Annotated in this window: 106 protein-coding genes, 3 tRNA genes and 1 pseudogene (2 of these 110 cut by a window edge); 52 read left to right on the top strand and 58 right to left on the bottom strand. The window is 64.5% G+C overall.

The window, feature by feature from the left end; all coding sequences use genetic code 11:
• The 12 genes and pseudogenes from rfbB to lpdA form a co-directional block, all read left to right on the top strand.
• A protein-coding gene (gene rfbB, locus ASILVAE211_RS15710; RefSeq protein ID WP_227322292.1) for a dTDP-glucose 4,6-dehydratase crosses the window boundary here: on the top strand, positions 1-752 show its 3' portion. The gene continues 304 nt to the left of window position 1, outside the view; the window shows 752 of its 1,056 coding nt (coding positions 305-1,056); the start codon falls outside the window, past its left edge; it ends in the stop codon at positions 750-752.
• Positions 753-812: 60 nt separating this feature from the next.
• Entirely contained in the window at positions 813-1,685 is an 873-nt protein-coding gene (rfbA, locus tag ASILVAE211_RS15715) for a glucose-1-phosphate thymidylyltransferase RfbA (RefSeq protein WP_227322293.1), read from the top strand.
• A gap of 44 nt (positions 1,686-1,729) precedes the next feature.
• On the top strand, positions 1,730-2,290 hold the full coding sequence (rfbC, locus tag ASILVAE211_RS15720) for a dTDP-4-dehydrorhamnose 3,5-epimerase (RefSeq protein ID WP_227322294.1): 561 nt from the start codon (positions 1,730-1,732) through the stop codon (positions 2,288-2,290).
• A 30-nt stretch (positions 2,291-2,320) separates the two neighbouring features.
• The gene (gene rfbD, locus ASILVAE211_RS15725; protein WP_227322295.1) at positions 2,321-3,220 is read left to right on the top strand and encodes a dTDP-4-dehydrorhamnose reductase; all 900 of its coding nucleotides are present in this window, start codon (positions 2,321-2,323) and stop codon (positions 3,218-3,220) included.
• Between the two features lie 8 nt (positions 3,221-3,228).
• Positions 3,229-4,164: a glycosyltransferase gene (locus tag ASILVAE211_RS15730; RefSeq protein ID WP_227322296.1), complete on the top strand. Its 936-nt coding sequence runs from the start codon at positions 3,229-3,231 to the stop codon at positions 4,162-4,164.
• A 187-nt stretch (positions 4,165-4,351) separates the two neighbouring features.
• Positions 4,352-4,642 (top strand): hypothetical protein, encoded by a 291-nt coding sequence (locus ASILVAE211_RS15735; RefSeq protein ID WP_227322297.1) that lies wholly within the window; start codon positions 4,352-4,354, stop codon positions 4,640-4,642.
• Between the two features lie 5 nt (positions 4,643-4,647).
• Entirely contained in the window at positions 4,648-5,844 is a 1,197-nt protein-coding gene (gene sucC / locus ASILVAE211_RS15740) for an ADP-forming succinate--CoA ligase subunit beta (RefSeq protein WP_227322298.1), read from the top strand.
• A 1-nt stretch (position 5,845) separates the two neighbouring features.
• Complete coding sequence (gene sucD, locus ASILVAE211_RS15745; protein WP_227322299.1) at positions 5,846-6,721, top strand: succinate--CoA ligase subunit alpha; 876 nt, start codon at positions 5,846-5,848, stop codon at positions 6,719-6,721.
• A 207-nt stretch (positions 6,722-6,928) separates the two neighbouring features.
• Positions 6,929-9,826 (top strand): 2-oxoglutarate dehydrogenase E1 component, encoded by a 2,898-nt coding sequence (locus ASILVAE211_RS15750; RefSeq protein ID WP_227322300.1) that lies wholly within the window; start codon positions 6,929-6,931, stop codon positions 9,824-9,826.
• A gap of 41 nt (positions 9,827-9,867) precedes the next feature.
• Positions 9,868-10,083 (top strand): annotated as a pseudogene (locus ASILVAE211_RS26350) (biotin/lipoyl-containing protein); the annotation flags it as partial.
• A 108-nt stretch (positions 10,084-10,191) separates the two neighbouring features.
• A complete protein-coding gene (gene odhB, locus ASILVAE211_RS15760; protein ID WP_227322419.1) occupies positions 10,192-11,397 on the top strand; it encodes a 2-oxoglutarate dehydrogenase complex dihydrolipoyllysine-residue succinyltransferase in 1,206 nt (401 codons plus the stop codon).
• 128 nt (positions 11,398-11,525) lie between these two features.
• The gene (gene lpdA / locus ASILVAE211_RS15765; RefSeq protein WP_227322301.1) at positions 11,526-12,917 is read left to right on the top strand and encodes a dihydrolipoyl dehydrogenase; all 1,392 of its coding nucleotides are present in this window, start codon (positions 11,526-11,528) and stop codon (positions 12,915-12,917) included.
• Between the two features lie 80 nt (positions 12,918-12,997).
• On the opposite strand, the gene ASILVAE211_RS15770 is transcribed toward lpdA, so the two are convergent.
• Positions 12,998-13,282: a hypothetical protein gene (locus tag ASILVAE211_RS15770; RefSeq protein ID WP_227322302.1), complete on the bottom strand. Its 285-nt coding sequence runs from the start codon at positions 13,280-13,282 to the stop codon at positions 12,998-13,000.
• A 173-nt stretch (positions 13,283-13,455) separates the two neighbouring features.
• Between ASILVAE211_RS15770 and ASILVAE211_RS15775 the strand changes: the two genes are divergently transcribed.
• Complete coding sequence (locus ASILVAE211_RS15775; protein WP_227322303.1) at positions 13,456-13,635, top strand: entericidin A/B family lipoprotein; 180 nt, start codon at positions 13,456-13,458, stop codon at positions 13,633-13,635.
• Positions 13,636-13,656: 21 nt separating this feature from the next.
• The gene (locus ASILVAE211_RS15780; RefSeq protein ID WP_227322304.1) at positions 13,657-14,211 is read left to right on the top strand and encodes a hypothetical protein; all 555 of its coding nucleotides are present in this window, start codon (positions 13,657-13,659) and stop codon (positions 14,209-14,211) included.
• A 110-nt stretch (positions 14,212-14,321) separates the two neighbouring features.
• On the opposite strand, the gene ygfZ is transcribed toward ASILVAE211_RS15780, so the two are convergent.
• The 4 genes from ygfZ to ASILVAE211_RS15800 are packed head-to-tail and all read right to left on the bottom strand — an operon-like array spanning position 14,322 to position 18,616.
• Positions 14,322-15,155 carry a CAF17-like 4Fe-4S cluster assembly/insertion protein YgfZ gene (gene ygfZ, locus ASILVAE211_RS15785; RefSeq protein WP_227322305.1) on the bottom strand — a complete coding sequence of 278 codons (834 nt, stop codon included), beginning with the start codon at positions 15,153-15,155 and terminating at the stop codon, positions 14,322-14,324.
• Positions 15,152-15,601: a DNA polymerase III subunit chi gene (locus tag ASILVAE211_RS15790; RefSeq protein ID WP_227322306.1), complete on the bottom strand. Its 450-nt coding sequence runs from the start codon at positions 15,599-15,601 to the stop codon at positions 15,152-15,154. The genes ygfZ and ASILVAE211_RS15790 overlap by 4 nt, the downstream gene beginning before the upstream one ends.
• Positions 15,602-15,623: 22 nt before the next feature.
• Entirely contained in the window at positions 15,624-17,090 is a 1,467-nt protein-coding gene (locus ASILVAE211_RS15795; protein WP_227322307.1) for a leucyl aminopeptidase family protein, read from the bottom strand.
• Positions 17,091-17,143: 53 nt separating this feature from the next.
• Positions 17,144-18,616: a leucyl aminopeptidase gene (locus ASILVAE211_RS15800; RefSeq protein ID WP_227322308.1), complete on the bottom strand. Its 1,473-nt coding sequence runs from the start codon at positions 18,614-18,616 to the stop codon at positions 17,144-17,146.
• Between the two features lie 128 nt (positions 18,617-18,744).
• Here ASILVAE211_RS15800 and cysQ point away from each other — a divergent pair, with 128 nt between their 5' ends.
• The 7 genes from cysQ to ASILVAE211_RS15835 all read left to right on the top strand — a co-directional run bounded on the left by cysQ (position 18,745) and on the right by ASILVAE211_RS15835 (position 29,129).
• Positions 18,745-19,524: a 3'(2'),5'-bisphosphate nucleotidase CysQ gene (cysQ, locus tag ASILVAE211_RS15805; RefSeq protein WP_227322309.1), complete on the top strand. Its 780-nt coding sequence runs from the start codon at positions 18,745-18,747 to the stop codon at positions 19,522-19,524.
• Between the two features lie 2 nt (positions 19,525-19,526).
• Positions 19,527-20,498: an L-threonylcarbamoyladenylate synthase gene (locus ASILVAE211_RS15810; RefSeq protein ID WP_227322310.1), complete on the top strand. Its 972-nt coding sequence runs from the start codon at positions 19,527-19,529 to the stop codon at positions 20,496-20,498.
• A gap of 79 nt (positions 20,499-20,577) precedes the next feature.
• Entirely contained in the window at positions 20,578-24,315 is a 3,738-nt protein-coding gene (locus tag ASILVAE211_RS15815; RefSeq protein ID WP_227322311.1) for a glycoside hydrolase family 99-like domain-containing protein, read from the top strand.
• A 217-nt stretch (positions 24,316-24,532) separates the two neighbouring features.
• Positions 24,533-25,630 (top strand): sugar ABC transporter substrate-binding protein, encoded by a 1,098-nt coding sequence (locus ASILVAE211_RS15820; RefSeq protein ID WP_227322312.1) that lies wholly within the window; start codon positions 24,533-24,535, stop codon positions 25,628-25,630.
• A 2-nt stretch (positions 25,631-25,632) separates the two neighbouring features.
• Positions 25,633-27,132: a sugar ABC transporter ATP-binding protein gene (locus ASILVAE211_RS15825; RefSeq protein WP_227322313.1), complete on the top strand. Its 1,500-nt coding sequence runs from the start codon at positions 25,633-25,635 to the stop codon at positions 27,130-27,132.
• Positions 27,133-27,150: 18 nt separating this feature from the next.
• Positions 27,151-28,155 carry an ABC transporter permease gene (locus ASILVAE211_RS15830; protein WP_227322314.1) on the top strand — a complete coding sequence of 335 codons (1,005 nt, stop codon included), beginning with the start codon at positions 27,151-27,153 and terminating at the stop codon, positions 28,153-28,155.
• Positions 28,152-29,129 carry an ABC transporter permease gene (locus tag ASILVAE211_RS15835; protein WP_227322315.1) on the top strand — a complete coding sequence of 326 codons (978 nt, stop codon included), beginning with the start codon at positions 28,152-28,154 and terminating at the stop codon, positions 29,127-29,129. The genes ASILVAE211_RS15830 and ASILVAE211_RS15835 overlap by 4 nt, the downstream gene beginning before the upstream one ends.
• A 33-nt stretch (positions 29,130-29,162) precedes the next feature.
• Here the strand turns inward: ASILVAE211_RS15835 and ASILVAE211_RS15840 are convergent, their stop codons facing one another.
• Entirely contained in the window at positions 29,163-29,360 is a 198-nt protein-coding gene (locus ASILVAE211_RS15840) for a hypothetical protein (RefSeq protein ID WP_227322316.1), read from the bottom strand.
• Between the two features lie 2 nt (positions 29,361-29,362).
• Positions 29,363-29,587 (bottom strand): hypothetical protein, encoded by a 225-nt coding sequence (locus ASILVAE211_RS15845; RefSeq protein ID WP_227322317.1) that lies wholly within the window; start codon positions 29,585-29,587, stop codon positions 29,363-29,365.
• 139 nt (positions 29,588-29,726) lie between these two features.
• Between ASILVAE211_RS15845 and ASILVAE211_RS15850 the strand changes: the two genes are divergently transcribed.
• Positions 29,727-30,452, top strand: coding sequence for a DUF3313 family protein (locus tag ASILVAE211_RS15850; protein WP_227322318.1), 726 nt, complete (start codon positions 29,727-29,729; stop codon positions 30,450-30,452).
• Positions 30,453-30,563: 111 nt separating this feature from the next.
• Positions 30,564-31,205, top strand: coding sequence for a TetR/AcrR family transcriptional regulator (locus tag ASILVAE211_RS15855; protein ID WP_227322319.1), 642 nt, complete (start codon positions 30,564-30,566; stop codon positions 31,203-31,205).
• A 46-nt stretch (positions 31,206-31,251) separates the two neighbouring features.
• Here ASILVAE211_RS15855 and ASILVAE211_RS15860 read toward each other — a convergent pair whose 3' ends face one another.
• The 3 genes from ASILVAE211_RS15860 to hemA form a co-directional block, all read right to left on the bottom strand.
• Positions 31,252-33,897: a Hint domain-containing protein gene (locus ASILVAE211_RS15860; protein ID WP_227322320.1), complete on the bottom strand. Its 2,646-nt coding sequence runs from the start codon at positions 33,895-33,897 to the stop codon at positions 31,252-31,254.
• A 247-nt stretch (positions 33,898-34,144) separates the two neighbouring features.
• Positions 34,145-34,609 carry a CHRD domain-containing protein gene (locus ASILVAE211_RS15865; RefSeq protein ID WP_227322321.1) on the bottom strand — a complete coding sequence of 155 codons (465 nt, stop codon included), beginning with the start codon at positions 34,607-34,609 and terminating at the stop codon, positions 34,145-34,147.
• A 109-nt stretch (positions 34,610-34,718) separates the two neighbouring features.
• Entirely contained in the window at positions 34,719-35,930 is a 1,212-nt protein-coding gene (hemA, locus tag ASILVAE211_RS15870) for a 5-aminolevulinate synthase (protein ID WP_227322322.1), read from the bottom strand.
• A gap of 313 nt (positions 35,931-36,243) precedes the next feature.
• Here hemA and ASILVAE211_RS15875 point away from each other — a divergent pair, with 313 nt between their 5' ends.
• Complete coding sequence (locus ASILVAE211_RS15875; protein WP_227322323.1) at positions 36,244-36,810, top strand: biotin transporter BioY; 567 nt, start codon at positions 36,244-36,246, stop codon at positions 36,808-36,810.
• Between the two features lie 136 nt (positions 36,811-36,946).
• On the opposite strand, the gene ASILVAE211_RS15880 is transcribed toward ASILVAE211_RS15875, so the two are convergent.
• Both ASILVAE211_RS15880 and ASILVAE211_RS15885 read right to left on the bottom strand, forming a co-directional pair.
• Positions 36,947-37,022: transfer RNA gene (locus ASILVAE211_RS15880), tRNA-His, on the bottom strand.
• 62 nt (positions 37,023-37,084) lie between these two features.
• Positions 37,085-38,284, bottom strand: coding sequence for an aminotransferase (locus ASILVAE211_RS15885; RefSeq protein WP_227322324.1), 1,200 nt, complete (start codon positions 38,282-38,284; stop codon positions 37,085-37,087).
• A 302-nt stretch (positions 38,285-38,586) separates the two neighbouring features.
• Between ASILVAE211_RS15885 and ASILVAE211_RS15890 the strand changes: the two genes are divergently transcribed.
• Together ASILVAE211_RS15890 and glnA are read left to right on the top strand one after the other, a co-directional pair.
• Positions 38,587-38,925 carry a P-II family nitrogen regulator gene (locus ASILVAE211_RS15890; RefSeq protein ID WP_227322325.1) on the top strand — a complete coding sequence of 113 codons (339 nt, stop codon included), beginning with the start codon at positions 38,587-38,589 and terminating at the stop codon, positions 38,923-38,925.
• Between the two features lie 106 nt (positions 38,926-39,031).
• Positions 39,032-40,456 (top strand): type I glutamate--ammonia ligase, encoded by a 1,425-nt coding sequence (gene glnA / locus ASILVAE211_RS15895; RefSeq protein ID WP_227322326.1) that lies wholly within the window; start codon positions 39,032-39,034, stop codon positions 40,454-40,456.
• Between the two features lie 82 nt (positions 40,457-40,538).
• Here glnA and ASILVAE211_RS26045 read toward each other — a convergent pair whose 3' ends face one another.
• From ASILVAE211_RS26045 to ASILVAE211_RS15905, 3 genes are all read right to left on the bottom strand, one after another.
• A complete protein-coding gene (locus ASILVAE211_RS26045) occupies positions 40,539-40,673 on the bottom strand; it encodes a hypothetical protein (RefSeq protein ID WP_264478906.1) in 135 nt (44 codons plus the stop codon).
• Positions 40,674-40,843: 170 nt separating this feature from the next.
• On the bottom strand, positions 40,844-41,815 hold the full coding sequence (locus tag ASILVAE211_RS15900) for a S1C family serine protease (RefSeq protein ID WP_227322327.1): 972 nt from the start codon (positions 41,813-41,815) through the stop codon (positions 40,844-40,846).
• Between the two features lie 134 nt (positions 41,816-41,949).
• Entirely contained in the window at positions 41,950-43,818 is a 1,869-nt protein-coding gene (locus tag ASILVAE211_RS15905) for a CHASE3 domain-containing protein (RefSeq protein ID WP_227322328.1), read from the bottom strand.
• A 187-nt stretch (positions 43,819-44,005) separates the two neighbouring features.
• Here ASILVAE211_RS15905 and ASILVAE211_RS15910 point away from each other — a divergent pair.
• Positions 44,006-44,080 (top strand) — tRNA-Thr (locus tag ASILVAE211_RS15910).
• A gap of 2 nt (positions 44,081-44,082) precedes the next feature.
• On the opposite strand, the gene ASILVAE211_RS15915 is transcribed toward ASILVAE211_RS15910, so the two are convergent.
• Together ASILVAE211_RS15915 and ASILVAE211_RS15920 are read right to left on the bottom strand one after the other, a co-directional pair.
• Complete coding sequence (locus tag ASILVAE211_RS15915; protein ID WP_227322329.1) at positions 44,083-44,982, bottom strand: hypothetical protein; 900 nt, start codon at positions 44,980-44,982, stop codon at positions 44,083-44,085.
• A 136-nt stretch (positions 44,983-45,118) separates the two neighbouring features.
• Complete coding sequence (locus ASILVAE211_RS15920; RefSeq protein ID WP_227322330.1) at positions 45,119-45,568, bottom strand: RcnB family protein; 450 nt, start codon at positions 45,566-45,568, stop codon at positions 45,119-45,121.
• A 311-nt stretch (positions 45,569-45,879) separates the two neighbouring features.
• On the opposite strand from ASILVAE211_RS15920, the gene ASILVAE211_RS15925 reads away from it, so the two are divergent.
• Positions 45,880-46,128, top strand: a complete 249-nt coding sequence (locus tag ASILVAE211_RS15925; protein ID WP_227322331.1) for a hypothetical protein — start codon at positions 45,880-45,882, stop codon at positions 46,126-46,128.
• A gap of 33 nt (positions 46,129-46,161) precedes the next feature.
• On the opposite strand, the gene greB is transcribed toward ASILVAE211_RS15925, so the two are convergent.
• Positions 46,162-46,683, bottom strand: coding sequence for a transcription elongation factor GreB (gene greB, locus ASILVAE211_RS15930; RefSeq protein ID WP_227322332.1), 522 nt, complete (start codon positions 46,681-46,683; stop codon positions 46,162-46,164).
• 239 nt (positions 46,684-46,922) lie between these two features.
• Here greB and ASILVAE211_RS15935 point away from each other — a divergent pair, with 239 nt between their 5' ends.
• Positions 46,923-47,669, top strand: coding sequence for a PAS domain-containing protein (locus ASILVAE211_RS15935; protein WP_227322333.1), 747 nt, complete (start codon positions 46,923-46,925; stop codon positions 47,667-47,669).
• 121 nt (positions 47,670-47,790) lie between these two features.
• On the top strand, positions 47,791-48,831 hold the full coding sequence (locus tag ASILVAE211_RS15940) for an extracellular solute-binding protein (protein ID WP_227322334.1): 1,041 nt from the start codon (positions 47,791-47,793) through the stop codon (positions 48,829-48,831).
• 106 nt (positions 48,832-48,937) lie between these two features.
• Here the strand turns inward: ASILVAE211_RS15940 and ASILVAE211_RS15945 are convergent.
• Positions 48,938-49,013: transfer RNA gene (locus ASILVAE211_RS15945), tRNA-Glu, on the bottom strand.
• A 314-nt stretch (positions 49,014-49,327) separates the two neighbouring features.
• On the opposite strand from ASILVAE211_RS15945, the gene ASILVAE211_RS15950 reads away from it, so the two are divergent.
• Positions 49,328-52,066: a phosphoenolpyruvate carboxylase gene (locus tag ASILVAE211_RS15950; protein WP_264478915.1), complete on the top strand. Its 2,739-nt coding sequence runs from the start codon at positions 49,328-49,330 to the stop codon at positions 52,064-52,066.
• A gap of 154 nt (positions 52,067-52,220) precedes the next feature.
• On the opposite strand, the gene ASILVAE211_RS15955 is transcribed toward ASILVAE211_RS15950, so the two are convergent.
• From ASILVAE211_RS15955 to cysE, 4 genes are read right to left on the bottom strand one after another with little or no spacing between them, the layout of a single operon-like run.
• Positions 52,221-52,550, bottom strand: coding sequence for a ferredoxin family 2Fe-2S iron-sulfur cluster binding protein (locus tag ASILVAE211_RS15955; RefSeq protein ID WP_227322336.1), 330 nt, complete (start codon positions 52,548-52,550; stop codon positions 52,221-52,223).
• Positions 52,550-53,716, bottom strand: a complete 1,167-nt coding sequence (locus ASILVAE211_RS15960; RefSeq protein ID WP_227322337.1) for a cysteine desulfurase family protein — start codon at positions 53,714-53,716, stop codon at positions 52,550-52,552. Before ASILVAE211_RS15960 ends, ASILVAE211_RS15955 begins: the two co-directional genes overlap by 1 nt.
• A complete protein-coding gene (locus tag ASILVAE211_RS15965) occupies positions 53,713-54,828 on the bottom strand; it encodes a cysteine desulfurase family protein (RefSeq protein WP_227322338.1) in 1,116 nt (371 codons plus the stop codon). Before ASILVAE211_RS15965 ends, ASILVAE211_RS15960 begins: the two co-directional genes overlap by 4 nt.
• A 1-nt stretch (position 54,829) precedes the next feature.
• Complete coding sequence (gene cysE, locus ASILVAE211_RS15970; RefSeq protein WP_227322339.1) at positions 54,830-55,510, bottom strand: serine O-acetyltransferase; 681 nt, start codon at positions 55,508-55,510, stop codon at positions 54,830-54,832.
• A 366-nt stretch (positions 55,511-55,876) separates the two neighbouring features.
• On the opposite strand from cysE, the gene ASILVAE211_RS15975 reads away from it, so the two are divergent.
• On the top strand, positions 55,877-56,542 hold the full coding sequence (locus tag ASILVAE211_RS15975; RefSeq protein WP_227322340.1) for an alpha/beta hydrolase: 666 nt from the start codon (positions 55,877-55,879) through the stop codon (positions 56,540-56,542).
• 74 nt (positions 56,543-56,616) lie between these two features.
• Here the strand turns inward: ASILVAE211_RS15975 and ASILVAE211_RS15980 are convergent, their stop codons facing one another.
• Positions 56,617-57,765, bottom strand: a complete 1,149-nt coding sequence (locus ASILVAE211_RS15980) for an alpha-hydroxy acid oxidase (RefSeq protein WP_227322341.1) — start codon at positions 57,763-57,765, stop codon at positions 56,617-56,619.
• Positions 57,762-58,688 carry a LysR substrate-binding domain-containing protein gene (locus ASILVAE211_RS15985; RefSeq protein ID WP_227322342.1) on the bottom strand — a complete coding sequence of 309 codons (927 nt, stop codon included), beginning with the start codon at positions 58,686-58,688 and terminating at the stop codon, positions 57,762-57,764. The genes ASILVAE211_RS15980 and ASILVAE211_RS15985 overlap by 4 nt, the downstream gene beginning before the upstream one ends.
• Positions 58,689-59,061: 373 nt before the next feature.
• Here ASILVAE211_RS15985 and ASILVAE211_RS15990 point away from each other — a divergent pair, with 373 nt between their 5' ends.
• From ASILVAE211_RS15990 to ASILVAE211_RS16015, 6 genes are read left to right on the top strand one after another with little or no spacing between them, the layout of a single operon-like run.
• Positions 59,062-60,726, top strand: coding sequence for an ABC transporter substrate-binding protein (locus ASILVAE211_RS15990; protein ID WP_227322343.1), 1,665 nt, complete (start codon positions 59,062-59,064; stop codon positions 60,724-60,726).
• Between the two features lie 26 nt (positions 60,727-60,752).
• A complete protein-coding gene (locus ASILVAE211_RS15995; RefSeq protein WP_227322344.1) occupies positions 60,753-61,712 on the top strand; it encodes an ABC transporter permease in 960 nt (319 codons plus the stop codon).
• Positions 61,709-62,596 (top strand): ABC transporter permease, encoded by an 888-nt coding sequence (locus tag ASILVAE211_RS16000; RefSeq protein WP_227322345.1) that lies wholly within the window; start codon positions 61,709-61,711, stop codon positions 62,594-62,596. Before ASILVAE211_RS15995 ends, ASILVAE211_RS16000 begins: the two co-directional genes overlap by 4 nt.
• Entirely contained in the window at positions 62,589-64,625 is a 2,037-nt protein-coding gene (locus ASILVAE211_RS16005) for an ABC transporter ATP-binding protein (RefSeq protein WP_227322346.1), read from the top strand. Before ASILVAE211_RS16000 ends, ASILVAE211_RS16005 begins: the two co-directional genes overlap by 8 nt.
• Before the next feature lie 47 nt (positions 64,626-64,672).
• Entirely contained in the window at positions 64,673-64,861 is a 189-nt protein-coding gene (locus ASILVAE211_RS16010) for a hypothetical protein (RefSeq protein WP_227322347.1), read from the top strand.
• On the top strand, positions 64,858-65,154 hold the full coding sequence (locus ASILVAE211_RS16015; RefSeq protein WP_227322348.1) for a type II toxin-antitoxin system RelE/ParE family toxin: 297 nt from the start codon (positions 64,858-64,860) through the stop codon (positions 65,152-65,154). The genes ASILVAE211_RS16010 and ASILVAE211_RS16015 overlap by 4 nt, the downstream gene beginning before the upstream one ends.
• 13 nt (positions 65,155-65,167) lie before the next feature.
• Here ASILVAE211_RS16015 and ASILVAE211_RS16020 read toward each other — a convergent pair whose 3' ends face one another.
• On the bottom strand, positions 65,168-65,986 hold the full coding sequence (locus ASILVAE211_RS16020) for a bestrophin-like domain (protein WP_227322349.1): 819 nt from the start codon (positions 65,984-65,986) through the stop codon (positions 65,168-65,170).
• A 118-nt stretch (positions 65,987-66,104) separates the two neighbouring features.
• Between ASILVAE211_RS16020 and ASILVAE211_RS16025 the strand changes: the two genes are divergently transcribed.
• From ASILVAE211_RS16025 to ASILVAE211_RS16035, 3 genes are all read left to right on the top strand, one after another.
• Positions 66,105-66,812, top strand: a complete 708-nt coding sequence (locus ASILVAE211_RS16025; RefSeq protein ID WP_227322350.1) for a MarC family protein — start codon at positions 66,105-66,107, stop codon at positions 66,810-66,812.
• An 8-nt stretch (positions 66,813-66,820) separates the two neighbouring features.
• On the top strand, positions 66,821-67,525 hold the full coding sequence (locus ASILVAE211_RS16030) for a MarC family protein (protein WP_227322351.1): 705 nt from the start codon (positions 66,821-66,823) through the stop codon (positions 67,523-67,525).
• A 76-nt stretch (positions 67,526-67,601) separates the two neighbouring features.
• Positions 67,602-69,431: a hypothetical protein gene (locus tag ASILVAE211_RS16035; protein ID WP_227322352.1), complete on the top strand. Its 1,830-nt coding sequence runs from the start codon at positions 67,602-67,604 to the stop codon at positions 69,429-69,431.
• Between the two features lie 142 nt (positions 69,432-69,573).
• On the opposite strand, the gene ASILVAE211_RS16040 is transcribed toward ASILVAE211_RS16035, so the two are convergent.
• The 4 genes from ASILVAE211_RS16040 to ASILVAE211_RS16055 all read right to left on the bottom strand — a co-directional run bounded on the left by ASILVAE211_RS16040 (position 69,574) and on the right by ASILVAE211_RS16055 (position 73,657).
• A complete protein-coding gene (locus tag ASILVAE211_RS16040; protein WP_227322353.1) occupies positions 69,574-70,509 on the bottom strand; it encodes a flavin reductase in 936 nt (311 codons plus the stop codon).
• Positions 70,509-72,434 (bottom strand): 1-deoxy-D-xylulose-5-phosphate synthase, encoded by a 1,926-nt coding sequence (gene dxs, locus ASILVAE211_RS16045; RefSeq protein ID WP_227322354.1) that lies wholly within the window; start codon positions 72,432-72,434, stop codon positions 70,509-70,511. Before dxs ends, ASILVAE211_RS16040 begins: the two co-directional genes overlap by 1 nt.
• Before the next feature lie 6 nt (positions 72,435-72,440).
• Positions 72,441-73,307 carry a polyprenyl synthetase family protein gene (locus ASILVAE211_RS16050; RefSeq protein ID WP_227322420.1) on the bottom strand — a complete coding sequence of 289 codons (867 nt, stop codon included), beginning with the start codon at positions 73,305-73,307 and terminating at the stop codon, positions 72,441-72,443.
• A gap of 71 nt (positions 73,308-73,378) precedes the next feature.
• Positions 73,379-73,657 (bottom strand): exodeoxyribonuclease VII small subunit, encoded by a 279-nt coding sequence (locus tag ASILVAE211_RS16055; protein ID WP_227322355.1) that lies wholly within the window; start codon positions 73,655-73,657, stop codon positions 73,379-73,381.
• A 243-nt stretch (positions 73,658-73,900) separates the two neighbouring features.
• On the opposite strand from ASILVAE211_RS16055, the gene ASILVAE211_RS16060 reads away from it, so the two are divergent.
• Positions 73,901-75,775, top strand: coding sequence for a DEAD/DEAH box helicase (locus ASILVAE211_RS16060; RefSeq protein ID WP_227322356.1), 1,875 nt, complete (start codon positions 73,901-73,903; stop codon positions 75,773-75,775).
• 237 nt (positions 75,776-76,012) lie between these two features.
• Here ASILVAE211_RS16060 and ASILVAE211_RS16065 read toward each other — a convergent pair whose 3' ends face one another.
• The 4 genes from ASILVAE211_RS16065 to ASILVAE211_RS16080 all read right to left on the bottom strand — a co-directional run bounded on the left by ASILVAE211_RS16065 (position 76,013) and on the right by ASILVAE211_RS16080 (position 80,512).
• Entirely contained in the window at positions 76,013-77,575 is a 1,563-nt protein-coding gene (locus ASILVAE211_RS16065; protein ID WP_227322357.1) for an amino acid permease, read from the bottom strand.
• A gap of 162 nt (positions 77,576-77,737) precedes the next feature.
• Positions 77,738-78,736, bottom strand: coding sequence for an ABC transporter substrate-binding protein (locus tag ASILVAE211_RS16070; protein ID WP_227322358.1), 999 nt, complete (start codon positions 78,734-78,736; stop codon positions 77,738-77,740).
• Between the two features lie 73 nt (positions 78,737-78,809).
• Positions 78,810-79,598 carry an ABC transporter ATP-binding protein gene (locus ASILVAE211_RS16075; RefSeq protein WP_227322359.1) on the bottom strand — a complete coding sequence of 263 codons (789 nt, stop codon included), beginning with the start codon at positions 79,596-79,598 and terminating at the stop codon, positions 78,810-78,812.
• Positions 79,599-79,618: 20 nt separating this feature from the next.
• Positions 79,619-80,512: an ABC transporter permease gene (locus tag ASILVAE211_RS16080; RefSeq protein ID WP_227322360.1), complete on the bottom strand. Its 894-nt coding sequence runs from the start codon at positions 80,510-80,512 to the stop codon at positions 79,619-79,621.
• A gap of 79 nt (positions 80,513-80,591) precedes the next feature.
• Between ASILVAE211_RS16080 and argE the strand changes: the two genes are divergently transcribed.
• A complete protein-coding gene (gene argE / locus ASILVAE211_RS16085) occupies positions 80,592-81,725 on the top strand; it encodes an acetylornithine deacetylase (protein ID WP_227322361.1) in 1,134 nt (377 codons plus the stop codon).
• Between the two features lie 126 nt (positions 81,726-81,851).
• Here argE and ASILVAE211_RS16090 read toward each other — a convergent pair whose 3' ends face one another.
• A complete protein-coding gene (locus tag ASILVAE211_RS16090; RefSeq protein WP_227322362.1) occupies positions 81,852-82,676 on the bottom strand; it encodes a Cof-type HAD-IIB family hydrolase in 825 nt (274 codons plus the stop codon).
• A gap of 82 nt (positions 82,677-82,758) precedes the next feature.
• Here ASILVAE211_RS16090 and ASILVAE211_RS16095 point away from each other — a divergent pair, with 82 nt between their 5' ends.
• Both ASILVAE211_RS16095 and ASILVAE211_RS16100 read left to right on the top strand, forming a co-directional pair.
• Positions 82,759-83,433 carry a DUF1028 domain-containing protein gene (locus ASILVAE211_RS16095; RefSeq protein WP_227322363.1) on the top strand — a complete coding sequence of 225 codons (675 nt, stop codon included), beginning with the start codon at positions 82,759-82,761 and terminating at the stop codon, positions 83,431-83,433.
• A gap of 111 nt (positions 83,434-83,544) precedes the next feature.
• A complete protein-coding gene (locus tag ASILVAE211_RS16100) occupies positions 83,545-85,374 on the top strand; it encodes a glycoside hydrolase family 15 protein (RefSeq protein WP_227322364.1) in 1,830 nt (609 codons plus the stop codon).
• Positions 85,375-85,381: 7 nt separating this feature from the next.
• Here the strand turns inward: ASILVAE211_RS16100 and ASILVAE211_RS16105 are convergent, their stop codons facing one another.
• Positions 85,382-86,605, bottom strand: coding sequence for an MFS transporter (locus ASILVAE211_RS16105; protein WP_227322365.1), 1,224 nt, complete (start codon positions 86,603-86,605; stop codon positions 85,382-85,384).
• A 188-nt stretch (positions 86,606-86,793) separates the two neighbouring features.
• Here ASILVAE211_RS16105 and ASILVAE211_RS16110 point away from each other — a divergent pair, with 188 nt between their 5' ends.
• Complete coding sequence (locus ASILVAE211_RS16110; protein WP_227322366.1) at positions 86,794-88,086, top strand: MFS transporter; 1,293 nt, start codon at positions 86,794-86,796, stop codon at positions 88,084-88,086.
• Positions 88,087-88,089: 3 nt separating this feature from the next.
• Here the strand turns inward: ASILVAE211_RS16110 and ASILVAE211_RS16115 are convergent, their stop codons facing one another.
• The 6 genes from ASILVAE211_RS16115 to ASILVAE211_RS16140 form a co-directional block, all read right to left on the bottom strand.
• A complete protein-coding gene (locus ASILVAE211_RS16115; RefSeq protein WP_227322367.1) occupies positions 88,090-88,365 on the bottom strand; it encodes a helix-turn-helix domain-containing transcriptional regulator in 276 nt (91 codons plus the stop codon).
• Positions 88,366-88,733: 368 nt separating this feature from the next.
• The gene (gene cyoD, locus ASILVAE211_RS16120; protein ID WP_227322368.1) at positions 88,734-89,120 is read right to left on the bottom strand and encodes a cytochrome o ubiquinol oxidase subunit IV; all 387 of its coding nucleotides are present in this window, start codon (positions 89,118-89,120) and stop codon (positions 88,734-88,736) included.
• Between the two features lies 1 nt (position 89,121).
• Positions 89,122-89,745, bottom strand: coding sequence for a cytochrome o ubiquinol oxidase subunit III (gene cyoC / locus ASILVAE211_RS16125; protein ID WP_227322369.1), 624 nt, complete (start codon positions 89,743-89,745; stop codon positions 89,122-89,124).
• Positions 89,735-91,735 (bottom strand): cytochrome o ubiquinol oxidase subunit I, encoded by a 2,001-nt coding sequence (cyoB, locus tag ASILVAE211_RS16130; RefSeq protein WP_227322370.1) that lies wholly within the window; start codon positions 91,733-91,735, stop codon positions 89,735-89,737. The genes cyoC and cyoB overlap by 11 nt, the downstream gene beginning before the upstream one ends.
• Before the next feature lie 27 nt (positions 91,736-91,762).
• A complete protein-coding gene (gene cyoA, locus ASILVAE211_RS16135) occupies positions 91,763-92,659 on the bottom strand; it encodes a ubiquinol oxidase subunit II (protein WP_227322371.1) in 897 nt (298 codons plus the stop codon).
• 448 nt (positions 92,660-93,107) lie between these two features.
• Entirely contained in the window at positions 93,108-93,668 is a 561-nt protein-coding gene (locus tag ASILVAE211_RS16140) for a cysteine hydrolase family protein (RefSeq protein ID WP_227322372.1), read from the bottom strand.
• A gap of 172 nt (positions 93,669-93,840) precedes the next feature.
• On the opposite strand from ASILVAE211_RS16140, the gene ASILVAE211_RS16145 reads away from it, so the two are divergent.
• Positions 93,841-94,950 (top strand): potassium channel family protein, encoded by a 1,110-nt coding sequence (locus ASILVAE211_RS16145; protein ID WP_227322373.1) that lies wholly within the window; start codon positions 93,841-93,843, stop codon positions 94,948-94,950.
• 5 nt (positions 94,951-94,955) lie between these two features.
• Here the strand turns inward: ASILVAE211_RS16145 and ASILVAE211_RS16150 are convergent, their stop codons facing one another.
• On the bottom strand, positions 94,956-95,732 hold the full coding sequence (locus ASILVAE211_RS16150) for a gamma-glutamyl-gamma-aminobutyrate hydrolase family protein (RefSeq protein ID WP_227322374.1): 777 nt from the start codon (positions 95,730-95,732) through the stop codon (positions 94,956-94,958).
• Positions 95,733-96,011: 279 nt separating this feature from the next.
• On the opposite strand from ASILVAE211_RS16150, the gene ASILVAE211_RS16155 reads away from it, so the two are divergent.
• A complete protein-coding gene (locus tag ASILVAE211_RS16155; protein ID WP_227322375.1) occupies positions 96,012-96,344 on the top strand; it encodes a DUF2934 domain-containing protein in 333 nt (110 codons plus the stop codon).
• Between the two features lie 208 nt (positions 96,345-96,552).
• Here ASILVAE211_RS16155 and ASILVAE211_RS16160 read toward each other — a convergent pair whose 3' ends face one another.
• The 7 genes from ASILVAE211_RS16160 to rplM form a co-directional block, all read right to left on the bottom strand.
• Positions 96,553-97,647: a hypothetical protein gene (locus ASILVAE211_RS16160; protein ID WP_227322376.1), complete on the bottom strand. Its 1,095-nt coding sequence runs from the start codon at positions 97,645-97,647 to the stop codon at positions 96,553-96,555.
• A 21-nt stretch (positions 97,648-97,668) separates the two neighbouring features.
• Positions 97,669-98,184: an adenine phosphoribosyltransferase gene (locus ASILVAE211_RS16165; RefSeq protein WP_227322377.1), complete on the bottom strand. Its 516-nt coding sequence runs from the start codon at positions 98,182-98,184 to the stop codon at positions 97,669-97,671.
• A gap of 94 nt (positions 98,185-98,278) precedes the next feature.
• On the bottom strand, positions 98,279-98,845 hold the full coding sequence (locus ASILVAE211_RS16170) for a hypothetical protein (RefSeq protein ID WP_227322378.1): 567 nt from the start codon (positions 98,843-98,845) through the stop codon (positions 98,279-98,281).
• Positions 98,846-98,905: 60 nt separating this feature from the next.
• Positions 98,906-99,427 (bottom strand): gamma carbonic anhydrase family protein, encoded by a 522-nt coding sequence (locus tag ASILVAE211_RS16175; protein ID WP_227322379.1) that lies wholly within the window; start codon positions 99,425-99,427, stop codon positions 98,906-98,908.
• A gap of 5 nt (positions 99,428-99,432) precedes the next feature.
• Positions 99,433-100,347: an N-acetyl-gamma-glutamyl-phosphate reductase gene (gene argC, locus ASILVAE211_RS16180; RefSeq protein ID WP_227322380.1), complete on the bottom strand. Its 915-nt coding sequence runs from the start codon at positions 100,345-100,347 to the stop codon at positions 99,433-99,435.
• Between the two features lie 52 nt (positions 100,348-100,399).
• Positions 100,400-100,882, bottom strand: a complete 483-nt coding sequence (rpsI, locus tag ASILVAE211_RS16185) for a 30S ribosomal protein S9 (RefSeq protein WP_227322381.1) — start codon at positions 100,880-100,882, stop codon at positions 100,400-100,402.
• A gap of 2 nt (positions 100,883-100,884) precedes the next feature.
• Positions 100,885-101,349, bottom strand: coding sequence for a 50S ribosomal protein L13 (gene rplM, locus ASILVAE211_RS16190; RefSeq protein WP_227322382.1), 465 nt, complete (start codon positions 101,347-101,349; stop codon positions 100,885-100,887).
• Positions 101,350-101,796: 447 nt separating this feature from the next.
• Here rplM and ASILVAE211_RS16195 point away from each other — a divergent pair, with 447 nt between their 5' ends.
• Together ASILVAE211_RS16195 and ASILVAE211_RS16200 are read left to right on the top strand one after the other, a co-directional pair.
• Positions 101,797-102,258: a CoA-binding protein gene (locus ASILVAE211_RS16195; RefSeq protein ID WP_227322383.1), complete on the top strand. Its 462-nt coding sequence runs from the start codon at positions 101,797-101,799 to the stop codon at positions 102,256-102,258.
• Between the two features lie 101 nt (positions 102,259-102,359).
• Positions 102,360-103,226, top strand: a complete 867-nt coding sequence (locus ASILVAE211_RS16200; RefSeq protein WP_227322384.1) for a DUF2076 domain-containing protein — start codon at positions 102,360-102,362, stop codon at positions 103,224-103,226.
• 79 nt (positions 103,227-103,305) lie between these two features.
• On the opposite strand, the gene ASILVAE211_RS16205 is transcribed toward ASILVAE211_RS16200, so the two are convergent.
• The 8 genes from ASILVAE211_RS16205 to ASILVAE211_RS16240 form a co-directional block, all read right to left on the bottom strand.
• On the bottom strand, positions 103,306-103,914 hold the full coding sequence (locus ASILVAE211_RS16205) for a hypothetical protein (protein ID WP_227322385.1): 609 nt from the start codon (positions 103,912-103,914) through the stop codon (positions 103,306-103,308).
• The gene (locus ASILVAE211_RS16210; protein WP_227322386.1) at positions 103,911-104,501 is read right to left on the bottom strand and encodes a hypothetical protein; all 591 of its coding nucleotides are present in this window, start codon (positions 104,499-104,501) and stop codon (positions 103,911-103,913) included. The genes ASILVAE211_RS16205 and ASILVAE211_RS16210 overlap by 4 nt, the downstream gene beginning before the upstream one ends.
• A gap of 11 nt (positions 104,502-104,512) precedes the next feature.
• Positions 104,513-105,658 (bottom strand): succinyl-diaminopimelate desuccinylase, encoded by a 1,146-nt coding sequence (gene dapE / locus ASILVAE211_RS16215; RefSeq protein ID WP_227322387.1) that lies wholly within the window; start codon positions 105,656-105,658, stop codon positions 104,513-104,515.
• Positions 105,655-106,509, bottom strand: coding sequence for a 2,3,4,5-tetrahydropyridine-2,6-dicarboxylate N-succinyltransferase (gene dapD, locus ASILVAE211_RS16220; protein WP_227322388.1), 855 nt, complete (start codon positions 106,507-106,509; stop codon positions 105,655-105,657). Before dapD ends, dapE begins: the two co-directional genes overlap by 4 nt.
• Positions 106,510-106,560: 51 nt before the next feature.
• Positions 106,561-107,448 carry a hopanoid biosynthesis-associated protein HpnK gene (gene hpnK, locus ASILVAE211_RS16225; RefSeq protein WP_227322389.1) on the bottom strand — a complete coding sequence of 296 codons (888 nt, stop codon included), beginning with the start codon at positions 107,446-107,448 and terminating at the stop codon, positions 106,561-106,563.
• Positions 107,449-107,547: 99 nt separating this feature from the next.
• The gene (hpnJ, locus tag ASILVAE211_RS16230) at positions 107,548-108,978 is read right to left on the bottom strand and encodes a hopanoid biosynthesis associated radical SAM protein HpnJ (protein WP_227322390.1); all 1,431 of its coding nucleotides are present in this window, start codon (positions 108,976-108,978) and stop codon (positions 107,548-107,550) included.
• A 2-nt stretch (positions 108,979-108,980) separates the two neighbouring features.
• Positions 108,981-110,177: a bacteriohopanetetrol glucosamine biosynthesis glycosyltransferase HpnI gene (gene hpnI, locus ASILVAE211_RS16235; protein WP_227322391.1), complete on the bottom strand. Its 1,197-nt coding sequence runs from the start codon at positions 110,175-110,177 to the stop codon at positions 108,981-108,983.
• A 21-nt stretch (positions 110,178-110,198) separates the two neighbouring features.
• The gene (locus tag ASILVAE211_RS16240; protein ID WP_227322392.1) at positions 110,199-110,828 is read right to left on the bottom strand and encodes an ABC transporter substrate-binding protein; all 630 of its coding nucleotides are present in this window, start codon (positions 110,826-110,828) and stop codon (positions 110,199-110,201) included.
• 388 nt (positions 110,829-111,216) lie between these two features.
• Here ASILVAE211_RS16240 and ispH point away from each other — a divergent pair, with 388 nt between their 5' ends.
• Together ispH and hpnH are read left to right on the top strand one after the other, a co-directional pair.
• Positions 111,217-112,146 carry a 4-hydroxy-3-methylbut-2-enyl diphosphate reductase gene (gene ispH, locus ASILVAE211_RS16245; RefSeq protein WP_227322393.1) on the top strand — a complete coding sequence of 310 codons (930 nt, stop codon included), beginning with the start codon at positions 111,217-111,219 and terminating at the stop codon, positions 112,144-112,146.
• 19 nt (positions 112,147-112,165) lie between these two features.
• Positions 112,166-112,545, top strand: the 5' end (the start) of a protein-coding gene (hpnH, locus tag ASILVAE211_RS16250) for an adenosyl-hopene transferase HpnH (RefSeq protein ID WP_227322394.1). Its footprint extends 793 nt past the window's final position; only the first 380 of its 1,173 coding nucleotides appear in the window; its start codon is at positions 112,166-112,168; the stop codon falls past the right edge of the window.

The following is a 112,545-nucleotide window of genomic DNA, read 5'->3' on the forward strand; positions in this document are numbered from 1 at the left end:
TGGGCACGTTTACCCTGCTGGAAGCGACCCGGGCCTATTATGCAACGCTCGCGGGCGAGAAGCGCGAGGCCTTCCGTTTCCATCACGTTTCCACCGATGAAGTTTTCGGCGCGCTGGAAGAGAACGACCCGCCGTTCAACGAGCATACGCCCTATGATCCGCGCAGCCCCTATTCCGCGTCCAAGGCCGCGTCCGACCATCTGGTGCGGTCCTGGAACCATACCTATGGCCTGCCGACTTTCGTCTCCAACACGACGAATAATTACGGCATCTGGCATTTCCCCGAGAAGCTGATCCCGCTCGTCATCCTCAATGCGCTGGAGGGCAAGCCCCTGCCCGTCTATGGCGACGGCTCGAACAAGCGCGACTGGCTGTTTGTCGAGGATCACGCCGTCGCCTTGGTGAAAGTGCTGATGCAGGGCGAGCCGGGCGAGACCTATTGCATCGGCGCCCGCCAGCCGCGCACCAATCTGGAAGTGGTTCATGCCATCTGCGCCGAGCTGGACCGCCGCCTGCCCGATCCGGAAGGCCCGCGCTCGCGCCTGATCACCTTCGTGACCGACCGCCCCGGCCATGATTTCCGCTATGAAATCGACCCTTCGACGGCCGAGGCCGCCATCGGCTGGACGGCCGCGCATAATTTCGAGCAGGGACTCGCCAAGACCGTCGACTGGTATCTGTCGCACCGGGAATGGTGGGAGAAGATTCGCGGCGGCCGCTACCAGGGCCAGCGCCTCGGCACGGCGGGCTGACTTAGCTTTCCGCATCTTTTGACGACTGACGACAACCATTACGGAAGAATGAGATAGTCCATGAAAGGCATCCTGCTCGCGGGCGGCTCCGGCACGCGGTTGCACCCCATTACGCTGGCGACGTCGAAGCAGCTGCTGCCGGTCTACGACAAGCCCATGGTCTATTATCCGCTGACCACGCTGATGCTGGCCGGCATCCGCGAGATCATGCTGATTTCGACCCCGGCGGACCTGCCGCAGTTCAAGCGCCTGCTGGGTGACGGCTCCCGCTTCGGGCTTCAGTTCACCTATGCCGAGCAGCCGAAGCCCGACGGCATCGCCCAGGCCTTCCTGATCGCGAAGGAATGGCTGGCGGGTGACGCCTGCGCCCTCGCGCTGGGCGACAATATCATTCACGGCGAGCATCTGTCGGTGCTGCTGCGCGCCGCCGCCTCCCGCCCCGAGGGTGCGACCGTCTTCGCCTATCAGGTCCGCGACCCCGAGCGCTATGGCGTGGTCAGCTTCGACGAAGCCGGCCATGCGCTGGAAATCGTGGAAAAGCCGACGACGCCGCAGTCCAACTGGGCGGTGACCGGCCTTTATTTCTACGACAACCGCGTGACCCAGTTCGCCGAGGCGATCCAGCCCTCCCCGCGCGGCGAGCTGGAAATCACCGACCTCAACAAGCTCTATCTTGAGGAAGGCACGCTGCATGTGGAGCGTCTGGGTCGTGGCGCGGCCTGGCTGGATGCCGGCACCACCGACAGCCTGATGCAGGCCGCGACCTTCGTGCAGACCATCCAGTCCCGTCAGGGCATGCTGGTGGGCAGCCCCGAGGAAGTCGCCTTCCGCAAAGGCTTCATCGATGCTGACCAGTTGCGGGCGCAGGCGAAGGTGCTGGGCAAGACCGAACTCGGCCGCTTCCTGAACGAAGTCGCCGACGGCCATTTCTGACCTGACCTGACCTGACCTGAGCTGAGCGAAGCGGAGCCTGCGCCATGAATGTCGAACGCATGGAGATCCCCGAGGTCCTGCTCATCACCCCGCCGAAATTCGGGGATGAGCGGGGTTTCTTTTCCGAGACCTTCAACGCCAAGAAGCTGCTGGCGGCGACCGGCATCGACGGGCAGTTCGTGCAGGACAATCACAGCCTGTCCGTCCAGAAGGGCGTCATCCGTGGGCTGCATTGCCAGTTGTCCCCGTTCATCCAGGGCAAGCTGGTGCGCTGCGTGCGCGGGTCGATCTGGGATGTGGCGGTCGATGCGCGCGTCGGCTCGCCCACCTTCGGCAAATGGGTGGCGGCCGAACTCTCCGCCGAGAACTGGAAGCAGCTTTGGATTCCGGGCGGTTTCGTGCACGGGTTCTGCACGCTCGAACCCAATACCGAGGTCGTCTATAAAGTGACGGGCGACTACGACAAGGCGAGCGAAGCGGGCGTTATCTGGAACGACCCGGATCTGGCTTTGCCCTGGCCGGTGAAGCCGGAAGAGGTGGTGCTGTCCGACAAGGACAAGCTGCTGCCGACACTGCGTGATGCCGGCACGCTCTTCACCTACTGACGATACCGACTGACGATTGAGGCAAGCGCCATGACCATCGGCCCCATTCTTGTTACCGGCGGCAGCGGCCAGGTGGCGCAGGCGCTACAGACTCTCGCCCCCGGGCGCGACATGAATGTGGTGGTCGTCGGCCGGCCCGATTTCGACTTCGACGACGCAGAGACGCTGCGTGCGGTCCTTGCCAGCCGCCCTTGGGCCTATGTCGTCAATGCCGCCGCCTATACGGCGGTGGACGCGGCGGAAGCGGACGAAGCCGGCGCCGAACGCGCCAATCGCGACGGGCCGGGGCTGCTGGCCGAGCTTTGCGCCCTGTCCGGCACGCCCTTCATTCATATTTCGACGGACTATGTGTTCGACGGGTCCAAGGGCGCGCCCTATCAGGAGACCGACCCCACCAACCCGACCGGTGCCTATGGCCGCACCAAGCGGGATGGCGAGGCGCGCGTGCTGGCGGCGGGCGGTAAATCCATCATCCTGCGCACCGCCTGGGTCTATGCCGATACCGGCAAGAATTTCGTGAAAACCATGCTGGCGGCCGGGGCCAAACTGCCCAAGCTGCGCGTGGTGGCCGACCAGAAGGGCAGCCCGACCGCCGCCGCCGACCTCGCCGCCGCTATCCTCGCCATCATCCAGGTGATCGAGACGCGCGGCTGGGAACTGGAATTCGGCGGCATCTATCACGCGACCGGCGCTGGCGAGACGACCTGGCACGGTCTGGCGGTCGCGACCTTCGCGGAAGCCCAGCGTCATCATGGCCCCTCGCCCGAGGTCGAGCCGATCGCGACCGCCGATTGGCCGACCCCGGCGCAGCGCCCGGCCGATTCGCGGCTCGACAACACGAAGCTGTTCCAGACCTTCGGCATCCAGCTGCCCGACTGGCGCGCGAGCCTTGCCCGCACCGTCGACAGGCTGCTCGGGCCGGCTGGCTGAACCAGCCGATGAGCATCGCCCCGGATCGCCAGACCGTCGCGATTCTGCTCTCGACCTATAACGGCGCGGCCTATCTGCCGGCGCTGCTCGACAGCTTTCTGGCCCAGACGCATCAGGACTGGATGCTGCTCTGGCGCGACGACGGGTCACGCGACGACACGGCGGCCCTGATGCGGGAATGGGGCGCCGCCTATCCGGATCGTTTCGCCGAGGTCGCGGAGCCGCAAGGCAACCAGGGCGTCACCGGTAGTTTCATGGTGCTGCTGCGCGCGGCAGAGGCGGCCGGCTTTGCCTATGCCGCCTTCGCCGATCAGGATGACGTCTGGCTGCCAGAGAAGCTGGCCTGGGGCCAAGCCATGCTGGCGACCGCGTCGGCGGCGAAGCCTGCTTTGTATTGCGCACGGCAGGTGCTGGTGGATGACAATCTTCAGCGCATCGGCCTGTCCGCCACGCTCGCCGGTCCGGCCGGCTTTCCCGCCTGCCTGGCGCGGAATATCGCGACCGGCAATACCGTCATTCTCAACCGCGCCGCCCTGGCCCTGATCGCGCCGACCACGCCGCCCCGCGAGAGCTGGCACGACTGGTGGTGCTATCTGATGGTGACGGCGGCCGGCGGCCATCTGCTACGCGACGAACGCGGCGTTATTCTGTATCGCCAGCACGCCGGCAATGTCGTCGGTGCGCCGAGCTCGGCACCGCGCCGTGCGCTCGCCGCTGTGAAACGCGGTCCGTCTGCATTTATGCAAGTATTCAGGAAAAATGTAGCGGCACTACAAACGGAAGCGCGTGTATTCGACACAGATACGCGTCAGACGCTTGAAATCATTGCTCGCAGTCTGGACGGCAGCGCCGCCGCACGGCTGCGCGCCTTGCGCATTCCCGGCCTCGTCCGCAATTCCCGCCTACAAACCGCCCTGTTTCGGCTGTGGTTTCTAACCGGCTGATGACAGTCCCGCAATCTGGGCAGTGCAGACCCATCATAAATGTTCCAACCAATGGCCGGATCGCTAGCTTGTCGCACTGCAACAACTGAGATAGCAGAAAGCCAATTAATCTTTGTGCCGGCCCTTATCCGGATGGGCCGGACCTAATGTAACCGTCCGCCTCCCGAACCTCCGTGGAAGGACTTTCATGGCCCGGAACAAGGTCGCCCCGATCAGAACCGGTAAAACCGGCAGCGGGACTTATATGGGACTTGGCCTATCAGGCCCGATTTTCTGCGACCGCAGCGCGCATCCTCGCGCCGGCCGCCTCTCCGACATTCGCATTGACGACCGCCGCAAGCCGTTTGCCCTCGTGCAGGGAAACGGATTCCGGCCTGCCGTCGACATCAAGACCAATCACGCGGATCAGGCGGGCTCCATGAGCCAGATGCGAGCCGCGCGGTCCTTGATCGCAGTATCCAAGCAACTGGTGGGCTGAACCTCATGAATATCCATGAATACCAGGCCAAAGAGCTTTTGAAGGCCGCAGGCGTGGCCGTGCTCGATGGTTACGTGGCCTGGACCCCTGATGAGGCGGTCGCGGCTGCCGAAAAGCTTCCTGGTCCGATCTATGTCGTCAAGTCACAGATCCATGCCGGCGGCCGTGGCGCCGGCCGCTTCTCCGACGATCCTGACGGCAAGGGCGGCGTGCGCCTGGCCAAGTCGATCGAGGAAACCCGGGCAGCGGCGGAAGCCATGCTGGGCCACACGCTGATCACCAAGCAGACCGGTCCCGCCGGCAAGACCGTGCATCGCATCTATGTCGAGGCCGGCTGCGATATCGCTCGCGAGCTGTATCTGTCGCTGCTGGTTGACCGCGCCACCTCGCGCATCCTCATCATGGCCTCCACCGAAGGCGGTATGGAGATCGAGGACGTCGCCGAGCACAGCCCGGAAAAGATCCTGCGCGTGGCGATCGACCCCGCGACCGGCATTTCCGCCTTCCATGCCCGTGGCCTGGCTTTCGGCCTTGGACTTTCCGGCAAGCAGGTCGGCTCGTTCACGAAATTTGTGCTGGCGATGTACAAAGCTTTCGTCGAACTCGATTGCGCGATCGTCGAAATCAATCCGCTTGTCGTCACCAAGGCCGGTGAGGTCGTGGCGCTGGATGCGAAAGTGAGCTTCGACGACAATGCGCTGTTCCGTCATCCGGAACTGGAAGAACTGCGCGACGAGGCAGAGGAAGACCCGAAGGAACTCGAGGCGAATAAATACAGCCTCTCCTATGTCGCACTCGACGGCACCATCGGCTGCATGGTGAACGGCGCGGGCCTCGCCATGGCGACCATGGACATCATCAAGCTCTATGGCGGCGAGCCGGCGAACTTCCTCGATGTCGGCGGCGGCGCCACGAAGGAACGCGTGACCGCAGCTTTCAAGATCATCCTGTCCGACCCGAATGTCGAAGGCATTCTGGTCAATATCTTCGGCGGCATCATGCGCTGCGACGTCATCGCCGAAGGCGTCATCGCCGCTGCCCGCGAAGTCTCCCTCACCGTGCCGCTGGTTGTCCGCCTGGAAGGCACGAATGTCGCCTTGGGCAAGGAAATCATGGCGAAGTCCGGCCTGCCGATCATCGCGGCCGACAATCTCGCGGATGCCGCCGAAAAGGTGGTCCGCGCCGTTAAGGAAGCCGCATAACATGGCCATCCTCGTCGATAGCAATACGCGCGTCATCACCCAGGGCTTCACCGGCGCCCAGGGCACCTTCCACTCGGAACAGGCCATCGCCTACGGCACCAAGGTCGTCGGCGGCGTGACCCCGGGCAAGGGCGGTTCCGTCCATATCGATCTGCCCGTCTTCGACACGGTCGCCGAAGCGCGCGAGAAGACCGGCGCCACGGCCAGCGCCATCTACGTGCCGCCGCCCTTCGCAGCCGATTCCATCCTGGAAGCGATCGCGGCCGAAATACCGCTCATCGTCTGCATCACCGAAGGCATTCCGGTGTTGGACATGGTGAAGGTGCGCCGCGCCCTGCTCGATTCGAAATCGATCCTGGTCGGCCCGAACTGCCCCGGCGTCATCACGCCCGACGCCTGCAAGATCGGCATCATGCCCGGCCATATCCATCGCCGCGGCAAGATCGGCATCGTCAGCCGCTCCGGCACGCTGACCTATGAGGCGGTGGCACAAACCACGGCCGCCGGTCTCGGCCAGAGCACCTGCGTCGGCATCGGCGGCGACCCGGTGAAGGGTTTGGACTTCATCGATGTGGTCGAGATGTTCTTGAACGACGATGAGACCGAAGCGCTGATCATGATCGGCGAAATCGGCGGCCAGAGCGAAATCGTCGCGGCCGAATATATCAAGGCCAGCGGCACCAAAAAGCCGGTCGTCGGCTTCATCGCCGGTGCGACCGCCCCTCCGGGCCGCCGCATGGGCCATGCCGGCGCGGTCATCAGCGGCGGCAAGGACACGGCCGCCGCCAAGACCGAAGCGATGCTGGAAGCCGGTATTCACGTCGCCGAGAGCCCGGCCTCGCTGGGCAGCACCATGATCAAGGCGCTGGGCGGCTAAGCCAAAACTGAAAGCCCTATGTCCAGTCACGCAAATTAAGGCTGGAACAGGGCATTTCCATGCGTGGGAGGCAACCCAGGCGTTTGACTTCGTTGCCTCCTTATCAAGCCGTGCACACTATTTCTGAAGGGCGCCGGGGCTTATAGACTTCGGCCATCAAGCGGCGGCCCCGCCCTGATCGGGCGGGCTGTTTTGAACGGAGCCCCCATGCCAGGCGTCGATATCCTCGCCACCGCCTTTAACGGTGCGAACGCAGCCTTTATCGCCGATCTTTATGCCCGCTGGGTGCGCGACCCGGCCTCCGTCGATCCCAGTTTCGGGACTTTGTTCGAAGCGCTGAACGACGAAGAGCGTCTGGTTCTGACCGACGCTTCCGGCGCATCCTGGGCGCCGCGCCATTGGGAGATCGAGGCTGACGGCCCGGCCTCCGCGCCCGCCGGCAAAAAAGCCGAAGCAGGTGCAAAGGCGTCTCCCGGTATTCCGGCGTCCCGCGCGGAAGCCGCCGAGCATGCTCATGACGATACCATCAATTCCATCCGCGCGCTGATGCTCATCCGCTCCTATCGCGTGCGCGGGCATCTGGCCGCCAAGCTCGATCCGCTGGGGCAGCAGGAACGCCGGAAGAACCCGGAACTTGATCCCGCAACCTATGGTTTCACGGCAGCGGATTACGACAAGCCGATTTTCATCGACAATCTTCTCGGGCGCCAGACTGCGACTCTTCAGGAAATTCTGAATATCCTGCAAGAAACGTATTGCGGTCATATCGGCATCGAATTCATGCACATGCAGGACATGGCGCAGAAGGATTGGCTGCAACGCCGCATTGAAAACAGTTCCTGGCGCGCGCAGATTTCCGCCGAAATCAAGACGCAGCTTTTGCAGGAACTGACGGAGGCGGAAGCTTTCGAGGCCTTTTGCCAGAAGCGCTTCGTCGGCACCAAGCGCTTCGGCCTGGAAGGTGGCGAATCAACCATCCCGGCGCTGCACACCATTATCCGCACGGCCGCTCGCGATGCCGTGAGCGAAATCGTGATCGGCATGGCGCATCGCGGCCGCCTGAATACATTGGTCAATGTCGTGAAGAAGCCCTTCACGGCCGTCTTCAGCGAATTCGGCGGCGCCAGCTCCAAGCCCGATGACGTGCAGGGCTCGGGCGACGTGAAATACCATCTCGGCACCTCGACCGATCTGGAGATCGAAGGCCGCAAGGTCCATCTGTCGCTACAGCCTAACCCGTCGCATCTGGAAGTGGTCGACCCCGTCGTGGTCGGCAAGGTGCGCGCGCGCCAGGACGAGGCCGGCGACACCCGCGGCCGCCGTTCGGTCATGGGCATCCTGCTGCATGGCGACGCCGCTTTTGCCGGCCAGGGTATCGTCTATGAGACGCTGGCGATGAGCCAGCTCATCGGCTACCGCACCGGCGGCACGGTGCATGTCATCACCAATAACCAGATCGGTTTCACGACCATTCCGGCCCATGCCTATTCGGGCCTCTATTGCACCGATGTCGCGAAATCCGTGCAGTCCCCCATCCTGCATGTGAATGGCGACGACCCGGAAGCCGTCTATTTCGCTGCCAAGCTGCTGACCGAATTCCGCCAGGAATTCGGCAGCGATGTGGTGCTGGATATCGTCTGCTACCGCCGCCACGGCCATAACGAAGCGGACGAGCCTGCCTTCACGCAGCCCATCATGTATCGCGCCATCGACCAGCTGCGGACGACGCGCACGCTCTATGCCGCGAAGCTGGTGGCCGAAGGCGTGCTGAGCGAAGCCGGCGCCAAGGGCATCTGGGACAAGTTCACGACTAAGCTCGAAGAAGCCTTCGAGGCCGGCAAATCCTACCGCCCGAACAAGGCGGACTGGCTGGAAGGCAAGTGGACCGGCCTCAATCGCGGCGAGGATGACGAGACGCGGTCCGAGGAAACCACGGGTGTCGCACTCGACACGCTGCGCGAGGTCGGCGCCGCCATCTCCCGCGTGCCGGCCGACTTTAACGTCAACCCGAAGATCGCCCGCCAGCTGGAGGCCAAGAAGGTCGCCAGCGAAACCGGCGAAGGGATCGACTGGGCGACCGGCGAAGCGCTGGCCTATGGCACGCTGCTGCTGGACGGCCATCGCGTGCGCCTGTCGGGCGAAGACTGCCAGCGCGGCACCTTCAGCCAGCGTCATGCCGTGCTGATCGACCAGACCAACCAGAACGAATACACGCCGCTGAACAATATCCGCGACGGCCAGACCAAGATCGAGATCTACAACTCGCTGCTGTCGGAAGTCGGCGTGCTCGGCTTCGAATACGGCTATAGCGTTGCCGATCCGAAGACCCTGGTTCTGTGGGAAGCGCAGTTCGGCGATTTCGCCAATGGCGCGCAGGCGGTGATCGACCAGTTCATCGCCAGCGGCGAGACCAAGTGGCTGCGCATGTCGGGCCTGACGCTGTTGCTGCCGCATGGCCAGGAAGGCCAGGGTCCGGAACATTCCTCCGCCCGCCTGGAACGCTATCTACAGCTGTGCGCCGAGAACAATATGCAGGTCTGCAACATCACGACGCCAGGCAATTACTTCCATGCCCTGCGCCGCCAGATGAAGCGCAACTACCGCAAGCCGCTGGTCATCATGACGCCGAAAAGCCTGCTGCGGCATAAGCTGGCGGTCTCGCCGCTCAGCGAAATGGCCGAGGGCACCAGCTTCCGCAAGGTCATCGGCGAGGTCGATACGCTGGTCGATAACGAAAAGGTTCGCCGCGTCGTCATCAGCACCGGCAAGGTCTATTACGATCTTCTCGCCGCCCGGCGCGAGCGTGCCATCGACGATGTGGCCCTGATCCGGCTGGAGCAGATCTATCCCTTCCCGGCCATGGGCCTGCGCACGCTGCTGCAAAGCTATCCGAACGCCGAGGTCGTGTGGTGCCAGGAAGAGCCCGAGAATAGTGGGGCCTGGACTTTCGTCGACCGCAGGCTGGAACGCGTGCTGGTGGCGATTGACGCGCCGAGCAAGCGGCCGCGTTATGTCGGCCGCGAAGAAGCGGCCAGCCCGGCGACGGGTTCCGCCAAAGTCCATGCGAACCAACAGGCGGCGCTGGTTGCCGCCGCTCTGCAATAACCGACGAACGCCGAGTTCAGTCAGTCCGATCAGGAGCGACGATGCCGACCGAGATCAAGGTTCCCACGCTTGGTGAAAGCGTAACCTCCGCCACCATCGCCCGGTGGCTCAAGCAGGAGGGCGACACCGTGGCTGCGGATGAAGCCTTGGTTGAGCTGGAGACCGACAAGGTGACGGTGGAAGTGCCTTCCCCGGTCGCCGGCACGCTTGGCGCGATCCTGCAGAAGGACGGCGCGGAGGTCGAAGTCGGCGCGGTGATCGGCGAGATTTCGGAAGCCGGCGGCGCCGCCAAGGCACCGGCGGCCTCCGCCCCCGAACCGGCGGCAGCCCCCGCCCCGGCCGCCGCGTCCGGCGGGTCGGTCGATATCGTGGTGCCGACGCTGGGCGAAAGCGTCACCACCGCCACCGTCTCGCGCTGGCTGAAGAAGGAGGGCGACAGCGTCGCCGCCGACGAGGCGCTGCTGGAGCTTGAGACGGATAAGGTCTCGGTCGAGGTGAATGCCCCGGCCGCCGGCACGCTCGGCAAAATCCTGGTGCAGGATGGCGGCGAAGTGGAAGTCGGCGCCGTGCTGGGTGCCATTGCCACCGGCGCCGGCGCCGCGCCAAAGCCCGCCGCCAAGCCCGATGCCGGCGTCAATCCGCCGCCGCCCGCGTCCGGCCCCGTGCCGCGCCCGGCAACCCCGGCCGCCGCCCCCTTCCCGGCCGCGCAGAAGCGCATGACGGAAACCGGCGTTTCGGCCAGCGATGTCGGCGCCGGGTCCGGCAAGGACGGCCGCATTACCAAGGGCGACGTGCTCGATTTCCTGTCCAAGCCGGTGCCCGCCAAAGCGGCTCCCGCTCCGGCCGCGAAAAGCGCCCGCCAGGACGAGCCGCGCGATGAGCGCGTGAAGATGACCCGCCTGCGCAAGACCATCGCCAACCGGCTGAAGGAAGCGCAGAACACGGCGGCCATGCTGACCACCTTCAACGAGGTGGATATGTCGGCGGCCATGGCGCTGCGCAGCCAGTATAAGGACGCTTTCGAGAAGAAGCATGGCGGCGTGCGCCTGGGCTTCATGTCCTTCTTCGTCCGCGCCTGCGTGGAAGGGCTGAAGGAATTCCCGGCGGTCAATGCCGAGATCGACGGCGACGACATCGTCTACAAGAACTACGTGCATATGGGCATCGCCGTCGGCGGCCCGAGCGGCCTTGTGGTGCCGGTGCTGCGTGACGCCGACAAGATGGGCTTCGCCCAGATCGAAGGTGCCATTTCCAGCTTCGGCAAGCGCGCGCGGGACGGCCAGCTTAAGCTCGACGAGCTGACGGGCGGCACCTTCAGCATCACCAATGGCGGCGTCTATGGGTCTTTGATGTCGACGCCGATCCTCAACCCGCCGCAGGCCGCCATCCTGGGCATGCACAAGATCCAGGAACGCCCGGTCGCCATCGGCGGCAAGGTCGAAATCCGGCCGATGATGTATGTCGCGCTGACCTATGACCACCGCATCATCGACGGCAAGGAAGCCGTGTCGTTCCTGGTGCGGGTGAAGGAAAACATCGAAGACCCGCGCCGCCTGCTGCTGGGTCTGTAAGCCATCGCCTCTGACTGAACGCTGTCACCCGCGGGCCTGTCCCGCGGGTCTACCCCTCGACCGAACCAAAACGGGTAGATGCCCGGCTCAAGGCCGGGCATGACGATCGGTGTGTGTGGAGAGAAAAAATGAGCGAAGCCTTCGACCTGATCGTCATCGGCTCCGGCCCCGGCGGCTATGTCTGCGCCATCCGCGCGGCCCAGCTCGGCCTGAAGGTCGCCTGCGTCGAAAAGCGCGAGACCCTGGGCGGCACCTGCCTCAATATCGGCTGCATCCCCTCCAAGGCGCTGCTGCAATCCTCCGAGAATTTCCATGAGGCCTCCGAGAGCTTCAAGGACCACGGCATCATCATCGACAGCGTCAAGCTGGATCTGGACCGCATGATGGCGCGCAAGCTGGAAGTCGTCAGCGCCAATACCAAGGGCGTCGAGTTCCTCTTCCGCAAAAACAAGGTCACCTGGCTGAAGGGCGAGGGCAAAATCCTGGGCGCCGGCCGCGTGGCGGTGGGCGAGACCGAATACGCGACCAAGGCCGTCGTGATTGCCACGGGCAGCGAAAGCACGCCCCTACCGGGCGTGGCCGTCGATGAGACACGCATCGTCACCTCCACCGGCGCGCTGGAACTGTCCGCCGTGCCGAAGCATCTCGTCGTCATCGGCGCGGGTGTCATCGGCCTCGAACTCGGCAGCGTCTGGCGCAGGCTGGGCGCGGAAGTGACGGTCATTGAATTTCTGGACCGGATCGTGCCGACACTGGACGCCGATGTGGCCAAGGATTTCCAGCGCATCCTGGAAAAGCAGGGTCTCAGCTTCAAGCTCGGCGCCAAGGTTACCAAGGCCGAGACGACCGATACCGGCGTGACGTTGACGGTGGAGCCCGCCAAGGGCGGCGAGGCCCAGACGGTGGAAGCCGACGTTGTGCTGCTGGCCATCGGCCGCCGCGTCTTCGTGGACGGATTGGGTCTGGCGGATGCCGGCGTCGCGCTGGATGATCGCGGACGGGTGGCGACGGACGCGCATTTCGCGACCAATGTGCCGGGCATCTATGCCATCGGCGATGTGCGCGTCGGGCCGATGCTGGCCCATAAGGCCGAGGACGAGGGTATCGCGGTTGCCGAAATCCTGGCCGGCCAGGCAGGGCATGTGAATTACGACGCCATTCCGTCCGTCATCTACACCTGGCCCGAGGTCTCCGCCGTCGGCAAGACCGAGGCCGAACTGAAGGCGGCGGGCGTTGCCTATACGATCGGCAAATTCCCTTTCTCGGCCAATGGCCGCGCGCGCGCCATCGGCACGACGGACGGCTATGTGAAGATTCTGGCGGATAAGGCGACGGATCGTCTGCTCGGCGCCCAGATCATCGGGCCCGATGCCGGCGGCCTGATCGCGGAACTGGTGACGGCCATCGAATTCGGCGCTTCGGCCGAGGACGTGGCCCGCATCTGCCACGCCCATCCGACGCTCAGCGAAGCGGTGAAGGAAGCGGCATTGGCGGTGGACGGCCGGGCTATCCATATCTGATTGTCGCGCAGCTTAAACGCAAAGGGGCGGCTGGACATATGTCCGGCCGCCCCTTTTGCATTCAGCCCATCATAGCAGCGTCAGACGATGGCGCTGCGCAGCTTCTTGCGTTTCGCCCCGGTGAACATGACCTGCCCGGAGGCAGCGACGGCCACCGCATTGGCCGGCTGCACACCCGGCACCAGCTTCATGAATTCGGCGAAGGCACGACGCCCGGCCTCCCGCGACGGGAGATCAGACCCTACCTTCAAAGCCGCCTGAATAAGCGCCGCCAGTTCGCGGCGGCGGCCGAGCATGGAAGCCTCGGCATCTTCGGGTGCCAGCGTTATGGCACTTGCTAGAATTTTCGGATTCGAAATGCGCATCGGGAACGTCTCCTCTTTCACATCCGATTTGTTTCAGCAGGATACATATGGTGACACCATCCAGCCTTTCTTAGAGACCCGCCAGCTTCTTGCAGGGCAGCTCCCTTCAATGTGAAATGCTGTTCTGCCCACCGGAGCGCCGCGCCGGATCGGGTGTCCACAAGGAGACTGCCGTGAAGACCAGGACTATGCCTGCCCCGATACCGTATCGCTTCCTGTTCCTGCTGGCTTTGGCTGCCGCCCTGGTCTTGAGCCTTGCGGGATGCAACACCATTTCCGGCGCAGGCCAGGATGTCGCCAATACCGGCCATGCCGTGAGCCACGCCGCCAATTCCGTCGAAAATCACCTGTAACCGCTCAGGCGGACAATTCCGATGCATCAGCGACTGACGACCCTCGCCGCCTGCGGCCTGCTGGCGCTTGGCGGCTGCCTGCACCGGGATCTGCCGCCCGACACGGCGGTGATGCCGCCCGGCGCGCTCGGCACCAATGGCGATATCGATACCCGCGCCCTGGATATCGCGTCCTTCGACTTCACCCGCGCCATCATCGGCAATCCGGCCAAGGCGGCGACCGCCATCGCCGCCCTGGATTATATGGGCGGCGAGTTGAACAGCAGCCCGCGCTGGATCGACGTGGATGCGCTGACGCGCCTAGAGATGCTGGACTGGCGAAAGAGGATGCGGGCGCAGGTCGGCATCAGCGAAACCGCGCCGGCACAGGCCGTGCTTGATACGATGCTGGGACTGGCCCAGGCCTATCAGGCCAATGATCAGGCCGCCGTGCAGCGCCTGCTGGCCAGCCCGATCTTCACCATCCCGCCCGATCAGGTCGCGGCCCGGCTCAACGATATTCCCTATAACGCCAACCTGAACGCGGTGACGACACAGGCCGACAGCGTTCTGGACGATATCGGGGTGGCGGATTGACGGCCATGCGTCGTGGAAACGACGTCATGCCCGCGAATGCGGGCATGACGGTTTGGGGAGACGCTTCATCTCAGGCTTAAAACGCGCGAGCGGCGCGGATTAGGCTGGCGTCAGGGTCTGGCGCCGGGTTCCGGCATCTTCAACCAGGCCGGCACGCGCGGCACCAGACGGGCGTCGCCCGCCAGAAGTGTCTCGGCGCCGTCCAGCACGTCCAGGCGCAAAACGGCGAGGCCCAGCGCCCCTGCGGAGGACCGCATGGTGCCGACATCGCGGCCCTCTGCCGTCAGGATAATGGTGCCCGGCGCAGGCGCCGCACCTTCGATCGCCACCGGCACCAGCCGGCGCTTGAGCAGGCCGCGATAGCGGGTGCGGGCCGTCAGCTCCTGCCCCATATAGCAGCCCTTGGTCCAGGAAATACCGCCAAGCTCGTCAAAGCCAGCTTCGAGAAGAACAGTTTTCTCGCGCTCCAGGTCGCGGGCGCCGTCCGGCAGGCCGAGCGCCAAGCGATGCGCGTCCCACTCCGCCAGCGTTGCGGTCACGGGCAGGCCGGCCCGGCTGAGGATACGAAACCCAGCCTCAGGCAGCCGCGCGTCGGCAGCGACCAGACCATCGGCCACATCCGGCGCTGCGCCCTCCCAGGCGGCCTGCACGACATAGTCGTCAGCGGTGACGGCAACCTTGGCGCGCAGGCGAAAGCGCGACAGCCGCTTTATAAGATCCTCGCGCTGATCGGCCTCCACATCCAGCAGCAGCCGGTCGCCGTCCGCGATGATGAAGAATTCCGCCAGCCACTTGCCCTGCGGCGTCAGCAGCGCGGACCACAGCGCGCGGCCGGGTTCGGCCAGCGCCACGTCCTGGCTGACCAGACCTTGCAAGAAGGAGACGCGGTCTTCGCCGGTGACGGCGATGACGGCCCGATGATCCAGTGTCGCGATCCGGGTCATTGCTTGCGCTCCCATCCCTGTGGTCCCTGCTGCCAATAGCTGAGCGTATGGCCGCCATCCTTGGCCGCCACCCAGCGCCGGCGGGCGGCCGAGACGGCGGCGTCGTCATTCCCGTCGAACAGATCGAAGACGCGGTCGAATTTGTCCAGTTGCGCGGTCGACATGCCATCGATGAGGAAGATGAACCGCGCGCCGTTCGGCGCGTCCTCGTCCAGCAATGTCAGCCAGATCGGCTGCTGCGGCGCATGGCCCGTGGCGGCCGAGCCATGCGGCAGCCAATCGGGGTTCTGGCATTGCCAAAGCGCGGTATCGAGCGCGGCCAGACGCTCCTCGCTGCCGCAGAGGATGATGGCGCGCTGGCCGGCCGACAGGGTACGGCCCAGCAGCGCCGGCAGCACGTCCTGCGCCGTCGCGCGGGTCAGATGATAGAAGCCGATTTCGGCCATGGCCTTCAGCCTCCAAACGGTCTCAAGGGTGATCCGGGTCTTCGTAGCGAAGCGCGACAAGCTGATCGAACAGGCGCAGGCCGAAGGCCGTGGGGCCGGCCGGGTGACGGGCATCCGCCTCGTCCCGCGCATCGGTGCCGCCGATATCGATATGCGCCCAGGGCGTGTCGCCGACGAAACGGCTGAGAAAGGCCGCCGCCAGATTGGCGTCCGGCACCAGCTTGCCGGACAGGCATTGCTTGATATCGGCGATGTCGGAGCCCAGCGCGTCGCGATCACGGTCCGTCATCGGCAGCCGCCAAAGCGGCTCGGAGACATTTTCGCCCGCCGCCGCCAGATTGGCGGCCAGCACGGTGTCATTGGCGTAGAATCCGGCCTTCTCATGGCCTAGCGCGACACCCACCGCATAGGTCAGCGTTGCGACATCCACCAAAGCGCGCGGCTTCAGATGGGTCACGGCATAGGACAGCGCATCCGCCAGAACCAGCCGCCCCTCGGCATCGGTATCGATGATTTCGACCGTCAGCCCGCTATGGCTGGGCAGCACGTCCCCGGGCCGATAGGAATCGCCGCCGGTCATATTCTCGGCCAGCGCCAGAACGGCCGAGACCGGTGCCGGGCTGTGGCGGCGAGCCAGCGCCATCATGGCGCCGGCGCAGACAGCCGCGCCGCCCATGTCACCGCGCATATCCCACATACGGTCGGCCGATTTGATGGAAATGCCGCCGGTATCGAAGGTGATGCCCTTGCCGACGAAGGTAACGGGGGGTGCTGCCAGCGTGCCGGGCCAGCGCAGAATGACAAGGGCGGGTGGATTGGCAGACCCACGGCCGACGGCGGAAAGCAAGTTCAATCCCTTCCGCGCCAAAGCGCGGCCCTCGATCACCTCCACCGCGATACCGAATTTCTCCAAAGCCCGCAGGCGTTCGGCGAAGACCGCCGGCGTCAGCACGTTGGACGGGTCGGCGGTCAGCGTCTTGGCGAAGCAGACGGCCTCAAAAACAACCTTCGCCTCCGCAAAGCGCCGGCCTTCGCGTGCAGGGTCTTCCACCAGCAGATCGATCTTGTCGAGAAGGCAGGCGTCCTCCGTGCGTTCCCCCTGGCGATATTGCGGCATCCGCCAGGCCCGCAGCGCCGCCCCCAGGACCAGCGCCACCGACAGGCTGCGCGGCAGGCCGCGCCCGTCGATCGCGATATGATGCTCGCGGGCCAGCGCGGCCGTGGCCGCCGCCCCGGCAGCCTCCGCCTCGGTCTCGGCCTCGGTTGCCTCCGGTCCCAGCCCCAGCAGCAGCACCTTGCGCCCGGCATAGCCGGGTGTCGGGGCATGGAGCAGCAAAACCTTGCCCTGTAGCCCCGTGAAGCCAGCCACGGCAGCCGCAGCGGCCAGATCGCCCGGCAAAGCCCCCGGACGTACGGGCAAGATCAGCACGGTATGCGGCCCAAGGTCGGCAGGGCCGATCAGGGATAGGGCCGGTTGAGGAAACGGCATCGCGGAGCAGTCTTTCGTTCGTCTTGGTCAGGCAATCAGGCCAGACCTTGGGGTCAGCTCTCGTAATGCGCCCGGACAAGCTGATCGAGCAGGCGCACGCCATAGGCGGTGGCACCCTTCGGCGTGATGGCCGTGTCCTTGCCGGACCAGGCGGTGCCGGCGATATCGAGATGCGCCCAGGGCTTGTCATTGACGAAGCGCTGGATGAACTGGGCCGCAATGACGGCGCTGCCGTAGCGGCCGCCGATATTCTTCATATCCGCGATATCGGACTTGATGGCGCGGTCATAGGCCTCGCCCAGCGGCATGCGCCACAGCTTCTCATCCGTTTCCAGCCCGGCGGCGAGCAGCTTCTGCGCCAGTTCGTCGTCATTGCTGAAGAGGCCGGCATGTTCCTGGCCGAGGGCAACGATAATCGCGCCGGTCAGGGTGGCGAGATTGACCATGAAGGCCGGATCGAATTTTTCCTGCGCGTACCACAGCACGTCGGCCAGCACGAGGCGGCCTTCGGCATCCGTGTTCAGCACTTCGATGGTCTGGCCGGAATAGCTGGTGACGACATCGCCCGGACGCTGCGCATTGCCGGAGACCATATTCTCCACAAGACCGACGATGCCCACGACATCCGTCTTAGCCTTGCGGCCCGCCAGCGCTGCCATGAGACCGATGACAGCGCCCGCGCCCGCCATGTCCCATTTCATGTCTTCCATCCCGGCCGCCGGCTTGATGGAAATGCCGCCGCTGTCGAAGGTGACGCCCTTGCCGACGAAGACCAGCGGCTTGCGCGCGCGGCGGGTGCCGGCGCCGTTCCACTGCATCACCACCATGCGGGGTTCCTGCACGCTGCCTTGGGCCACGCCCATCAGCGCGCCGAAGCCGAGCTTGGTCATTTCCTTCGGGCCGAGAATTTCAACCTTCACGCCGAGCTTGGTGAGTTCCTTGCAGCGCTCGGCCATCACCGTGGGCGTCAGGATATTGGCGGGCTCACTGACCAGATCGCGGGACAGGAAGATGCCTTCCGCGACCGCCTTGAGCGGCACGAAAGCGGCGCGCGCCTTGGTGGCATCGGCGACCTGCACGGCAATCCCCGCCAGCTTCGGCTTGTCTTCCAGCTTTTCCTTGGTGCGGTAGCGGTCGAACCGGTAGCTGCGCAGGGTCGCGCCATAGGCGATATGAGCGGCGTCAGCGCCGGGAATGCCTTCCGCGACGATCGTCACCTGGGCTTCCGCCGCGAGCGCGGCGGCAATGCTGCCACCGGCCTCCTGCAAGACGCTGTCCTTGAGGTCGGCGCGTTTGCCGATGCCATAGGCCAGAACCCGCGTCAGCCCGGCGACGGGCGCGAACAGCAATGCCGTCTTGCCCTTCTGGCCTTTAAAGCCCGCAACCTCCAAACCCCGCAGAATGGCGCCGCCCGAAGCCTCGTTCAGCGCGCCGGCGATGCCGGACAGCTGCTCATCCTCGGCCAGCAGCAGAACGACCGCGCCGGTCTTGGGTGCGGCAAGCTTGGAGAAGGCGACGTCGAGCATGAAGGGATCCTTGAGCTTCCATCACCGCGCGAGATGGGCGGCGCGGCGGATACGGGAGATGGTCGATATGCAACACTAACAGCAACGCCAGGCTTTGCCATGCCACCCGGCCCGTCTATCATCGGTCTATGACCTATCGCCCTTCGGATGAAGCCCTGCTGCATTTGGCGGCAGCCCTCGCGGATCGTGCCGGCGCGCTGATTCTCGATATCCGCGCGCGCGGGATGTCGGTGGACCGCAAGGCCGACCGGTCCCTGGTGACGGATGCCGATGCCGCCGCCGAAGCGCTGATCCTGGACGGGCTGCGCCGCGCCGACCCGACCGTGCCGGTGATCGCCGAGGAAGAGCAGGCGGCCGGCATCGCGCCAGACGCCGAGCATGAATTCTGGCTGGTCGATCCGCTGGACGGCACGCGGGACTTCGTCGCCGGGCTGGATGATTTCGCGGTCAATATCGGTCTGGTGCGCCATGGCGAGCCGGTTCTGGGCGTGGTCGGCGTGCCGGCGCTGGGACAGGTCTATCTCGGCATGAAGGATTTCGGCGCTTTCCGCCGGGATGTTGCTGGCGAGACGCCGATCACCGCCCGCAGACCGCCGCCGGAAGGCATGACCCTGGTGGTGTCGCGCTTTCACGGTGACTGGCAGCCGGCGCTGCCGCCCGCGCTGGCGGGCCAGCCCACCGCCGCCACCATCCCGATGGGCTCGGCCGCCAAATTCTGCCGCATCGCGGAGGGCGTGGCCGATTTCTATCCCCGGCGTGGCCGCACGATGGAATGGGACACCGCAGCCCCGCAGGCGCTGGTGGAAGCCGCCGGCGGCCATGTCTGCCGCCTGGATGACGGCACGCGCCTGACCTATGGCAAGGCCGGCTGGGAAAATCCCGGCTTCTTCTGCATGGGCCGGAGTTGAGCTTGGAGACGCTGCGCCTGGCCGATGACGAGGCCGGTCTGGCCAGGGCAGCCGCCCTGCTGCGCGGAGGCGCGCTTGTCGCCTTCCCGACCGAGACCGTCTATGGGCTGGGCGCGGATGCGAGCGACGCTGCTGCCGTCGCCGGCATCTATGCCGCGAAAGACCGGCCGAGCTTCAATCCGCTGATCGCCCACTACGCCAGCGCGGACGCCGCCTTCACCGATGTCGTGCCGACGCCCTTGGCGGAACAACTGGCGGCGGCCTTCTGGCCCGGACCGCTCACCCTGGTTCTGCCGCGCCAGCCCGATTGCCGGGTGGCGGAGATTACCGGCGCGGGTCTGGCGACCCAGGCCGTGCGCGTGCCTGCGCATCCCCTGGCGCATCGGCTGCTGCAAGCTGTCGGCCGGCCTGTCGCCGCGCCCTCGGCCAATCGCTCGGGCCGGGTCAGCCCCACGACCGCCGCCCATGTGCTGGACGGGCTTGCCGGGCGTATCGCGGCCGTCATCGATGGCGGCCCCTGCGCGGTCGGGCTGGAATCGACGGTGCTGGACCTGTCGGGTGACCGCCCGGCCCTGCTGCGGGCGGGCGGCGTGACGCTGGAGATGCTGCTGGCCCATGCGCGGGATATTCTGGTGCCGGACAGTGCCGATCAGACCGCGCCGCGCTCCCCCGGCCAGTTGCTGGCGCATTACGCGCCTCGTCTGCCGCTGCGGCTGGCGGCCGAGACGGTGGCGGCCGACGAAGCCCTGCTTGCCTTCGGCCCCCCTCTGCCCGGCGCCGGCGCTGTCTTCAACCTTAGCGCGGCCGGCGACCTGACCGAGGCGGCCGCGCAACTTTTCGCGGGGTTGCGGGCGCTCGATACGCTCGGCCAAAGCCAGGGCTTGCGCGGAATCGCGGCCATGGCCGTGCCGAATCGCGAAATCGGATGCGCGATCAACGACCGCCTGCGGCGCGCGGCGCACCCGGCCAAGTGACGGAAACCGGCCAAGTAACCATTGATCGCGGACGGCCCGCTCCGCATTATGCCGCCATGCGTAACCCGGATCATTTCTGATGGATGGCCAATTCGAATCTGAGATGGAGACCGGGCTCGATTCCGTTGCCTTCGCCGTCATCGCGCAGAGCGGGCTTTTCGATCTTGCCTGGTACTGCACGACCTATAAGGCAGCGCCGGCAACCGCATTGCAGCATTGGGCAACGATCGGCTGGCGTCAGGGCCTGCAACCCAATTTCTATTTCGATACGAATTGGTACTTGACCTATTACGAGGATGTGGCGTCCACCGGCCATAATCCGCTGGTGCATTACATCCAGTTCGGAGAGCGCGAAGGACGGCGGCCGTCCGAACTCTTCGATCCGGTCTGGTATCGCGAAACCTTTCTGATCGGCGCTGATCAGCTTTGTCTCGCCCACTATCTACGCGAAAGGCTGACGGGGCGCGTTAATCCCAATCCTGATTTCGACACCAGTTTCTATCTCGAAACTTATGCCGATGTCGCGTCGGCGGGCCTTGATGCCTTCATCCATTTCATGGACCTGGGCTTCCGGGAGGATCGCGACCCGTCCCCCGATTTCGATACCGGCTTCTATCGCAGCCGCTATCTGCGCCTGCAGCCGGGGGTCAACCCGCTGCTGGACTATCAGCGACGGCGGGGCGAGACCGGGGTCTATCCCAAGCGCCCGCTGCGGGAAGCGACCATCCCCGGGGAGATTGCCCGCTTCAACCGCCCCGGCGAGGCTTTCGAGCCTTTCGAGCCCCTGCCCGCCGGCACGCCTGTCCGTGTCCGCGCCTTGGCCTATTACCTGCCGCAATATCACCCTATGCCCGAGAACAATGCCTGGTGGGGGCAAGGCTTCACGGAATGGACCAATCTGTCGCGCGGCATGCCGCGCTTTTCCGGCCATTACCAGCCGCGCACGCCGCGTGACCTCGGCCATTATACGCTGGATAACCCCGAGACGCTGCGCCGGCAGATCGACATGGCGCAGGCCGCCGGCCTTGGCGGGTTCATCTTCTATTTCTACTGGTTCAACGGCCATCGGCTAATGGAAAAGCCGCTGGACATCCTGCTTTCCGACCGCAGCCTGGACATGCCCTTCTGCCTGATGTGGGCGAACGAGAACTGGACGCGCCGCTGGGACGGGCATGACGAGCAGGTTCTGATCAGCCAGGACTACCGGCCGAGCGAGGACGAGGATCTGGTGCGCACCTTCGGCCGCCATTTCGCCGATCCGCGCTATATCCGCCTGGAAGGACGGCCGGTGCTGATGATCTACCGGCCCGGGCTGATCCCCGAAGCGCGGCAGACCATCGCCCGCTGGCGCCGCCTGTTCCGCGACCTTTGCCAGGAAGACCCCATCCTGGTCATGGGCCAGGGGTTCGATTCCATCGACCCGGCGGAATACGGGTTGGATGCGGCTATCGAATTTCCGCCGCACAAACTCACCGCCAGCCTGCCCAAGATCAATGCCAGCCTGGAATGGCTGGACATGGAAGCCAAGAACCATGTCGTCAGCTATCAGGACACGGTCGCGGTGTCGCTCGCCGAACCCCGGCCGTCCTTTCCGCTGATCAAGACCGCCGTGCCGTCCTGGGACAATGACGCGCGGCGCGAAGGGCGCGGCATGGTGCTGCATGGCAGCACGCCGGCCGATTTCGGCGAGTGGGTTGCGGCCCTGGTGCGCGATGCCGAGGCCAACCCGGTCTTCGGCGAGCCCATCATTTGCATCAATGCCTGGAACGAATGGGCCGAAGGCGCCTATCTGGAGCCGGACCTGCATTTCGGCTCCGCCTATCTCAACGCGCTCTCCCGCGCCGTCAGCGCGGAAACGCCCGACATCGCCCATGGCAAGCTTCTGCTGGTCGGCCATGACGCGCATCGGCACGGCGCGCAGACCCTGCTTCTGGCCATCGCCCGGAACCTGAAGCGCCTGCACGGCGTCGTGGTCGAATTCCTGCTGCTGGACGGCGGCCCGATGGTGCCGGATTATGATGCCGTGGCACCCGTCACCGTGCTGACACGCGCCGCCGATCTCCCTCTTGAGGCGGCCAAGCTGGCGGCGCGCGGCTTCCGCCGCGCCATTATCAATACGGTCGCGGCGGGCGGCGCCTGCCCGATCCTGGAAAGCGCGGAGATCGCGACCGTGCTGCTGGTGCACGAACTGCCCAGCCTGATCCGGGAAAAGAACCTCACGCAACTGGCGCGGCGCGGCCTGACCGCCGCACGGCACGTCGTCTTTCCGGCCGCCATCGTGCGTGACGGGCTGTTGCAGCTTCTGACGCTGCCGGGCGAGGATTTTCTGCCCAAGACGCTGATCAAGCCGCAGGGCATCTACCAGACCTTGCCCTTCGATGCGGCGCGGCGCGCGGCGTCCCGCAAGACGCTCGGCATTCCGCCCAAGGCGCCGCTGTTTCTCAATGTCGGCTATGCCGATATGCGCAAGGGTTTCGACCTCTTCCTGCAAGTGTGGGCGAAGGTGCAGACGGTCGCGCCAGACGCGCATCTGGCCTGGGCCGGCAATATGGACCGCGAGCTGACCAGCTATTTCGAGCCTGAGATCACCGCCGCCAAGGCGACCGGCCGCTTTCATCTGCTGGGGTTCCGCCGCGATGTGGAAGTGCTGTTTTCGGCGGCCGATGTCTTCGTGCTGACCTCACGCGAAGACCCCTTCCCGTCCACCGTGCTGGAAGCGCTGAGTGCCGGCATTCCGACCGTGGCCTTCGCGGGATCGGGCGGCATTCCGGAACTGATCGCAGCCCACGACGCGGGCCAGGTGGTGCCGCGTGGCGATGTGGCGGCCATGGCGGATGCCGCCGTAGCGCTGTCCTCGGTCAAGGACGCCGCCACGCGCACGCGGCGCGCGCGCCTGTCGGCCGTCGCCCGGCAGGAGTTCAGTTTCCAGCGCTACACGGAAACGCTGATCGACCTGACCGACGCGGCCCTGGTCAGCCTGTCCGTGGCCGTCCCCAACTACAATTACGCCCGGCATCTGCCGGCGCGGCTGGAGACGATCTTTCAGCAATGGAACCCGGTGCGGGAGGTGCTCCTGCTGGACGATTGCTCGACCGATGACAGTATCGCGGTCGCGGAAGCGACGGCGGCAGAGGCCGAGCGCGCCGTGACCATCATCGCCAATACCGAGAATTCCGGCTCTGTCTTCGCGCAATGGCGCCGCGCCGCCGAGGCCGCGACGGGTGAGTTTATCTGGATCGCCGAGGCCGATGACGAAAGCGATCCGCGCTTCCTCAGCCATTGCCTGCGGCGGCTGAAGGCCAATCCCGATACCGTCATGGCCTTCAGCGACAGCGTCGCCATCGACCAGGACGGCACCATCCTCAGCGACAGCTACAAGGCCTATTACAACCGCGCCGCCCCCGGCCTGCTGGAGATCGACGGTGATTTCGCCGGGCGCGATTTCCTGAAACGCTGCCTGTCTGAACGCAACCTGATCCTCAATGTCAGCGGCGTGCTGTGGCGGCGGCAGGCGCTGCTGGCGGCCCTCGACCGATGCGGCGACAAGCTGCGGGACTTCAAGGTGGCCGGTGACTGGTATCTCTATGCCGATATCCTGAGCCAGCCGGCGGCGCGCATCGCCTATCTGGCCGAGCCGCTGAACCGCCACCGGCGGCATCAGAGCAGCGTTACCCACGCGCTGGACGGGCGCCGCCATGTCGATGAAATCGCCGAGGTGCAGGCTTTCATCGCCAAGCGGTTGAAGCTCGACGCAAAGGTGAAGCGGCGGCAGGCGATCTATCTGGACGAAATCACCGAGCAGCTCATCCTGCACTGACGCGAAAGCCATCAGGCGTCCCAAGCGCTTGGTGGCGGTCGACACGAAACGATCCGATTTATGCGCCTTGTCTCTGGACAAAGGCCGAAAGGCGCATGATGCTATGCGCTGACCGATAGAACATCGGCAGACGTCCGCAAAAAACGCCTAAAAACGACAATACGCCAAGACTGTCCGCGAAAACACGTCCGTAGAGACAACCGGGGGGAACTTGACCATGACGATTCATGCCACGCGTCGACATCTATTGCAGACGGCCGGCCTCGGCCTTGCCGCCGTGCCGCTGATGGTTGCGCGACCGAGCTTCGCGCAAAGTTCGGGCAAGACCTACAAGATTGCGCTGTCCAATTCCTATATCGGCAATAAATGGCGCCTGGAGATGGAAAACGTCTTCAAGGCGGCGCTCGCCATGGACCCGTTCAAGACCGAGGTCGTGGGCTCGATCTATAATTCCGGCAATGACGTCAGCAAGCAGTCGCAGCAGATGTCGAATATGATCGCCGAACGCGTCGACGCCATCGTCATCGATGCGGCCTCGCCCACCGCGCTGAACGGCATCATTCATCAGGCGACATCACGCGGCATTCTGGTCGTGAGCTTCGACAGCGGCGTCACCGCGCCCTCCGCCATCAAGGTCAATATCAGCCAGTATGATCTGGGCAAAGGCTGGGCCGAATGGATCGTGAAACAGATCAACGGCCAGGGTAACGTCATCATGGTGACGGGCGTGGCCGGCACCGAGGTCGATCTGGACCGCAACAAGGGTGCCGACAGCGTCTGGGCGCAGCATCCCGGCATCAAGGTCGTCAACCGCTTCACCGGCATGTGGGACAGTTCCACCGCCGAGCGCAACACGGCTGCCGTTCTGCCGTCGCTGCCCAAGATCGACGCCATCTGGTGCCAGGGCGGCACGGATGGCGTGCTGAAGGCCTTCATCTCCGCCAACCGCCCGCTGCCGCCGACCGCCGGCGAAGCGGAAAACGGCTTCCGCAAGATGATGCTGGGCATCGGCGGCCATACCGTCACCGGCTATTCCGCCGGCAGCCCGCCCTATCTGTCCCTGATGGCGCTGGAACTGGCCCGTCGTATCCTCAACGGAACCTATCCGAAGAAGAATATCGACGTGCCGAACGTCTTCCTGTCCAATGCCGATCTGAAACTCGGGGTTAACGTCTTCGCTGACCAGCCCGACAGTTTCTTCGATGACTTCACGGCGGGCGGCCCGACCTCGCCGGTCGATATCTGCGCTCAGGCGGCGATCGACGGCAGCGCCTGCACGGATCAGAAACTCATCATCAACCTGCCGGCAGCCTGATCGTGACCATTGCCGCTGTCGAAGCGGTCGATATCGGCAAAGCCTATGGCGGTGTCGCGGCGCTGACGAAAGCGTCCTTCACCGCCCAAGCCGGCGAGGTTCATGCCCTCGTCGGCGAAAACGGCGCCGGCAAATCGACCCTGATCAAGATCATGGGCGGCCGCGTGCGGCCCGATAGCGGAGAAATCCGCATCGGCGGCCAGGCGGTCTCGCTTAACGGGCCGCAGGCCGCGCATCACCTCGGCGCCTGGACCGTGTTTCAGGAACTGACGCTGCTGCCCTGGATGACGGTCGCGGAAAACCTGTTGCTGCAACAGGAGCCGCGCAGCTCCCTAGGCCTCATCAGTCGACAGGCGACACTGCGCGACGCGGATGCACTGCTGGCGCGATACGGCGTCATGCATATCGACCCGCGCGCGCTGGTCGAGGATATTTCGCTGGCCGAGCGGCAGACCGTGGAAATCGTCCGCGCTGTCTCCCACGCGCCGAAAATCCTGTTCCTGGATGAGCCGACATCCTCGCTGGTGGAACGCGAGGTGGAATGGCTGTTCGGGCAGATCCGCCGCCTGCGCGAACAAGGGTGCAGCATCGTCTTCACCTCCCACCGCTGGGCAGAAATCCGCAGCATTGCCGACCGCATCACCATCTTTCGCGGCGGCGCCGATGTCGGCACTTTCACCGATATCGATGAAGACGAGGCCGTGCGGCTGATGACCGGACGGCGGGTGGAAGCGCTATACCCGCCCCTCACCCCGCGCCCCGCCGCAGCGCCGGTGATGCTGGAAGCGCGCAGCCTATCCGGCCCCAATCTGCGCCAGGTTTCTTTCGCGCTGCATCAGGGCGAGGTTCTGGGGGTCGGCGGTCTGGCCGGACACGGCCACCGGGAATTGTTCCGCACCGTTTTCGGCGATGCCCATGCCAGCGGCGGCACTTTGACCGTGCAAGGAAAAGAAAAGAAATTCCGCTCGCCGCGCGCGGCGATTGCCAGCGGCATCGCCCTGGTGCCGGAAGATCGCAAGACCGAGGGCCTGCTGCTGCGCATGAGCGTGCGGGACAATGCCTCCCTCGCCATCCTGAAGCGCCTGACGCGCTTCGGCATTCTGAAGCCGCAGGAAGAGCGCCGCGCGGCGCAGCATGTGGTGGACAGCCTGCGCGTGCGCACGGCCGGCATCGGCCTTGCCGTCGGCGCGCTGTCGGGCGGCAATCAGCAGAAGGTGCTGCTCGGCCGCTGGCTGGAGACGGAATGCCAGATTCTTCTTCTGTATGACGTGACGCGCGGCGTTGATGTGGCGACCAAGCATGAAATCTACGAGCTGGTCGCCTCACTGGCCCGCTCCGGTCATGCCATCCTGTTCTATTCCAGCGATGCCGAAGAACTGGCGCATCTCTGCCACCGTGTCCTCGTCATGCGCGAGGGCGTGGTCGCGGCTGAATTGCACGCCCCCGGCATCACGGCCGAGGACATCGTCTCCGCCGCCGTGCGCGACCATCGCGCCGCCTGAGAAGATTTGAGCACAAAGATGCCCATACCCGAAACCATCCTGGCAGCCAGCGGCCCGCGCCGCTCCCGTCTGTCGCACGCGCTGACGCAGAATATCGGCCTGGCGCTGGTCGTCGCGCTGCTGGTCGCCTGCATCATCCTCTATTGCGGGCTTTATATCGCGACCCAGCATCGCCTGCCCGGCGGCTATGAGCTGACCTCGACGCTGAACAATACCATGCCGCTGGCCTTCGCGGCCTTGGCCCAGACTTTGGTTGTGCTGACACGCGGCATCGACCTCTCGGTCGGCGGCGTCATCGATCTGACGAATGCGGTGGCAGCCCTGACACTGATGGGCGGGCCGGTTTCGACCACGATCTGGACCATCGCCATCCTGGGTATCGGTGCGCTATGCGGCCTGCTCAACGGCGTGCTGGTCGCGGTCGGGCGGTTGCAGCCCATTCTGGTGACGCTGTCGACGCTGTCGATCTTCCAGGGCATCGCCATCAAAATTCTGCCGCAGCCGGGCGGCGCCATGCCGCCGGGCTTCACCGGCGTGCTGGCCAACCCGAATGTGCCGCTGTCGCTGATCTATATTCCGCTCATCGGCATCCTATGGGCCATCTTCCGCCGCACGCGCCTGGGCGTCTCGGTCTTTGCCATCGGCAATGACGCGATGGCGGCCAGCAGCCATGGCATTTCCGTCAAACGGACGACGATCCTGGCCTATATGCTGGGCGGCGTCGCTTCCGCCTGCGCCGGGCTGTTTCTGGCGGCGAACGCGACCGCCGGCGACGCCACCACGGGCGACACCTATACGCTCACCTCCATCGTCGCCGCCGTGCTGGGCGGTGTCAGCCTGTTCGGCGGACGCGGCAGCGGGCTCGGCGCGCTGTTCGGCGCCTTCGTCACCGTCATGGTCGTGAACATCCTGTTCTTCGCCCATATCGATCCGCTGTATCAGACCTTCTACGAGGGCCTGTTCCTGCTCGCCGCGGTGATTGCCGCCAATGTCATCGGTCAGATCGTGAGGCGCCGGCGATGAGTGCCGCCACAACCCGTAAGCAGCCCTTCCTCAACCGGGAACGGCGCCGCATTCTGTATGCCTTCCTGGCCGGCATCATCCTGTTCATCATCGGCGAACTGGTGCGACCGGGCTTTGCCAGCCCCAGCGGCATCCGCGCCATTCTTGTCGTGGCTTCCTTCGTCGGCATCGTAGCCGCCGGGCAGACTTTCGTCATTCTCATCGGCGGCATCGACCTCTCGGTGCCATGGGTGCTGAATGCGGGCGCCATCCTGATGGTGACAAGCTCGCTCGGCCATGACGCGCGGGCGATACCGGCGCTGGCGCTGACGCTGGGCATGGGGGCAGCGGTCGGCGCGCTGAACGGCGCGGGCGTGGCACTTCTGGGCATTCCAGCCGTGGTGATGACGCTGGCCATGAACGGCATCATGCAGGGGCTGACGCTGGGCCTGTCGGGCGGCATGACCTGTACAAGCTGCGGTGCCTATGCTCCGCCCGTGGTGCAGGCGGCCGTGCATCACAGCTTCCTGGGCCTGCCCATCGTGCTGTGGATCTGGATCGCCATCATCATCGTGGTGTCCTTCCTGCTGGCCATGACGCGCTTCGGACGGATGACCTATACGGTCGGCAATAACGCGCGGGCCAGCCACCTAGCCGGCATCCATGTCTCGGGCGTGACCATCGTGCTGTATGCGCTGAGCGGCTTCTTCTCCGCGCTCGCCGGCATCATGCTGGTGGGTTTCGGCGGACAGGCGGCGCTCGGCATGGGCGACCCCTATCTGTTCCAGTCCATCGCCGCCGTCGTCATCGGCGGCGTCTATATCCTGGGCGGGCGTGGCCATTACCTTGGCTCGGTGGCCGGGGCCATCAGCCTGACCGTGCTGGTGAGCGTGCTGCTGGCCTTCAACATGCCGGATTACGGCCGCAGCATCGTCTATGGCGTGGTGATCCTGGCGCTGCTGCTGCTGTATGGCCGCGAGGAAGAGAACGGCTGATAAGGCGGTCTCCGCTATCTGCGGGTCAGGACGTCACAAGACCCGCAGATAGACGGAAAACCCGATGGCCATGACGGGGTAAAGCAGGCAGCCCGTCACCAGCAGAAACGCGGCGAGTTTGCCGAAGACGCCAGCCAGCCGGCGCATGCGGCCGCCGCTGCCGCTTGTCACCCGATCGATGTCATCGGCGGCCAGATAGTCCGCCCGCGCGGCCTGAACGAAATCCGACATGGCTAATGGGCCGCCGGCGCCGCGACAAAGGCGCCACTGGTGTCGCCGCATTGCGGCGTCCCGAAAGACGTCCATTGCGATATCAGCAGGCCCAGGCTGATGCCGATGAAAAGCGCGGTCGATGTCCAGAAAGCCAGTTTCAACACCGGATGGCGCGGCAGGCTGAATTCGTCACCGTGATCGGGTGACGGGCTCTGGGCAGGCAGACCGGTCATGATGGAACTCATCCGCAAAAACTCCTCCGGAACAGGACGTGGCGTCACGTCTATAAACCGTCTGTATTGTTTTTATTTATAAACCGACTAGACGGTCTGGTCAAGCGACGCTAAGGATCGGGACATCATCACCGGATCGGACATCCCCATCATGCCCACAATCTCCACCAACTTTGATAAATCGTCGTTTCATCCCATTATTTTCCTCAGACGGGCGACGGCGCTTTCCGTCATCGGTCTGGTCGCCGGCTGCGCCGGCCAGCATGTGACCGAGACGGGCTTTCTGCCCAATTACGGCGCCATGCAGCACACGCCCGGCCATAGCGACGATCTTATCTACGTAGCGCCGCAACTGGCCCAGAGCCGATACGACAAGGTCATGGTGGCACCGGTGGCGTGGCGGCCCGTGAAGGGCGCCGCGCATCTCACGCCCGCGCAGATCGACCGCATGAGCACGGCCTTCCGCGACGATATCGTCAAAGCCTTAAGCCCGCACTACACCATCATCGACGGCAGCGATTGCGGAGACTGCGCCGGCGTCATCAAAGTGGCGGCCGCCATTACCGATCTGCGGCGCAGCCAGTGGTATTACAATGCCGTGCCGATGGTCGTCGGCATGGGGGCCGCCGCCGCAGGCGGCATGGCGCCGCCCATCCCGCCGCCGGCGCCCGGTGGCGCGAGCGAGGAACTGATGGCGACGGATGCGCGGACCGGAGACGTTCTGGTTGAGGTGGCAACCTACAACAACGGCATGCCCTGGAATTTCATGGGCCAGTGGCTGCCCTACGGCCATGCCAAGCGCGCTTTCTCTCTGTCCTCGAAACTGCTGGCGACCGAATTGACCAAAGCTAATGCGCAGGTCGCCGCCGCCAATTGAGGCGGCAGATCAAAGCGAACCGGTCGGATTGTTTTTGCATGTCGCCTGATGCTAGGGCATAGAGCCCAATGCCTCAGCGTCAGGTCGGCACGCGACCGTCAGGAAAAACTCATGGATAATGCCAGCCGATCCGAGCGCACGCGCAATGCGATCCTCGATGCGGCCCTGACCGTCATCGCCCGCGAAGGCGCGGGCCGGCTGACGCTGGACGCCATCGTGCGCGAAAGCGGCATCAGCAAGGGCGGTCTGATGCATCAGTTCCGCAGCAAGGAACTGGTGCTACAGGCGCTGCTTCAACGGCACAGCGATCATTTCGCGCAATTCAAGAGCGATTTTCTGGCCGCCAATGAGGCGGCACTGCCGCAGCCTGAACTCGCGGCGCAGATTGCGGTGCTACGCGAAGGCACGACGACCGGAAGTTCCCTGTTCTACGCGCTGATCGGGGCGGCGGCTGAGGAGCCGAGCCGGTTGGAGAGCATGCGGGCCGGCATCATGCAGGCTTTGAAAAAAGTGGATGCCGAGACGGATAACAAGGACTGCGCCCATCTGCGTCTGGTGGCGGCCTGGGGGCTCAACCTGACGACGCTGCTGGGCCTGTCGCCCTTCTCCCCGGAAGAGCGCGAAACATTATTCGACCGTCTTCAGGATGCGCAATTCTGGGATGGCGCCGGCGCTAAAAAGACGAAGCCGGTGAAGGCCGAGAAAACAAAGCCTGACACCGGCAAGAAGCCCAAGCCCCGCGCCGGCCGCTGACAATAAGCCCGCGGCATAACGCCGCGGGCATCGTATAGCTGAAGGCTCAACTCGCCCAAAGGCGCTGCTGTTCACGCATTTCTACACGAACGGCCAAGGCGGACCGCACTGCCGCCACCTCCGGTCCCGTCACCCGCAGCGGCGCGTAACCCCGTGCATCCATGACCAGAGCAATGTCGCGGGCCTCGGAGCCGAAAGCCGGGTGCAGGGCCGTAGGCGTTTCGGCATTCGCGAAACTGCTGGCATCACCGGTGTTGAGGTAGCTCTCCACCGGCAGGTCTTCCGCCAGGATGATGAGATGCTGCGCCAGTTCGACATGGAAATAGGTGATGGAATCGACCTCGACCTGACGAATCATCGTGCCGTTCATCAGATGCTTGACCGGGATCAGCACGCCAGCCGCGAAAATCGCATGGTCCGGTGAAAGGCGCAGGTCGCGCTGCGGTACGCCCGGGCCAAAGGCATGCGCTTCGACCAGGACCGGCCAGACTTTGGCGGGTGCCGGATGGCGGCGGCAGTCGACATTCCGATGTCCGATCCATTGGATCGGCATGGACCGACCATCTTCAATAATCGCATGATCGCCGAGGGTGAGGTCTTCAACAGCGACTGGCCCACGCTTCGTCATGATGTGCGTGCCGGCGGCGAAGCATGGCACGTCCACGACACCGATAACGGTGCCCGATCCTGTATCGGGGGTGAGATTGAATGTGGTGTCTGTGTAATCGCCTGCGAGTTGCAGCGCGTAGCTGGACCCACCTTCCGTCACCGTCAGCACATCCGTGCTCGCATTCAGCGCCACCGTGCCGGAACTGGTGAACGCCACCGTCATCAGGTCGATCTCGTCCGAAGCGCCGAAACCGCTGATTACCGTCGTCGGCATCGTTGTCGCGCTGATCTCAAGCAAACCTGGGCCGCTGCCGACGAAGGTCACCCCTCCGGTCAGACGGCCACCGCTCGTCAGTTCCAGCGTGCCGCCGGCAATCTCCGTCGCGCTCGCAACGGCCAGGCTTGATCCAATAGAATCGCCAACCGCCTCCAGGCCACCGCTGCTAACAACAACGCCCGTTGCTACGCCACCGTTGTATACAAGGACGGAACCATCGAGAACCGTGCCGCCAACAGCCGAGCCACCCGACGAGATATATACAAGACCGTCTTGAACATCCGCATCGACCGCAGTCCCTCCTGAAGAGACATACAGCAATCCCAGATCTCCCCCGAAACCGCTCAGAATGCCGACAATTGTATTACTTGCTACACCGCCGGCAGAAACCGTCTCAGAACCGAATTCGAGCTTGGTATCGCTGCTCACGCCACCGGAATAGACCGTCTGTGTTCCTTGAACGGTCGAATCCAGCGCCGATCCACCATTCAAAACCGTCTGCGAACCGCCCACGTCCACCACAGCGTCAACCGCAGCCCCATAGACTTGCTCATCGCCATAGGTGCTGATCACCGTGCCGCTCGCGATACCGCCGCTTAGAACATCGTCCAGACCACGGGACAGAACCACCGTGCTGATCTCCGTCCCGCCCGCCGACACATAGGCAATGCCGCCGGCACTCACCACCGTCAGATCGGCCAAGCCACCGGACAGAACATTCAGCACATCGCCGTTGCTCAGAACCAGACCGGAACTGACCGTGCCATAAGAAATCGTGGTCGTGCTGCCATTGTCGATCTGAATGACGGTACCAGATGCGGTATCCCGCGTCAGATTGAAGGTAGTGCCTGTATAGTCGCCATCGAGTTGCAAACTGTAGCTGGAACCGCCTTCCGTCACCGTCAGCACATCCGTGCTCGTATTCAGCGCCACCGTGCCGGAATTGGTGAAGGCCACCGTCGTCAGATCGATCTCGTCCGAAGCACCGAAACCGCTGACCACCGTCGTCGGCATCGTCGATGTGTCAATCTCCAGCAAGCCGGGGCCGCTGCCGGTGAAGGTGACGCCACCCGTGAGGCTGCCACCGCTCGTCAGTTCCAGCGTACCACCGGCAATCTCCGCCGCGCTCGCAACGGCCAGGCTTGATCCAATAGAATCGCCAACCGCCTCCAGGCCACCGCTGCTAACAACAACGCCCGTTGCGACGCCACCGTTGTATACAAGGACGGAACCATCGAGAACCGTGCCGCCAACAGCCGAGCCACCCGACGAGATATATACAAGACCGTCTTGAACATCCGCATCGACCGCAGTCCCTCCTGAAGAGACATACAGCAATCCCAGATCTCCCCCGAAACCGCTCAGAATGCCAACAATTGTATTACTCGCTACACCGCCGGCAGAAACCGTCTCAGAACCGAATTCGAGCTTGGTATCGCTGCTCACGCCACCGGAATAGACCGTCTGTGTTCCTTGAACGGTCGAATCCAGCGCCGATCCACCATTCAAAACCGTCTGTGAACCGCCCACGTCCACCACAGCGTCAACCGCAGCCCCATAGACTTGCTCATCGCCATAGGTGCTGATCACCGTGCCGCTCGCGATACCGCCGCTTAGAACATCGTCCAGACCACGGGACAGAACCACCGTGCTGATCTCCGTCCCGCCCGCCGACACATAGGCAATGCCGCCAGCACTCACCACCGTCAGATCGGCCGTGCCGCCCGATAATACGTCCAGCACATCGCCGCTGCTCAGAACCAGGCCGGAACTGACCGTGCCATAAGAAATCGTGGTGTCAGACATAAGCGAGACGGCCTTCCCAAGATTGTATCTTGATCAACAAACACAAAATTTTGAAAACGTATTAAATTGATCTGGCATTGATATGCGTATTTTCATTTTAGAGTGAGCTATCTTCACTCGTAAAGCTGCCCAATCAAAATCGAGCAAACTGCGACTTAGCCTTTGGCTTCTCTTTTTGAAATAGTTCTAAAACAAAAAAAGCCCCGCACCTTCCTGTGCGGGGCTTTTCAGAACATCCGGCGAGCAATCAGTTGCTCGGTTGCACGTTCAACTGGCCGCGGATTTCGCCGCCCGGGAAAGCCTGGGTATGCAGGTTGACGTAGTAAAGGCCGCCGAGAAGCTGCGAGACCTGATCCAGCGTCAGCGTCGCCTTGCCCGCGAAGGGGCTGGGGAAAGGCGGCGTGAAGGGAACCACCACCGGCGCGTCCATGCCCGGCGTCGCGGGGCCGTGGATATGCGCGGCCAGAACCGGGCCGGACAGGCCGGCATAGTCGACCTGCCAGCTCAAAGTTTCGGTCGCAGGATCATAGGTGGCCGTCACATGGCCGATGCCGGTCGGCGGAGCGCCGGTAACGGGCACCAGCTTCGCCGTCAGCGTCACCGGATCGGCATGGGCGGCGGACAGGCCGGCAAGCCCGGCCACGGCGAAGGCGGCCACGGCCGCGAAGGACAGAAGCCCGCGCCGGCTGGATGAAACGATGGACTGCTTCATGAACTCTTCCTTGGTCTGAAACGACAGGCACATACGCGCCGGAAACTCTACATGAACCATCCTGCCCTAAAGCGATATGACAGGATGATTACCGGGCGTTTTTATACGCTTAAGCCGCCTGACGACCCAAGGCCGCAAAGATTGCGGTCAGCGCCGCGATGAGGTCATCCATCATCGCCTCGGTATGCAGCGGCGTCGGCGTCAGCCGCAGGCGCTCGGTGCCGCGCGGCACGGTCGGGTAATTGATCGGCGTCGCGTAATGGCCGTGACGTTCCAGCAGCAGACGGCTGACCTCGCGGCACAGATCGGCGTCGCGGATCATCAGCGGCACGATATGGCTGACGGAGGGCATGCGCGGCAGGCCGGCCGCATCCAGCTTGGCCTTCAGCAATTCCGCATTGGCGAAAAGCGTCGCGCGCCGCGCATCGTCACGGCGGATCTGCCGGATGCTGGTCAGCGCCGCCCCCACCACGGCCGGCGGCAGCGAGGTGGTGAAGATGAAGCCGGGGGCGGTGGAACGGATGAAGTCGATCACCACGGCATCGCCCGCGACATAGCCGCCATGGGCGCCGAAAGCCTTGGCCAGCGTGCCTTCGATGATGGTCAGGCGATGCGCGACACCGTCACGCTCCGACACGCCGCCGCCCGTCGGGCCATACATGCCGACGGCATGAACCTCGTCCAGATAGGTCAGCGCGCCGTATTTGTCGGCGAGGTCGCAGATGGCGCCGATGGGCGCGATATCGGCATCCATGGAATAGACGCTTTCGAAGGCGATCAGCTTCGGCGCATCGGCCGGCGCTGCGGCCAGCAGCGCTTCCAGATGCGCCAGATCATTATGGCGGAAGACGTGGCAGGTGGCCGGGCTGTTCTTGATGCCCGCGATCATCGAGGCGTGGTTCTTCTCATCCGAAAAGCAGATGAAGCCCGGCAGGCTGCGCAGGATGGCATTCAGCGTCGCCTGATTGGAGACGAAGCCCGAGCTGAACAGCAGCGCGGCTTCACGGCCATGCAGACTGGCGAGTTCGGCTTCCAGCGCATCATGCAGCGGCGAGGTGCCGCCGATATTGCGCGTGCCGCCCGCCCCGGCGCCCAGATGCTCCAGCGCATCGCGCCCGCCGGCGATGACTGCGGGATCGACACCCATGCCGAGATAGTCATTGGCTGACCAGACGGTGACGGGCCGGGTCTCTCCGCCGATCTCCATGCGATAGACCGGAAAAGTCGAAGCCTCGCGCTGCAAGGGCGTGAAGTGCCGGTAACGGCCCTGGGCCTTGATGTCCGCCAGATGGGCTTGGCAATGGGTGATAAAATCGGTCATTCGGCAATTCTCCCGCAGCGCACAATAAGCGCGTGGCGCCCCGGCGCGGCACCTGTCTGGGCGAATGCCAGCCGCCCTTCACAGCCATAGCATAGGCACGCCGGCGGACCCTGATCCAGATCAAAACATCCCTCTTTCCGCCGATTCGGGCGGCTTTTTGCGATGCCGCGCGCAGGACTTGCTTGCGCGCCAGCGCGCGGACAGGCAGCATGGGGGCCTCTCGCGGTGCGTGAAGAACAAGGCCTAAGCTGCACTCGCTGCACTGAAAGCTCAGCCTGGCTGCCCGCCCGCCCCTGCCGTTTTGGAGTTGCCCATGCCCGCACAGGCGAAGACCATCCCCGCCGGACGCATCCGGCCGAATAGCCTGCCCTTGCCGCTGAAAGCGGTCGCGATCGGCCTCGGCGTCTGCCTTATCGCCGCCGCCGCGCATATTTCGATCCCCTTCTGGCCGGTGTCCATGACCATGCAGAGCGGCACCATCCTGCTGCTCTCGGCCGTCTATGGCAGCGGCCTCGCGGAAGCGACCTTGGCCGCCTATCTGGTCGCCGGCGCGCTGGGCCTGCCGGTCTTCACCTCGGGCGCGGGGCTTGCCTATCTGGTCGGCCCGACGGGCGGCTATCTGTTCGGCTTCCTCGCCGCCTCGGCGCTGATGGGCTATTGCGCCTCGCGCGGCATCATGCGCGGCTGGCTCGGCACCATCGCCGCTTTCATCGCCGGCATCGCCGTCATCTATGTGCCCGGCATCGCCTGGCTCGCCGTGCTGTTCGGCGCGCAGAAGGCGCTGGCTTTCGGCCTGGTTCCCTTCCTGCCGGCTGAGGCGACCAAGCTGGCCATGGCGGTTCTGCTCTATCGTTCCGGCCGCATGCTGCGCGCCAGCTAAGCGGGCATCATCGCGCTGTAAAAAAAAGCCGCGTCCGGCATTCGGACGCGGCTTTTTTATTGGATGCGCGCACGAGCGCCGATGCGGCGTCCCACGCGGTCTAGCCACTGTTTTGGGAAGAAAAAGACAGGGCGACTGGGGCGATCGATGGGGCTCGAACCCACGGCATCCAAGACCACAACCTGGCGCTCTACCAACTGAGCTACGACCGCCACCCTGTCTGCGGCTGCCTTGATCTTGTCATCAAAGCGCCGAGGACCGCCGTTTAGACCGATCAGTCCGCGGCCGTCAACGCCGCTTGCGCGGTTTTCTGCCCCGCGCCGAAGTAGCGGGTCAGGCGCGTAATCGCCTCATCCAGAACATGGGTCTGCTTGCAGAAGGCAAAGCGCACATGATGGCGCGGCTTTTCGCCCGCATAGAAGGCTGAAAGCGGAATGGCGACGACACCCGCCCGCTCCGCCAGCTTCATGCAGAAAGCGGCGTCGTCGCCGTCCGAATCGAGCGCGGCGTAGTCAGCCAGCACGAAATAGCTGCCGCCTGAGGGCAGCGTCTTGAAGCCGGCCGCCGTCAGCCCCGTCACCAGATGGTCGCGCTGCGCCTGCAAATCGGCCGAGAGGCCGGCGAAATAGGCGTCGTCCTTGGCCAGACCCAGGGCGACGGCGCGCTGAAGATTAGGCGCGGTGGTGAAGGTCAGATTCTGATGCGCCTTGGCGACCACGCCCATCAGCGCCGCCGGGCCGGTGATATAGCCGACCTTCCAGCCGGTCAGGCTGAAAGTCTTGCCGGCGGAACCGATACGCAGGCACCGCTCGCGCATGCCCGGCAGGGTCATCAGCGGAATATGGCGCAACCCGTCGAAAACGAGATGCTCATAGACCTCGTCACAGACGGCATAGGCATCGTGCTGCTCCAGAAGCGACGCGATGAAGCCCAGTTCCTCGGCCGAAAAGACCTTGCCGATCGGGTTCATCGGGCTGTTGAGCAGAATGGCCTTGGTCTTCGGGCCGAAGGCGGCGGCCAGTTCGGCGCGCGGCAATTCCCATTCCGGCGGCGCGAGGCGCACCAGTTTCGGCACCCCGCCCAGAAGTTTCACGACCGGCAGGTAGGTGTCGTACAGTGGCTCGATCAGCACGACCTCGTCGCCCGGATCGATCAGCGCCATCAGGGACGCAGTGATGGCCTCGGTCGCGCCTGAGGTAACGACGACCTCACGGTCGGCATCGATATCGAGCCCGTAGAAGCGCTGATTGGCGGCGGCCACGGCCTGACGCAGTTCCGGCACGCCGGTCAGCGGCGGATACTGGTTGCGCCCGTCCTGCAACGCGGCGGCGGCGGCGGCCACGACATCGGCCGGGCCTTCGGTATCGGGAAAACCCTGGCCGAGATTGATCGCCTGATGGCGGACGGCCAAGGCGGACATGACCGTGAAAATCGTCGTTCCCGTATTGGCAAGCAGGCTATTGGCTGGCTTCACGTCAAAACTCCCTCGACCTCGCGTAATTTGGCGAAAACCACGCCGGGAAACAATCGGCCGCGCTGCCGACCGGCCTTGCGATTCTGTGTACGCTTTGCGGGCAAAAGACGCAGGCAATCGCCCAAACAGCAGGCTTTACCCGCTTTCCTTCATGAAAAACACGTCAGGAGCCGCGCGGCCAATTGCAGGCCAAGGCTGGCCGTGCGAGTTTGCCGCCGCATAAAAGGTGCCCTTAGGCGCTCTGGCCGCCAGTTTGCATGGGGCCTCAGCCCCGGGTTCACCCGACCCGCTACGAGGATGCGATGAAGAAAATCGAGGCCGTTATCAAACCTTTCAAGCTCGACGAGGTGAAAGAGGCTCTGCACGAAGTCGGCCTGCAGGGCATTACCGTCGTTGAAGCCAAGGGTTTCGGTCGCCAGAAGGGCCATACCGAGCTGTATCGCGGCGCCGAATATGTGGTGGATTTCCTGCCCAAGGTGAAAATCGAGCTGGTCTGCGAGGACAGCGTCGCCGAGCGCGCGGTTGAGGCGATCATGAACGCCGCCCGCACCGGCCGCATCGGCGACGGCAAGATCTTCATCAGCACCATCGAGGAAGTAATTCGCATTCGGACGGGGGAACGCGGCGCAGACGCCGTCTAACTCCGAAAGACTGGCCGAAGCGGCCATGCCCCAGCGCATGGCCATATGATCCGGTCTGTGTCACAGCAGACCACCACGCTTAAAACGCATGAATGAGGATTTCAGGATGGCGAGTGAGTCCCTGACGGGTGTTCAGAAGGTCATGGCAATGATCCAGGAACATTCAGTCGAATATGTGGATCTGCGCTTCACCGATATGAAGGGCAAGTGGCAGCACACCGCCCAGCATGTGTCGACGATCGACGAAGATTCCTTCGTTGACGGCATCATGTTCGACGGTTCGTCGATCGCCGGCTGGAAGGCGATCAACGAGAGCGACATGATCCTGATGCCGGACGCGGATACCGCCGTCATGGATCCCTTCACCGCCAAGCCGCAGCTGATCCTGTTCTGCGACATCGTGGAACCCTCCACCGGCCAGGGCTATACCCGCGACCCGCGTTCGACCGCGAAGCGCGTTGAGGAATACCTGAAGACGACCGGTATCGGCGACACCATCGTGGTCGGCGCGGAAGCCGAGTTCTTCATCTTCGACAGCGTCAAGTTCGGCACGGGCGGCAATTTCGGCACCTACCAGCTCGACAGCATCGAAGGCCCCGGCTCGTCCCTGAAGGACTATCCGGAAGGCAATATGGGCCATCGCCCGTCCGTCAAGGGCGGCTATTTCCCGGTCGCCCCGGTTGACGGCGATGTCGACCTGCGCGCCGAGATGCTCTCCACCATGGGCGAGATGGGCCTCATCATCGAGAAGCACCATCATGAAGTGGCGCAGAGCCAGCACGAACTGGGCACCCGGTTCCAGACGCTGACGAAGATGGCCGACGACATGCAGATCTATAAGTACTGCGTGCACAACGTCGCCCACAGCTACGGCAAGACGGCCACCTTCATGCCGAAGCCGATCTATGGCGATAACGGCTCGGGCATGCATACCCACCAGTCCATCTGGAAGGACGGCAAGCCGCTCTTCGCGGGCAACGGCTACGCCGATCTGTCCGAAATGTGTCTGTATTTCATCGGCGGCATCATCAAGCACGCGAAGGCCATCAACGCCTTCACCAATCCGTCGACGAACAGCTACAAGCGCCTGATCCCGGGCTTCGAAGCCCCCGTGCTGCTCGCCTATTCGGCGCGCAACCGGTCGGCCTCCTGCCGCATCCCCTACACGACCAGCCCGAAGGCCAAGCGCGTCGAAGTCCGCTTCCCCGACCCGACCGCGAACCCCTATCTGGCCTATTCGGCGATCGCCATGGCCGGCATCGACGGCATCAAGAACAAGATCCATCCGGGCGACGCCATGGACAAGGATCTGTACGACCTGCCGCCGGAAGAGCTGAAGGAAATCCCGACCGTTTGCGGCAGCCTGCGCGAAGCGCTGGACAACCTCGCCGCCGACCATGACTTCCTGCTGCAGGGCGATGTCTTCACGAAGGACATGATCGAAGCTTACATCGAGCTGAAATACAAGGAAGTGTACCGCTTCGAGCACACGCCGCACCCGGTCGAGTTCGAGATGTACTACTCCGTCTAAATCGCTCTCGCGATTGAGACAAAAAAGGGGCGCCCTTCGCGGGGCGCCCCTTTTGCGTTTCAGCCGATCCCATCGGACAGCGTCAGTCCTTTTTGGCGCTGCCCTTGGTGGGCAGAGGCGGCGCCTGCTTGAAGGGGGACTGCGACGGCGCCAGCGTCTTCTTGTCCGCTTTCGGCTTCTTGGGCTCGCGCCCACCTTTGTCACGACCTTTGGCCATGCTGCGTCTCCTCGGCTGTTGTCTATCGTGCCGCAGGCGGAGGCGTGCCACCCGCTGCGTGAGGGGGCGCGGCCAATGCTCTGCGCCAGCCATCAGCTGGAACGCCAACCTGTCACACGGGCGGTCTGGACGCCATGCCTGTTACAGCAAGACCGGCCGTGTCCGGCGTCTCAATGCAGGCGCGGCCCCTTCAGCAGCTGATGACGGTCGACGGTCGCGATAGGCACGCGCAGCTCGCGCTCGTCGCGCTGCACGGAGAGCGTAACCCTGGCCCCCGCCGTGCCGCGCCCCCGCACCGACCGCCAGAGATGGGCAAGGCTGAGAATCTCCTCCCCGTCCAGCGCCAGCACCTGATCGCCCTGGCGCAGACCAGCAAGATCCGCCGGGCCACCTTCAGCGACACCACCGATCAGCACCCGCTCCTCCTCCTCCATGGCATAGATGCCGAGCCAGGGCGTACCCGGGCGATTGACGCGGCCGTAGCGCGTCAGATCGCCGAAGACGGAATGCAGCAGATCGATCGGCACGACCATGTTCATATCGAGCCGGTTTCCCCGCGCGTCGTCCTGCTGCAGGCTGAGCGAGCCGATGCCGAGCAGCTTGGCCTCACGGCTGATGAGGGCGGCGCCACCCCAGAAGGGATGAGCGGGCGCGGTAAAAAAGGCGTCGTCGAGCAGATATTCCCAATAGCCCGCGAATTCCTGTCGGCCGACGATGCGCGTCTCGATCGCCATGCGACGACCGCCGGCGGAGGCGAAAATGGCCGGCTGGCCGAGCTCGACCTGCGCGCTCTGGCCGAGTTCCATGGCCTGGACCTTCAGACGGCCGAGGGGCTGCACCAGGCCGAAGCCGGTTTCCGCGTCATAGGCCAGCGCATGGCCGGGCAGCAGCTGGCCGTCCCCGGCCGTGATCCAGATCGTTTCGGCCTCGGCCACCAGATAGCCGATGGTTAGGATCAGCCCGTCATCGCGGATGACGACGCCAGACCCCTCCCGCTCCGTCCCGAGCGCCGAGGCTGTGAAAGCGTCCGCCGGCGCGGTGACGCGCAGGCTGACGATCGCCGCCAGGGCCGTCTCCAGATCGAAGGCGTAATGCGCCGGATCGGGCTGCAGCTCGGTGGGGATGGAACTACCCTTAGGCATAATCACTGCTCCGGATCAGCAAGTCAGGCGGTGCAAGACCAGGGACGGCCGCCGGACCTCATATGGTCGGAACAGACAATGATGTCGGCCAAGCCGGCGTGCAACCGTCATGCCCGTGCCGAGACGACATCGCGTCATGCTCCGCCAAGCACATCCCTCAACTTGCGTGCCAGTTCGTCAATGGTGAAGGGTTTGGAGAGAAGATGCACGCCCGGATCGATGATGCCGTTGTGAACGACCGCATTGCGCGTATAGCCCGAGGCGAAGAGCACGCGCAGCCCGGGACGGCGTCGGCCGGCCGCCTCCGCCAATTGGCGGCCGTTCATCTGCGGCATCATCACATCCGTCAGAAGCACCGCGATATCGGGATGCGCGTCCAGCAAAGGCAGGGCCTCGGCGCCGCTTGCGGCTTCCAGCACCGTGTAGCCCAGTTCCCGCAGGGTCTCGGCCGTCACTTGCCGCACGGGCGCTTCGTCATCCACGACCAGGATCACCGTTCCAGCCTCGCCCATGGGCAAGCTGGCCGCCAGGCGCGCAGGCTGGTCTGACGCCGCCGCGCCGATATGACGCGGCAGATAGACCTTCATCGTGGTCCCCTGGCCGATCTCAGAATAGATCTTGATGTGACCATTCGATTGCTTGACGAAACCATAGACCTGCGACAGGCCGAGGCCGGTGCCTTTGCCGACGCCCTTGGTGGTGAAGAAGGGGTCGAAGGCACGGGCCATGATGTCGGGCTTCATGCCGCTGCCCGTATCGGTAATCGCGACCAGGACATATTGCCCGGCCCGGCATTCCGGATTGGCGGCCGCATAGGCGTCATCCAGATGCGCGTTCGAGGTTTCGATCGTCAGCCGCCCACCATCCTGCATCGCGTCCCGCGCGTTGATCGCGAGATTGAGCAGGGCATTCTCCAACTGGTTGGAATCGGCGAAGACCGGCCAAAGCCCGCCGGCCAGCACGGTTTCCAGGGCAACGGACCCGCCCATGGCGTGACGCAGCAATTCCGACGTGCTGGACACGAAACGATTGACGTCGAGATAGCGCGGCGCCAGGGATTGCTGACGCGAAAAGGCGAGCATCCGCTGGGTGACGGTGGCGGCATTGCCGGCCGCCTCCTCTGCCGCCTCGATATACCGGGCCAGACCGGTTTCGCCACGATCATGGCGCCGCTTGAAGACAGCGAGACTGCCGATGATAACCGCCAGCATATTGTTCAGGTCGTGCGCGAGGCCGCCGGCCAATTGGCCGAGGGATTCCATCTTCTGTATCTGCCGGAGCTGTGTCTCGGCCTGTTCGCGCTGCCGCGTCTGCGACAGAATTTCCGCATTGGCGCGCCGGACTGCCGCCGCCGCCGCCGCCGTTTCTCCGAGGGCGCGCAGAAGATACCAGATGATCAGGACCGCCGTGGCGAAGAGCACGACGGATGTCACGACAACGATGACGCGCAGCAGGATGGCGTAGGACGCCAGCCGCTGGTCCAGTACCGCGATGCGCTCGTCTTCCCTGTGGGTGAGGGTCGCGATCTGGCCCCGGATGGCATCCATTTTGTCGATGCCGAGATTGCTGTGCACGATAGCGATGGCGCTTGTCTGATTGCCGGCGCGGTAGAGGACGATCGTGGTATTCAGCTCCGTCATCTTTGCCGTCACGGTCGTGGCCAGCGTATCGAAAGCCTGCCGCGGGGACCGGCTCGCGCCCGCACTGCGTTCGAGCGCCGCGATATCGGCAGACACCTTGCCGACAGCAGCCTTATACGGTTGCAGATAGCGGGGATCGCCGGTCAGCAGATAGCCCCGCTGCCCCGTCTCGTCATCGACCACCGTTTGCAACAGAGACAGAAGCATCCATTTGCGGTGGTCGGCGGCTTCGCTTTCGCTGCGCGCGCCATGCGCGACCTGCAAAAAGGCAAAAGCACCGATCGTCATGACCAGCAGCAGAGCAAAAACCGATAGAACGGCGGCGAGGCCGTAGCGGGATTGCGTTCGCGGAAGCTCTATCATCAGACTCGGCTGGACAAGGAAATAGCGGCGCGGCGGCGTGCGGGTCGGGTCGATCGAACCGATTGCAGAAGCTATAACACCGCCGCGACGATAACGGTACCCATCCGGCTGATGATTGCCAGCCGCGCTTCGCCGGGCTAAAAGCCCGGCGAAGCGCCAAAGCCTTGCCGGCTGTGGCCAGCCGAGCGCCGGGTTAGCACAGTGGTAGTGCAGCGGTTTTGTAAACCGAAGGTCGGGGGTTCAAATCCCTCACCCGGCACCAGCTCACTCCCGCGCATGAGAGAGAGCGGTCAGCGGCACCGGGGCCAGAAGCAGGCCGATGGCCCAGCCGAGATAGAAGCGCCCGTCGATCCAGCCTTCTTCCGGCGTATAGGCGCCGAGCCAATGCAGGCCCGTCAGGCTGCTCAAACCGGCCAGAAGCAGGGCAAGGACCGGCGCGATCGGGCAAAGATACAGTAGAGGCCGCGTGGCGCGGCGGAAGAACCCGGCCACCGGCCCACGCGGCCATTGCCGATACCCCCAGGCCAAAATGGCGACAGCGGGCAATTCCGTCGTCAGCCATTCCGCGATGTTCCAGGAAAAGACCAGCGCCGCGGCCAGGGGCGAAGCGACAGCCAGCAGGCCGCAGACCCATGCCAGCGCGCCACGCCCGATGGTGAGCCACGCCAGGGTGATGCAGAAAGGCACGATGGTCCAGGCACCGGCCAGATTCAGCCCGGCAGCCAGACCGGCCCGCCGCGCGGCATTGTCTGCCGCATGGGCCGCCAGAACATCGGTGATGGCGTCATGCAGGCAGACCGAGGCGAAGGCGAAAGCCAGGCCGATGGCGGCACGGAAAATCAGGCCGTAGGGATGCGCGTCATCCTCGTGCGTCTGCACAGACGGATGGGCATGGCGCCCCCGCTGCATCCAGCGATGGCGCAGCCTTTCCATGGCCGGCTCGATACAGAAGGCAAGGATGAGGCCGACCAGCAGGGCCGATACGACATCGGCGACATCCAGATCGGCGATGACCGATTTAAGCCCGCGCCAGATGAATTCCGGCGTCGCCGCGCAGACGGCCACCCAAAGGGACGCGACAAGACTATTGGCGGCCTGCAACGGCACGGGCTGCCGCAACCTGGGACGGTCCGGTGACGGGGCGACGGGCACAGGTGGTTTCATCAATCCCGCATGGTGCGTCTGCAAGCAAAGCCCCTGTGACGGAGACGCTTATCCCGACCGCGCTATCCCCCTGCGCTCCTGAGACGGGATCGGCCGCTGGCGAAACGGACCACGGCCGACCGTCCCAGTCAACGCATCAGTAGGAGCCGGCAGCTGCCGCGCCCAGAACGGCACCGATAATGCCGCTGGTGATCGCGACCAGCATGTACTGGTTGTTGTAATAGACCCATTGCTGGCCAGGCGGCGGCGCATAGAGACCGTGATGATGATGCCAATCGTTTACGACGCGGCGCTGGCCGGGCGGCACGTCGAAGCGCTGTCCCTGACGCCATCCGCCCGGACCCGGGCCATGCATGCCAGGACCGCCCGGCGGGCCAGGGGGACGTCCACCCGGACCATGATCGCCGCCCGGACCACCCGGACCATGGTCGCCACCCTGGCCATGTCCACCACCGGGGCCGCCGCCACCGGGGCCGCCATGTCCCTGTTGCGGGGGCGGCGGGCCGCCCGGACCGCTCTGCGCGAAAGCGGCCACCGGGCTGGCCATGAGGGACGCCGCGACCGCGGCGATAAGAAAGCGTTTCATAAACCAAATCCTCGTCATGAGCTTGTCCCTGAGATCGGGTGATATCCGGCGGTGACAAGCGCCCGAACAGGCCAGCAGGGGAAGAAACCGCCTCATATGCGGTCCCATCTGCTTTTATTGTTCGCCTAAACAATAACTTAGGGGCTGTCTGCGCACATCACGCCCAAGGGCATCGAAGCCACGCGGGCAATGCGCGCCTCAGGCCCTTTTTCCGCCATGCTTCTGCGCAGCGCTCGATTGTGGGGGGTCAAGATCCATGGCATGGATGTGTGGACAAGTTATTATTCTCCAGCCGGACAGAGTATCACCTGATGAAAGTTCTGGGATTGACCCTTCTTCTGGCCGCTGCCGTTCTGGGCCATCAGGCTCAGGCCAGCTGCACGGAGGCCGAAAAGCTGGCGATGAACCATAACGGTGCCGATCCGACCAAGCCCGGCACCATCGGCGGCTGCGGCACGGGGCAATACAAAGCGAACCAGTACCAGTCCAATCAGGATCTGAAGCGCAACAAGAAGATTATGAAGGGCACCAACGGCCTGGGCACGCAGCACGCCTTCTGAACCGAAGCGCAATTGCCGGGGGACGGCGCGCGGCTAGGGATAGGTGATGGCGATCACCTCGATCCGTTCTGGGCCGCGCGGCGTGCGCACCGTCACCTCATCCCCGCGCCGCGCCCGCAGCAGCGCCAGCGCGATGGGTGAGCCGATGCTGACCTTGCCCTGTGCCATATCGGCCTCGTCGACACCGACGATGGTGACGCTCTTCTCTTCGTCGCGGTCATTCGCGTAGGTCACGGTCGCGCCGAAAAATACGCGGTCGCGCTGGGTCTGGGCCGCCGCATCGACCACCTCGGCATAGGCCAGGCGGCGCGTCAGAAAGCGCAGGCGCCGGTCGATTTCGCGCAGGCGGCGCTTGCCTTCCTTGTAATCCGCATTTTCGCTGCGGTCGCCGTTGCCGGCCGCCCAGGCAACGATCTCGACGACGCGGTGGCGTTCCTCCCGCCGGGCCGCGCGCTCGGCCTCAAGCCGGGCGAACCCGGCGGGCGTCATATAGAACTTGCCGCCCGGAAGCTTGGGCGGACCTTCGTCCTCGTCATCCGCATCGTCAAATGCCATCGTCTCGTCAATCCCACCAAGGCCGCCCCTGGCCGGTGTTAAGACGCCGCGCCGCCAAGTCAAGCGGCGCATTGCGCCGATGCCTCGTGCCAGTTTTTTACATTTTTGGACCCGCTACCATAATGTTTACATGGTATGAGACCAGGCAATTGCTCTAAGGGGGCAATGCCCGGACTCTCTATTTTTGTTTTTCTAACCTTGGTTACATCATCAGGCATTTTTCAGGCACGCTGTTTTCGATGAGCCTCGCAAAATTCTTCCGTCGCATGGGCGTCGTCATCATGTGGCTGACATCGGCCTATGTTGTCTTCACGATCCTGATTGCATTGACCGAACAGGGCCGGCCGACCAGCCAGATCTTTGCGACCAATATCGGCGAGCTTTTCTACCCGGAATGGTATGCGAGCCCGCTTGTCATTGCGGCGGTGAAAATTGCCGTCCTCGCCTATCCGGCGGCAGCCCTCGCCTATGGCATCGGCACGCTTCTCGCCTTCGGGCGGAACGACAGGGCGGCCGTGACGGCGGGGCCGGCCGCAGCTTTGCCGCTGCAAGGCCCGATGGGCTTCGGCGCGCGCCCGGCTCTGGCATCGGCCCTGCCGCCCGCGTGGTCCAATTTCGATCTTTTGCCGCCTGAAGCGGCGGCATCCGCCCCCGTGCCGCGTGCCGAGGATGACGACAATCTTTGCATTCTCGATATGGCTTTGTTCATCCGCGCCGTCAGCCGCAACGCGGCCGCCGTGCTGGGCCTGCCCCCAAGCGCCCTCCAGCGGCGGCCCTTTACCAATTTCGTCTCGGCGGCGGATATCGGCCAGCTTCACGCGACCTGGGACCGGTTGCTGAGCGACCCACAGGCCGTGATTCCGCTGCAACTGCACATGCGGCACGCGGGTGACGTCATGGTCGATGTGGAGGCCATTTGCCGGGCGGGCCTGGGCGCCGATGGCCGGATCATCAGCATGACGCTGCGGACCTTGGCCAAGCACTGACCCCGGCCGGTCGAACCGTCAGCCCTTCCCGCTGGAAGGCAAGCCGATACCGTTTTGAGGCTTGGCACGAAACATGCTGGGATGGTTTGCGCTCTCGCAACCGTTACCATGAGGCCAAAGCATGAATCGTTTCGTTCAATACGCTCTTACGGCTCTACCTGCTCTGTTGCCCCTCGCCCCGGCAGCCCATGCCGCCGATCCGGGCGTGCTGCATATCTACAACTGGACCGATTATACCTCGGCTGATCTGCTCAAGAAGTTTACCAAAGAGACCGGCATTAAGGTAACGCTCGATACCTATGATTCGAACGAAACGCTGCTCGCCAAGCTCAAGGCCGGCGGGTCCGGCTATGACATGATCATGGTTTCGAACGACTTCGTTAAAATCTTCATCGACCAGAAGCTGATCCAGCCGGTCGACGCGTCCTCCATGCCGAATTTCCATTATCTCGACCCGCGCTGGCAGAAGCGCGACTGGGATCCGACCGCTGCCTATACCGTTCCCTGGCAGTGGGGTACGACGTCCTTCGTCTATGACACCAAGGTCTATCCCGGCACCGTCGACAGCATGGCGACCCTCTTCACCCCGCCGGCCGTCTTCAAAGGCAAGATCGGCATGCTGGGCTCGCCGAGCGAAGTCATCAATTTCGCCCTCGCCGACCAAGGGGCGCAGCCCTGCTCCAGCGATCCGAAACTCATGAAGGCAACGCTGGCTTTGCTCGAAGCGCAGAAGCCTTTCGTGAAGGTCTATAATTCCGACGCGATCGACGACCGCATGGTTTCGGGCGAGACCACGATGAGCATGTCCTATTCGGGCGGTGCCGCGCGCATGCGCCAGAAGATTCCCACCATCCGCTATGTCTATCCCAAGGAAGGCGTGGTCGGCTGGATGGATAACCTGGCCGTGCCGGTCGGCGCGCCTGACCTGGAAAACGCCAAGAAGTTCATGAACTTCATGATGGACCCGCAGAATGCGGCGCTGGAGACGGAGTTCGCCCAGTATCAGAACGCCGTGCCGGATTCCGCCAAGTATCTGCCGGCCAGCATCACGCAGGCGCCCGAATTCAACCCGCCCGCGAATGAGAAAATCGTCTTCTCGCCCGGCTGCGGCGTGCAGGCGACGAAATCCTTCGACCGTATCTGGACCCTGCTGCGCCAGTAACGGCTCAATAACGGGGGCGCATGTCGCCCCCGTTATTGCCTGATGGTCCGAGCTGTCTCCTGCGAGACAAGGCGTCGGAATGGCATAGTAATTTCAAGGAAAAGCTTGGCGTCCCATAGGGGATTCGAACCCCTGTTACCGCCGTGAGAGGGCGGTGTCCTAGGCCTCTAGACGAATGGGACAGGCCTGCAAGCGCCTTTCGGCGTGGAGCGGGTCTATAAACACCTCATGCGGCAGGGGCAAGGGGCGATGCGCCGCTCCACGGGCTTTCCAGCTGCATGGCGGATAAGCGCCAAGGCTCGAACGGCGGCAATTTCGCACAGCGCAAAAAATTCTCACGAAAACAGGCCGGAGCGATCACCTAATCGTTGCCCCCGGGGCAGTGCGGTGCACAATAGTGACCATGGCAGACCAACATGCACCCGTGAGTGACGTCCCCTCCTCCCCCGAGCAGCCCGCGCATATCGCGGCGCTGGCCGTCGACCTGCTCGGCGTGATGAACAAGGCCCTGGTCCGCGCGACCGAAGACCCGTTCAGCAATCCGGTCATGACGACCGCGCTGGCCATTTCCCGCCGCATCGACCAGGGACACCTGACCGAATCCGACCTACAGGGTCTGGTCTGCTGGCTGCGGGACGAGGCCTGGCAGCAACGCGCCGCCCGGCTGGCCGATTACGTCGGCCTTTCCGCCGGCCAAGACCCGTCTGCCGCCATGCAGGGACTGGCTGCCCGCCTGGTACGGCCCGACCCCAATGACAGCGCCGTGCCTTTCGCCGAGTTCCGCAAGGCGATCGAGCGCCCGCGTTTTTCTGCCGTCTTCACCGCGCATCCGACCTTCTCCCTGCCCTATGCCGTGGGGGACGCGCTGGCGCGTGCCGCCTCGGGCGAGGACAGCGCCGCCTGTTTCACCTCTCACCGCCCGCTGCCGGTGACACTGGAAGACGAATTCGACCAGGCCCATGCGGCCATCGCCCGTGGACGCGACGCGATCGACCTGCTGACCGGCGCCATTCTGGATGCCGCCCGCGGCATCTGGGCGCATCGCTGGCTGGACCTCGCCCCGCGCCCCGTCACGTTGACCAGCTGGGTCGGCTATGACACCGACGGCCGCACCGATATCGGCTGGTGGGATACGCTGCGCCTGCGTCTGCGCATGAAGCTGTATCAGTTGCAGCGTGTCGAAACGCAGCTGGCGCCGCTGCCGAGTGCCGCCGCCATTCTGGACCGCGTGCAGGTGGCGATTGCCGCCGTCGAGGAAGAAATCGCGGCCGCCCCCAATGGCACGGATGTCGATGCCGTCGGCACCTTCGGCCGCACGCTGATGCGCTTGCAGGACGCGGCGATGGTCACGCCCGAGCCGCTGCTGGCTTTGTTTCCGGCGGCGCTGGCCGCCGCCGATGAGGCCGAACAGCGGGCGCTGCTGATCGTCCGCGCCGGCCTCGTCTCCCATAATCTCGGCCTTGCGCATACGCATGTGCGGCTGAATTCGGCGCAATTGCATAATGCCGTACGCCAGCGCCTGGGCCTGGCCGATCCGCCGGCCGATCCGTCGCGCCGCCGCGTGCTGCTTGGCGCCATCAATACGGCGCTGGACGAGGTCAAGCCGGAAGCCATCAATTTCGGCACGCTGATGGCGGAACAGGCATCCGCCGCCCGGCTGATGATGACGGTCGTGCAGATGGTGAAGCATATCGACGGCGCGAGCCCGGTGCGCTTCCTGATCGCCGAAACCGAGACCGGCTATACGCTGCTGACCGCGCTCTATTTCGCAAAGCTCTTCGGCATCGAGGACAAGATCGAAATCAGCCCGCTGTTCGAAACGGCGGAGGCCCTGTCCCAGGGCGGCCGCATCATCGAGGAAGCGCTGCGCAGCCCGCATTACCGGGACTATCTGCGCCGCACCGGCAAGCTGGCCGTCCAATTCGGCTATTCCGATTCGGGCCGCTATGTCGGGCAGATCGCCGCCACCTATCTGATCGAGCGGCTGCGGCTGAAGATCGCCGATGCCATGGTCAAGCATGGCCTCACGGATGTCGAACTGGTGCTGTTCGATACGCATGGTGAAAGCATCGGGCGCGGCGCGCATCCGGGATCGCTGACCGACCGTCTGGCCTATCTGTCCCCCGCCGCCGGGCGCCGGGCTTTTGACGCCGCCGGCATCCGCTACCGTGAGGAAAGTGCCTTCCAGGGCGGCGACGGCTATATGCTGTTCGGCACGCCGGCTTTGGCATGCGCGACCATCCTCAAGATCGCCGAATTCGCGCTGGGCAAGATGGATGAGGGTGACGACCCGATCTATCAGGACGCCGATTTCGCGGCCGATTTCTTCGCGACCATCCGGTCCAATATGGAAGAGCTGGTCGAAGACCCCGGCTATGCCGCCATCCTGGGCACTTTCGGCCCGGCGCTGATCGACCGCACCGGTTCGCGCCCGGCCGCGCGGCAGAGCGATACCTCGGGCGGGCCGGCCATTATCGGCCATCCGCGCGAATTGCGGGCCATCCCCAATAACGCGATCCTGCAACAGCTCGGCTGGTGCGCGAATACGCTACAGGGTCTGGGCCTGGCCGCCAGCCGCAACCCCGATGCGGTGACGGAACTGCGCCGCACCAGCCCGCGTTTCCGCCGCTCAATGGATTTCGCGTCCCACGCCATGCGCCATTCGCATCTGGATGTGCTGCGCGCGGTGGTGGAGACGCTGGACCCCGGCACCTGGCTGGACCGGGCCGGCCACAGCGTCATCCCCGGCCGGCGCGAAGCGCTGATGGCGGTCGCCAGCGGTTTGGAACAGCTCAATATCTGGTCGGACGTGCTGGCCATGTTCCGCCGCGTCCATGCCGATCATCTGGCGCTGCGGGCGGCCTGGGCGGATGCGCCGCAGATGGACGAGCGCGAGTTGCTGCTGCATGCGCTGCGCCTGGCCTGTATCCATCGCATCTGGATTCTGACGGCGATGATTCCAGATTTCGCACCGCGTCTGGGCGTCATGCGCACCGGGTTGCAGCAGCGCCTGCTGCGGCTGGACGTGCCGGCAGCCTTGCAGACGCTGGGCCGCATCTTCCCGAAAGCCCCGGACGAGACGACGGGCACCGATTTCGGCGAACCCGGAACCTCGGCCAATACGTTGGGCTATGGCCGCGAGCATGACGAGATATTCTCGCCCATCGCCCATTATTTCGCGCTGGTGCGCGAAATCAGCACGGCGGTCAGCCATGAGGTCGGCGCGTTCGGGTAGCAGGTCCACAGTCATCCGCGCACCTGTTGCGCGGATCTATCCGATCGGGCGCCCAAAGGCTGTCGGGGCGCTCAATCGGGTAGATGCCCGGCATGAAGCGCGGCTGGCTAAGCCGGGCACGACAATTATAAGTAGTAAGACTCTGACTTAAGTCTCAGCCGCCGGCGTTGCGCGTGCCGCTCGGCAGCTTCACCACCAGACCGTCCAATTCGTCATTGATCACGATCTGGCAGCCGAGGCGCGAGGTCTCTTCCAGGCCGAAGGCAAGGTCGAGCATGTCTTCCTCGTCCTCGGTCGGCGGGGTCAGCTTCTCGAACCAGTCCGGGTCGATGACGACATGGCAGGTGGAGCAGGCCAGCGACCCCTCGCAAGCGCCTTCAAGGTCAACGCCATGCTTATGGGCAACCTCCAGCACGGACAGCCCGACCGGCGCATCCACTTCGCGGGGCGTGCCATCGCGCTCGATGAAGGTCATCTTCGGCATCAGCGTATCAATTCCTCTTCTGGGCTCAGCGCGGCAGCAATGAGCTGTGCCGCCGCCGCCTCTATCTCGGCGTCGGAGGTAAATCGTCCAATCCCGATACGCAAGCTGCGCTTTGCCGCATCCGGCGGCAGGCCGATGGCGGTCAGGACATGGCTGGCGCCGACCGTGCCGTCTGCCGCGCTAGTGCAGGCGGAACTGGACGACAGGCAGAGGTCCGGCAGATCGGCCAGAAGGGCCGCCGCCGTCCGGCGCGGAAAGGTCAGGCTGAGATTGCCGGCGACCCGGCTTTCGGCATGGCCGTTCAGCACCAGGCCGGGAATGCCGGCGCGCAGACCGGACAGAAGCCTTTGCGCCTGCGCCTGAATTCTGGCGGTCTCGGCTGAGCCTTCGGCCTGCGCCAGATGCGCGGCCTTCCCCATGGCGATGATCAGCGGCACCGGCAGCGTGCCTGACCGCAATCCGCGCTCCTGCCCACCGCCCGCGACCAGCGATGCGATGCGCATCCTCGGGCGGCGGCGCAGATACAGCGCGCCGATGCCCTTCGGCCCGTACATTTTATGGCCGGAGAGCGAGAGGAGATCGGCCGGTATCTGACCGATATCGAGGGCGATGCGCCCGGCCGCCTGGGCGGCGTCGACATGAAAGGCCGCACCTGCGGTCTTCACCATGCGGCCAAGCACCGCCAGATCCTGCACCACGCCGATTTCGTTATTCACCGCCATGATCGAGACCAGAAGCGTCGGCACGGCCAGCGCCTGGGCCAGCACGGCCGGGTCCAGCAGGCCATCGGCTTGCACGGGCAGCACCACCGGCTCGAAGCCCTCATCGGCCAGGGCCAGGACCGGATCGAGCACGGCATGATGCTCGGTCGCCAGCGTGACGATGCGGCGACGGTCGTCGCCCATGCCGCGCGCAAACCGCGCTGCGCCAAGGATGGCGAGATTGTTCGATTCGGTGGCGCCGGAGGTGAAGATGATTTCGGCCGCCGATGCGCCGATCAGCGCCGCGACCTGGGCGCGGGCGATATCCACGGCATCCGCCGCATCACGGCCCATGCCGTGTTCGACACTGCCGGCATTGCCGAAACGCTCGGTAAACCAGGGCAGCATCTCGGCCAGCACGCGCGGATCGCAAGGCGTCGTCGCGTGATTGTCGAGATAGATCATGCGGCGTCGGCGGGACGCGCCATCCGCGCCGCCATGGCCTGATAGGCCGCTATGAAAGCCAAGGCATCCGCCTCCGTCGCGTTCCAGGGCAAGGAAACGCGAATCGCCTGGGCCGATAGATCGCCCGCGCCCATCGCTTCCAGAACATGGCTGCGCGCCACCTTGCCGGAGGAACAGGCAGCCCCGGCTGACACCGAGATGCCGGCCAGATCGAGCGCGATGACTTGGGATTCCGCCCGCACGCCCGGCAAAGCCAGGCAGGTCGTATTGGGCAGACGCGCTGTCCCGCCGCCGATGACGATGGCACCGGCCGCGACCGCCGCCGCCTCCATCGCATCCCGCCAGGGCGCGAGGCGGGCGGCCGCTTCCGGCTGGCAGGCGATAGCCGCCGCCGCGAAACCGGCGATATTGGGCAGCGCATGGGTGCCGCCACGCCGCCCCCGCTCCTGACCGCCGCCCAGCGTCAACGGCTGCAAGCGATCCGCCGCGTCGGATGTCAGCAGCACGGCCCCTGCCCCGGGCGGACCGCCCAGCTTGTGGGCCGAGAGGGTGAGGCAATCGGCGCCGATGGCCGCAAAATCGACCGACAGTCGCCCGGCCCCCTGCACGGCATCGACATGAAAAGGCACGCCGGCATCGCGGCACAGGCGGGCGATATCGGCGACAGGCTGCACCGCGCCGGTTTCGTTATTGGCCAGCATGACGGAGACGAGCGCCGGCTTTTCGGCCGCCAGAGCCGAGGCCAGGGCGTCGAGCGATATCTGCCCCTGCCCGTCCACCGGCAGCACGCCCGCGGTCTCGCCGGCGGCGGCGATGACGGCCGCGTGTTCGGTCGCGCCGCGCAGAACCCGCCCGCCACGCGCCAGGCCGTGAATGGCAATGGCATTGGCCTCCGTCCCGCCGGAGGTGAAGACCAGATTGCGGGACGAGCCGCCGAAGCGGCTGGCAATGGCTTCCCGCGCGTCTTCCAGAATTTTGCGCGCCGCGCGCCCGTCGCCATGGATGGAGGATGGATTGCCCAGCGTATCCAGCGCGGCCATGACCGCCGCGCGTGCCTCGGGCCGTAGCGGCTCGGTCGCATTGGCATCCAGATAGACGCGCGCCCGCGCCATGCTATTCGGCCGGTTCCAGGCTGGGCGTACCGGCCCGCGCCAGCACGCCGACCCGCGCCTCCAGCTCGGCCAATTCCGCGCGCAGACTCTCGATGTCATGCAGCAGTGGATCGACCGACATTTCCGAACAGGGCGTGCCATAGGCGTCGAAACAGGGTTTGGCGCGTCCCCGGTCCAGCACATTGGCCGGCGCCGCCACCATGGTGATGCCGGCCGGCACCGGCTTGATGACCAGCGCATTGGCACCGATCCGCGCGCCGTCGCCCACCGTGATATTGCCCAGCACCTTGGCGCCGGCGCCGATAATGACGTTATTGCCGATGGTCGGATGGCGCTTGCCGTGGCTGAGGCTGGTGCCGCCGAGCGTGACCTGATGGTACAGCGTCACGTCGTCGCCGACGATCGCGGTCTCCCCGATCACCAGGCCCATGCCGTGGTCGATGACCAGCCGCCGGCCAAGCCGCGCGGCAGGGTGGATTTCAATCCCGGTCAGCCAGCGGCTGAGATGGGCCGTGAACCGGGCAAGCGACGTCCATCGGGCAAGCCAAAGCGTCTGCGCCACGCGGTGCCAGATGACCGCATGCAGGCCAGGATAGCAGAACAGAACCTCGGCCGTGGACCGGGCCGCAGGGTCGCGCTCGCGGTAGGCAGCGATGCTTTCCCGCAGAAACATAAAGGCCATGCGACATTTCCATATGAATTCGGCAGCCCGGCACCCTATTATCACGTCCGTCCTGGACATTTGAAAGGCTTTGCCGGGGCAGCTGCCATCCCTTGATGCCTTCTTCCGCTTTCCCGTGTTCATGCCTGGGGCGGCGATGCCATTGCGTGTCGCTCAGGCTGCGGTCATCGCAAGTCAGCCTCCTTTGAAAGCGTCGCTCCGCTATGGCGGTGCGGCATGGCTGGTTTTCGATGCCTGGGAATTGAGGGAATCGCTTACGAATTAGGATGCAGCGGCGGAGGCGAGCCGTTATCGAAGGGGCTGACTTGTAAGGCCGCCCGGGCAACCGGGAGGCCCAATCGCTATCGAAGATAGGTTTAGAGCGCCATGCCTGAAGTGATGTTCGCCGGCCCGGACGGTCGTTTGGAAGGCCGCTACCACCACAGCAAGGACACGGGCGCCCCTCTGGCACTCGTGCTTCACCCGCACCCGCTTCACGGCGGCACCATGAATAACCGTATCACCTATTCCATGTTCCAGGCTTTCCAGCGCCTGGGCTTTTCCGTGATGCGCTTCAATTTCCGTGGCGTCGGCCGCAGCCAAGGCCGCTATGACGGCGGCATCGGCGAGATCAGCGATGCCGCGGGCGCGCTGGACTGGATGCAGTCCGTCAACCCCAATTCCGGCGGCCTTTGGATCGCGGGCTATTCCTTCGGCGCTTTCGTCGGCATGCAGCTGCTGATGCGCCGCCCCGAAATCTCGGGCTGGATCAGCGTCGCGCCGCCGGCCACGCATTACGATTTCGGATTCCTGGCCCCTTGTCCGACGGGCGGCCTGATGATCCACGGCGATGCCGATGAAATGGTGGTCGAGCCGGGCGTGCGGAAGCTGGTCGACAAGCTGAACACCCAGAAGGGCGTCTCGATCGACTATCGCGTCTATGAGGGTGCGGACCATGTGATGGCGAATTACGCCGACCGCATCGGCACCGACCTGGAAGAGTATGTGCGCCAGACCATGGCGCGGAAGCAGATGGCGCTGGCCGCCGACTGATCCGCATCACGCGGTTGCAGTATTTAAAAAGCCGGGTGGCGCGCAGGCGCCATCCGGCTTTTTAGTGTCTAGGCCTAATTGAAATGCACCGCGCTGCGGCCGGCGGCGCGCAGCGCCGCCACGCTGCGCAGGCCCATCAAGGCCAGGGTCGAATCCAATTCGCCTGCCAGCAGGGCGATGGCGCGCGCCACACCGGCCTCGCCGCCCGCCGCCAGACCCCAGGCATAGGGCCGGCCGATGGAGACCGCCGAAGCGCCCAGGGCCAAGGCCAGCGCGATATGCCAGCCGCGCCGGAAACCGCCATCGACCAGCACATCCAGCCCGGCACCCACCGCCTCGGCGATCGCCGGCAGGGCCATGATGGTGGAGGACGCGCCATCCAACTGCCTTCCGCCATGGTTGGAAACGACGATGCCGTCCGCGCCCGCATCGACAGCACGCCGCGCGTCCTCGGGTTCCAGAATCCCCTTGATGACCAGCTTGCCCGGCCAGCGCCGGCGCAGCCAATCGACATCCGCCCAGGTCAAGGCCGGATCGATCTGCCGGGCCAGATTGCCCGCCTGCTCCATCACCCCACGGCCGAAACCGGCGGCGCGGGCATGACCGACTTCAGGCATGCCATCCCGGATCACGTCCCGGCACCAGGACGGACGGCTGAGCATATTGGCCCATTGCCGCAGCGTCGGCCGGGTGAGGTTGCGGAAACCGTTGCGGACGTCGCGCTCCCGCGCCGGGGTCACGGCGGTATCGACCGTCAGGAACAGCGCCTTTGCCCCTGCCGCCTCGGCCCGCGCGATCAGCACCTCGGTCAGCGCGCGGTCCTGCAACACGTAAAGCTGGGAATAGATCGTGACGTCCGGATTTTCCCGCGTCACCTCGTCGATCGGGCGGATGGCGAAAGCGGAGATGCAGCTTGGCACGCCGGCGCGACCGGCCGCCCGCGCCGCGGCCACCTCGCCGCGCCGGCCGCACATGCCTAAGAAACCCAGCGGCCCCAGCATGAGCGGCAAGGCATGGCCGGCACCGAGGAATGAGGTGGAAAGGTCGCGTCCCGAGACATCGCGCAGCACATGCTGGCGCAGGCGCCAGCGCGCGAAATCACTTTCATTCGCCGCCCGCGTCAGCTCGCTGTTGGAGCCGCCATCGACATAATCGAAAAAGATGCGCGGCAGGCGTCGTTCCGCCAGACGGCGCAGATCCTCGATATTATGGCAGTCCTTCATGAAGCCTTCCGTCCGCCGCGCCCCAGGCGCGTAATCATCCAGGTTCGAAACACGCTGATGGCCGGGTCACCCAGGTCTTCCGGATGCAGGGCCAGGTAATAGCCGTAGCCGTCCTCCGCCACCGCGTCATAGGGGGCGACGAGCCGGCCGGCCGCGATATCGGCCGCGAACATGTCCATATCGGCCAGCACGACCCCCTGCCCGGCCATGGCATATTGCACGGCCAACGTTACCGTTTCGAACGCCATGCCCCGCGTGACATCAAGCGAAAACCCGTGCGCGCGGGCGAAATGCGTCCAATGCGTGCCGATCGGCTGGCCCGGCACCTTCACATGCAGCAATTCCTGGCGGGCGAGGAAATCCGGCAGCGCGAGATCGGCCGCCTGCACCGCCACGGCCGGCGCGCAGACCGGACTGCCGCGCACGGTCCAAAGCAGATCGCGCACCGTGTCGCCACCCTGCGGCCGGTCATAGACCACGGCCACATCGACCTCGGTTGGTGGCAGGCCGGTGCCGAGGCTGCTCGACACGTCGATCAGGATATCGGGGAATTCGCGCCGGAAATCGCCCAGGATCGGCAGTGCCACCTGATGCAGGAAACTGGGCGGCATATGGACGCGCAGGCGGCGCTGATGGCCGGCCTCCTCCTGCATGATGTCGTTCATGACCTCTTCCAGCCGGTCGAAGGATTTGCGCACCGCCGGCAGCAGCGCCGCCCCCGCCGGGGTCAAAGCAAGGCCCGAGGGTTTGCGCTCCAGCAGCGGACGGCCCAGCAGATCCTCCAGCGAGGCCACATGCCGGCTGAGGGCGGACTGCGACACGTGCAGAAGCTGCGCGCCACCGGTAAAGCTCAATTGGCGACCGACCGCCTCGAAGGCTCTGAGAGCGTTCAACGGCAGCCAGCGCCGGTTAATCACCGCCATGACGTCTCACCCATCACCCAAAAGCGCCGATTGGCGCCCTCCGCTATTGTCTAGGCATTTGCCTAGCGATCGTGCAAGGCATCGCAAGGCCATGCGCCCCCGCGCTGTTTTTGCCAGATCATTGGGCAAAAATCGCCTGTGGCATCATCCTTGCTGACCTTTGTCCCAGCCCGGCATTCGCCGGCTTTGATCGTCAACCGTTTCGCCATTTTCGCGTCCTGCCAGGAGCACGAGCCATACGAATTGACAACGGCGCATTTTCCGGCCGTGATCCTATTCCTGCAGCGCATAGGCGCTCGGCGTGAATTACCTAACTACGAAGTCGTTCCGCTTTCCCCGTCGTTTCCGACCAGGCCTTACCAAAGAGGGTGCAATGTCCAAAAGCGATAAGCTGATCTCTGCCGTGCGTCGAAACCTGTCAGAGGTCGAAAACGATCTCATGGACAATGCCCTCGCGGGGCAAGTCAACCGACGTGGCTTCCTGATGCACGGCACGCGGCTTGGCCTGTCGCTGCCGCTGCTCGGCGCGCTGGGCGGCGCCATGGGCATGGCCGCCCCCCGCCGCGCCCAGGCGGCCGGCACCATGGGCGGCACGCTGCGCATTGCCATGACGGTTCCGGCCGGCGCCATCGACCCCGTTACCATCGCCGATGACGGCGGCCTGATGGTGATGATGCAATCAGCCGAGTTTCTGTGCGCGCTCAATCCGGATTCCACGCTGCGCCCGGTGCTGGCGACAAGCTGGTCCCCCAATCAGGACGGTTCCGTCTGGACCTTCAAAATCCGCCAGGGCGTAAAATTCTCGAACGGCGAGCCGCTGAACGCGGATGCCGTGGTGACGAGCGTGGAGAGACTGGTCAACCCTAAGAACGCATCCAACGCGCTGTCGGCCTTCAAGGGCGTGCTGTCGCCCGGATCGTCGCATAAGGTTGACGACTATACGGTCGAATTCCATCTCGATGCGCCCAGCGGCAATTTCCCCTATACGCTGTCCTCCGACAACTACAACATGGTTATCCTGCCTGCGAACTATTCGGGCGGCTTCGAACAGAGCTTTGTCGGCACCGGCCCCTTCAAGCTCGAAAAATACATCCCAAAAGTCGGCTGCTCCTTCATCCGCAATGAGGCCTATTGGGGACCGAAAGCCTTCCTCGACCGCGTGGAATTCACCTTCTACACGGATATGCAGCCGCAGGTTCTGGCCTTGCAGGGCGGTCAGGTCGATATGCTGGCGCAGATGCCGGTCGCGGCCGGCCGCGCCATTCTGCATGACCCGCAATTCAACGTCATCCGTTGCAAGTCGAGCGCGCATGAGCAGGTGCATATGCAATGCGATGCCGGTCCGTTCAAGGACAAGCGCGTGCGCCAGGCGCTGGCGCTCTCCATCAACCGCAAGGCGCTGGTGAAGGGCCTGTTCCAGGGTTACGCCGATATCGGCAATGACAGCCCCTTCTGTCCGGCCTTCCCCTCGACCGATACATCCGTGCCGCAACGCGACATCGACCTGAAAAAGGCGCGCGCGCTTCTGGAACAGGCGGGCGTCGGCCACGGCTTCTCCGTCACGCTGACCACCGAACAGTTTCTGGAAATCCCCGACTATGCCGTGCTGATCGCGAGTTTCGCGAAAAAGATCGGCATCGACATCAAGCTGCATGTGGAAAGCCAGGATGCCTATTACGGCAAGGCCGTGCCCGGCCAGTCCGACTGGCTGGACGTGCCGCTGGGCATTACCGATTACGGCAATCGCGGCGTGCCCAATGTCTTCCTCAATGCGCCGCTGACCAGCAGCGGCACCTGGAATGCGGCGCGCTTCAAGAACCCGACCTATGACGGGCTTGTCACCGATTACGTCAAGGCGCTGGACCTGTCCGGCCAGCGTGCCGTTTCCGGCAAGATCGAGGAACTGCTGCTGGATGAGACGCCGGTGATCTTCGGCTATTTCTACAATTACCTTTATGCCACCTCGAAGGCCGTTTCCGGCGTTCTGCCGGTGGGCGATCGGCCCTTCCTGCAAACCGTCAGCATCAGCCAGACTTAACGGACGACAGGGAGGCGACTGCCAGCATGGGTCTTTATCGCGCGATTTTCTACCGGCTCGTCCTGGCGGTCGTCACTCTTCTGCTGCTCAGCGTCATCGTCTTCGCGGGATGCCAGATTCTGCCGGGCGATGTGGGGCGCGCGATCCTCGGCCCCTTTGCCGACGCGCGCGCCGTGCAGGCGCTGAACCATCAACTCGGCATCGACCGTCCGTTGCTGGTGCAATACTGGAGTTGGATCAGCGGCATGGTGCGCGGGAATATGGGCATGTCCTATACCTATCGCGCGCCCGTGGCGCCTTTCGTCATCCACGCGGTGCTGAACTCCATGAAGCTCGCCGCCATCGCCTTTATCCTGGTCGTGCCGCTTGGCATTCTGGGCGGTGTCGTCGCCGCGCTGAAGGCCAATAGCTGGATCGACCGCACCATCGTCATTGCCGGACTGTCGGCGACCGTGGTGCCGGAATTCGTCTCCGGCATCGTCTTCATCATGGTCTTCAGCATCTGGCTGCATATCCTGCCGCTGACCGGCACGGCGCCGCGCGGCGCCGGCCCGGTGACGCAGATCTATTACCTGCTGATGCCCTCCATTCCGCTGTTCATGATCCTGTTCGGCTATATCGCCCGCATGGCGCGCGCCGGCATGATCGAAGCCCTGCACTCGGACTATACGCGCACGGCCGTGCTGAAAGGCCTGTCGCGCCGCCAGGTGATCTGGCGCCATGTCATGCGCAATGCGCTGCTGCCGACCATTACCGTCATCGCCACCCAATGCGGCTATCTCATCGGCGGTCTGGTGGTGGTGGAAACGCTGTTCAACTACCACGGCATCGGCAGCCTGATCTTTTCGGCCGCCAAGGCGAAGGATTTCCCGATGCTCGCCGCCGGCATCCTCGTCATCGGCACCGTCTATGTCACCGTCAACCTGATTGCCGATCTGCTCTATTCCGCGCTCAATCCGCGCATCTCCTTCGGAGGCAGCCGATGAGCGCCCATGCCGCGGACAGCCCGGCCGCGCCCGCGCCGGCAATGGAAACACCCAAGCGCATCTGGCGCGAGCGCAGCGCGATGCTGCTGCGCTCGGCGCCTTTCGTGGTCGGCATGCTGATCCTGATCTTCTGGGTGCTGATGGCCATCATCGGCCCCTGGATCGTGCCTTACGGCGCCGACGACACCGACCTGCTGAACACGCTGACGCCGCCGGCCGCCGACCATTGGTTCGGCACCGATCAATTCGGCCGTGACGTCTTTTCCCGCGTCATCGTGGGCTCCCGCGATATCCTGATCGTGGCGCCGCTCGCGACCCTGCTCGGCACCCTGGTCGGCACCGTGCTGGGCCTTGTCACCGGCTATGCGCGCGGCCTGACGGATGATGTCGTCAGCCGCATCGTGGAAGCCTTTCTGGCGCTGCCGCTGCTGATTTTGGCCATGCTGGTGATCACCGCGCTGGGTGCGTCCAACGCCACCGTCATCATCGTCATCGGCCTGTCCTTCGGCCTTGTCGTCGGGCGCACGGTGCGCGCGGCAGTGCTGGGCGAACGCGACCTGGATTACGTCGCCGCCGCCAATCTGCGCGGCGAAAGACCGGCCTATATCCTGTTCGTCGAAATCCTGCCGAATATCCTGCCGCCGATCCTGGTGGAGACGACGGTGCGCCTGGGCTACGCCATCTTCACCGTCGCCTCGCTGAGTTTCCTCGGCCTCGGCATTCAGCCGCCCTCGCCCGACTGGGGACTTTCGATTTCGCAGAATTACGGCCTGATCGGCGGCGGCTTCTGGTGGACGGTGCTGTTCTACGCGCTGGCCATCGGCAGCCTGGTCGTCGGCGTCAACCTGACAGCAGATGGTGTGCAATCGGTGATCGATGCTTGACGCTCTAAGCCCCATGCAGGACGCAACCGCCGCCGCGCTCGAGGTTCGCGATCTCGACATCGCCTATCGCGTGCGCCGCCGCGACCGGCAGGTCATTCGCGGCCTCTCCTTCCGCATCGGCCAGGGCGAGACCTTCGGCCTTGTCGGTGAATCCGGCTGCGGCAAATCGACCGTCGCCCTGGCCGTCACCCGCTATCTGCCCGAAAACGGCCGCGTGCGCACCGGCTCCATCCATATCGGCGGCCAGGATGCACTGGCCATGCAGGGCGAAGCGCTGCGACAGTTCCGCACGCGCAGCATTTCCATGGTCTATCAGGATCCGGGCCGCGCGCTGAACCCGTCCATTCGCATCGGCGCGCAGCTGGCCGAGGTTTTCGAAGTTGCCGGCGTGCCGGCATCCGAACGCATGGACCGGGTGGAGGCCATTCTGGGCCGCGTGCGCATCGTCGATGCCGGGCGCGTCATGGGCCGCTATCCGCACGAATTGTCGGGCGGCATGTTGCAGCGCGTCGTCATCGCCATGGCGCTGGCCGTGGACCCGACGCTGCTTATTCTGGATGAGCCGACAACCGCGCTGGACGCGACGGTGGAAGCCGAGGTGCTGGACCTGATCGAGACCCTGCGTGCGGAGATGGGCAGTTCCGTTCTGTTCATCGGCCATAACCTGGCCGTGATCCGCCGCATGTGCGCCCGCGTCGGCGTGCTTTATGCCGGCACGCTGGTCGAGGAAGGACCGACGCGGGAGATTTTCAGCCATCCCCGCCACCCCTATACGGTCGGCCTGCTGCGCTGCCTGCCGCGTCCGGGCCTGTCCAAGCACCAGACCCGGCTCGACACCATTCCGGGCTTTCTGCCCACCAGCCTGGCCGATGTTAAGGGCTGCGTCTTCGCCCCGCGCTGCGGCCTGGCCCAGGATATCTGCCACACGACCGAGCCGCCGCTGATCCCGGTCGCGGAAGGCCGTGTCAGCCGCTGCCATTTTCATGAACAGGCGCCAAACCTGCCGCGCACCACGCCGCCCGCGCCGCCCACCAATCGCAAAAAAATCCCGGCCTTCCGGCCCGTCATCCGCGCCGACAATATCAGCAAGACCTTCGGTAGCGCCGCCGCACCGGTCTATGCCTTGCGCGATGTCTCGGTCGAAATCTGGCCCGGCGAGACGCTGGGACTGGTGGGGGAATCCGGCAGCGGCAAGACGACGCTGGCGAAACTTCTGATGGGCCTGACGCCGCCGGACGAAAAGGGCATCATCGAACTCAACGGTCAGAAGCTGGCGCATCGGGCCACCGCACGTCAGCCGGCGGAGCTGGAAGCGCTGCAAATCGTCTTCCAGAATCCGGATGCGGCGCTCAACCGCAGCCAGACCATTCGCGGCATCATCAGCCGGCCGATGAAGAAGCTGGGCGGCTATCGCGGCGCGGCGCTGACCGAACGGCTGAGCGGCCTGATGAGCCATATCCGGCTTGCCGAGCGCTATCTGCCCATGCGGCCGCGCCAATTGTCGGGCGGATTGAAGCAGCGCGTGGCCATTGCCCGCGCCTTCGCGGGCGACCCGCGCATCGTCGTCTGCGATGAGCCGACATCCGCGCTGGACGTGTCCGTACAGGCGGCGATCCTCAACCTGCTGGCCGATCTGCAGGCGGAACAGGGCGTCAGCTATCTGTTCGTCTCTCACGACCTGCGCGTCGTGCGCTATATTTCGGACCGCATCGCCGTTCTGTATCTGGGGCGGCTGATGGAAATCGGCCCGGCGGAGGCGGTCTTCAACGGGCCGCATCACCCCTATACGGAAAGCCTGATGGCGGCCTCGGCGGCCGAGGAAGCCAGCGGCCAGCTGCGGCTGAAGGGGGAAATTCCCAGCGCCATGCGCCCGCCCTCAGGCTGCGTCTTTCACACCCGCTGTCCGCGCAAGATCGGCACCATTTGCGAGACGACGGAGCCCGAACTGGTGCAGCGCGAAGGCGACCACGGCATCCGCTGCCATCTCGACCTGGACCAGATGGGCCGGACGGTAACGGTTGAGGCGTAAAGGGTTCTTTACTGGCAAGCGCTGCGCCGATTTCGTATATTGGCGGCATGGACAAATCGCCTGACACCGCTCCCGCTGACTGGCTGGCTGTGCTCGAGGAAAGCGATGCCGATATCGCCGCCGGCCGCGTCGTTGCCGGCGATACGGTGATGCGTGATCTCAAGGACGGTATAGTCAGGCTTGAGAATAAACTCAGCGCTGGACGGGCGAAGCGCGGAACTCACGGTCGCGCTTGATTGGCTTTACCGCCCGTGCGGCGCGCCAACTTCAAGACTTACGCCAACATTTTGAATATCTTGAGCGTAATGAGGCTCTCAAGGGCCTGATAACGGCTATCGGCGAAGCCATTGAGATTATCGAAACGCAACCCGGAAACGGACACCCCTTTCCTCGCCCCTATCCACAACTTGCGCGGGCAGGACGCTTGTGGGTCAAAGCAGGGCGATATTGGGTCGGTTACCGCCTGAGCAGGCCACCGGTGATCGTGGCGGTCTTTTACGATCAGGCCGATATCCCAGGACACTTGTGATGGTGGATCACGCTCACTGCCCCGGCTTCGGGTAATCCATCGTCTCCACCGCCATGGTCAGCGCCTGGAAAGGCTCGACCGAGACATGGCTTGAGCCGAGAAAGGGATTGTCGAGCAGCACGATCACCACCAGCACGAGGCCGATGGACGCCCCCAGCAGGCCGACCATGGCCGCATGCATCGCCAATCGTGCCGCCCCGAACAGGCAGCTGAATCCGATCAGAATGGCCGCGCCGATGGTGAGATTCCACCAGACCACGGCAGGCAGATCGGATTCGGCGGCATGGAAGCGGCCGCGCCGCACGTCATACAGTTTGCGCAAAGTCTCCAGCATCGTGCTTTGGGCCGCGAGGCCGCTGCCGTCGGCAGGCTTGTAGCCGACAAGAGCCAGATGAAAACTGTCCAGAATGCGCCAGCCTTTGAGATGCGCTGGCATCGCCGCCTCCATATGCGGCCATTCCTTCTGCACCACCGTTTCGGTGTAATCGAACAGATCCTGCCGCAATTGCAGCGCCAGGCCCGGCGGCAGGCTGATGGTGTCGCGATACAGATCGTCCACCATATTCGCTTCCGTCTGCACAAGGTTGCCGACCTCGGCATAGCTTTCCCAGACGGCGACGGCGATGAAGGCCAGCAGCACGGCATAGATGACGCCGACGATGGCGAGCACGAAACCGGCCAGATCGTTATGCTGGCTGCGCAAACCATGCGGAATGATGGCATGCGCCACAAACAGCGCGGCGACCGCCAGCGCGGCCGCCCCCACAACCGCGATCAGCACGGCCGCCGCCGTCGGCATCAGGCATAGCCATTGCGCAAAACCGGTCAGCATTGGGGCGGTCCCTTTCCGTCTCTGCCGGACCATACGCGAAACGTACCGGCCGCGTTACCTTGACCGCCGGAACCGAACCGGCCTTGATGATGGCGCATGAACACGCCTGGGAGGCGGGATGCCATCCACTGCCCTGCCCTTCGGCGATGCCGGCTTCTACCGCACGGTGCTGCTCGCCTTTTCGGCGCTCTTCGCGATCGTCAATCCCGTCGTCAATGCCATCATCTTCGGCCAGATCACGGCTGACCGCAGCCATGCCGAGCGCCTGCGCCTGGCGCGCCGCGTCGGCCTTTACTCCCTGGGCCTGCTGCTGTTTTCGCTGTGGGTCAGTTCCTATGTGCTGAACTTCTTCGGCATCTCGCTCGGCGCCCTACAGGTGGCCGGTGGACTGATCATCGCCGTCGGCGCGTGGCGCCTGCTGCACGCGCCCGAACAGCGGGAGGCGCTGAAGGAAAGCCAGGCGCATCAGGACGGCCGCACGGTCGCGGCCGAGAACGTCAATGACATCGCCTTCTTCCCGGTCAGCATTCCCTTCACCATAGGGCCGGGCACCATCTCGCTCTGCATCACGCTGAGCGCGGACCGGCCGGACAATGGCACCGCCTTGCCTTATCTGCTGGCATTGACGCTGGCAGCCGTGCTGATGGCGATCACCATCTGGGTCATCTTCAGCTTCGCGGACCGGCTGGCCTCCTTCCTCGGCCGCACCGGCGCGCGCGCCATCACCCGTTTGTTTGCCCTGCTGCTGCTCTGCATCGGCGTGCAGATCATCGCCGGTGGCGTCGAGACACTGCTGCTGCCGGTTATCGCGGCCGTGAAAGGCTGAGCCGGGCGATGCAGCTGCTCCCCGCGCTCAGCACCTTCTCCACCCTCCCGGAAGGCCTGCTGCTCGGCTTCCCGGCGCTGTTCTCGATCACCGATCCGATCGGCAATGCCGTGCTGTTCAGCCAGATGGCGGCCGACCGCAGCCCGGCCGAACGCCGGCTTATCGCCATCCGCGTCGGCCTCTACGCGGCCGTCATCCTGTTGGCCGCCCTCTGGGCAGGCTCACCCGTGCTGCATTTCTTCGGCGTGACGCTGCCGGCGCTGAAAGTCGGCGGCGGGCTGGTGGTGGCCGCCAATGGCTGGCGGCTGCTCTTTGCCGAGGAGCCGACGGACGCGGACCCGCAAAAGGATGCACTGCCGGACGAGCGGCCGGCCGCGGCGGATTTCGCCTTCTTTCCCATCACCATGCCGCTGGTGGTCGGCCCGGGCGCCATCTCGGTCGCTATCACGCTCGGCGCGGCGCCGCCGGCCGGATCACACTATCCCTATCTCGTCGGCGTTTCGCTGGCGGCGCTGATCGTCTGCATCATCGTGGCCCTGCTGTTCCGCTCGGCCGAGGTCATCGGCCGCGTGCTGGGGCCGGCGGGCTCGCGCGCCGTCAAACGGCTGGTGGCACTGCTGCTGATGTCCATCGGCGTGCAGATCATCGCCCTCGGCCTGCAAGCCATGCTGATCCCCTTCGTGCAGAGCGCGGTCCACGGCATCGCCCTGTAACCGTCACGCAGCCCCCCTTGCGTCCATGACGAAGCCCATGGAGAAGAGGAACCCAGACCGCAGGAGACCCAAAACAGTGCCCTTCAAGAAAGCACGGATTGCGATCCCCGCCCTGATCGTGCTGGCCGCCGCGGCGGCTGGCGGTTCCCAGCTTTGGGCCGAACATCAGGCGCATGTCACCGTCAACGAGACGCTGGCGAACCTGCCCGGCGGTGCCACCGGCCGTTACGACGACCTGCACTATAACCTGTTCACGCACACCTTGCGGCTCTACGGCCTGTCCATCGCCCGCGCCGGCCAGCCGCAGATCGCGATCCGGAAATTGGTCGTCCATCACCTCAGCGGCGACGGCTCGGTCGCGAACCCGTTCCGGTCCCGCATGATCAATCTGGTCGGCCTCGACCTCTGGCGCGGGACCGATCACATCAAAATCGGCGACGGCACCGCGAAAGACGTGGCGATCCTCGCCCCCGGCATGCCCGTTCCCGCCGGCACACCCCGCTGGCTGACCGCCCCCGAAGACGGCACGCCGATCATGGTCGGGTCGCTGACCGCCAATACCATCAGCGACGAACGGGGCATGAGCATCGTCGCCCTGTCGCTTGCCGGCTATCAGTCCGGCCAGCTGCGCGACATCAGCCTGAACCAATATGCCGACAAGGACGGCAATACGGTGCAGAACGCGGCCGCGACGGCGGTCGATCTCGACGGGCTGGACCGCGTCTTCAACCCTGCCCGCTATACGCCGGGCGCCGAAACCTGGACGGCGCCGCGCCCCTTGCTCGGCCATCTTGAGATTGCCGGCCTGGCCGCCAAGGACGCGCATGGCGACAGCCGTTTCGATCATTTGACCCTCGACGGCCTTACGGGTCGGCCCTTCCTGGCCGCACCCGAGCCTGAGACGGTCAAAACGGCAGCCTTTGCCCGCGACGCGCTGGAAGCGATCGGCATCGGCAATGCGACGCTGGTCAATCTCACCGCCCAGGACAGCCGCACGGCAGCCATTGCCAAGATCGAGCATATCTCCGTCACCGGCTATGCGGATGGCGCGCTGGGGCGCTTCACCATCGGCCATGTCACCGTGCAGCAGCATGACAAGACCACGGCCAGCCTCGGGCATTTCGAACTCAGCGGTTTGAACGTGACGACCCTGCTGCATGCGCCGGCCGATGCCTCGATGGATCAGATGGTGGCCCTGGCCCAGAATGGCGGGGCCAAGATTGCAAGCTTCCAGCTGACGGACGCCGCCGTGCCGCTGCCGGACGGCGGTGGCACCGTGACCTTGAAGACCTTGCAGGACAGCGTGACCTACGGCCCGTCCATACAGACGGATATGTCCCTGAACGGTCTCAGCATTCCCGCCTCGGCCACGCCGGACCTGCAGCAGCTGTTGCAACCGCTGGGCGTCGATTTGCTGGTGCTTTCCGCGGCCGAACGCGGCAGCTACGACGCCGCGCATGGCGATACCCATATCGACGAGTCAAAGATATCGGCCGAGGGCCTGGGCAGCGTCAGCCTCAGCGGCACGTTCACAAACCTGCCGCGCACCATGCCGACGAGTGATGACTACGCCGCGGCGCTCGGCAAGACCGGCATCGGCGCCTTCCACTTGAGTTTCAGCAATGAAACCCTGGTGCAGAAGATCATCGCCATGCTGGCGAAAGAAGGCGGCAAGACGCCGGCCGACATCACCGACAGCGCCCACGCGGCCGCTGCCTTCGCGGCTGCCGCACTGGTGCCGGGACAGGCGGATGCCGGTACCCAGATCTCGAATTTCATCGATAATCCGAAGGTGCTGACGCTGACGGCAGCGCCGGCGGCGCCGGTGCCGCTGTCCACCTTCATGAGCCCGGACACACTCCATGCCGGCCAGGCCGCGCTGAATCTGACGTTGTCGGCGGAGTAAGGGCGCTGGGTTTAAAAAGCCGTCATCCCCGGGCTTGACCCGGGGATCCATCTTTGGGCGCCAAAACGTATGGATCCTCGGGTCAAGCCCGAGGATGACAATGGTAAATCTGCGTCGGCAGATTACGACCGAGACCGAAGGCTCAGCCTTCGGCGTCGTTCGCGAAACTATCGACGATCTTGCTCAGGAAACGGCGGAACAGCGCGGCCTCGTGGGGCGACAGCGCCGCCAGAACCTTGTCCTCGATACCGCTGATCTCAGTGGTCACGGCAGCCAGAGCGGCTTCGCCTTCCTCGGTCAGGCTGATCGTGCCGCCTTCCGGCGTCAGCAGCAGATGCCGCTCCGACAGATCCTCGACCAAAGCCAGAATCGAATTCTCCTGATCCGGACCGGCCCATTCCTCCAGCTCATCGAGCGTCAGATCGGCTTCGGAGACGCTGCGCAGCACTTCGAATTCCGGCAGGGAAATCGTCGCTTCACTGAGGTCTTCCTCAACCTGACGGATCAGCCCGTCCTCGGCGCGCACCAGCAGTTCCGAGACCAGCGCGGGCGCGATCTTGGTTTCGGTGACACTCGCCGGCGGCTCGTTGCGCACGAACAGGCCGTAACGGCCGCCATGGAAGGCGAGCGGGGCATGATCGTCATGGTCGAATGCATCGACCTCGCCGACGAGAATGTAATGGTCGCCGGCTTCGTGACGGAAAGCCGTGCGGCACTGAAAACGCGCCGCCGCGCCTTTGAGCAGGGGGACATCGCCCTGGCCGCGCTCGATATCGATGCCGGCGAACTTGTCCGTGCCCGACTTCGCGAAACGGCCGGAGAGCTGTTCCTGATCGGCGGCCAGGATATGCACGGCGAAATGCTCGGCCTGCATGAAGGCGGCAAGGCTGGAGGAGTTCTTGCCGATGCTCCACAGGATCATCGGCGGATCGAGCGAGACCGAATTGAAGCTATTGGCGGTGACGCCGACATCGCTGCCGTCTGCCGCGCGGGCGGTGATGACGGTGACGCCGGTCGCGAAGGAGCCGAGCGCGTTGCGGAACTGGCGGGCGCGGTCGAGGGGGGCTGTGCCGGACATCAGGCGCGCACCGCCGAACCGGAGGCATCGGCCACGCCGAGCGCCGACAGCGCCGTCGCGACGATGTCTTTCGCGGTCAGACCGGCCTCGATCGACTGGGCGGCCGGTGTGTTATGGTCAATCAACCGGTCAGGAATAACCATCGGACGTACTTTCAATCCACGATCAAGAAGGCCGGAAACGGCCAGATAATGCAGCACGGCCGAGCCGAAGCCACCAGAGACATTGTCTTCGATGGTGATGACAACTTCATGGTTTTTGGCCAGCTGGGTGATGAGGTCGGTATCCAGCGGCTTCATGAAGCGCGCATCCGCGACCGTGGTGCTGAGGCCGCGCGCCGCCAGCTCATCCGCCGCCTTCAGCGCCTCATACAGGCGCGGCCCGAGGGCGAGAACGGCGATCTTGCTGCCTTCGCGCATGACACGGCCACGGCCGAGTTCCAGAACCTTGCCGCGCGCCGGCAGGTCGAGGCCGAAGCCTTCGCCGCGCGGATAGCGGAAGGCGCTGGGCCGGTCGTCGATGGCGGCGGCGGTCGCCACCACATCCATCAGTTCCAGTTCGTCGGACGGCGCCATCACCACCATGCCGGGCAGACAGCCCATGAAGCACAGGTCATAGACGCCGGCATGGGTATGGCCGTCGGCGCCGACCATGCCGGCGCGGTCCATGGCGAAGCGCACCGGCAGGCTCTGGATCGCGACGTCATGCACGACCTGATCGTAGCCGCGCTGCAGGAAGGTGGAATAGATCGCGACGAAGGGCTTGATGCCTTCCGTCGCCATGCCGGCGGCGAAGGTCACGGCATGCTGTTCGGCAATACCGACATCGAAGGTGCGATCAGGGAACTTCTTGGCGAAGGCATCGAGGCCGGTGCCGGAGGGCATGGCCGCCGTGACGGCGACGACGCGGCTATCGGCCTCGGCTTCGGCGACCAGGGCCTTGGCGAAAACCTTGGTATAGCTCGGCGGACCCGGCGGGGCCTTGCCCTGCTCGCCGGTGACGACATTGAAGCGCGTCACGCCGTGATACTTATCGGGGCTCTGCTCGGCCGGGGCATAGCCTTTGCCCTTCTGCGTCACGACATGCAGCAGAACCGGGCCGCCTTCTTCGTGATCGCGCAGATTGCGCAGCACGGGCAGAAGATGGTCCATGTTATGGCCGTCAATGGGGCCGACGTAATAGAAGCCCAGCTCCTCGAACAGCGTGCCGCCGGTGAGAATGCCGCGCGCATATTCCTCGGCGCGCTTGGCCGTGCGTTCGATGGAACGCGGGAAGCGCTTCGCCATCTTGGCGGCCAGATCACGCAAATTAAGGAAGGAGCGCGAGGAGATCAGGCGCGACAGATAGGCGCTCATGGCGCCCACGGGCGGCGCGATCGACATGTCATTGTCGTTGAGGATGACGATCAGCCGGCTTTTCATCGAACCGGCATTGTTCATCGCTTCATAGGCCATGCCCGCGCTCATCGAGCCGTCGCCGATGACGCAGATGATCTGCTGGTCCGGGTTGTCGCCCTTAAGGTCGCGCGCCACCGCCATGCCGAGACCGGCTGAGATGGAGGTGGAGGAATGGGCGGCACCGAAGGGGTCGTATTCGCTTTCGCTGCGGCGCGTGAAGCCGGACAGGCCGCCCGGCTGGCGCAGAGTGCGGATACGATCGCGGCGGCCGGTCAGCGTCTTATGCGGATAGGCCTGATGGCCGACATCCCAGATCAGCCGGTCGTTCGGCGTGTCGAAAACGGCGTGGATGGCGACCGTGAGTTCGATCACGCCCAGCGCCGAGCCCAGATGACCACCGGTGACGGAGACGGTATCGACGACCTCCGACCGCAGTTCCTCGGCGACCTGCGCCAACTGCTCGGCCGAGAAGTTACGCAGATCGGCCGGGTAGGTGACGCGGTCGAGCAAGGGGGTATGCGGGGGCATGGGCAATCAGCTCCGTCTCGAAACGACGAAATCGGTGAGCGCGACCAGCGCGTGGGCCTTCTCTCCGAAACTGGAGAGATAACCGGCCGCCTGTTCCGCCAGCATGGACGCATGGGCGCGCGCCTGTTCCAGCCCCATGATCGAAACCATGGTGGCCTTGTTCGCCGCCTGGTCTTTGCCCACGGTCTTGCCGATTTCAGCCTCGGTGCCTTCGGTATCCAGGATATCGTCGGCAATCTGGAAAGCAGCACCCAGGTCACGGCCGAAAGCCGCGATGAGATGCCGCTGGTGGGAGGGCGCGCGGCCCAGAATGGCGCCGGCCTCCGCGCTATACTGGATCAGCCGCCCGGTCTTGAGCGCCTGTAGGCGCGTCACTTCCGCGCCCGACAGCTCCTGGCCTTCGGACAGCATGTCGATCATCTGGCCGCCGACCATGCCGCGCGCGCCGGAGGCCGCACCCAGCGCCGCCACCAGTTCGCAGCGGGCCTGCGAATCGGAATGGGTGTCGACATCGACCAGCACCTCGAAGGCGCGAGTGAGCAGCGCGTCACCCGCCAGAATCGCGGTCGCCTCGTCAAAGGCTTTATGGCAGGAGGGCTGGCCACGGCGCAGGTCGTCATCGTCCATGGCCGGCAGATCGTCATGGACCAGCGAATAGGCATGCAGCATCTCAACGGAGGCGGCCACGCGCGCGGCGCAGGCCGGCGCGACGGAGAACAGGCTCGCCACTTCCATCACCAGGAAGCCGCGCAGCCGCTTGCCGCCGCCGAGCACGGCATAGCGCATGGCTTCGATCAGCCGCTTTTCCGGTCCTTCCGGCAGCGGCAGCAGCACGTCGAGCGCACGCTCGACCTCCTGCGCACGCTTCTTCATGACCTCGGCGAGCTTCGCCGGCTGCTCGCTACCCACTACCTGCATCCGCGTTTCACTTTGTTCAAAACCGTTCATTCAACGGGCCGGGCGGTAAGAGTGCCGTCCGCCCGCTCGACAATCGACTGGATTCGCGTCTCGGCCTCGGCCAGCTTGGCCTCGCAATGACGGCGCAGCTGGCTGCCGCGCTCGAAAGCGGTGATCGCCTCTTCCAGCTTCTGCTGCCCGCTTTCCAGGCCGCGCACGATCTTTTCAAGTTCGCCCAAGGCTTCCTCGAAGGACAGGTGGGACACGTCGGCGGCGGCGCCGGAGGCGGCGGACGACGCGGAATCGGGAGCGGACGAGGCGGACATCAGGAAATCCCCCCGCACGGATAAAGCCAGAAATACGACATGATCATTCTCGTAATCCTTTTGCGACGGGAGCGCCAACCCCCTTCCTGACGACCCGGCACCCTGGCCACAGCAGGCCATCAGCGGTGTGACCAAAACAAGGCAGTGCCTGACGCACGCCTCCCCTGTTACGGAAAAGGTCGCGAAACGCCGACGCTTTGGTCTAAGACGCGCTTCTTTTGCTGGTGGATCCTCGAAACCAATATGCCCTTTCCGACCCCCCACGCCGCCCTGGCGCAGGCTCTAGAAGCACGCGGCTATTCCGAACCAACCTCCGTCCAGGCTGCGATTCTCGCAGCCGAGCCCGGCCGGGATCTGCTTGTTTCCGCCCAGACCGGTTCCGGTAAGACGGTCGCCTACGGCCTTGCCTTCGCCGAGACCCTGTTCGCTGGCGCCGAGCATCTTCCCCCCGCCGGCCCGCCGCTGGCGCTGATCATCGCGCCGACGCGCGAACTGGCCCAGCAGGTCCATGCCGAGCTGACCTGGCTTTACGCCGAGGCCCGCGCCCGCATCGTTTCCTGCGTCGGTGGCATGGATGCCCGGACCGAAGCCCGCGCGCTGGCGCGCGGCGCCCATATCGTGGTCGGCACCCCCGGCCGCCTGAAGGATCACCTGGAACGCCGCCAGCTTGATCCCTCACAATTGCGTGTGGTCGTGCTGGACGAAGCCGACGAAATGCTTGATCTCGGCTTCCGCGAGGAGCTGGAATTCATTCTCGACGCGGCCCCGGCCGAGCGCCGCACGCTGCTGTTCTCGGCGACCATTGCCCGCGAAATCGCGAATATGGCGCGCCGCTTCCAGCAGAACGCGCTGCGCATCGATACCGTCGACCGCAGCCAGCCGCATGCCGATATCGAATATCGTGCCATGAAGATCGACCCGAGCGCGATCGAAGCGGCGACCGTCAATACGCTGCGCCTGATCGACAGCCCGGCCATCATCTTCTGCGCCCGCCGCGATGGCGTGCGTACGATGACGGACGCGCTGAACGCACGCGGCTTCTCGGCCGTGGCCCTGTCGGGCGAACTGTCCCAGCAGGAGCGCAACAACGCTTTGCAGGCGGTGCGTGACGGCCGCGCCCGCGTCTGCGTCGCGACCGACGTCGCGGCCCGCGGCCTGGATCTGCCGGAACTCGGCCTTGTCATCCATGCCGATCTGCCGACCAACAAGGAAACCCTGCTGCACCGCTCCGGCCGCACCGGCCGCGCCGGCCGCAAGGGCATCTGCGTGCTGATGGTAGCGCATTCCCGCCGCCGCCGGGCCGAAATGCTGATCAATACCGCCGGCATCACGGCCCGTTGGAGCACGGCTCCCTCGGCCGCCGAGATCCGCGAGCAGGATCAGCAGCGCCTGCTGAACGACCCGATCATCGCCGAGCCGACCGCCGAGGACGATGCCGCCCTCGCCTACCAGATGGCCGAACGCTACGGCGCCGAAGCCATGGCCGCCGCCTTCATTCGCGTGCGTCGCCAATCCCTGCCCGCGCCGGCCGATATCGAAGGCGCCCGCGCCGGTTTCGAGGAGCCCCGCGCCGGCTTCCGCGAGCGTGACCAGAGCCGTGAGCGCGCGCCGCGCGACTATAGCGAGCGCCGTGAGCGTCCGTTCGAGCGTGGTTCGGATCAGGGCGGCGAGCGTCCGCGTGCGAATTTCTATGAGAATGACGGCGAACCGATGGTCTGGTTCCGTACCAGCGTCGGCCGCAACAAGAAGGCCGATCCCAAGTGGCTGTTGCCGCTGATCTGCCGTCTTGGCGCCGTGACCAAGAAAGATGTGGGCGCTATCCGCATCACCGACAGCGAGACGCGCTTCCAGATCAGCGCGGCAGCCTCCGAGGCCTTCATGACCTCGGTCGGCGAAGCGGGCGACAACGAAATCCGCATCGAGCAGGCCGATGGGCCGCCGACGCAGGACAGCGCCCGCCCGCCCCGTGGTGACTTCAACCGCAGCAGCCGTCCGCCGCGCCGCGAGGGCGAGCGGTCGGGCGGCGATCGTCCCAGCTATGGCCCGGGCAAGCCGCGTTTCGGCAAGCCTGACGGCGGTGGCTACAACAAATCCGTGCGCACCCGCGCCAAGGGCTGATCGCCGGTCTGACGGTCACCTGACATGAAAAGGGCGGCACTGCGCAGGCAGTGCCGCCCTTTTTTTGTTGGGACGCGCCCTGGCGCGTTTCAGGGCGGATTTAATCGCTCGGTAAAACCGTCATACCCGCGAAAGCGGGCATCTTCTGACCCTCGTCGCTACGCCACAGAGAGAAGATTCCCGCCTGCGCGGGAATGACGTCGTTTCAATGAAAACCTGAGACTTGCGCGCCAGGCGTCAGTCGGCCGAATCGACCGCCGCTTCCTCCAGGTCGATTTCAGCCTGACGGGCGCGGATGGCCGCCTCACCGATCGGCGGGCCTTTGAAGCGCTTCCGCTCCAGCAGGAACCAGCCCAGGATCAGCAGCACCACGGCGCCGATGGCGTAATTGTCCAGGATGTCGTTCGGCGGGCGCGTGCCGATATACAGCAGGATCACGGCACCCACGACCGTGATGGCGGCGAAGAGCTTGGACAGACCGCCCAGGCGGAACGGCCCGAACTCGGTCCAGCTTTTGCCCTCGGCCAGGAAACCGGCGGCAACCGGCATGGCATAGGAAATATACAGAAAGACCGCACAGCCGGCCGCCAGCGCCGCGAAGGCCGGCGAATAGAGCGTCGCCAGGAAGGACAGAGCCGCCACCGTCCAGATGGAGGCGACGGGCGTGCGGTAATGCGGATTGACCTTGCGCAGCGTCGCCGAAAACGGCAGGCCGCCGTCACGGGCGAAAGCGAAAAGCATGCGCGAGGTCGAGGTCATGCCCGCCAGCGCGCAGAGGTAGTTCGCGACAACGATGGCGATATAGATCAGATCTTTCAGCAGAACCGGCACCGGCAATCCGGCCAGCAGGTTGAAGAAGACATTGCCGCCGTCCTTCGCCGCCTTGGTCACATCCGGCATGGCCAGAACGAAGGAGCAGCACATGATATAGCCGAAGAGGCCCGACCAGATGACGGCATGGATCATGCCCTTGGGCACCGTGACCTGGGCGTTGACCGTCTCCTCAGACGTGTGAGCCGAGGCATCGAAACCGGTGATGGTGTAGAGCGGCAGGATCAGCCCCAGCAGCACCGCCATCAGGGCGCTGGTATGGGTGGGGAAAACGCCGCCGCCGGCATCGCCGGTATTATTGGTGAAGCTGAACAGCCGCCCGAGATCGATGGACGGCGCGGCGTAAAGCATGACGACCGTCAGCACGACCGCCGTGACGAGGATGAGATAGCCCGAGAAATCGGTCAGCTTCGTGGTGACGCGGATGCCGAAATGATTGAACAGCGCCTGGGTCGCGGTGATCAGCAGCACGCCGGTCGCCTGCTGCATCAGCCCCCAATGCGAAACGTCGATGCCGAAGATATTGGTCAGCACAAGCTGCGCGAACAGCAGATAGACGCCGACATTGACGGAGGCGATGACGAAGATGAGGCCGAGCAGGTTGATCCAGGCCGTGGCCCAGCCCCAGGCACGGCCGCCCAGGATGGACGACCAGTGATAGAGACCGCCAGCGGTCGGATAGGCCGAGGCGATCTGCGCCATGGAACAGGCGACGATGATGGCGAAAACCGCGCCGATCAGCCAGCCGACGCCGATGGCAAACCCGCCCGCCGAACTGAATCCAAGCTGAAACGAGGTGATGCCGCCGGCAAGGATGCAGATAATGGAAAAGGAAATCGCGAAATTGGAAAACAGCGGCATGCGCCGCGCCAATTCCTGCGCATAGCCCATTTTGTGCAGATGATGGGTGTCGCTGTCGAGGGGCGGATCAGTCCGCCCTGGTCCGGATGGCGAAGGCGAAGCATTCATGACGAAACCCTCTCTCGCGAAAACGCGAGGTTAGATGACCTTCGCGTTGCATTTCAATGTCATATTGAATTTGCCTGATGGTGCAGCGCAACCGTTACGCCATAAAAAACGCGCCGGAGACTGCTCTCCGGCGCGTTGTTCGTCTCTGCGCGTAGTCGTTGCTTACTTGTCGATGAAGCTCGGGTCGATGACGTCCGGATAGGTGATCGGCATCTTGATGGTGGAAAGCTTGCCCCAGATCTGGAGGCCGAGATTCATCACGTCCTTGGCTTCGCCCGGCGCCGCGATGGTGCCGAAATAGCTCTTGTTCATGGCAGCCGTGTAGAAGTTCACGCCGCCGGCGGCGGCGGCGAAGTCAGCCGGCTTGGACAGATAGCCGCCGACGCTCTTGGCCATGTCGGCATAAGCCTCGGTCGGATGGGCCTTGGTGTAGTCCACGGCTTCCAGAATGCCGTCGACCAGCGCCTGCACGTCCTTCGGGTCGTTCTTGATGGTGTCGCAACGCAGCACCAGCACGTCGAGAATGACGCCCGGGGTCGCGGCGGAGCTGATCAGCACCTTGCCCTTATTGTGTTCCTTGACGAAGGAGAGGTTTGGCTCCCAGGTCACGGCGGCGGGGATGCGGCCGGCGATGAAGGCGGCGGCGGCGTCATCGGCCGTCATGTTGACGACCTTGAAGTCGCTCTGCGTCATGCCCTGCTTGGCGAGCAGATAGTTGAACCAGAACTGGCTGGTGGAGCCTTCGTTCATGGCAATTGTCTTGCCCTTGAGGTCGGCGAGGCTGTTGACGTTATTGCCCGTCACCATGCCGTCCGCGCCGTGGCTGTCATCCAGCGCCATCACGGTCTTGAAGCAGAATTCCGGCGAGCGGTATTTCAGGATTTCGTCCAGCGTCACCGCCGTGCCCTGAATCTGGTTGGCGGCCATCGCCCCCATGGACAGCGCGCTGTCGCTGACGATGGTCAGCTTCGCGTCGAGGCCGCGCTTCTTAAAGAAGCCCATGTCGCGCGCCAGGAAGATCGGGCCGTAGCCGACCCAGACGGTCATGGACAGCGACAGCTTGCCGGCCTCGGCCGGCTTCGCCGTGCCCATGGTGGCCGCCGCCGCCAGCACCAGGCCCATGGCCGCACCCGCGTAACGGCGCCAGTTCGGGATCTTCATCGAAGTCGTCTCCTTGATTGCAGAATCAAAAACAGTTGCGGCGGGGAAGGCTCGCGGCCGGCATGATGACGGATCAATGATCCTCGTCGATCTCGTCATGCAGCAGGCCGAGAATTTGGCGTTTGATGGCGATGAAGTCGGGGTCGAGCATCATGTCCAGCGAACGTGGGCGGGGAATGTCGATATCGACAGTCGCCTTCATGCGGCCGGGGCGGGCCGTCATGACATGCACGCGGTCACCCAGGATGATGGCCTCGTCGATATCATGGGTCACGAAGAGCACGGTCTTGTGGCTGTGGTCCCAGACGCGCAGCAGCAGCTTTTGCATGGTCGCGCGCGTCTGGCTGTCGAGCGCGCCGAAAGGCTCGTCCATCAGCAGCACTTTGGGGTCGTTGGCCAGCGCGCGGGCAATGGCGACGCGCTGCTTCATGCCGCCCGAAAGCTGCTTCGGATAATGGCCGCCGAACTGCGCCAGACCGACTTCATTGAGATAGTAATTGACGATCTCTTTGCGTTCCGCCGCCGGCATGCGCCGCCGCTTGAGGCCGAATTCGATATTCTCGGCCACCGTCAGCCAGGGGAACAGCGTATAGGCCTGGAAGACCATGCCGCGATCCCGGCCGGGACCGTCGACATGATCGCCGCCGACGATAATTTCCCCGCCCGTCGATTCCAGCAGCCCGGCCGCCAGATAGAGCAGGCTGGATTTGCCGCAGCCCGAGGGGCCGACGATGACCGCGAATTCCTTTTCGCGCACTTCCAGCGAAACGCGGTCCAGCGCAAGGACGGAGCTGTTGCCGCTATTGTAGCGCAGCTCGACCGACCGGGCTTCCAGCAGCGGCGCGCCGCTTGTCTGTGTCATGGGGGTCTCCATCACCGCGCTCATGCCGCCCACCCCGCCGTCTTGGCCCGTAACAGGCGGAAGAAACTATCGGTGATGAGGCCCAGAATGCCGATGATGCCGATGGCGAGAAAGATCTTGTCGACCTGGAAGCCGCGCATCGCTTGCATGCTCATATATCCCAGACCGCTATCGGCCGCGACCAGTTCGGCGACCACGAGATAGGTCCAGGCCCAGCCCATGGTGATGCGCAGCGTGTCTATGATGCCGGGCTTGGCGGCCGGCAGGATGACATGGGTCAGCACGTCGCGGCGGGAGGAGCCCAGCGTATAGGAGGCGTTGAGCATATCGTCCGGCACGGCGCGGACACCGTCCATGATCATGACAAGCTGCTGGAAGAAGGTGCCGAAGATGATGATGGCGACACGCTGCGACAGACCGAGGCCGATCCACAGAATGAACAGCGGCACGAAGGCGGTGACCGGCAGATAGCGGATGAAATTGACCATCGGCTCCAGCGCAGCCTGCACGATGCGGAAGGTGCCCATGAGCAGACCGAGCGGCACCGCGACGACGGAGGAAATGGCGAAGCCGAGCAGGATGACCTCGATGGAGGACCACATATTCGGCCAGATGGTGCCGTCCGACACCATGGAGATGCCGCGCTCGATCACGGCCGAAGGCGACGGCAAAAAGATGTCCGGCATCACGCCGCCATAGGTCAGCGCCGACCAGATGCCGAGCACGATCGCCCAGACGACGAGGCCCGCGATCAGCGTGGCGCGCGGCGATATGGCGGCGCGCGGCGTCAACGCCACATCGACGAAGCCGCGACGGCGCTTCGGTCGGGGCGGTGTCGGCGCGGCCGCCGCGCGGGGAAGAGTGGTGGCGCCCGAGCCGCCATCGGCGGGCGCGAAGGTCTTATCGAATCTCATGGAATGCCCTACGCAAGAACCGTTCCAACCCGAAAGCCGGGCTGGCGCGTGCGGCGATAAAGGATGCAAAAGGCGAGGCATGGCAAATACTATTGATACCCTGCACAACCTTGTCGGCTTTCCCACCGTCACCGGCGGCCCCAACCTGGACTTGATGGACTGGCTGCGGCAGCGCCTGACCGATCTTGGTGCTCACGTTCGCGTTATGCCCGGAACCGATGCGGGCCGGATCAACCTTTGTGCAACTCTCGGCCCCAGCGGGCCGGACGGGATCGTGCTGTCCGCGCATGAGGATGTGGTGCCGGTCGCGGGTCAGGCCTGGACGACCGATCCGTTTCGACTGGCCGAGCGTGACGGCAAGCTGTTCGGGCGCGGGTCGGTCGATATGAAAGGCTTCCTGGCCTGCATGGTGACGGCGGCCGAGACCGCCAGCCGCATGACGCTGAAGCGCCCGCTGCATCTGGCCGTTTCGCATGACGAGGAAATCGGCTGCGTCGGCGTGCGGCCCATGCTTGCCGCGCTGGCGGCGGAAGGTTTCAAGGCCCGCGCCTGTATCGTCGGCGAGCCGACCGGCCTTGTCATCGCGACCGGTCATAAGGGCAAGGTCGCGGTGCGGGTGACCTGCCAGGGACGCGCCGCGCATTCCGCCAACCCGTCCCTCGGCGTCAACGCCATCGACATGGCAGCGGCGATGGTGGCCGAAGTCGAAGCGCTGGCGGCGTCACTCGCCGAAAGCGGCCTGCGCGACCCCGCCTATGCCGTGCCGCATGGCACGGCGCAGGTCGGCACCATCACGGGTGGCACCGCTCTGAATATCGTGCCGGCGGAAGCCAGCCTCGCTTTCGAAATCCGCTTTCCGGCCGGCGAGGATTACGAAGCGCTGCTGTCGCGGCTGCGCGTCCGCGCGGATGAGATTGCGGCCGCGCGCGGCGGCACGATCAGCATCGATATCACCAATGCCTATCCGGGTCTGGCCGAGCCCGAGACCTCACCAGCCGTCGCGCTGGCTGCGGCATCCGGTGGTTCGACCGCGTTTACAAAACTCGATTTCGGCACCGAAGCGGGATTGTTCCGCGACATGCTGGACCTGCCGAGCGTGGTCTGCGGGCCGGGCTCCATCGACCGCGCCCATAAGCCAGATGAGTTCATCACGCGCGACGAACTCATGGCCGGGGATGCGTTTCTGACGCGGATTGTCGAGAGCCTGGTTTAGGACTTCACTTTTGTATCGTCATCCCCGCGTAGGCGGGGATCTTCTTTCCTTGGCGCCGTGACGACGAGAAGATGCCCGCTTACGCGGGCATGACGTTATAAAGATGGTTTCGACTAATCCGGACGGTCACACCTTCAAAACATAGGTGCGGATGGCGTCCGCCCAGCCGGGACCGTCATTGTCGCCGGTGACGACCATGGAGGCCGCCTTCACGCTCTCCGCCGCATTGCCCATGGCGATGGAGAGGCCCGCGATCTTCAGCATGGGCACATCGACATTCATATCGCCCAGGCAGGCCATTTCCTCGGCCGTCACGCCGACGATCTTGGCCAGCGCCAGCGCCGCATGGCCCTTGTTCGCGTCCATATGCGTGACGTCGCAATAATAGGGCGATGACCGGTTGACGGAAGCCTGGCCGTGCAAACTCGCCTGCAATTCTGCCTCGACCCGGCCGACGAGATCGAAATCCTTCGATGAGGACATGATCTTGTTGGTGGTCGACAGATAAGGGCTGAAATCATCGACGATGGTGAAGGTATTGCGCGTCACCTCCGCCTCATGCGCGACATAGGGGCCGTTGCCGCCTTTCACGTACCAGCCGTTGCCGGCGAAAACCCAGACATCCAGCCCGGCCGCGCTCATATGATCGACCGCCAGACGGGCGGCATCTTCCGGGATCGCGAGTTCGTCCAGAATGGTTTTGTTGTCGGCCGCCACGATCTGCCCGCCGTTGAAACCGGCATGGGGCGTCGTGATGCCCAGCGGCTCCAGATACATTTCCATGCCGCGCGGCGGCCGGGAGGAGGCAAGGCACAGAACGATGCCGGCTGCCTTCAGTTCCTGCGCTGCCTTGATGGTTTCGGGATGCAGTGTCTTGTCCTTGCGGACCAGCGTGCCGTCGACATCGCTGACGACAAGGCGGATGGGTTTGGAGAGGGTGACGCCGCTCATGCTGATACTGGCCTCCAGGGGGAAAGATCGGCTCCAAGAGAGGGGCTTGCCGGGCCAGGGTCAAGGCGGGCAGGAATGACATATGACATTCTCCATCGCCGCCAGATGTGCCGCGACCGGTCGCTTCGCGGTGGCCGTCGCCTCCTCCTCCCCCGCCGTCGCCGCGCGCTGCGCCTATGCCCGCGCCGGTATCGGTGCCGCCACCACGCAGAACATCACCGACCCCAGGCTGGGGCCGAAGGCGCTGGACCTGATGGCGCTTGGCGCCGGCGCGACGGCGGCGCGCAACGTGCTGGTGCAGGCGACAGCCCATATCGACCACCGGCAATTGACGATGATCGACGCCGAAGGCCGCACGGCGGTCTTCTCCGGCCCCGGCACTTTGGGCATTCACGGGGAAGCCCAGGGAAAGGATGTCGTCTCGGCCGGCAATCTTCTGGCCAATCCCAATGTGCCGCGCGCCATCGTCGCGGCTTTCGAAGCAAGCCTGGGGCAGGATCTGGGCGACCGCATCATCGCCGCCATGGCGGCGGGTCTGGCCGCCGGCGGCGAGGCCGGGCCGGTCTATTCCGCCGGCATGCAGATGGTGGGCGAGGTCTCCTGGCCCATCGCCGACCTGCGGGTGGACTGGCATGACGCGCCGATTTCCGAACTGGCTCGCCTCTGGTCCATCTACAAGCCGCAGATGGAGGCCTATGTTACGCGGGCGCTTAATCCGGTGGCGGCACCGTCCTATGGCGTTCCTGGCGACGCGTAAGCCCGTTCGGCGTCTGGCAGCCTCCCGCACGGCCGGTCTTTATTTCCGCGCGGTTAGGCCAAACTCTGCGGCATAGAAGCAAGACCGTTCGTGTCAGGAGATGCCTGCCTCATGCCCGAAGCTCAGCCCGACCTTTACCGGCCTGCCCTCATCGAAGACTACGGCATGATCGGCGACTGCCGGACCTGTGCGCTGGTCAGCCGGGACGGGTCGATCGACTGGTTTTGCGTTCCGCGCTTCGATAGTGGCGCCTGCATGGCCGCCCTTCTCGGCACCGCCGAGAATGGCCGCTGGCGCCTGGGCAGTGCCACGGATGGCGCGAAAGTCACGCGGTCTTACCGCGACGGCAGCGTCGTCATCGACACCATCATCGAAACCGAAACCGGGCGCGTTCGGGTGACCGATTTCATGCCGATCGGTGCCCGCGAAACCGCCATCATCCGCATCGTCGAAGGCCTGTCCGGCGCGGTTGAGATGGCTTTCGATCTGACGCTTCGCTTCGATTACGGCAGCGTCATTCCCTGGGTGATCGGTCTGGAGGAACAGAGCGGCCTACAGGCGATCTGCGGGCCGGACCGGCTGACGCTGTTTTCCTCCCTGCCGCTGATCAGCGAACATATGGCGACGAAGGCCCGCTTCACCGTCGCGGCCGGTGACCGGCAAAGCTTCAGCCTGGTCCATAACGCCTCTCATCTTGATCTGCCCGAGCCGCCGGACGCCGATACGCTGCTCGACGATACCGTGCTGTTCTGGGAGGACTGGTCCAAGGTCTCGACCTATGCCGGCGAGTGGACGAAAGAGGTCCGCCGGTCCCTGATCGTCCTGAAAGCCCTGACCTATGCGCCGACGGGCGGCATCGTCGCGGCAGCCACCACGTCCCTGCCCGAGCAGCTCGGCGGCGCCCGCAACTGGGATTACCGGTACTGCTGGCTGCGCGATGCAACTTTGACGCTCGGCTCCCTGCTGCGTGCCGGCTACCGGACGGAGGCGCGGGACTGGCGGGACTGGCTGATGCGGGCCGCCGCCGGCATGCCCGACCAGATTCAGATCATGTATGGCATCGCGGGTGAACGCCGCCTGGACGAATGGGAAGTGCCCTGGCTGCCGGGCTATGAGAATTCGGCCCCCGTGCGCATCGGCAATGCGGCGTCAGGTCAGTTGCAGCTGGATGTCTTCGGCGAGGTGATGTCCGTGCTGTCCTCCGGCCGCAAGCTGGGCCTGGCCGACACGCCGGACGGATGGGGCCTGCAACGCGCCCTGACCGACCATATCTGCGACATCTGGCAGGAGAATGACGACAGCCTGTGGGAAGTACGCAGCGGGCGGCAACCCTTCACCTTTTCCAAGATCATGTGCTGGGTGGCGCTTGACCGGTCAATCCGCGATGTCGAGACGCATGGGTTCGACGCGCCGGTGGAGCGCTGGCGCGACGCGCGCGACGCCGCGCGACAGGAAATCCTCACGCGCGGCTTCAATGCCAGGCTGAACAGCTTCACGCAGGTTTTCGATGGCGAAGACCTGGACGCCAGCCTGCTGCTGATCCCGCATGTGCATTTTCTGGACGCCCATGACCCGCGCATGCTCGGCACGGTGGAGGCTATTCAAAAGGGCCTCGTCGTCGACGGTCTCGTGCGCCGCTACGATACCCATGAAAGCGATGACGGATTGCCGCCGGGCGAAGGCGTCTTCCTCGCCTGTAGTTTCTGGCTGGTCGACAATCTTGCCTTCCAGGGCCGGATGGACGAAGCGACCGATCTGTTCCGGCGACTGGTGGGCCTCGCTAATGATCTAGGCCTGATCGCCGAGGAATATGCGCCGGACCTGAAGCGCCAGATGGGCAATTTCCCTCAGGCCTTTACCCATGTGGCGCTGGTGAATACCGCCTTTGCCATTGCCGACGCGCATAAGGGCCAGCGCGGTCCCCGCCAGATGGGCGAATAGCCGGCGCTCAGACCGCGCTGACGCGCGGCGGCGGCGCCAGCCGGGCGCCGAGGACGATCATGATGACGGCGCCGGCCATCGCGGCGATGCCGGCGACCAGAAAGATCGAGGGATAGCCGGATATCCCGACCAGCAGGCCGGCCAGCGGACCGGTGACGCCCAAAGCCACGTCCAGGAAAACGGAAAAGACACCGAGTGCCGCGCCGCGGCTATTGGGCGGCACGCGGTTGAAGGCTTCCACGCCGAGTGCTGGGAAGATCAGCGCGAAGCCGAAGCCCGTCATTGCCGCGCCGATGGCCGCGATCAGCGAGGACGGGGCCGTGCAAAGGATCAGCAGGCCCAAAGCTTCGACCAGGAATGAGACGAAACACAGCCGCAGCGCACCGTGCCGCGCGATGCTGCTGACGAACATGAAGCGCGACAGGATGAAAAGCACGCCGAAGGCGGTGACGGCCAGCGCCGCGCCGTTCCAGTGCCGGCTTGCGAAGAACAGCGTGACGAAGGACGCGATGGTGCCGAAGCCGATGGAGCCCAAAGCCAGTGCGATGCCATGCGGCAGCACGCGCTTCAGCACATTGGCCATGGGCATCTGCGCGCCGCGTGCGCGCGTCGTCACCGGTCCGCGCATCGCGAAGGGATAGGCGATCAGCGGCACCACGATGATGACGGCGCCGATGGCCCAGAAGCCGAACAGGTTCTGGATGACGATGCCGAGCGGCGCGCCGACCGCGATGGCGCCATAGGTCGCGACCCCGTTCCAGGAAATGACCTTGGCGCTATGCGCGGGGGACGTGCGGCCGATGGCCCAGGCGATGGAGCCGGTCGCGACGCCGCTTTCCCCCGCACCCAGGCAAAGCCGGCCGATGAGCAGCAGCGTGAGGCTGATGGCGGGATCATGGCTCAGCAATCCGCCTGCCGTGGTGAAGGCCCCGGACGCGGCGCAACACAACAGACCCAGCATCACCATCTGCTTCGGGCCGACGGTATCCGTCATGCGGCCGACCGGCGCACGGGTCAGGAAGGTCGCGAGATACTGGACGCTGACCGAGAGGCCGGCGAGGACGGAACTGTATTCCAGCTTGTCATGCACGAAGGGCGGCAGAGCCGCGAGCGGCAGGCCGATGGTGAGATAGCCGACGAAAGTGAAGACGACGGTCGCCAAAATCTGCCGCAGGGCAGCGCGGCCCGACCCGCGCGTGGCGGCAGCCGTCGTCGATGCAGTCACAGTCATTCAGTCGCTCACGGCAGAAAATGAAACAGGGGGATTGGCTTCGTTATAACGCATCAACCTCGCAACGATGAATGCCCAAGGGTGGGACGATGGCGTGCACCGTGGCGATAACACAAAAGATTGCGCAACCAGATACGATGCTCACGGCGGCATCTGGCTATTCCCGCCGATCCCCTTAAGCTCGACCCATGTCCCAGTCCCCTGCGCCGACCCTCGCCCTCACCCGCCCCTTCGGTGCCCGCTATGCCTTCGTGGTCGTGGCGGTGGTCTTCACCTGCCTGCTGGTTTCGGCCGGCGTGCGCGGGGCGCCGGGCGTGCTGATCATCCCCTGGCAGAACAGTTTCGGCTGGAGCCGCGCCACCGTCAGCCTGGCGGCCGCCATCGGCATCCTGCTTTACGGTCTCTGCGGTCCCTTCGCCGCTGCCTTCATTCAGCGTTTCGGCGTGCGCCATGTGACGATGACAGCCTTCGCCGTTCTGGCGCTCTCCATCTTCGCCAGCAGCTTTATGCATGCCGCTTGGCAACTGATGCTGACCTGGGGCGTGCTGTCCGGCCTGGCGACCGGCTGTGTGGCCAATGTCCTGGGCGCCATCGTCGCCACCCGCTGGTTTACCTCGCAGCGCGGCCTGGTCATGGGCATTCTGACCGCGAGCACGGCGACCGGCACGCTGATCTTCACGCCGGTCCTGTCGACCATTGCGGTATCGGACGGCTGGCGCCCAGTGGTGCTGATCATCGCCGCCGCCGCCGCGCTGATGATCCCGGTCATCGGCTTCCTGCTGCCGGAACGCCCGGCCTCCATCGGCCTTCTGCCCTGGGGCGCGAAGCCCGGCACGGTGCCGCCCGCGCCGCCCGTGACGTCTTTGTTCGGGCAGGCCTTCGGCGGGCTGATGCTGGGCGTGAAGAACCGCACCTTCTGGCTGCTCTTCGCCAGCTTCTATATCTGCGGCTTCACCACCAACGGCCTTGTCGGCGTGCATATGATCGCGCTTTGCGCCGATCACGGCATCCCAGAAACCCGCGCCGCCGGGCTGCTGGCCATGATGGGCGTCTTCGATCTGATCGGCACCACGATGTCGGGCTGGCTGACCGACCGCTTCGACAGCCGCAAGCTGCTGTTCATGTATTATGCCCTGCGCGGCCTGGCGCTGATGTATCTGCCCTATTCGGGTTTCGGCGTGTATGGCCTGGCCGCCTTCGGCGTCTTTTTCGGCCTGGACTGGATCGCGACCGTGCCGCCGACGGTTCGTCTGGCGACCGAGACCTTCGGCGATCACCGCATGCCGATCATCTTCGGCTGGATCGTCGCCGGCCATCAGATCGGCGCGGCGAGCGCTGCCTTCCTGGCCGGTCTCAGCCGGTCGCTGGAGGGCAGCTACCTGCCGGCCTTCCTTTTCGCCGGCATGCTGGGCGTGGTGGCAGCCTTCCTGTCGATCTTCATCGGCAATGCCGACCGCCGCGCGGCTCAGCGTCTGGCCTGACGGTCAGCCGGCTGCGGCTATGCCTTCATCGTCCAGCGCGATGACGGCAAGCCTGAAGCCGAGCGCGCCTGTGACGCCGAGCAATGTGGTCAGACGAGGATCACCGTCTTCACTGAGAGATTGCGCGACCACGTTTTTATCCTGCGCGTGAGCGACGAGACTCAATGCGTGAAGGACATAGCCTGCGTCACACGACGCGAAAGCATCGTTCAGGAGGTCTAGGCTTGCCTCTGACGAGCCAAAACAGGGAGCGAGATCGAAGGGTTCAGATTTCGCCATGCTGGATGCCTAATCCTCAGCAGCATTTGTTGTTTTGAATGCGGCAGTTCCGCGAAATGCAAAGACCCCATCCAAAATCTGTCTTCACCGAGTTTACCCCGGGGTTCCAGACCTTCGGCGTCTAGAGTCTGTCAGAGTTAAATCGAATCATCTCAAAAAGCAGTCATGCCGCGGGCGGCCCCGCCCGGCGATGACGAAGATAGGGCCGCTTCAATCAAAACCTGACCGAATCTAGTGGCTGGATGCGCGGGTCGAGGCCCGCAAATGACGACTACGGCAGGCCCGGTTAACAACCGCTCAACAAAAAAGGGGGAAGCGGTTGCCCGCTTCCCCCTTTTCGCCGTGCCGGCCCGAAGGCCGGGCGGGATTTAGCCCTGCTGCTGCGTCAGCCCCGGCAGCTGCTGCTGCATCTGCGGCATCATGCGATCGGTCATGTTGTGGATGATCCACAGCGAACCGCCGATGACGATGAGAACGACCAGCGCCGCGAAGGCGAAAGCCGTGACGTTCCAACGCTGCTCCGACGAGAAGTTCAGGTGCAGGAAGAACACGAGATGCACGAAGATCTGCACGATCGCGAGGATCACGATGGTCGTGACCGTCGCGCCCGGCGACATCGAATGGCTCATCACCGCCCAGAAGGCGGCGGCCGTCAGGATGACGGAGAGGACGAAGCCGATGGCATAGGACGTGTAGCTGCCGTGGCTGGCGCCGGCGGCATCCACATGGCTATGGCCGTGTGCGCTGTGGTCCATGTTACATGACCCCCATCAGATAGACGACCGTGAAGACGCAGATCCAGACGATGTCGAGGAAATGCCAGAACAGGCTGAGCATGGTCAGGCGGCTCAGATAGACCGTGTTCAGCGGCTTCTTCATGACGCCCATCTGGAACATCAGCGTCGCCATCCACAGCAGGCCCGCCGTGACGTGGCAGCCATGGGTCGCGACCAGCAGGAAGAAGGAGGAGAGGAAGGCGCTCCGCTCCGGCCCGTTGCCGTCGGCGACGAGATGCATGAATTCCTTCACTTCGAACCCGATAAAGCCGAGGCCGAAGAGGAAGGTGATGCCAAGCCACAGCATGACCTGGCTCTTGTTGTGCCGATGCGCCGCCAGCATGGCGAAGCCGTAGGTGACGGAGCTGAGCAGCAGGCAGGCGGTTTCGATGATGACGCCGTTAAGCTCGAAGATGTCCTTCCCCGTCGGTCCACCGGCATAGGAATGCCGGTTGACCGCAACGCCCGCGAAGGCGGTGGCGAAGAGCACGCAGTCGGTCATCAGGTAGAGCCAGAAACCGAAGACCTTATTGGCCATCTGTTCCTGAGCGTGATCGTGGTGGTGGTCGTGGCCGCCGTGGGCGGCGACCGCATCAGTCGGCATGCTGCTTCTCCGTCTCGAGCGAGGCGACCTTGAGGAAATGCGCTTTTTCGATGCGCGCGACCTCTTCACCCGGCACGTAGTAGTCGATGTCGTCGTTACAGGTACGGATGATCAGCGTCAGGATGATGCCGACAACGCTGAGGATGGCCAGCCACCAGATGTACCAGATCATCGCGAAGCCGAAGACGCCGGCGAAGATGGCGATGATGAAGCCAGCCCCCGTGTTCTTGGGCATGTGGATGTCTTCGTAATGGTCGCGGGCCTGGCGTTCGATCGTACCGCGCTGCTTCGCGTCCCACAGCGGCTCGGCGTCATTGACCGTCGGCGTGGTGGCGAAGTTGTAGAAGGGCGGCGGTGACGGGATCGCCCATTCCAGGGTGCGGCCGCCCCAGACGTCGCCGGTCACGTCCATCAGCTGCTTGCGGTCGCGGATGGAGACGACGATCTGCAGGATCGAGCAGATGATGCCGGCGAAGATGAGAAGCGCGCCGAACAGAGCGACCCACATATAGGGCACCCAGGTCGGGTTGTCGTAATGCTCCATACGGCGGGTGGCGCCCATGAAGCCCAGCGCATAGAGCGGCACGAAGGCGACATAGAAGCCGACCAGCCAGAGCCAGAAGGAGCGCGTGCCCCATTTGGATTCCAGCCGGAAGCCGAACATCTTCGGGAACCAGTAGTTGAGGCCGGCGAAGCAGCCGAAGACGACGCCGCCGATGATCACGTTATGGAAATGCGCGATCAGGAAGAGGCTGTTGTGGACGATGAAGTCGATGCCCGGCACGGCCATCATGACGCCGGTCATGCCGCCGATGGTGAAGGTCACCATGAAGCCGACGGTCCAGAGCATGGCGGGCTCGTAGCGCACGCGGCCGCCATACATGGTGAAGAGCCAGTTGAAGATCTTCACGCCCGTCGGGATGGCGATGATCATCGTCGAGATGCCGAAGAAGGCATTCACGTCCGCGCCGGATCCCATGGTGAAGAAGTGATGCAGCCAGACGACGAAGGACAGAACGGTAATCGAGACCGTGGCCCAGACCATGGAGGTATAGGCGAACAACCGCTTGCTGGAATAGGTCGAGACGACTTCGGAGAAAACGCCGAAGACCGGCAAGATGAGAATGTAAACCTCTGGATGCCCCCAGGCCCAGATGAGGTTCACATACATCATCTGGTTGCCGCCACCGTCATTGGTGAAGAAGTGGAAGTCCAGATAACGGTCCAGCGTGAGCATGCCGATCGTGGCCGTCAGCACCGGGAAAGCCGCCATGATCAGGATGGAGGTGCAGAGGATGGTCCAGACGAAGACCGGCATGCGCATGAAGGTCATGCCCGGCGCCCGCATCTTGATGATTGTGACGAAGAAGTTCACGCCCGTCAGCAGGGTGCCGATACCGGAAATCTGCAGCGACCAGATCCAGTAGTCGATGCCGGAACCGGGGCTGTATTTCAGCTCGGAGAGCGGCGGATAGGCGAGCCAGCCGGCCTGACCGAACTCACCGATGGCCAGCGACAGATTGACCAGCGCCATGCCGACGAAGGTCAGCCAGAAGCTGATCGAGTTCAGGAAGGGGAAGGCCACGTCGCGGGCGCCGATCTGTAGCGGCACGGCCACGTTCATGAAGCCGATGACGAAGGGCATCGCCACGAAGAAGATCATGATCACGCCATGGGCGGAAAAGATCTGGTCATAATGTTCGGGCGGCAGGTAGCCGTGGCTGGCGCCATGAGAGAAGGCCAGCTGCGTACGCATCATGATCGCATCGGCGAAGCCGCGCAGCAGCATCACCAGCGCCATCAGGATGTACATGATGCCGATCTTCTTGTGGTCGATCGTGGTGATCCACTCTTTCCACAAATAGACCCAGAGATTGTAGCGGGCGACGAAGCCCAGCACGATGAGCACAACGATGCCCATCAGGCCGACCGCGCCCATTTCGATAGGGTTATTCAGCGGGATCGCTGACCAGGTTAATCTTCCGAGCATGTCACTGCACCTTCATGTCGCTGAGCATCACATCCCGCTCATGCCGTTCATGGCGCCCGTGCCCTTGGCGGAGGCCTGGTCGCCATTGCTCTTCATCTTCATCGACGGAGCCGATCCCACGAAGGACGCGATCTGCTCGCCAAAAATATCGCCGTTCACTGTGCCGTAATACGTCACAGGGACGTTCTCAGACGCTTTGGACAGCTGCGCGTAGCTTTGCGTGTCGAGCACCTGGCTGGACCCGCGAACCTTCTGCACCCAGGCGTCGAAGCCGGACTGGTCCATGGCGATGGCGTTGAACGTCATCCCCGAGAAGCCGTCGCCGCTGAAATTGGCCGAAAGCCCATGGTAGGTGCCGGCATGGTCGGCAGCCAGATGGACCTCGGTCTGCATTCCGCCCATCGCGTAAATCTGCGTGCCGAGCTGCGGGATGAAGAAAGCGTTCATCACGGTGCCGGAGGTGATGCGGAAATCGACGGAGGCGCCCACCGGCATCGCCAGCTCATTCACGCTCGCGATATGCAGCTGAGGATAAACGAAAAGCCATTTCCAATCGAGCGCGATGACGTCGACCTCAATCGGCTTCTCGTCATTCTGGGCCACCAGCGGCTTGTAGGGGTCCAGCGCGTGGGTCGTCTTCCAGGTCAGAATGCCGAGTGCGAGCACGATCAGGCAGGGAATGACCCAGACGACGATTTCGATGGTCGTCGAATGGTGGAAATCGGGACGGTAGACGGCCTTCTTGTTGCTGGCGCGGAAATGCCAGGCGAAAGCCAGCGTCAGCACGATGACCGGCACGACCACGATCAGCATGAGAATCACGGCGGTGAAGACCAGGCTCTTTTCAGCCCGGCCGATCGGCCCCTGGGGGTCCAGGATCGCCCAATTACAGCCGGACAGAAGCAGCAGGGGTAGGAAAAGCAACGGTTTAGACCGCGCTGCTCGCCTGAAAAACTCTTTCATCGCGAATCTCTTGCCATTTCGATCATTTTTGAAATCCAGGAACCCGTTGAAAGCCGGTCTAGGCGGGTCGTCAAGCGGCGCCTCGTTCGCGAAATCGCAGTAACGGCATGGGTGGAATGCGTCCGCCGCCTTTGCCTGTTACGAAACTAAACGCCGGGGCGGTCGCGCGAACATGGAGGATCGTCAATCTCCGGGATAACTTCTCGGTAGGTGTCTTTTCGGACGGCTGCTGTCAACAAAGATCATCATGACAAGCGGGCGTCAGCCCTGCCCGGCGCCTTCGCCCAAACCGCAGGGAGAAGAGCTGCCTTGCCGATTATGCACGGCTGAACGCCCAGCCTATCCCGCGCTGGGAGCCGAATCTTTGATCCAGGCCATGGACAGCGGCGCGCGCCCCCTCGCCGCGCCGTCAGCCTTCCAGCACCGCCGCCGTCGTCACCAGACTGACCATGGGCGCGAAACCGGCCAGGATGTCGAGCGTCCGGTCATGCCCGCCCGGCGCGCCGCCGGCGCAGGCATCGGTGACGACACGCACGAAACGCCCGTCATCCACGGCCCCCAGCACCGTACCCAGAACGCAGCATTCCGTCGCCACGCCGCAGACCGCGATGCGGCTGTCAGGCCCGACCAGATCGGCCATCCGCGCGTCCCATTTGCTGAAGGTCGCACGCGTCTCGACCAGCGCACCCTCGCCCGCCGGCAGGGACAGATCCCAAATGGCATCCGCCTCCCCCCGCAGGACGGCGGGAAATTCCTGGAAATAGGGAATCCAGGCGCCATGGGGCGGTATCGGCGCGACATAGCGGGTGAGGATGACCCGGCCGCGATAGGCCGCCACCAGCCGCCGCACCTGCGGCAGCGCCCGATAGAAATCCGGCGAGGCCCAGGGGCTGGGCGGGTCGGCGAAAACCCGCTGCATGTCGATCACCAGCAGCCATTCATCCAGCGCCTGCGGCACCTTGTCCTCCATCAATCTCTTCTATCGCCGATAGGGCCGGCCCGGGCGCGCGTCCAGCGCATCGATATCGAGGTTTAACAGCGGAAAGGCTGGACCGCCTTTCCGCCGCACGGCACAAAGGTCGTTGCGTTCCAGTTATTTCCCCTGTTTTCCCCCGACGATTGCCTGAGGACGACGAGACGGCATGGCGCCTCGCCCCCCTTCGCCCACGCGCGGCAAACGGCCGCTGCCTTTCCGCATCTGGCTGGGCCGGATGCTGGGGTCGCCGATCCGCAACCTTTTCCTGGGCGGCACATTCGTCTTCGTCGTCTGCGTGGCCGCGACCTGCGGCTATATGGCGGCCGGATGGAGCCTGAGCGACGCCCTCTATATGGTCGTCATCACCATCTATACGGTCGGCTACGACGAAATCCGGCAGATCAGCACGCCCTTCCTGCGCGCCAATACGATGATGCTCATCATCCTGGGCTGCACGGGCATGATCTTCCTCACCGGCGCCCTGGTCCAGTTCATCACCATTACCCAGTTTCAGCAGCTTTTTGGCACGAGGCGCATGAAGAACGAGATCGACCAGCTGGACGACCATGTCATCGTCTGCGGCTTCGGCCGCATCGGCTTCACCCTGGCCCAGGAACTCGCGGCCGGGCAGATGCCCTTCATCATATTGGAACGCAGCGAGCGCCGCTTCGCGGAAATCCGCGACCTCGGCTATCTCTGCCTTCAGGCCGATGCGACGGACGAGCATACGCTGCAACTGGCCGGCGTCTCCCGTGCCCGCGTGCTGGCGACCGTGCTGCCCGACGATGCCGCCAATGTCTTCATCACGCTCAGCGCCCGCAGCCTCAATCCGAACCTGGAAATCATCGCACGCGGGGAAGTGGCGTCGACTGAACGCAAGCTGATCCAGGCCGGCGCCAATCGCGTCGTCATGCCCGCCCATATCGGAGCGGAGCGCATGGCGCAGATGATCATGTTTCCGGAGAGCGAGGAATTCCTGCAAGGCACCGAACGGATGCGGGCCTTTCAGAACCAGCTTCTGCGCCTCGGCCTCAATGTGCTGACCCATCCCGTCGCGCCGGACAGCCGCTCAGTCGGCCTCACCGTGGCGGCGGCAGAGCTTGAAGGTTTCGGCAGCTTCTTCATCGTCGGCGTGGAACGCCACGAGGGACAGTCGATCAGCCGGCCACCGCCGGATACCGTTCTGCAAGCCGGTGACGGCGTCGTTCTGATCGGGCGCGACGGCCATGCCCATGCCGTCGCCGCTATTTTCGGCGCGGCGCACACGACGATCTGAGCCGATCAGTCCCCGACGGTCGAAAGGCGCTGGCCGCCCGTGCGGTAAGCCGCGACCGCGTCGGCAAAGGACAGGAAGATGCGGCGGGAAACGGCATCCTGATCCATGTCGTATTCGGGATGCCACTGCACACCGACCGCGAAACCGGATGCCTGGGCGACCCGGAAAGCCTCGATCGTGCCGTCCGGCGCATGGCCTTCCGCGACCAGACCCGGCGCCAACCGGTCAACACCCTGATTATGCAGGGAGTTCACTGCGATATCGCGCGCCTGGGCGACCCGGTGCAGCCAGCTGCCGGAGACGACCCGGATGGCATGAGCCTTGGCATGACGGACCAGGGCGAGGCTTTGCATCGGCGTGGAGTGGTCGATGCGGCCCGGCAGATCCTGGAGGCGCTGGTGCAAGGTGCCGCCGAGCGCGACGTTCATTTCCTGAAAGCCACGGCAAATGCCCAGCAGCGGCATGCCCAGTTCAATGGTCGCGCGGATCAGCGGCAGGGTCACGGCGTCGCGGCAATGATCCTCCGGCGTCTCAGGCGGATGCGGGTCGCCGCCATATAGCGCCGGTTCGACATTCGACGGGCTGCCGGTGAGAATGATGCCGTCCAGCCGTTCGACCAGACAGTCGATATCGGCCTGCGATCCATTGGCCGGAATCAGGATCGGCACGCCGCCGATCAGCTCGCCCACCGCGCGGACATAGGTGTCCGACACCGCGTGATTGAGCATCGCGAAGCGGCCGAAGGATTTCTGACAGCAGGAGATCCCGATCAAAGGCTTCATTTGAGTGACAATGGGCCAGAAGTTGTGCGCGAGAGAAGTGATTCTACCGTATGGCCGAAAATGATTCTGATTATGGCAACTCTGCATCGCTTTGATGGTGCAGTGCACGCTCTGTTTGCGGCTGGGCGAGTTTTTCCAGCCGGCCACCGGATCAAGGGTTTGATTTATCTGTCATAATGGCGCGAGATCGCCTTTCTGTGACAGAATCGCACTTCGGCCTCCGAATCCGGATCATATTTGTTAAGCTTCGGCCGGTCCTGGCCTGGATGGAGACGACAGATGGCGAACCCGCTGAAATTCGACCCCGCTCGCGACGAGATCATCCGTGAGCGCGCCTATCACCTGTGGGAAAGTGAAGGCCGGCCCGAGGGCCGCGCGGCCGAATATTGGGAACGGGCGTCCGAGCTTGTGCAGATGGAAGAAAGCGGCAATCCGGGCCAATTGCCCAACCCGATCGCCGAAGGCGTTGACCCCTCCGCGCCGCAAGGCGTCGAAGAAGCCTTTATCCAGGAAAATCTGGGCGAATTTCCCGGCCAATTGACCGACCAGGGCGATGCCACGCTGACACCCAAGCCCCGCAAGCCGCGCGCCAAGAAGCCGAAAGCGACCTAAGCCGGCCGCGCCTAGCCGGCCGCGCCTAGCCGGCCGCGCCTGGCCGGCCGCAGGTCGGTCTGGATTCGGTTGAACCATCGTCATTCCCGCGAAGGCGGGAATCTTCTGCCTCTAGCACTGCGGCAAGGCATAGAAGACGCCCGCTTTCGCGAGCGTGACGGTGAACGGAGCGCTTCGATCCAAATATGAAACGCTCTCGCCGCGCCGCTCAGGAGGCGCGCCAGCCGTAGCGCTGGGAAATCTTGGCGCGCAGGCCTGTGGTCAAAGCGGGGCCACCGGACATCTGCGTGAACAGCGCGCCGGCGCAATCTCCTGTCAGGAAACGCACGCCCTGCGGCACCGAGACAGTCTCGATAGAGAGGCTGTCGGTGCCGGTCTCTGCGCCGTGACGCCAGACATTCACCGTCTCGGCATGCACGAGATCCGGCAGCACGGCCGCGAAACAGGTCGCGGCCGCGGCAGCAGCGGCATTGTAGGCCGCGAAATTCGGCAAGCCCCTGACGTCGATCGCGCTCGACGCTGCCGCTTCGATGAAGCTCGGCACATTCGGCAGAAGCGGGTCGCGCTTGCCGGGACCGTCGCAGCCTTGCGCGCCGGTCGAGAAAAACGGCACAGCACCGGCGGCCGAGGCCAAAGCCAGGCTCTGCTTGATTTTCGGCCCCGACAGGAAGGCGAGGTCGATCACGCGGCGCCGCAAGCCGTCGGCCAGGCTGGGCGCGTCACCCATGCCGAAAACCGGGACGGCCGGCACGCCGATCAGATCGAGCGCCAGCAAAGCCGCCAGTTCCGGACCCAGCGGATTGGTGGCGCCGATCCGCAAAGGGCGGCGGCTGCCGGGAACCAGCGAAACGCCACGACGGGCGACCAGTACGGCTGGCGTCAGCGCGACGAGAATAGGAATCCAATGGTCGGGCGCATATTTGACCCGGCTGTCGCCTTCCAGCCAGGCCAGCAGCGCGGCGCCGGGGGCGACCATCAGCGTGCTGCCGTCCGGGTCCATGCGCGCGCCGAAGGCATTGCCGACGGTCACGCCGTCCGGTCCGCCCATGGCGTCGAAGGTGGAGGTGACGTCCTGCGGCAGACCGCCGAGCAGATAAGGGGTCAGCAGCTTGGTCCAGCCGGCGACGTAGCCGTATGCCGGACCGCTGCTCAGAACCGAAACGCCGTTTTCGAAAACGGCGCGGCCTGCCGAAGCGGGGCCGCCGGTCTGGACCTGGGCAAGCGCGGGCGCCGCGGCAAGGCCCAGCGGCAGGGCGGAGGAGACACTAAGGAAGCGGCGGCGTGAATAACCGGAACCCGACATGCGGTCGATCCAGGCCGGCCGTCAGCTGTCGTATTGCAGCAGGGACGCGAAAGGCACGTCGATCAGATCACGCCCGGACAGGAAGGAAAGTTCGATCAGCGTGACGGCGGCGGTCACGTCGGCGCCCAGTTGGCGCAGCAGGCGGATGCCGGCGGACAAGGTGCCCCCCGTGGCCAGCAGGTCGTCCACCACCACAACGCGGGCACCCGGCGGCACGGCATCGGCCTGCGCCTCGATCCGATCGGAGCGGTATTCCAGCGTATAGTCCAGGCCGACGACATCGCCGGGCAGCTTGCCCGGCTTGCGCAGCATGGTGAACCCGCAGCCGAGCTTCAGCGCCAGCGGCGCCGCGAACAGAAAGCCACGGCTCTCCATGCCCGCCAGATAATCCGGCTTATAGTCGCGGATAACATCGGCCATCCGGGTCACGGCCACCTGCCAGGCGTCGGCATCCCGCAACAAGGTCGAGATGTCATAGAAAAGAATGCCGGGCTTCGGAAAATCCGGGACGGCCCGGATATGCGCTTTAAGGTCCATGGCCGCTGTATAGCCGAGGGATCAGGGGGGGCAAAGCGTCCAAGGCACGTTATTTTTACCCCTGCCCTGCCCGGCATCGCCGGACCTGCCCCGGTCAGCCGCCCGTGAACTGATAGCCGAGGGCGACGGCCGCGACATGGGTCGCCGCATTATTGACCGCCGGCAGATAGGGAAGATTGGCCAGGCGCTGGGCGGTCTCGGCCGGCGGCAGGGAGAAGATGGACGAGCCCAGCAGCTTGTCGACCGCGGCCTGATCACCGGCGCGATAGGCGCCTGACAGCCCGACCATGGCATCGACCACCGCCTGCGACGGCACATCGGGGCTGATGCCGAGCAGACCGCGCACAGTGTTGCGGCTATCCAGCATTTGCAGCCGGAAGAGCGACGGGATCGAGACCCAGCGCGGCGATGTGTTGAGCTGACCACCGAGATAATCGAGCGCGGCAACTGTTTCTGCGGCGAGCGCCGGATTGCCTTGCATCTCTTTATAATGGCCGAAGCCATAGGCCGTGATGTTGATTGCGCGCACATCGACATCGCCATTGGTCTGCAAAGCAGAAGGCTGAATGACCGCCGTACTCGGCTGACGGTCGACCGCACCGGCGCAACCAGTAAGTAGGACCGCCACAGCGAAGCTGGCGACCAGAGCAGAACGCTTCATGACGCGGACCCTTATGATGTTGCAGCTATTACGTGCGATTTTGGCAGGCAGATGCAGAAGCTATGTGCCGCTGCGGTGACGCCCGGCCAGATCAACGTAATGTGCGCCGATCGCGATGAAGCGCATACGCTCATCCTCGCCCAGCACACGCACGAGCCGCGCCGGGCTGCCAGCCCATAGCTCGTTCGGCCCCATCGTCTTACTGGGTGTCAGCAAGGCGCCAGCGGCGAGAACCGCGCCAGCGCCGATGACCGCGCCGTCCAGCACGGTGGCGCCCATGCCGACGAAGCCGCCATCCTCGACGGTGCAGGCATGGACGATGGCGCCATGCCCGACCGTCACGTCATCACCCAGGATGCAGGCGAAGGTCTCGCGGTTCACATGCAGGATGGAACCATCCTGGATATTGGTCCGCGCGCCGATGCGAATGAAATTCGTGTCGCCGCGCAACACGCAATGATACCAGACGCTGGACCCGGCCCCGATGGTGACATCGCCGATGACGGCGGCCGTCGGCGCCACCCAGGCGGTCGGGTCGATGCGCGGCGCCTTTCCCTCAAAGCTCAGGATCGTCGCCGCCACCCGGTTCAGCCGTCCAGCCCGAGCATCAGGCGGACGTTCTGCACGGCAGCACCCGACGCGCCCTTGCCCAGATTGTCGAGCCGCGCCACCAGCAGCGCATGGCGGCGCGCCTCATTGGTGAAGACATGCAGCGACAGGCGGTTGGTATCGTTCAGCGCTTCCGGCTGCAATGTGCCCAGCGGTTCGCTGGAGACCGCGATCTCCGGCGCGTCGGCGTAATGCGCGGCCAGAACCTCGGTCAGTTCGACGGCGCTCGGGCAGCGCGGCAAAGTATCCAGATGCAGCGGGATCGAGACCAGCATACCCTGGCGGAAATGGCCGACCGAGGGAACGAAGACCGGCGGCCGGCTGAGCCCGGCCTGAATTTCGATTTCCGGCACATGCTTATGGGCCAGGCCAAGGGCGTACAGCTCAAAGGCCGGTCCGCCCTCCGCTTCATGCGCTTCGATCATGCTTTTGCCGCCGCCGGAATAGCCGCTGATGGCATTGATGGTGAGCGGCGTATGCGGCGCGATCTTGCCGGCCTCGACCAGCGGGCGCAGCAGGGCGATGGCGCCCGTGGAATAGCAGCCTGGATTGGAAACATGGCTCGCGGCGCGAATTTTGTCCGCCTGGCCGGCGGTCAGCTCGGGGAAACCGAAAACCCAGTCAGGATCGATGCGATAGGCCGTGCTGGCGTCCAGCACGCGCGGCGCGTCCGGGCCAAGGGCCGCGGCCAGCGCCACGGCTTCGCGCGAAGCGGCGTCGGGCAGGCAAAGAATGATGAGATCGGCGTCCGCCATCCGTTTCTGACGCTCGGCCGGGTTTTTCCGGTCGGCATCGGGGATGCTGAGCAGCCTGACAGAAGAAAGGCCGGTCAGGCGCTGGCGAATGCCAAGCCCCGTGGTTCCGGCCTCGCCGTCGATAAAGATTGTCGGCACCACACTCTCCTGGATGCCATCGGCTCCAGAAGAATGGGTGCCGACGGGTCGATCAACGCTTGCTGAACTGGAAGCTACGGCGAGCCTTAGCCTTACCATACTTCTTACGCTCAACCGTGCGGCTGTCGCGCGTCAGGAAGCCGGCGACCTTGAGGATACCACGCAGCTCGGGCTCGTAATAGGTCAGCGCGCGGCTGATGCCATGGCGAACCGCACCGGCCTGGCCGGAGAGACCGCCGCCGTTCACCGTGCAGATGACGTCGAACTGGTTGTAGCGATCGGCCACCAGGAAGGGCTGGGTGATCAGCATCCGCAGCACGGGGCGCGCGAAATAGGTCGCGGCCTTCTTGCCGTTGATGGAGATCTCGCCCTTGCCGGGCTTGATCCAGACGCGGGCAACCGATTCCTTGCGGCGGCCGGTCGCGTAGGAGCGACCGAATTCGTCGCGCTTCGGCTCGACGCGCGTAACCAGGGCCTCGGCGCTGGTCGCGATCGGGGCGGCGGCGAGATCAGCGAGTGTGCGGGTCTCTGACATAATCAGGCCCTCCGATTCTTGGAGTTGAGGGCACCGACATCAAGCTTCGTCGGCTGCTGGCCTTCATGCGGATGCGCGTCATCGGCATAGACATAAAGGTGACGCATCTGCTGGCGCTGTAGCGGGCCGCGCGTGATCATGCGCTCGACCGCCTTTTCGATCACCCGCTCGGGGTGGGCGGAGGCCAGACGCTGGCCAACGGTACGGCCCTTGATGCCGCCCGCGTAACCGGTGTGGTAGTAGAAGACGGACTGCTCGGCCTTCTTGCCCGTGACCTGCACCTTGCGGGCATTCACGATAATGACGTGGTCGCCGCAATCGACATGCGGGGTGAACTGGGGCTTGTGCTTTCCACGCAGACGGTTGGCAACAACGACCGCCAAGCGGCCGAGAACCAGACCTTCCGCGTCGATGAGCACCCAGTTCTTGCGAGCCTCAGTGGGCTTCAGCGAGAGGGTTGTCTTCATCCGAACTCGGTTCCTTTTAGAGTGGGCGGCTTATGGCGGCTTCACCTTGGCCGGTCAAGGCTTTTGGCATGTGGTATTTGGATACCACATGCCGCCGCAAAGACCGCCGCGCCCGGCCCCGCCCCTGCGGCAGGCTGCGGAACATTCAGTATGGGACTGAAAGAATTGGAAATACTGGGAAGGGTGAACTCAAATGAGCAGGGATCGGGGTCAACCAATCCCTGCTCATTTCGGCTGATCTTTGCCAGCCGAGCATGACTGGTTTGAAAAACCAGCCCGCCAGACGTCTCCCTAAACTTGGCCGCCGAAATTCGTCTTCGAGAGACCTCTCGGCAAGCGGACTGTGGCTAAATTGTTGCAATTAGGCAAGTCTCTTCCCAGCCCGCATGGCAGTCGCCATTTCGTGAGCCTGCCGTCCATAACTACGAAAACCGGGAGAACCGTTTCGTGACCAGCCAAATACAGGCCCCCACCGCCGCCGACACAGCAAATGCGACCATCCGGGACGTTCTGACCCGCTACAAACGCGTGGCTTTGGTCGGCGCTTCGGCCAAGCCGGAACGGCCGTCGCACGGTGTCATGGGTTTTTTGCTGCGCCACGGATTCGCGGTGACGCCGGTCAATCCGGGCATCTCCGGGCAAAGCATCCACCGCCAGACCGTGGTCGCCACGCTGGAGGAAGCCGGGCCGCTGGAGATCGTGGATATCTTCCGCGCCTCCGATCAGGTCGGGCCGGTGGTCGATGACGCCATCCGCCTGGGGGCCAAAGTTGTCTGGATGCAGCTTGGCGTCGTCAATCAGGAGGCGGCCGCCGCCGCGCGGGCGGCCGGGCTGACCGTCATCATGGACCGCTGCCCGGCCATCGAATGGCCCCGCCTGGGATTGGGTGCGGGACAAAGTCCAAGCTGAACCGCAGCTGTCTTTTCGGTAAGATAACCGGCGCGCGATAGACAGACGGCGTCGGTGCCACCAAATCTGCGGCGACACATTTTCCTGAACAGGATCCGAGCATGACCCCCGAGGAACGCGATATCATCTCCCGCTTCGTGCAGCGCGTGGCCGGCGCGTCGTCGGCGGGCTCAGTCCCCAGCACGCAAACCGCCCTGCCCCCGGTCGATTCCGAGGCGGACGGCCATCTGGCCGGGCTGTTCCAGCAATATCCGGAAGCCCGCTACCGCATGACGCAATTCGCTTTCGGGCAGGAACAGGCGTTGCAGGGCGCGGCCCAGCAGCTTCAGGTCTTGCAGCAGGAGAACGCGGCGCTGCGCCAGCAGGTGCAGCAGGTCAGCACGCAGCCGGCCGGGTTCGGCGGCCAGCAGGGTCAGCAGGGCGGCGGCTTCTTCAGCCGCATGTTCGGCGGCAATGGTCCGCAGCAGCAGGGCGGCTATCAGCAGCCGCCTTATGCCCAGCCCTATCCCAACCAGGGCTATGCCCAGCAGCAGCCCGGTTTCGGCGCCCCGCCGCCGGGCTATAACCAAGGCTACGGCCAGCAGGGCATGATGGCCCAGCGCGGCGGCAGCGGCTTTCTGGGCTCGGCGCTGACGACCGCCGCCGGCGTCGCGGGCGGCATGCTCGCCTTCAACGCCGTCGAAAGCCTCTTCACCGATCGCGGTGCGGCAGCGACGGCGGCCGGCAATGCCGGCGACTCGTCCGGCTGGGCCTCGGTTCCCGATCAGGGTGGGGGCGATAATTCCGGCTGGAGCAATGCGGGCGACAATAGCGGCTGGGGCGGCAATGCGGCCGATAATAGCGGCTGGCAGAATACGCCGGACCAGACGACGCAGGATAACAGCGGCTGGACGGATGATTCCTCCGGCGGCAGCGATAGCGGCTGGGACGACAGCAGCGGCGGTGGCGGCAGCGACGACTGGGTGTAATGGTTTAGTCTGTAGTGTCGCCCGCAGCTTTATGCCGCGGGCGACAGCCCTACTTACGGCGGCCTCGTTCGAAAACGCGTCAGCCGATCGAAAATCCCGGCAGCGGATATGTGGTGACCAGGGACACGATGGCGCTGAAAGCGACGTCGACCAGCACCAGCAAGGCAGCGCCGCTGGGTGAGACACCCAGCACCAGCCGCGCCATCCACCATTCCAGCCACAGCGCCCAGCCATAGCCGACCAGGGCCGCCGTCTCCGACACGATGGAAGGCGCATGGGCCAGCATCGGCAGCGACGTCAGCATCAGCAGCACATACTGGGCCAGATTGCTCCAGTTCCAGGCGGCGATGAAACGTGGCCATAGCGCTTCCAGACCCAGCATCCGCAACAGCGGCAGGGCAAGCAGCGCATAGCCGGCCCAGGTGATCGGGAAGCTCAGCAGGTCCAGAATGAGGGCGTGTCTGCCCTCCAGGGGGCCGGTACCGGCCAGCCAATCCAGATAGTGAAACAGCAGGAAGATCGGGAAGACGAACAGTGCCGTGATGAAGCTGCGCTGCGTCGCCGCCATGTCATTGGTAAAAACCCGCGCGCCTTCCGGCCGGCCGAAGGTCAGCATGGCGATGCCGCGTGCGGAGAATCCGATCTCCCGCGCCCAGAGGCGCAGAACCTGCCTGGCGCCGTCGCTCATCCCGGCGGCAGAGGTGAGGCGCCGCCGGCCGCCATGGCGATCAGTTGCGGGCCGGCCACCAGAGCGATGGTCAGGAGGTTGATGATCAGGACCAGCAGGATGGCCCGCCCGATGGTCAATGCCAGCGCGTGGCGCGCCAGAAACCAATGCAGCCAGAAGGCATAGGCCAGCAGCAGGCAGCACAGCACGATGACGATCGGCCGCAGGGGCAGACCGGCCTGAACCATGATGCCGGCCAGAACCACCAGCACCGCGCCCAGCACCGGCAGAATCCACTGGCACCAGTTGAAGGCGGTCGCGAAGCGAAACCAGCCCGCTTCCTTGCCCCAGCGACGGGCCAGGGAAAAGGACAGGACTGGCGGCGCCAGAATGGCGACCAGCGAGGCCAGAAAATCGGTGATACCGTCCAGAACGCGGCCCTGCATGCCCATCAGCACGCAGCCGACCAGCGGAAAGGCGATCATCGGCGCCAGGCTGGACAGGAAGGGATCGGGGCCATTGCCGATTTCCGCCAGTCCCGTGGCCTTTCCCCGGCAGATCAGGACGATGCCGCGCAAAATATTGGCGCGGCCCGGCTTCGCATTCATGCCCTGCCCCATCATGCCGAGAAACGCTCCAAAATCGCCGCATAGGCACCGGCCAGGCGGCGCAGGTCGGCGACGGTCGTATGCTCGTCGACCTTATGCATGCTCTGACCGACGAGACCGAATTCGGCGACGGGGCAGAGATGCGTAATGAACCGCGCATCCGAGGTACCGCCGCCAGTATCCAGTTTCGGCACGCGGCCGAAGATATCGCCGATGACCGCGGCCAGCATGTCGACCTCGCCACCCGGATCGGTCAGGAAACTGTCGCCGGTGCGGTGGAAGGTGATGCTTGCATCCGGCGCATGGGTCGCCGCCTCGGCCTTGATCCAGGCTTCCAGGCTCGCCGCCGTATGGGCGTCGTTGTAGCGGATATTCAGCTTGGCCGTGGCGAGCGCCGGAATGACATTGGTCGCCGGATTGCCGACATCGACGCTGGTGACCTGTAGCGAGGACGGCTGGAACCAGCGATTGCCCTCATCCAGCCGGCGCGTCACCAAAGCCTGAAGCAGGGCCAGAATTTTATGAACGGGATTATCCGCCAGATGCGGATAGGCGGCATGGCCCTGCACGCCCGGCACGGCAATCGCCGCACTCAGGCTGCCGCGCCGGCCGATCTTGATGATATCGCCGAGCGCCTGCGGATTGGTGGGCTCGCCCACCAGACAGAAATCGGGGATTTCGCCATGGTCGCGCATCCAGTCGACGACGCGGACGGTGCCGTCATGCGCCGGGCCTTCTTCATCGCCGGTAATCAGCAGGGAGACGGACCCGGGCAGCTTGCCCGCGTCGCGGGCCTGGACGACGCCGGCCACGAAAGCCGCGATGGCAGCCTTCATGTCGCAGGCGCCACGGCCATACAGAATGCCGTCCTCCACCACCCCGCCGAAAGGATCATGCCGCCAGCCCTCGCCCGGCGGCACGACATCCGTATGGCCCGCAAAGCAAAAATGCGGCGCCCCGCTGCCGAGACGCGCATAGAGATTGGGCGTCGTGCCGAAGGTCAGACGATGGACGGTGAAGCCGAGAGCGCTCAGCGCCTCGGCCAGCACATCCATCGCGCCGGCATCGGCGGGCGTGACGCTGGCGCAGCGCAGCAGCGCCTGTGCCAGCGGCAGCGGATCCGCCAAGGTGATGGGCAGGGTGGCGGCAGCACTCACGTGCGCAGCAGGTCGTTGATGGAGGTCTTTTCGCGCGTGCGCTGATCGACGCGCTTGACGATGACGGCGCAGGCGAGTGAAGGGCCCGGCGAGCCATCGGCGAGCGGCTTGCCCGGCAGGGTGCCCGGCACGACGACCGAGTAGGCCGGCACGCGGCCCTGGAAGACCTCGCCGCTGGCGCGGTCGATGATTTTGGTGGAGGCACCGAGGAAGACGCCCATGGAGACGACCGAACCGCGCTCGACGATGAAGCCTTCGGCGACTTCAGACCGCGCGCCGATGAAGCAGTCATCCTCGATCACGACGGGATTGGCCTGAAGCGGTTCCAACACGCCGCCGAGGCCGACGCCGCCCGAAATATGGCAGTTGCGGCCGACCTGGGCGCAGGAGCCGACGGTCGACCAGGTGTCGATCATGGTGCCTTCGCCGACATAGGCGCCGACATTCACGAAGGACGGCATCAGCACGACATTCTTCGCGATGAAGGCGGAGCGGCGCACGATGGCACCCGGCACGGCGCGGAAGCCGGCATCGGCGAAGCGGTTGTCGCCCCAGCCCTCGAACTTCATCGGCACCTTGTCATAGACGGGCGCGCCGCCGGAACCCGGCATGGCGACACTGTCCTGAAGACGGAAGGACAGCAGCACGGCCTTTTTCAGCCACTGGTTGACCTGCCAGCCATCGGCGGTCGGCTCGGCGACGCGGGCTTCGCCCGATTCCAGCAGCGCCAGCGCCGCATCGACGGCCTCGCGATCGGCGCCGGCCGTTTTGGACGAAATTTCGGTCCGGCGATCCCACAGGGCATCGATCAGCGGGGCCAGTTCAGGAGCGGCCAGACTCGCGCTCGTCATATCAGTCTCCATCCGGGAAGGGGCGGACCTTTAAGCCCCCGGTCGCTCCTGTCAACGCGGGAGCGTCCCTTCATGCGGGTTAGACCAGGTCGTGAGGCCGATGCCGGCGGTGGTGAAGGTCGTGGCCAGACGCGGGCTGGTGAGCGCCGCCAGCTCCGCCTCATGCTCATAATCCGGCATGAAGCGGTCGAGCACGGCATCGCGTCCGGCGGCCGGGTGGAAATAGATTTCCGACAGGCCGGGCGGCAGGCAAGGCGCCAATGTCAGCAGCCGGTGCTCCGTCATATGGCCGCTCCAGGCGATGCCGAAGGCGTGGTCGTTGACGGCAAGCCTGGCCCGCCGCGCCTGGGCGCGCAGCAGTTGCGTCCAGGCCAGCAGCGCGCGCGCGCCGATACCCTGCGGGATGCCGAGCCCGGCCATCACGCCGGCGGGCTCGGCCGGAATGCGCATCGCACGCAGGCCGTATTGCTGCCCGGCCGCGATCATCATCCGCCCGACGACAGGGTGCAGATGCATATGCTTATGGGCATTGGCATGGTCCAGCGTCAGGCCGGTGGCGGAAAAGGTGCGGAACTGGGCCGCGATCTCCCGCGACAATTGCGCCTTCACGCGAGGATGGAAGGCGTAGCGCAGGCCGAGGCCGAGTTGGTCGGAGGGGATGCGCCCCTCCCCGTCCAGCAATTCGGCGATCTCGGCAGGCGGAAGAACCGCCGGCCCTTCAATCGCGACCAGATGCAGCCCGACTTTCAAATTGGGCATGCTACGCGCCCGGCGCACGGCGTCCGCCGCCGCATCACCCGCGACCATCAGGCTGGCGGTCGACAGCAGTCCGTCGCGATGGGCGCGCTCGATCCCCTCATTGACGGCGATGGACAGGCCGAAATCATCGGCCGAGATGATCGCCCGGCGTTCCGGGGCTCGGCGGGTATTCCCTGTCATGCGCGGCTTCATGCCGCGCATCTACCCGTTGCAGCGCCCAACAGGGTAGATCCCCGGGACGAGCCCGGGGATGACGACAAGCGCAAAACGGGCGAGACCTTAAGCGGCGATCTTGTGGCGCTCGCGCAGGAACTGGAAGAATTCCACGCCTTCGCGCAGGCGGCGCACCAGCATCTGCCGGCTGCCCAGCATCTCCCACACGATGGAGCCGATCTTCGAGCGGCGGAAGTAGAAGCGCTTGTAGAAGACTTCCACGTTGTCGAAGATTTCCTGATGCGTCAGATGCTCGTAGCTCAGCGGCGCGATCTGGATGCCGCTATCATCGATCAGTTCCGCGTTTTTCGCGTCCAGCCAACCGTTTTCCAGCGCCTGTTTGTAAAGCGCGGTACCCGGATAGGGCGCGGCCAGGGAGACCTGGATGGTATGCGGGTTGATGCGGGTCGCGAATTCGATCGTCTCTTCGATCGTCTCCTTCGTCTCGCCCGGCAGGCCAAGGATGAAGGTGCCGTGAATCTTGATGCCGAGCTCGTGGCAGTCCTTGGTGAACTGCTCCGCCGTCGTGACCAGCATGCCCTTCTTGATGTTGTGCAGGATCTGCTGATTGCCGCTTTCGTAGCCGACGAGCAGCAGGCGCAGGCCATTGGCCTTCAGCACTTCCAGCGTCTTGCGCGGCACATTGGCCTTGGCATTGCAGGACCAGGTGACGCCGAGCTTGCCGAGTTCCTTCGCGATTTCCTCGGCGCGCGGCAGGTTGTCGGTGAAGGTGTCGTCGTCGAAGAAGAATTCCTTGACCTGCGGGAAGTCCTTCATCGCCTGCTTGATTTCGGCGGCCACATGCTCGGGGCTGCGCACGCGATAGCGATGGCCACCAACCGTCTGCGGCCACAGGCAGAAGGTGCAGCGGGATTTGCAGCCACGGCCGGTATAGATCGAAATATAGGGGTGCTTCAGGTACCCGATGAAATAGTCTTCGATCTTGAGGTCGCGCTTGTAGACGTCGGTCACGAAGGGCAGCTGATCCATGTCTTCCAGGATCGCGCGGTCCTTATTGTGCTTAATTTCGCCCGAGGCATCGCGGTAGGAGATGCCGTCGACTTCCGCCCAGTCGCGGCCTTCGGCGATTTCCTTGATCGTGAAATCGAACTCGTTGCGGGCGACGAAATCGACGGCGGTCGAGGCCGCCAGGCTCTCGGTCGGCTGCACGGCGACCTTGGCGCCGACGAAGCCGATCTTCACGGCAGGATTCGTCAGCTTGATCTGCTCGGCGACCTTCACGTCATTCTGGAAGGACGGCGTCGAGGTGTGGATGATGACGAGATCGCGGTTCTTCACATCCGCCAGAATCGGCTCCATGCCCATGCGGGACGGCGGCGCGTCGATCAGGCGGCTGCCCGGCACCAGGGCCGCAGGCTGAGCCAGCCAGGTCGGATACCAGAAGGATTTGATTTCCCGCCGCGCCTGGTAGCGCGAACCCGCGCCTCCGTCGAAGCCATCAAACGAGGGCGGCTGCAGGAACAGTGTCTTCATCATAGCTAATTGATACCCCGAGTAAGGCGGCCTGTCTTGCCGAAGCGTAGTCTACCGAAACCAAGCGAGCCAGAGCCGGCCCTGAAGTGCTGACGGTCCGAGCCGGCAGCCATACTATTGCCGCGCCAGACAACACGATTGCCAAGATAGCTGGCAAATAGAACCGACAGCGAGAAGAATTCGCGAGCCGGCAGCAGCCAGCCGGAAAAACGGCCGCGCCCGATCTGGCGCGTCACGGCTTGCATGAACAAAGCCCGTGCCAGCCAGACAACCGCCGCGAAAGCCAGCGACCACCAGGTGAAGCCCGCGGCCAGCACCGTCATGAACCCCCAGAAGACCGGAAACTGAAGGGCGGTCGTCGCATAGGTGACCGGCTCCAGCGCACGAATGGTGCGGGCCCAGCGCAGTTCATGCGCGAACAGGGCGCCGAGCGAATCTTCCGCCACCGTGGTGACGACGATGCCGGAGATCATGGCGATTCGCTGGCCGGTGCCGCGCACCAGCCGGCCGATCGCGAAATCATCCGCCAGATGCGGCAGCAGGGCGTGCAGGCCACCGATGGCGTCCAGCGTCTGGCGCCGCAGAGCGACGGCCGCGCCCAGGCAATCCTGCCGGCCCAGCATACGCCCGACCATGACGCCGGGCAGGAAAATATGATTGATCTGCGCGGCGCCGAAAGGTCCGACCAGGCCCGGCCGGCTGGCGATGCCGGTATAGAGCGCGGTTACCAGACCGACATCGGGGGCGGCCAATCCGGCGACGACGCGTTCCAGAAACTGCGGCGTCACATGCACGTCCGAATCGGCCATGACGATGATGTCGTGCCGGGCGGCGGACCACATGTTGATGAGGTTGGCGATCTTGCGATTGCCCGTATGCTGCGTGTCATCAATGATAAGTGTTATGTCCCGCGCGGGGAAAAGCGCCTGTAGTCTTTCGACCACGGCGATCGCCGGATCATTGCTGTCCTGCACGCCGAAGATAACCTGATAATGCGGATAGGACTGGGTGCAGAAGGAGGCGAGCGCGGCCTCCAGCAGCGGCTCGTCGCCCTTCAGCGGCTTCAGGATGGTCACCGGCGGCCGCTCGGCCAAATGCGGCCGCGGCTGCTGGTTGAATCGCTTCAACGCCTGCCACGCTCCACCGGCCTGCACCAGGCCGGCTGCGGAAAAGAGAGCCGTCGCGTCCGCGAGCAGGGTCAAGGCCTGAAGGCTCCTACGGGTTCAAGAACTGATCGCGCCGGCCGAGAGGGTCGAGACTTTCTGTTCCAGGCTGGCGATCAGCTGCGTGGCATTGCCGTCCGACAGGAGGGACGCGAAGTCGGAACGCTGCACCGCAACACGGCTGATTGTTCCGTCTAGCAAAATATCCTGGATTTTCCAGCCCATTGCGTTCTGCCCCATGACGTAATCGATCCGCAGGCTGTCTCCGGACGACTTGGCGAGCGAACTTGTCACCACCTGTTCCGCGCCGACGCTGCGCGTCTGCGGTGAGATGGACGAGACTTCGCCGCTATAGCTGTGAAAATTCGCGACATAGGTCGCGATGATGAAGCTGCGGAAAACAGCCTGAAGCTTCTCCTGCTGCGCCACCGGCAAACCGCTCCAGTAAGATCCGACCGAGACGCGGAGGATGCGGGACAGGTCGAAGACCTGATCCACGATCGGCGCCAGGGTCTGGAACCGTTCCAGGAAAGACGTCTGGTCGCCGGCCTTCATGACCGCGATCAGCCCGGCATTGAGCGTGCTGACCGGTGCCGTCGGCGCACCAGCCGCCGTCTGGGCCAAAGCCGCAGGGGGAACAAGCGCCGTGGAACAGGCTGCCGCGAGAAAAATCCGTCGTGACACCAGCATCATGCTATCTCGCGACCAGAGGCCGCCCTCCAAAAACATCTTGACCCGCACCCGGCCGTCGGAAACCCCTTCGGCGTGCCATAGAACGAGGAGGGGTGAACCGTCTCTTGCAACCCGTCTTCGGCCTCAACTTTGCGGAGCCAGATCAAGCGTGCGGCGCGGTTGTACCTAACGCCGATCCGAAAACAAGTGTCCCTGCTCGCGACCGTGCCCCTCGTTACCCCACGGGTTCGTGAACGACCTGATTGCAACGCAGCAAAACCTTGCTCAGACTTCGGCAATTGCTTATCCCGTGATATGAGTGGCTTGCGAGCCATCATGACTTTTGGCCCAATGTTCCCCCCCTGTTCCGGGACACCGGCCAAGGATTTTGGAGAAGACCAGACATATGCGTGTCCTCCTCGCCCAGCCGCGCGGATTCTGTGCGGGCGTCGTTCGCGCGATCGATATCGTCGAACGTGCTCTCAAGAAATACGGCCCACCGATCTATGTGCGGCATGAAATTGTTCATAATCGTCACGTCGTCGAAGACCTGCGCCAGCGTGGTGCCGTTTTCGTGGACGAGTTGGACGAGGTGCCAGAAGGCGCCATTACCGTATTCAGCGCCCATGGCGTCGCCAAAAAGGTGCAGGACGAAGCCGTGAGCCTGGGCCTGCCGGTGATCGACGCCACCTGCCCGCTCGTCGCCAAGGTTCATGCCGAAGGCCGCCGCTATGCGAGCCAGGACCGGGAGATCGTGCTGATCGGCCATGCCGGTCATGCCGAGGTTGAAGGCACGATCGGCCAGATTCCGGGCAAGGTCCACCTTGTCCAGACGGTGGCCGATGTCGACACCCTGGCTGTCGCCGACGAAGGCAAACTGGCCTATGTGACGCAGACGACCCTGTCGGTTGACGATACGCGCGGCATCATCCAGGCATTGCAGACCCGATTCCCGACCATCATGGGCCCGGACGTCCGCGATATCTGCTATGCGACGCAGAACAGGCAGCAGGCAGTCCGCGATCTGGCAAAGGAAGTCGATGTCATCCTGGTCGTCGGCTCGCGCAACAGCTCCAACTCCAATCGCCTGCGCGAATTGGGCGAGGAACTGGGCTGCCGCTCCTATCTGATCGACGATGAAAAAGGCCTGCAACCCGAATGGTTCGACGGTATCGACCGCGTCGGTGTCACGGCCGGTGCCTCGGCGCCGGAAGTTCTGGTCCAAAACGTGCTTGACGGCCTGCGCCAGTTTGGCGAGGTCGAGGTCGGCCTGCTTGACGGCGTGCCGGAAGATGTCCGTTTCCGCCTACCGCCCGAAGTGGCGGATGTCGCTTAACAATAGGGGCTGACCACTTATGGGTGTTCCACTCAATCAAGCGCTCCGCGTTGGCGCCTATGTCGTCAAGCAGCATCTGATCGGCAACAAGCGCTACCCGCTGGTGCTGATGCTGGAGCCGTTGTTCCGCTGCAACCTGGCCTGCAATGGCTGCGGCAAAATCGACTATCCGGCGCCGATTCTGAATCAGCGCCTGTCGGTCGAGGAATGCATCGAAGCGGCCGAGGAATGCGGCGCGCCGATCGTCGCCATCGCCGGCGGCGAGCCGCTGCTGCACAAGGAAATGCCGCAGATCGTCGAAGAACTGCTGAAGCGCGGCAAGTTCATCTATCTCTGCACGAACGCGCTGCTGCTTGAGAAGAAGATCGACCTCTACAAGCCGCACAAGAACTTCGCCTG

This window comes from Acidisoma silvae (assembly GCF_020618775.1).
In the GTDB taxonomy this organism is placed as follows: domain Bacteria; phylum Pseudomonadota; class Alphaproteobacteria; order Acetobacterales; family Acetobacteraceae; genus Acidisoma; species Acidisoma silvae.

Excerpts from the sequence above, each read along its gene's own strand:
- rfbA (WP_227322293.1), top strand. The coding sequence starts at position 813 with ATGAAAGGCATCCTGCTCGCGGGCGGCTCCGGCACGCGGTTGCACCCC.
- rfbC (WP_227322294.1), top strand. The coding sequence starts at position 1,730 with ATGAATGTCGAACGCATGGAGATCCCCGAGGTCCTGCTCATCACCCCG.
- rfbD (WP_227322295.1), top strand. The coding sequence starts at position 2,321 with ATGACCATCGGCCCCATTCTTGTTACCGGCGGCAGCGGCCAGGTGGCG.
- ASILVAE211_RS15730 (WP_227322296.1), top strand. The coding sequence starts at position 3,229 with ATGAGCATCGCCCCGGATCGCCAGACCGTCGCGATTCTGCTCTCGACC.
- ASILVAE211_RS15735 (WP_227322297.1), top strand. The coding sequence starts at position 4,352 with ATGGCCCGGAACAAGGTCGCCCCGATCAGAACCGGTAAAACCGGCAGC.
- sucC (WP_227322298.1), top strand. The coding sequence starts at position 4,648 with ATGAATATCCATGAATACCAGGCCAAAGAGCTTTTGAAGGCCGCAGGC.
- sucD (WP_227322299.1), top strand. The coding sequence starts at position 5,846 with ATGGCCATCCTCGTCGATAGCAATACGCGCGTCATCACCCAGGGCTTC.
- ASILVAE211_RS15750 (WP_227322300.1), top strand. The coding sequence starts at position 6,929 with ATGCCAGGCGTCGATATCCTCGCCACCGCCTTTAACGGTGCGAACGCA.
- lpdA (WP_227322301.1), top strand. The coding sequence starts at position 11,526 with ATGAGCGAAGCCTTCGACCTGATCGTCATCGGCTCCGGCCCCGGCGGC.
- ASILVAE211_RS15770 (WP_227322302.1), bottom strand. The coding sequence starts at position 13,282 with ATGCGCATTTCGAATCCGAAAATTCTAGCAAGTGCCATAACGCTGGCA.
- ASILVAE211_RS15780 (WP_227322304.1), top strand. The coding sequence starts at position 13,657 with ATGCATCAGCGACTGACGACCCTCGCCGCCTGCGGCCTGCTGGCGCTT.
- ygfZ (WP_227322305.1), bottom strand. The coding sequence starts at position 15,155 with ATGACCCGGATCGCGACACTGGATCATCGGGCCGTCATCGCCGTCACC.
- ASILVAE211_RS15790 (WP_227322306.1), bottom strand. The coding sequence starts at position 15,601 with ATGGCCGAAATCGGCTTCTATCATCTGACCCGCGCGACGGCGCAGGAC.
- ASILVAE211_RS15795 (WP_227322307.1), bottom strand. The coding sequence starts at position 17,090 with ATGCCGTTTCCTCAACCGGCCCTATCCCTGATCGGCCCTGCCGACCTT.
- ASILVAE211_RS15800 (WP_227322308.1), bottom strand. The coding sequence starts at position 18,616 with ATGCTCGACGTCGCCTTCTCCAAGCTTGCCGCACCCAAGACCGGCGCG.
- cysQ (WP_227322309.1), top strand. The coding sequence starts at position 18,745 with ATGACCTATCGCCCTTCGGATGAAGCCCTGCTGCATTTGGCGGCAGCC.
- ASILVAE211_RS15815 (WP_227322311.1), top strand. The coding sequence starts at position 20,578 with ATGGATGGCCAATTCGAATCTGAGATGGAGACCGGGCTCGATTCCGTT.
- ASILVAE211_RS15820 (WP_227322312.1), top strand. The coding sequence starts at position 24,533 with ATGACGATTCATGCCACGCGTCGACATCTATTGCAGACGGCCGGCCTC.
- ASILVAE211_RS15830 (WP_227322314.1), top strand. The coding sequence starts at position 27,151 with ATGCCCATACCCGAAACCATCCTGGCAGCCAGCGGCCCGCGCCGCTCC.
- ASILVAE211_RS15835 (WP_227322315.1), top strand. The coding sequence starts at position 28,152 with ATGAGTGCCGCCACAACCCGTAAGCAGCCCTTCCTCAACCGGGAACGG.
- ASILVAE211_RS15840 (WP_227322316.1), bottom strand. The coding sequence starts at position 29,360 with ATGTCGGATTTCGTTCAGGCCGCGCGGGCGGACTATCTGGCCGCCGAT.
- ASILVAE211_RS15845 (WP_227322317.1), bottom strand. The coding sequence starts at position 29,587 with ATGAGTTCCATCATGACCGGTCTGCCTGCCCAGAGCCCGTCACCCGAT.
- ASILVAE211_RS15850 (WP_227322318.1), top strand. The coding sequence starts at position 29,727 with ATGCCCACAATCTCCACCAACTTTGATAAATCGTCGTTTCATCCCATT.
- ASILVAE211_RS15855 (WP_227322319.1), top strand. The coding sequence starts at position 30,564 with ATGGATAATGCCAGCCGATCCGAGCGCACGCGCAATGCGATCCTCGAT.
- ASILVAE211_RS15860 (WP_227322320.1), bottom strand. The coding sequence starts at position 33,897 with ATGTCTGACACCACGATTTCTTATGGCACGGTCAGTTCCGGCCTGGTT.
- ASILVAE211_RS15865 (WP_227322321.1), bottom strand. The coding sequence starts at position 34,609 with ATGAAGCAGTCCATCGTTTCATCCAGCCGGCGCGGGCTTCTGTCCTTC.
- hemA (WP_227322322.1), bottom strand. The coding sequence starts at position 35,930 with ATGACCGATTTTATCACCCATTGCCAAGCCCATCTGGCGGACATCAAG.
- ASILVAE211_RS15875 (WP_227322323.1), top strand. The coding sequence starts at position 36,244 with ATGCCCGCACAGGCGAAGACCATCCCCGCCGGACGCATCCGGCCGAAT.
- ASILVAE211_RS15890 (WP_227322325.1), top strand. The coding sequence starts at position 38,587 with ATGAAGAAAATCGAGGCCGTTATCAAACCTTTCAAGCTCGACGAGGTG.
- glnA (WP_227322326.1), top strand. The coding sequence starts at position 39,032 with ATGGCGAGTGAGTCCCTGACGGGTGTTCAGAAGGTCATGGCAATGATC.
- ASILVAE211_RS26045 (WP_264478906.1), bottom strand. The coding sequence starts at position 40,673 with ATGGCCAAAGGTCGTGACAAAGGTGGGCGCGAGCCCAAGAAGCCGAAA.
- ASILVAE211_RS15900 (WP_227322327.1), bottom strand. The coding sequence starts at position 41,815 with ATGCCTAAGGGTAGTTCCATCCCCACCGAGCTGCAGCCCGATCCGGCG.
- ASILVAE211_RS15905 (WP_227322328.1), bottom strand. The coding sequence starts at position 43,818 with ATGATAGAGCTTCCGCGAACGCAATCCCGCTACGGCCTCGCCGCCGTT.
- ASILVAE211_RS15915 (WP_227322329.1), bottom strand. The coding sequence starts at position 44,982 with ATGAAACCACCTGTGCCCGTCGCCCCGTCACCGGACCGTCCCAGGTTG.
- ASILVAE211_RS15920 (WP_227322330.1), bottom strand. The coding sequence starts at position 45,568 with ATGAAACGCTTTCTTATCGCCGCGGTCGCGGCGTCCCTCATGGCCAGC.
- ASILVAE211_RS15925 (WP_227322331.1), top strand. The coding sequence starts at position 45,880 with ATGAAAGTTCTGGGATTGACCCTTCTTCTGGCCGCTGCCGTTCTGGGC.
- greB (WP_227322332.1), bottom strand. The coding sequence starts at position 46,683 with ATGGCATTTGACGATGCGGATGACGAGGACGAAGGTCCGCCCAAGCTT.
- ASILVAE211_RS15935 (WP_227322333.1), top strand. The coding sequence starts at position 46,923 with ATGAGCCTCGCAAAATTCTTCCGTCGCATGGGCGTCGTCATCATGTGG.
- ASILVAE211_RS15940 (WP_227322334.1), top strand. The coding sequence starts at position 47,791 with ATGAATCGTTTCGTTCAATACGCTCTTACGGCTCTACCTGCTCTGTTG.
- ASILVAE211_RS15950 (WP_264478915.1), top strand. The coding sequence starts at position 49,328 with ATGAACAAGGCCCTGGTCCGCGCGACCGAAGACCCGTTCAGCAATCCG.
- ASILVAE211_RS15955 (WP_227322336.1), bottom strand. The coding sequence starts at position 52,550 with ATGCCGAAGATGACCTTCATCGAGCGCGATGGCACGCCCCGCGAAGTG.
- ASILVAE211_RS15960 (WP_227322337.1), bottom strand. The coding sequence starts at position 53,716 with ATGATCTATCTCGACAATCACGCGACGACGCCTTGCGATCCGCGCGTG.
- ASILVAE211_RS15965 (WP_227322338.1), bottom strand. The coding sequence starts at position 54,828 with ATGGCGCGGGCGCGCGTCTATCTGGATGCCAATGCGACCGAGCCGCTA.
- cysE (WP_227322339.1), bottom strand. The coding sequence starts at position 55,510 with ATGGCCTTTATGTTTCTGCGGGAAAGCATCGCTGCCTACCGCGAGCGC.
- ASILVAE211_RS15975 (WP_227322340.1), top strand. The coding sequence starts at position 55,877 with ATGCCTGAAGTGATGTTCGCCGGCCCGGACGGTCGTTTGGAAGGCCGC.
- ASILVAE211_RS15980 (WP_227322341.1), bottom strand. The coding sequence starts at position 57,765 with ATGAAGGACTGCCATAATATCGAGGATCTGCGCCGTCTGGCGGAACGA.
- ASILVAE211_RS15985 (WP_227322342.1), bottom strand. The coding sequence starts at position 58,688 with ATGGCGGTGATTAACCGGCGCTGGCTGCCGTTGAACGCTCTCAGAGCC.
- ASILVAE211_RS15990 (WP_227322343.1), top strand. The coding sequence starts at position 59,062 with ATGTCCAAAAGCGATAAGCTGATCTCTGCCGTGCGTCGAAACCTGTCA.
- ASILVAE211_RS15995 (WP_227322344.1), top strand. The coding sequence starts at position 60,753 with ATGGGTCTTTATCGCGCGATTTTCTACCGGCTCGTCCTGGCGGTCGTC.
- ASILVAE211_RS16000 (WP_227322345.1), top strand. The coding sequence starts at position 61,709 with ATGAGCGCCCATGCCGCGGACAGCCCGGCCGCGCCCGCGCCGGCAATG.
- ASILVAE211_RS16005 (WP_227322346.1), top strand. The coding sequence starts at position 62,589 with ATGCTTGACGCTCTAAGCCCCATGCAGGACGCAACCGCCGCCGCGCTC.
- ASILVAE211_RS16010 (WP_227322347.1), top strand. The coding sequence starts at position 64,673 with ATGGACAAATCGCCTGACACCGCTCCCGCTGACTGGCTGGCTGTGCTC.
- ASILVAE211_RS16020 (WP_227322349.1), bottom strand. The coding sequence starts at position 65,986 with ATGCTGACCGGTTTTGCGCAATGGCTATGCCTGATGCCGACGGCGGCG.
- ASILVAE211_RS16025 (WP_227322350.1), top strand. The coding sequence starts at position 66,105 with ATGCCATCCACTGCCCTGCCCTTCGGCGATGCCGGCTTCTACCGCACG.
- ASILVAE211_RS16030 (WP_227322351.1), top strand. The coding sequence starts at position 66,821 with ATGCAGCTGCTCCCCGCGCTCAGCACCTTCTCCACCCTCCCGGAAGGC.
- ASILVAE211_RS16040 (WP_227322353.1), bottom strand. The coding sequence starts at position 70,509 with ATGTCCGGCACAGCCCCCCTCGACCGCGCCCGCCAGTTCCGCAACGCG.
- dxs (WP_227322354.1), bottom strand. The coding sequence starts at position 72,434 with ATGCCCCCGCATACCCCCTTGCTCGACCGCGTCACCTACCCGGCCGAT.
- ASILVAE211_RS16050 (WP_227322420.1), bottom strand. The coding sequence starts at position 73,307 with ATGAAGAAGCGTGCGCAGGAGGTCGAGCGTGCGCTCGACGTGCTGCTG.
- ASILVAE211_RS16055 (WP_227322355.1), bottom strand. The coding sequence starts at position 73,657 with ATGTCCGCCTCGTCCGCTCCCGATTCCGCGTCGTCCGCCGCCTCCGGC.
- ASILVAE211_RS16060 (WP_227322356.1), top strand. The coding sequence starts at position 73,901 with ATGCCCTTTCCGACCCCCCACGCCGCCCTGGCGCAGGCTCTAGAAGCA.
- ASILVAE211_RS16065 (WP_227322357.1), bottom strand. The coding sequence starts at position 77,575 with ATGAATGCTTCGCCTTCGCCATCCGGACCAGGGCGGACTGATCCGCCC.
- ASILVAE211_RS16070 (WP_227322358.1), bottom strand. The coding sequence starts at position 78,736 with ATGAAGATCCCGAACTGGCGCCGTTACGCGGGTGCGGCCATGGGCCTG.
- ASILVAE211_RS16075 (WP_227322359.1), bottom strand. The coding sequence starts at position 79,598 with ATGACACAGACAAGCGGCGCGCCGCTGCTGGAAGCCCGGTCGGTCGAG.
- ASILVAE211_RS16080 (WP_227322360.1), bottom strand. The coding sequence starts at position 80,512 with ATGAGATTCGATAAGACCTTCGCGCCCGCCGATGGCGGCTCGGGCGCC.
- argE (WP_227322361.1), top strand. The coding sequence starts at position 80,592 with ATGGCAAATACTATTGATACCCTGCACAACCTTGTCGGCTTTCCCACC.
- ASILVAE211_RS16090 (WP_227322362.1), bottom strand. The coding sequence starts at position 82,676 with ATGAGCGGCGTCACCCTCTCCAAACCCATCCGCCTTGTCGTCAGCGAT.
- ASILVAE211_RS16095 (WP_227322363.1), top strand. The coding sequence starts at position 82,759 with ATGACATTCTCCATCGCCGCCAGATGTGCCGCGACCGGTCGCTTCGCG.
- ASILVAE211_RS16100 (WP_227322364.1), top strand. The coding sequence starts at position 83,545 with ATGCCCGAAGCTCAGCCCGACCTTTACCGGCCTGCCCTCATCGAAGAC.
- ASILVAE211_RS16105 (WP_227322365.1), bottom strand. The coding sequence starts at position 86,605 with ATGACTGTGACTGCATCGACGACGGCTGCCGCCACGCGCGGGTCGGGC.
- ASILVAE211_RS16110 (WP_227322366.1), top strand. The coding sequence starts at position 86,794 with ATGTCCCAGTCCCCTGCGCCGACCCTCGCCCTCACCCGCCCCTTCGGT.
- ASILVAE211_RS16115 (WP_227322367.1), bottom strand. The coding sequence starts at position 88,365 with ATGGCGAAATCTGAACCCTTCGATCTCGCTCCCTGTTTTGGCTCGTCA.
- cyoD (WP_227322368.1), bottom strand. The coding sequence starts at position 89,120 with ATGGACCACAGCGCACACGGCCATAGCCATGTGGATGCCGCCGGCGCC.
- cyoC (WP_227322369.1), bottom strand. The coding sequence starts at position 89,745 with ATGCCGACTGATGCGGTCGCCGCCCACGGCGGCCACGACCACCACCAC.
- cyoB (WP_227322370.1), bottom strand. The coding sequence starts at position 91,735 with ATGCTCGGAAGATTAACCTGGTCAGCGATCCCGCTGAATAACCCTATC.
- ASILVAE211_RS16140 (WP_227322372.1), bottom strand. The coding sequence starts at position 93,668 with ATGGAGGACAAGGTGCCGCAGGCGCTGGATGAATGGCTGCTGGTGATC.
- ASILVAE211_RS16145 (WP_227322373.1), top strand. The coding sequence starts at position 93,841 with ATGGCGCCTCGCCCCCCTTCGCCCACGCGCGGCAAACGGCCGCTGCCT.
- ASILVAE211_RS16150 (WP_227322374.1), bottom strand. The coding sequence starts at position 95,732 with ATGAAGCCTTTGATCGGGATCTCCTGCTGTCAGAAATCCTTCGGCCGC.
- ASILVAE211_RS16155 (WP_227322375.1), top strand. The coding sequence starts at position 96,012 with ATGGCGAACCCGCTGAAATTCGACCCCGCTCGCGACGAGATCATCCGT.
- ASILVAE211_RS16160 (WP_227322376.1), bottom strand. The coding sequence starts at position 97,647 with ATGTCGGGTTCCGGTTATTCACGCCGCCGCTTCCTTAGTGTCTCCTCC.
- ASILVAE211_RS16165 (WP_227322377.1), bottom strand. The coding sequence starts at position 98,184 with ATGGACCTTAAAGCGCATATCCGGGCCGTCCCGGATTTTCCGAAGCCC.
- ASILVAE211_RS16170 (WP_227322378.1), bottom strand. The coding sequence starts at position 98,845 with ATGAAGCGTTCTGCTCTGGTCGCCAGCTTCGCTGTGGCGGTCCTACTT.
- rpsI (WP_227322381.1), bottom strand. The coding sequence starts at position 100,882 with ATGTCAGAGACCCGCACACTCGCTGATCTCGCCGCCGCCCCGATCGCG.
- rplM (WP_227322382.1), bottom strand. The coding sequence starts at position 101,349 with ATGAAGACAACCCTCTCGCTGAAGCCCACTGAGGCTCGCAAGAACTGG.
- ASILVAE211_RS16200 (WP_227322384.1), top strand. The coding sequence starts at position 102,360 with ATGACCCCCGAGGAACGCGATATCATCTCCCGCTTCGTGCAGCGCGTG.
- ASILVAE211_RS16205 (WP_227322385.1), bottom strand. The coding sequence starts at position 103,914 with ATGAGCGACGGCGCCAGGCAGGTTCTGCGCCTCTGGGCGCGGGAGATC.
- ASILVAE211_RS16210 (WP_227322386.1), bottom strand. The coding sequence starts at position 104,501 with ATGAATGCGAAGCCGGGCCGCGCCAATATTTTGCGCGGCATCGTCCTG.
- dapD (WP_227322388.1), bottom strand. The coding sequence starts at position 106,509 with ATGACGAGCGCGAGTCTGGCCGCTCCTGAACTGGCCCCGCTGATCGAT.
- hpnK (WP_227322389.1), bottom strand. The coding sequence starts at position 107,448 with ATGACAGGGAATACCCGCCGAGCCCCGGAACGCCGGGCGATCATCTCG.
- hpnJ (WP_227322390.1), bottom strand. The coding sequence starts at position 108,978 with ATGATGAAGACACTGTTCCTGCAGCCGCCCTCGTTTGATGGCTTCGAC.
- ASILVAE211_RS16240 (WP_227322392.1), bottom strand. The coding sequence starts at position 110,828 with ATGCTGGTGTCACGACGGATTTTTCTCGCGGCAGCCTGTTCCACGGCG.
- ispH (WP_227322393.1), top strand. The coding sequence starts at position 111,217 with ATGCGTGTCCTCCTCGCCCAGCCGCGCGGATTCTGTGCGGGCGTCGTT.